This window comes from Novosphingobium sp. SG720, from assembly GCF_012275365.1.
In the GTDB taxonomy this organism is placed as follows: Bacteria; Pseudomonadota; Alphaproteobacteria; order Sphingomonadales; family Sphingomonadaceae; genus Novosphingobium; species Novosphingobium rhizosphaerae.
On sequence record NZ_JAAZQN010000007.1, the window covers coordinates 172624 to 269660 of the forward strand.

The 97037-nt window shown below is 65.4% G+C and carries 88 protein-coding genes, 2 tRNA genes and 1 pseudogene (1 of these 91 running past the window's edge); 51 read left to right on the forward strand and 40 right to left on the reverse strand.

What is annotated here, in order from left to right; genetic code table 11:
- The 4 genes in view from hppD to maiA are tightly spaced (each overlapping or abutting the next) and all read left to right on the forward strand, a layout consistent with a single transcriptional unit that may run on beyond the window.
- Positions 1-17 carry the end of a 4-hydroxyphenylpyruvate dioxygenase gene (hppD, locus tag FHW94_RS20550; RefSeq protein WP_168557704.1) on the forward strand. 1090 nt of this gene lie to the left of the window's left edge, so 17 of the gene's 1107 nt are visible here — the last part of the coding sequence; its start codon lies beyond the left edge, outside the window; it ends in the stop codon at positions 15-17.
- Complete coding sequence (locus FHW94_RS20555; protein ID WP_349237577.1) at positions 14-586, forward strand: VOC family protein; 573 nt, start codon at positions 14-16, stop codon at positions 584-586. The genes hppD and FHW94_RS20555 overlap by 4 nt, the downstream gene beginning before the upstream one ends.
- The gene (gene fahA / locus FHW94_RS20560) at positions 583-1875 is read left to right on the forward strand and encodes a fumarylacetoacetase (RefSeq protein WP_349237578.1); all 1293 of its coding nucleotides are present in this window, start codon (positions 583-585) and stop codon (positions 1873-1875) included. Before FHW94_RS20555 ends, fahA begins: the two co-directional genes overlap by 4 nt.
- Positions 1868-2524, forward strand: a complete 657-nt coding sequence (gene maiA, locus FHW94_RS20565) for a maleylacetoacetate isomerase (protein ID WP_168557706.1) — start codon at positions 1868-1870, stop codon at positions 2522-2524. The genes fahA and maiA overlap by 8 nt, the downstream gene beginning before the upstream one ends.
- Positions 2525-2537: 13 nt before the next feature.
- Here maiA and FHW94_RS20570 read toward each other — a convergent pair whose 3' ends face one another.
- On the reverse strand, positions 2538-2852 hold the full coding sequence (locus tag FHW94_RS20570) for a hypothetical protein (protein ID WP_168557707.1): 315 nt from the start codon (positions 2850-2852) through the stop codon (positions 2538-2540).
- A gap of 325 nt (positions 2853-3177) precedes the next feature.
- On the opposite strand from FHW94_RS20570, the gene FHW94_RS20575 reads away from it, so the two are divergent.
- Positions 3178-4800 (forward strand): tannase/feruloyl esterase family alpha/beta hydrolase, encoded by a 1623-nt coding sequence (locus tag FHW94_RS20575; protein ID WP_168557708.1) that lies wholly within the window; start codon positions 3178-3180, stop codon positions 4798-4800.
- On the opposite strand, the gene FHW94_RS20580 is transcribed toward FHW94_RS20575, so the two are convergent.
- From FHW94_RS20580 to FHW94_RS20600, 5 genes are all read right to left on the reverse strand, one after another.
- A complete protein-coding gene (locus FHW94_RS20580; RefSeq protein ID WP_168557709.1) occupies positions 4752-6230 on the reverse strand; it encodes an efflux transporter outer membrane subunit in 1479 nt (492 codons plus the stop codon). The two genes, FHW94_RS20575 and FHW94_RS20580, sit on opposite strands and share 49 nt — an antisense overlap.
- Entirely contained in the window at positions 6230-9418 is a 3189-nt protein-coding gene (locus tag FHW94_RS20585; RefSeq protein WP_168557710.1) for an efflux RND transporter permease subunit, read from the reverse strand. The genes FHW94_RS20580 and FHW94_RS20585 overlap by 1 nt, the downstream gene beginning before the upstream one ends.
- A complete protein-coding gene (locus FHW94_RS20590; RefSeq protein WP_168557711.1) occupies positions 9415-12552 on the reverse strand; it encodes an efflux RND transporter permease subunit in 3138 nt (1045 codons plus the stop codon). The genes FHW94_RS20585 and FHW94_RS20590 overlap by 4 nt, the downstream gene beginning before the upstream one ends.
- Complete coding sequence (locus FHW94_RS20595; RefSeq protein WP_168557712.1) at positions 12549-13832, reverse strand: efflux RND transporter periplasmic adaptor subunit; 1284 nt, start codon at positions 13830-13832, stop codon at positions 12549-12551. The genes FHW94_RS20590 and FHW94_RS20595 overlap by 4 nt, the downstream gene beginning before the upstream one ends.
- A gap of 105 nt (positions 13833-13937) precedes the next feature.
- Positions 13938-14741, reverse strand: coding sequence for a Crp/Fnr family transcriptional regulator (locus FHW94_RS20600; protein ID WP_168557713.1), 804 nt, complete (start codon positions 14739-14741; stop codon positions 13938-13940).
- A 134-nt stretch (positions 14742-14875) separates the two neighbouring features.
- Here FHW94_RS20600 and FHW94_RS20605 point away from each other — a divergent pair, with 134 nt between their 5' ends.
- Together FHW94_RS20605 and FHW94_RS20610 are read left to right on the forward strand one after the other, a co-directional pair.
- On the forward strand, positions 14876-15238 hold the full coding sequence (locus tag FHW94_RS20605) for a hypothetical protein (protein ID WP_168557714.1): 363 nt from the start codon (positions 14876-14878) through the stop codon (positions 15236-15238).
- A 190-nt stretch (positions 15239-15428) separates the two neighbouring features.
- Positions 15429-16094: a Crp/Fnr family transcriptional regulator gene (locus FHW94_RS20610; protein ID WP_168557715.1), complete on the forward strand. Its 666-nt coding sequence runs from the start codon at positions 15429-15431 to the stop codon at positions 16092-16094.
- Positions 16095-16116: 22 nt separating this feature from the next.
- Here FHW94_RS20610 and FHW94_RS20615 read toward each other — a convergent pair whose 3' ends face one another.
- Complete coding sequence (locus FHW94_RS20615) at positions 16117-17037, reverse strand: SDR family oxidoreductase (RefSeq protein WP_168557716.1); 921 nt, start codon at positions 17035-17037, stop codon at positions 16117-16119.
- Positions 17038-17315: 278 nt separating this feature from the next.
- Here FHW94_RS20615 and FHW94_RS20620 point away from each other — a divergent pair, with 278 nt between their 5' ends.
- Both FHW94_RS20620 and FHW94_RS20625 read left to right on the forward strand, forming a co-directional pair.
- Positions 17316-18059, forward strand: a complete 744-nt coding sequence (locus FHW94_RS20620; protein ID WP_168557717.1) for a Crp/Fnr family transcriptional regulator — start codon at positions 17316-17318, stop codon at positions 18057-18059.
- A gap of 98 nt (positions 18060-18157) precedes the next feature.
- Positions 18158-18346, forward strand: coding sequence for a hypothetical protein (locus tag FHW94_RS20625; RefSeq protein WP_168557718.1), 189 nt, complete (start codon positions 18158-18160; stop codon positions 18344-18346).
- An 88-nt stretch (positions 18347-18434) separates the two neighbouring features.
- Here the strand turns inward: FHW94_RS20625 and FHW94_RS20630 are convergent, their stop codons facing one another.
- The 8 genes from FHW94_RS20630 to FHW94_RS20665 all read right to left on the reverse strand — a co-directional run bounded on the left by FHW94_RS20630 (position 18435) and on the right by FHW94_RS20665 (position 25702).
- Positions 18435-18803: a PRC-barrel domain-containing protein gene (locus FHW94_RS20630; protein WP_168557719.1), complete on the reverse strand. Its 369-nt coding sequence runs from the start codon at positions 18801-18803 to the stop codon at positions 18435-18437.
- Positions 18804-19013: 210 nt separating this feature from the next.
- The gene (locus FHW94_RS20635; RefSeq protein WP_246866308.1) at positions 19014-19376 is read right to left on the reverse strand and encodes a WYL domain-containing protein; all 363 of its coding nucleotides are present in this window, start codon (positions 19374-19376) and stop codon (positions 19014-19016) included.
- Positions 19377-19638: 262 nt separating this feature from the next.
- Positions 19639-20616 (reverse strand): fumarylacetoacetate hydrolase family protein, encoded by a 978-nt coding sequence (locus FHW94_RS20640; protein WP_168557720.1) that lies wholly within the window; start codon positions 20614-20616, stop codon positions 19639-19641.
- 5 nt (positions 20617-20621) lie between these two features.
- On the reverse strand, positions 20622-21401 hold the full coding sequence (locus FHW94_RS20645; RefSeq protein WP_168557721.1) for a cyclase family protein: 780 nt from the start codon (positions 21399-21401) through the stop codon (positions 20622-20624).
- 68 nt (positions 21402-21469) lie between these two features.
- Positions 21470-22627 (reverse strand): alpha/beta fold hydrolase, encoded by a 1158-nt coding sequence (locus FHW94_RS20650; RefSeq protein WP_168557722.1) that lies wholly within the window; start codon positions 22625-22627, stop codon positions 21470-21472.
- Between the two features lie 5 nt (positions 22628-22632).
- Positions 22633-23535: a VOC family protein gene (locus FHW94_RS20655; RefSeq protein WP_168557723.1), complete on the reverse strand. Its 903-nt coding sequence runs from the start codon at positions 23533-23535 to the stop codon at positions 22633-22635.
- Between the two features lie 43 nt (positions 23536-23578).
- Positions 23579-24694 (reverse strand): FAD-dependent oxidoreductase, encoded by a 1116-nt coding sequence (locus FHW94_RS20660; protein WP_168557724.1) that lies wholly within the window; start codon positions 24692-24694, stop codon positions 23579-23581.
- A gap of 99 nt (positions 24695-24793) precedes the next feature.
- Positions 24794-25702 (reverse strand): LysR family transcriptional regulator, encoded by a 909-nt coding sequence (locus FHW94_RS20665; RefSeq protein ID WP_168557725.1) that lies wholly within the window; start codon positions 25700-25702, stop codon positions 24794-24796.
- A 195-nt stretch (positions 25703-25897) separates the two neighbouring features.
- Here FHW94_RS20665 and FHW94_RS20670 point away from each other — a divergent pair, with 195 nt between their 5' ends.
- From FHW94_RS20670 to FHW94_RS20685, 4 genes are read left to right on the forward strand one after another with little or no spacing between them, the layout of a single operon-like run.
- A complete protein-coding gene (locus FHW94_RS20670; RefSeq protein WP_246866309.1) occupies positions 25898-26242 on the forward strand; it encodes a cytochrome c in 345 nt (114 codons plus the stop codon).
- Positions 26239-27864 (forward strand): FAD-binding oxidoreductase, encoded by a 1626-nt coding sequence (locus FHW94_RS20675; protein WP_168557726.1) that lies wholly within the window; start codon positions 26239-26241, stop codon positions 27862-27864. The genes FHW94_RS20670 and FHW94_RS20675 overlap by 4 nt, the downstream gene beginning before the upstream one ends.
- Positions 27864-28613 carry a glucose 1-dehydrogenase gene (locus FHW94_RS20680; protein WP_168557727.1) on the forward strand — a complete coding sequence of 250 codons (750 nt, stop codon included), beginning with the start codon at positions 27864-27866 and terminating at the stop codon, positions 28611-28613. The genes FHW94_RS20675 and FHW94_RS20680 overlap by 1 nt, the downstream gene beginning before the upstream one ends.
- Positions 28614-28645: 32 nt before the next feature.
- Positions 28646-29536: an MBL fold metallo-hydrolase gene (locus FHW94_RS20685; protein WP_168557728.1), complete on the forward strand. Its 891-nt coding sequence runs from the start codon at positions 28646-28648 to the stop codon at positions 29534-29536.
- A gap of 62 nt (positions 29537-29598) precedes the next feature.
- Here FHW94_RS20685 and FHW94_RS20690 read toward each other — a convergent pair whose 3' ends face one another.
- The 4 genes from FHW94_RS20690 to FHW94_RS20705 form a co-directional block, all read right to left on the reverse strand.
- On the reverse strand, positions 29599-31440 hold the full coding sequence (locus tag FHW94_RS20690) for a DUF885 family protein (RefSeq protein WP_168557729.1): 1842 nt from the start codon (positions 31438-31440) through the stop codon (positions 29599-29601).
- 194 nt (positions 31441-31634) lie between these two features.
- On the reverse strand, positions 31635-33002 hold the full coding sequence (locus FHW94_RS20695) for an amino acid permease (protein ID WP_168557730.1): 1368 nt from the start codon (positions 33000-33002) through the stop codon (positions 31635-31637).
- Between the two features lie 2 nt (positions 33003-33004).
- Complete coding sequence (locus tag FHW94_RS20700) at positions 33005-35227, reverse strand: PQQ-dependent dehydrogenase, methanol/ethanol family (protein ID WP_246866310.1); 2223 nt, start codon at positions 35225-35227, stop codon at positions 33005-33007.
- Between the two features lie 174 nt (positions 35228-35401).
- On the reverse strand, positions 35402-37915 hold the full coding sequence (locus tag FHW94_RS20705) for a TonB-dependent receptor (RefSeq protein WP_168557731.1): 2514 nt from the start codon (positions 37913-37915) through the stop codon (positions 35402-35404).
- A gap of 453 nt (positions 37916-38368) precedes the next feature.
- On the opposite strand from FHW94_RS20705, the gene FHW94_RS20710 reads away from it, so the two are divergent.
- The 6 genes from FHW94_RS20710 to FHW94_RS20735 are packed head-to-tail and all read left to right on the forward strand — an operon-like array spanning position 38369 to position 47067.
- Positions 38369-40876 (forward strand): FAD-dependent oxidoreductase, encoded by a 2508-nt coding sequence (locus FHW94_RS20710; RefSeq protein WP_168557732.1) that lies wholly within the window; start codon positions 38369-38371, stop codon positions 40874-40876.
- Positions 40877-40880: 4 nt separating this feature from the next.
- Complete coding sequence (locus FHW94_RS20715) at positions 40881-42116, forward strand: aromatic ring-hydroxylating dioxygenase subunit alpha (protein ID WP_168557733.1); 1236 nt, start codon at positions 40881-40883, stop codon at positions 42114-42116.
- 1 nt (position 42117) lies between these two features.
- Entirely contained in the window at positions 42118-43371 is a 1254-nt protein-coding gene (locus FHW94_RS20720; protein WP_168557734.1) for a sarcosine oxidase subunit beta family protein, read from the forward strand.
- A 21-nt stretch (positions 43372-43392) separates the two neighbouring features.
- On the forward strand, positions 43393-43665 hold the full coding sequence (locus FHW94_RS20725) for a sarcosine oxidase subunit delta (RefSeq protein WP_168557735.1): 273 nt from the start codon (positions 43393-43395) through the stop codon (positions 43663-43665).
- On the forward strand, positions 43662-46544 hold the full coding sequence (locus FHW94_RS20730) for a 2Fe-2S iron-sulfur cluster-binding protein (RefSeq protein WP_168557736.1): 2883 nt from the start codon (positions 43662-43664) through the stop codon (positions 46542-46544). Before FHW94_RS20725 ends, FHW94_RS20730 begins: the two co-directional genes overlap by 4 nt.
- On the forward strand, positions 46537-47067 hold the full coding sequence (locus FHW94_RS20735; protein WP_168557737.1) for a sarcosine oxidase subunit gamma family protein: 531 nt from the start codon (positions 46537-46539) through the stop codon (positions 47065-47067). Before FHW94_RS20730 ends, FHW94_RS20735 begins: the two co-directional genes overlap by 8 nt.
- A gap of 3 nt (positions 47068-47070) precedes the next feature.
- On the opposite strand, the gene FHW94_RS20740 is transcribed toward FHW94_RS20735, so the two are convergent.
- Both FHW94_RS20740 and FHW94_RS20745 read right to left on the reverse strand, forming a co-directional pair.
- A complete protein-coding gene (locus FHW94_RS20740) occupies positions 47071-48063 on the reverse strand; it encodes a PAS domain-containing protein (RefSeq protein ID WP_168557738.1) in 993 nt (330 codons plus the stop codon).
- Between the two features lie 155 nt (positions 48064-48218).
- On the reverse strand, positions 48219-49310 hold the full coding sequence (locus FHW94_RS20745) for a tetratricopeptide repeat protein (RefSeq protein ID WP_168557739.1): 1092 nt from the start codon (positions 49308-49310) through the stop codon (positions 48219-48221).
- A gap of 166 nt (positions 49311-49476) precedes the next feature.
- Here FHW94_RS20745 and FHW94_RS20750 point away from each other — a divergent pair, with 166 nt between their 5' ends.
- Both FHW94_RS20750 and FHW94_RS20755 read left to right on the forward strand, forming a co-directional pair.
- Positions 49477-49953, forward strand: a complete 477-nt coding sequence (locus FHW94_RS20750) for a glycine zipper 2TM domain-containing protein (RefSeq protein ID WP_168557740.1) — start codon at positions 49477-49479, stop codon at positions 49951-49953.
- A gap of 11 nt (positions 49954-49964) precedes the next feature.
- Positions 49965-50696 (forward strand): hypothetical protein, encoded by a 732-nt coding sequence (locus FHW94_RS20755; RefSeq protein ID WP_168557741.1) that lies wholly within the window; start codon positions 49965-49967, stop codon positions 50694-50696.
- Between the two features lie 55 nt (positions 50697-50751).
- Here FHW94_RS20755 and FHW94_RS20760 read toward each other — a convergent pair whose 3' ends face one another.
- The gene (locus FHW94_RS20760; RefSeq protein ID WP_168557742.1) at positions 50752-51486 is read right to left on the reverse strand and encodes a hypothetical protein; all 735 of its coding nucleotides are present in this window, start codon (positions 51484-51486) and stop codon (positions 50752-50754) included.
- A 12-nt stretch (positions 51487-51498) separates the two neighbouring features.
- Positions 51499-52449, reverse strand: a complete 951-nt coding sequence (locus FHW94_RS20765) for a LysR family transcriptional regulator (RefSeq protein ID WP_168557743.1) — start codon at positions 52447-52449, stop codon at positions 51499-51501.
- A gap of 165 nt (positions 52450-52614) precedes the next feature.
- On the opposite strand from FHW94_RS20765, the gene purU reads away from it, so the two are divergent.
- The 11 genes from purU to FHW94_RS20820 all read left to right on the forward strand — a co-directional run bounded on the left by purU (position 52615) and on the right by FHW94_RS20820 (position 64036).
- A complete protein-coding gene (purU, locus tag FHW94_RS20770; RefSeq protein WP_168557744.1) occupies positions 52615-53475 on the forward strand; it encodes a formyltetrahydrofolate deformylase in 861 nt (286 codons plus the stop codon).
- 11 nt (positions 53476-53486) lie between these two features.
- Entirely contained in the window at positions 53487-53981 is a 495-nt protein-coding gene (locus tag FHW94_RS20775) for a prolyl-tRNA synthetase associated domain-containing protein (protein WP_168557745.1), read from the forward strand.
- Positions 53978-55369 carry an L-serine ammonia-lyase gene (locus tag FHW94_RS20780; protein ID WP_168557746.1) on the forward strand — a complete coding sequence of 464 codons (1392 nt, stop codon included), beginning with the start codon at positions 53978-53980 and terminating at the stop codon, positions 55367-55369. The genes FHW94_RS20775 and FHW94_RS20780 overlap by 4 nt, the downstream gene beginning before the upstream one ends.
- A 23-nt stretch (positions 55370-55392) precedes the next feature.
- Positions 55393-56139 (forward strand): electron transfer flavoprotein subunit beta/FixA family protein, encoded by a 747-nt coding sequence (locus FHW94_RS20785; RefSeq protein WP_168556115.1) that lies wholly within the window; start codon positions 55393-55395, stop codon positions 56137-56139.
- Positions 56139-57071: an FAD-binding protein gene (locus tag FHW94_RS20790; RefSeq protein WP_168557747.1), complete on the forward strand. Its 933-nt coding sequence runs from the start codon at positions 56139-56141 to the stop codon at positions 57069-57071. Before FHW94_RS20785 ends, FHW94_RS20790 begins: the two co-directional genes overlap by 1 nt.
- A gap of 152 nt (positions 57072-57223) precedes the next feature.
- Positions 57224-57754 carry a DUF4402 domain-containing protein gene (locus FHW94_RS20795; protein ID WP_168557748.1) on the forward strand — a complete coding sequence of 177 codons (531 nt, stop codon included), beginning with the start codon at positions 57224-57226 and terminating at the stop codon, positions 57752-57754.
- Positions 57755-57870: 116 nt separating this feature from the next.
- Positions 57871-58389 (forward strand): DUF4402 domain-containing protein, encoded by a 519-nt coding sequence (locus FHW94_RS20800; protein ID WP_168557749.1) that lies wholly within the window; start codon positions 57871-57873, stop codon positions 58387-58389.
- A 243-nt stretch (positions 58390-58632) separates the two neighbouring features.
- Positions 58633-59127, forward strand: a complete 495-nt coding sequence (locus tag FHW94_RS20805; RefSeq protein WP_168557750.1) for a DUF4402 domain-containing protein — start codon at positions 58633-58635, stop codon at positions 59125-59127.
- A 63-nt stretch (positions 59128-59190) separates the two neighbouring features.
- Positions 59191-59763 (forward strand): DUF4402 domain-containing protein, encoded by a 573-nt coding sequence (locus FHW94_RS20810; protein ID WP_168557751.1) that lies wholly within the window; start codon positions 59191-59193, stop codon positions 59761-59763.
- A gap of 182 nt (positions 59764-59945) precedes the next feature.
- Positions 59946-60860, forward strand: a complete 915-nt coding sequence (locus FHW94_RS20815) for a hypothetical protein (RefSeq protein ID WP_168557752.1) — start codon at positions 59946-59948, stop codon at positions 60858-60860.
- Positions 60861-61279: 419 nt separating this feature from the next.
- Positions 61280-64036, forward strand: a complete 2757-nt coding sequence (locus FHW94_RS20820; protein WP_168557753.1) for a hypothetical protein — start codon at positions 61280-61282, stop codon at positions 64034-64036.
- Positions 64037-64046: 10 nt separating this feature from the next.
- Here FHW94_RS20820 and epsC read toward each other — a convergent pair whose 3' ends face one another.
- From epsC to FHW94_RS20835, 3 genes are all read right to left on the reverse strand, one after another.
- The gene (epsC, locus tag FHW94_RS20825) at positions 64047-64997 is read right to left on the reverse strand and encodes a serine O-acetyltransferase EpsC (protein WP_246866311.1); all 951 of its coding nucleotides are present in this window, start codon (positions 64995-64997) and stop codon (positions 64047-64049) included.
- A gap of 103 nt (positions 64998-65100) precedes the next feature.
- A complete protein-coding gene (locus tag FHW94_RS20830; RefSeq protein WP_168557754.1) occupies positions 65101-65967 on the reverse strand; it encodes a shikimate 5-dehydrogenase in 867 nt (288 codons plus the stop codon).
- A 342-nt stretch (positions 65968-66309) separates the two neighbouring features.
- Positions 66310-66386 (reverse strand) — tRNA-Arg (locus FHW94_RS20835).
- Positions 66387-66448: 62 nt separating this feature from the next.
- Here FHW94_RS20835 and FHW94_RS20840 point away from each other — a divergent pair.
- The gene (locus FHW94_RS20840) at positions 66449-67267 is read left to right on the forward strand and encodes a queuosine precursor transporter (protein ID WP_168557755.1); all 819 of its coding nucleotides are present in this window, start codon (positions 66449-66451) and stop codon (positions 67265-67267) included.
- A 27-nt stretch (positions 67268-67294) separates the two neighbouring features.
- On the opposite strand, the gene FHW94_RS20845 is transcribed toward FHW94_RS20840, so the two are convergent.
- Together FHW94_RS20845 and FHW94_RS20850 are read right to left on the reverse strand one after the other, a co-directional pair.
- Positions 67295-67525 (reverse strand): PspC domain-containing protein, encoded by a 231-nt coding sequence (locus FHW94_RS20845; protein ID WP_246866312.1) that lies wholly within the window; start codon positions 67523-67525, stop codon positions 67295-67297.
- Positions 67522-67662 carry a hypothetical protein gene (locus FHW94_RS20850; RefSeq protein ID WP_168557756.1) on the reverse strand — a complete coding sequence of 47 codons (141 nt, stop codon included), beginning with the start codon at positions 67660-67662 and terminating at the stop codon, positions 67522-67524. Before FHW94_RS20850 ends, FHW94_RS20845 begins: the two co-directional genes overlap by 4 nt.
- A 533-nt stretch (positions 67663-68195) precedes the next feature.
- Between FHW94_RS20850 and rimP the strand changes: the two genes are divergently transcribed.
- The 5 genes from rimP to FHW94_RS20875 all read left to right on the forward strand — a co-directional run bounded on the left by rimP (position 68196) and on the right by FHW94_RS20875 (position 74348).
- Entirely contained in the window at positions 68196-68798 is a 603-nt protein-coding gene (gene rimP / locus FHW94_RS20855) for a ribosome maturation protein RimP (protein ID WP_168557757.1), read from the forward strand.
- A gap of 3 nt (positions 68799-68801) precedes the next feature.
- Positions 68802-70448, forward strand: a complete 1647-nt coding sequence (gene nusA, locus FHW94_RS20860; RefSeq protein WP_168557758.1) for a transcription termination factor NusA — start codon at positions 68802-68804, stop codon at positions 70446-70448.
- Positions 70429-71220 carry a DUF448 domain-containing protein gene (locus FHW94_RS20865; protein ID WP_168557759.1) on the forward strand — a complete coding sequence of 264 codons (792 nt, stop codon included), beginning with the start codon at positions 70429-70431 and terminating at the stop codon, positions 71218-71220. The genes nusA and FHW94_RS20865 overlap by 20 nt, the downstream gene beginning before the upstream one ends.
- Before the next feature lie 5 nt (positions 71221-71225).
- On the forward strand, positions 71226-73895 hold the full coding sequence (infB, locus tag FHW94_RS20870) for a translation initiation factor IF-2 (protein ID WP_210425789.1): 2670 nt from the start codon (positions 71226-71228) through the stop codon (positions 73893-73895).
- A gap of 78 nt (positions 73896-73973) precedes the next feature.
- The gene (locus FHW94_RS20875; protein WP_246866313.1) at positions 73974-74348 is read left to right on the forward strand and encodes a hypothetical protein; all 375 of its coding nucleotides are present in this window, start codon (positions 73974-73976) and stop codon (positions 74346-74348) included.
- 9 nt (positions 74349-74357) lie between these two features.
- Here the strand turns inward: FHW94_RS20875 and FHW94_RS20880 are convergent, their stop codons facing one another.
- A complete protein-coding gene (locus tag FHW94_RS20880) occupies positions 74358-75002 on the reverse strand; it encodes a glutathione S-transferase family protein (protein ID WP_168557761.1) in 645 nt (214 codons plus the stop codon).
- Between the two features lie 177 nt (positions 75003-75179).
- Positions 75180-75524 carry an RcnB family protein gene (locus tag FHW94_RS20885; protein ID WP_168557762.1) on the reverse strand — a complete coding sequence of 115 codons (345 nt, stop codon included), beginning with the start codon at positions 75522-75524 and terminating at the stop codon, positions 75180-75182.
- 210 nt (positions 75525-75734) lie between these two features.
- Between FHW94_RS20885 and rbfA the strand changes: the two genes are divergently transcribed.
- The 8 genes from rbfA to pnp all read left to right on the forward strand — a co-directional run bounded on the left by rbfA (position 75735) and on the right by pnp (position 82372).
- Positions 75735-76139, forward strand: coding sequence for a 30S ribosome-binding factor RbfA (rbfA, locus tag FHW94_RS20890; RefSeq protein ID WP_168557763.1), 405 nt, complete (start codon positions 75735-75737; stop codon positions 76137-76139).
- Positions 76140-76157: 18 nt separating this feature from the next.
- Complete coding sequence (locus FHW94_RS20895) at positions 76158-76760, forward strand: thymidine kinase (RefSeq protein ID WP_168557764.1); 603 nt, start codon at positions 76158-76160, stop codon at positions 76758-76760.
- A gap of 10 nt (positions 76761-76770) precedes the next feature.
- Positions 76771-77319: a GNAT family protein gene (locus FHW94_RS20900; protein WP_168557765.1), complete on the forward strand. Its 549-nt coding sequence runs from the start codon at positions 76771-76773 to the stop codon at positions 77317-77319.
- Complete coding sequence (locus FHW94_RS20905) at positions 77316-78008, forward strand: site-2 protease family protein (protein WP_168557766.1); 693 nt, start codon at positions 77316-77318, stop codon at positions 78006-78008. The genes FHW94_RS20900 and FHW94_RS20905 overlap by 4 nt, the downstream gene beginning before the upstream one ends.
- 115 nt (positions 78009-78123) lie before the next feature.
- Entirely contained in the window at positions 78124-78522 is a 399-nt protein-coding gene (locus tag FHW94_RS20910; RefSeq protein ID WP_168557767.1) for a DUF6491 family protein, read from the forward strand.
- Between the two features lie 44 nt (positions 78523-78566).
- Positions 78567-79466: a tRNA pseudouridine(55) synthase TruB gene (gene truB, locus FHW94_RS20915; protein ID WP_168557768.1), complete on the forward strand. Its 900-nt coding sequence runs from the start codon at positions 78567-78569 to the stop codon at positions 79464-79466.
- 21 nt (positions 79467-79487) lie between these two features.
- Positions 79488-79757: a 30S ribosomal protein S15 gene (rpsO, locus tag FHW94_RS20920; protein ID WP_022677134.1), complete on the forward strand. Its 270-nt coding sequence runs from the start codon at positions 79488-79490 to the stop codon at positions 79755-79757.
- 296 nt (positions 79758-80053) lie between these two features.
- A complete protein-coding gene (gene pnp, locus FHW94_RS20925) occupies positions 80054-82372 on the forward strand; it encodes a polyribonucleotide nucleotidyltransferase (RefSeq protein WP_168557769.1) in 2319 nt (772 codons plus the stop codon).
- Between the two features lie 76 nt (positions 82373-82448).
- Here the strand turns inward: pnp and FHW94_RS20930 are convergent, their stop codons facing one another.
- From FHW94_RS20930 to FHW94_RS20945, 4 genes are all read right to left on the reverse strand, one after another.
- The gene (locus FHW94_RS20930) at positions 82449-82856 is read right to left on the reverse strand and encodes a hypothetical protein (protein WP_168557770.1); all 408 of its coding nucleotides are present in this window, start codon (positions 82854-82856) and stop codon (positions 82449-82451) included.
- Between the two features lie 102 nt (positions 82857-82958).
- Complete coding sequence (locus FHW94_RS20935) at positions 82959-83531, reverse strand: hypothetical protein (RefSeq protein ID WP_168557771.1); 573 nt, start codon at positions 83529-83531, stop codon at positions 82959-82961.
- A 158-nt stretch (positions 83532-83689) separates the two neighbouring features.
- On the reverse strand, positions 83690-84817 hold the full coding sequence (locus FHW94_RS20940; RefSeq protein ID WP_168557772.1) for a GGDEF domain-containing protein: 1128 nt from the start codon (positions 84815-84817) through the stop codon (positions 83690-83692).
- A gap of 102 nt (positions 84818-84919) precedes the next feature.
- Positions 84920-85654: a GcrA family cell cycle regulator gene (locus FHW94_RS20945; RefSeq protein WP_168557773.1), complete on the reverse strand. Its 735-nt coding sequence runs from the start codon at positions 85652-85654 to the stop codon at positions 84920-84922.
- Between the two features lie 91 nt (positions 85655-85745).
- On the opposite strand from FHW94_RS20945, the gene FHW94_RS20950 reads away from it, so the two are divergent.
- Positions 85746-86666: an ABC transporter permease gene (locus tag FHW94_RS20950; protein WP_168557774.1), complete on the forward strand. Its 921-nt coding sequence runs from the start codon at positions 85746-85748 to the stop codon at positions 86664-86666.
- 69 nt (positions 86667-86735) lie between these two features.
- Here FHW94_RS20950 and hspQ read toward each other — a convergent pair whose 3' ends face one another.
- Positions 86736-87128 (reverse strand): heat shock protein HspQ, encoded by a 393-nt coding sequence (gene hspQ / locus FHW94_RS20955; protein ID WP_168557775.1) that lies wholly within the window; start codon positions 87126-87128, stop codon positions 86736-86738.
- A gap of 162 nt (positions 87129-87290) precedes the next feature.
- On the opposite strand from hspQ, the gene FHW94_RS20960 reads away from it, so the two are divergent.
- Positions 87291-87380 (forward strand) — tRNA-Ser (locus tag FHW94_RS20960).
- A gap of 206 nt (positions 87381-87586) precedes the next feature.
- Positions 87587-89764, forward strand: coding sequence for a transglycosylase SLT domain-containing protein (locus tag FHW94_RS23470; protein WP_246866318.1), 2178 nt, complete (start codon positions 87587-87589; stop codon positions 89762-89764).
- Positions 89765-90054: 290 nt separating this feature from the next.
- On the opposite strand, the gene FHW94_RS20975 is transcribed toward FHW94_RS23470, so the two are convergent.
- The 3 genes from FHW94_RS20975 to FHW94_RS20985 are packed head-to-tail and all read right to left on the reverse strand — an operon-like array spanning position 90055 to position 92907.
- The gene (locus tag FHW94_RS20975) at positions 90055-90888 is read right to left on the reverse strand and encodes an oxidoreductase (protein ID WP_210425790.1); all 834 of its coding nucleotides are present in this window, start codon (positions 90886-90888) and stop codon (positions 90055-90057) included.
- Between the two features lie 60 nt (positions 90889-90948).
- Positions 90949-91722 (reverse strand): SDR family oxidoreductase, encoded by a 774-nt coding sequence (locus FHW94_RS20980; protein WP_168557776.1) that lies wholly within the window; start codon positions 91720-91722, stop codon positions 90949-90951.
- A 39-nt stretch (positions 91723-91761) separates the two neighbouring features.
- Positions 91762-92907, reverse strand: a complete 1146-nt coding sequence (locus tag FHW94_RS20985; RefSeq protein ID WP_168557777.1) for an alkene reductase — start codon at positions 92905-92907, stop codon at positions 91762-91764.
- Positions 92908-93005: 98 nt separating this feature from the next.
- On the opposite strand from FHW94_RS20985, the gene FHW94_RS20990 reads away from it, so the two are divergent.
- A complete protein-coding gene (locus FHW94_RS20990; protein WP_168557778.1) occupies positions 93006-93908 on the forward strand; it encodes a LysR substrate-binding domain-containing protein in 903 nt (300 codons plus the stop codon).
- Positions 93909-94211: 303 nt separating this feature from the next.
- Here FHW94_RS20990 and FHW94_RS20995 read toward each other — a convergent pair whose 3' ends face one another.
- A complete protein-coding gene (locus FHW94_RS20995) occupies positions 94212-94847 on the reverse strand; it encodes a hypothetical protein (RefSeq protein WP_168557779.1) in 636 nt (211 codons plus the stop codon).
- 864 nt (positions 94848-95711) lie between these two features.
- Between FHW94_RS20995 and FHW94_RS21000 the strand changes: the two genes are divergently transcribed.
- Positions 95712-96398, forward strand: a complete 687-nt coding sequence (locus FHW94_RS21000) for a hypothetical protein (RefSeq protein ID WP_168557780.1) — start codon at positions 95712-95714, stop codon at positions 96396-96398.
- A 237-nt stretch (positions 96399-96635) separates the two neighbouring features.
- On the opposite strand, the pseudogene FHW94_RS21005 reads toward FHW94_RS21000, so the two are convergent.
- Positions 96636-97037: pseudogene (locus FHW94_RS21005) on the reverse strand (hypothetical protein); the annotation flags it as partial.

Consider the following 97037-nt stretch of genomic DNA (forward strand, 5'->3'; position numbering starts at 1 on the left):
TGGGGGAGGACGCGTGACGGACACCGCCCAAACACAGGCCCCGCTGCTGGGCGGGGTGCACCACGCGGCCTATCGCTGCCGCGATGCCAAGGAAACCGTGGAATGGTATGCCCGCGTGCTGGGCATGGCCTATACCACTGCCTTTGCCGAAGATCACGTGCCCTCCACCGGCGCATTCGATCCCTATATGCACGTGTTCCTCGATGCTGGCGGCGGCAATGTGCTGGCTTTCTTCGAGCTGCCCAACCAGCCCGAGATGGGCCGCGATCCGGCCACGCCCGCGTGGGTGCAGCATCTGGCGTTCAAGGTGGCGGACGAGGCCGCGCTGCTGAGCGCCAAGGCGCATATCGAGGCGCAGGGCATCGATGTGCTGGGCCCCACCTGGCACGGGCTGTTCAAGTCTATCTATTTCTTCGATCCCAATGGGCACCGGCTGGAACTGGCGTGTGACATCGGCACGGATGAACAAGTGGCCAAGGCGCGCGAGGTGGCCCCGGCCATGCTGGAAGAATGGGCGCAGACCCGCCGTGCGCCGCGCCACGCTGCGTGGTTGCACGAGCAGCCTGGCGAGGAGCCGCAGGCGTGATCGACCATACCCACGATCCCCGCGCGCAAAGCTGGGTGGAGGGCGCTGCCGGCCATCCCGATTTCCCGGTGCAGAACCTGCCGCTTGGCGTGTTTTCCCTGGGCGAGGGCGAGCCCCGGCGCATCGGCACGGCAATCGGTGACCATGTGCTCGACCTGGCGGGCCTTGCCGCCGATGGCGCTTTGCCACAGGGCTTGGCCACGGCGCTGGCCCAGCCCACGCTCAACGCGCTGTTTGCGTTGGACGAGGCGGAGCGGGTGGCGCTGCGCCATGCGCTGTTTGCGCTGCTGTCCAGCGAGCGGTGCCGGCTGAAAGTGACGCCGCACCTCCATCGCAGCGAGGACGTGGCGCTGCACCTGCCCTTTGCCATCGGCGATTACACCGATTTCTACGTGGGCATTCACCACGCCACGGCCATCGGCAAGCTGTTCCGGCCGGACAATCCGCTGCTGCCCAACTACAAGCACGTGCCGATCGGCTATCACGGGCGCGCCTCTTCCGTGCGGGTTTCGGGCACGCCGGTGACGCGGCCGTGGGGTCAGCTCAAGGCGCCCGATGCGCCAGCGCCGGTGCATGCGCCGTGTCGCCGGCTGGACCACGAGCTGGAACTGGGCCTGTGGATCGCCGGGGACAATGCGCTGGGCGAGCCGGTGCCGATCGACACGGCCTGGGACCGGATCGGCGGGCTGTGCCTGCTCAACGATTGGTCTGCGCGCGATATCCAGGCCTGGGAATACCAGCCGCTGGGGCCGTTCCTGGCCAAGAACTTTGCCACCACGGTATCGCCCTGGGTGATCACCGCGCAGGCGCTGGCGCCGTTTCGCATGGCCGCTGCGCCCCGGCCCGACGGCGATCCGCAGCCCTTGCCCTATCTGCGCGAAGGTGGGGAGGGCGCGCTGTCGATCACGCTGGAAACCACGCTGCACACCGCCGCGATGCGCGCGGCGGGGCTGGCGCCGCATCGGCTGAGCCAGGGCAACGCGTTTGACGCGATGTATTGGACACCCGCGCAGATCGTGGCGCACCATGCCTCTAACGGCTGCGATCTGCACGCGGGCGATCTGCTGGGCACCGGCACGCTTTCGGGGCCCACGCAAGACAGCGCAGGCAGCCTGATGGAACTGAGCCAGGGGGGCAAGGCGCCGCTGGCCCTGCCCGGCGGGGAAACCCGCACGTTTCTGGAGGACGGGGACGAACTGGCGCTGCACGCGCGGGCCGAGCGGGACGGTTATGCCACGATCGGCTTTGGCCCGTGCGTGGGCCGGATCGCGGCGGCGCGCCATGCCTGACCTGACGCTGCACGGTTATTGGCGATCCAGCGCGGCATGGCGCGTGCGCATCGCGCTGGCGCTCAAGGGCTTGCCCTATGCCACCGTGGCGCACGATCTGCGCACCGGTGCGCAAGCCGCAGCGGCCTATCGCGCGTGCAATCCGCAGGGGCTGGTACCGGCGCTGGACACGGGGGAGGGCCAGGAAGCGCCGCTTACCCAATCGCTGGCGATCATCGAATGGCTGGAGGAAACCCAGGCCCAGCCCGCGCTGTTGCCGGCCGATCCCTTGGGGCGGGCGCGGGTGCGGGCCATGGCCCAGGTGATTGCCTGCGACGTCCATCCGCTGGGCAACTTGCGCGTGCTCAAGGCCTTGCGCGGCGATCTGGGTGCCGATGAGGCGCAGGTTGCGGCGTGGCTGGCACGCTGGATGGGGGATGGGTTCGTCGCCTTGGAAACCATGGTGGCACAATGGGGTGGGGCCTTCGCCTTTGGCGATGCGCCCGGCCTTGCCGATTGCTGCCTGGTGCCGCAGATTTACGCCGCGCGCCGGTTTGGCGTGGGCCTGGGCGCCTATCCCCGTCTGGTGGCGATCGACGCCCGCTGCGCCGGCCTTGCCGCCTTTGCCATGGCGCATCCGGCCGCGCAGGCCGATGCCGATCCGTCCTGACGCTTAGAGCGCGCTAATCGCCGGGCGAAAGCGGCGCGATCGGGATCGGCATGGCCGGCACGGGAAAGGGAAACCGTCCATCCTGGACTGTCTCTTCCAGGCTGCTGGCATTGAGCACCAGGCCCTTTTCGGTGACGACGCGAAAACTTCTGCGGGTATCCAGGTCCCAGCGCAGCATCAGCCGGACGATTTTGGCCAGGGGTTCGGGGCGCACGCTTTCCACCCTCGTGAAAGTCGAGCTTGGGAACGGTGACAGGCCATCCTCACCTGGATCGGCGTCGGGTGCGGACCATTCCAGCCAGGCGCGCTCCGTCCAATCGATGTGCATGGCGGCCCCCGTGTTGTTGGCGCCGTGTTATTGCGGTGCCAAATGAAACTTTCTGCCAGTCGAAAGAAGTGGTCCCGGACCAAACCATAGACGTTTGGGGCCAAAAAGCAATTGCTTGCCAAAATGGCGGCATGTTCTTGCGATCCGATATATTGCATTGCACCAATTGCTCGGTCGGCTGAGTACCTGACGCCGTGCGCAGACACGAGCCGGGCGGGCATGCCGGGTGCAAAGTGGCGAAGGGATTGAAGGCCACGGCCTTTTATGAAATGAAGCCAGGGAAATCCTAACAAACGTGAAGGTTGGGATGACCGGGAGATAGGGAATGGCCAAGCGAATGGGCCTGATGGCCGCACGGCCTGCCATGCTGATGGCCATGCTGGCGGTGCCAGGCGTGGCTTTGGCCCATGGCGCGCCAACGACAGCCCTGGCCAAGCGCTGCCCCGCGCTGGCCGGCGCACGGTTTGCGCCAGCCGACGGCGGCCGCCCCGTGCAGATCCTGGCGGCGCGATTGGTGCCGGCCAGTGCCGCCGCGCCCGCGGCGCAAGGCGAGACGATGCCCGCATTGCCCGCCCATTGCCAGGTGACCGGCGTGATCGATCCGCGCACGGGCGCCCATGGGAAGCCCTATGGCATCCGTTTCGAAGTCAACCTGCCGCTTGCCTGGAACGGCCGCTTTCTGTTGCAGGGCGGGGGCGGGCTCAACGGTACGGTGCGGCCGGCAGTGGGCAGCGACGCGGCCGGCACGGTGCCGGCACTGGCGCGTGGCTTTGCCGTGGCCAGCCATGACAGCGGGCACCAGGGCGCCGTGTTCGATGCCGCATTCCGTGCCGACCAGCGCGCCACGCTTGATTTCGCGCAAGCCGCCGTGCCGGCCGTGGCGCAACTGGGCAAGGCGATTGCCGCGCGGTTCTTTGGGCGGGCGCCCTCACGCAGCTATATGGCGGGCTGCTCCACCGGCGGGCGCGAGACGATGCTGGCCATGGAACGCTATCCCACGCTGTTTGATGGCCTGGTGATTGGTGCGCCGGCCATGCGCACCGGGTTTTCCAACCTGGGCACGTCTTATGCCAAGGTTATGTTCAACCAGGCCGCGCCGCGCGATCCGCAGGGGCTGCCCATGCCCGACAAGGCCTTTTCCCCGGCCGATCGCAAGACGATCCGTGACGGTTTGCTGGCGCAATGCGATGCGCTGGACGGGCGGGCCGATGGCATGATCATGGCCGTGGCGCAGTGTCACTTTCGCCCGGCCGCGCTGCAATGCCGGGAAGGCCAGCAGAGCGGATGCCTGAGCGCGGGCCAGGTGAATGCGCTCACCCGCGCCTTCGCCGGGCCGCGCGACGCGGCCGGCCATCCGCTCTATGCCCCGGTGCCGTTCGATACCGGCGTGGTCGATACGGCCGGGCCGATTTCCGGTTATATCGCCGACGGGCGGACCGATATCCTGGGGCCACCCAATCGTGACCTGGCGATCGATCTCGATGCCCGCGCTGCCGTGATCCGGGCCGATTGGATGCAGGCGCTGACCGATACCGATGGCTGGACCGACCTCGGCACGTTCCTGGGCCATCAGGGCAAGGTGCTGTTTTACCATGGTGTCAGCGACCCGTGGTTTTCTGCGTTCGACACGCTCGATTACTGGCAGCGGGCGGGGAAGAGTAATGGCGCGGCCTGGGCGCAGGGCAGCCGGTTCTACATGGTGCCGGGCATGGCCCATTGCCGCGGCGGCGATGCGTTCGACCGGTTCGATCTGCTGGGCGCCGTGGTCGATTGGGTGGAACAGGGCAAGGCGCCCGCTGGCGTGGTGGCCACGCGCAGCGCGGGCACGGCGGCGCGGCCGCTCTGCCCCTGGCCGTCTTACGCCCGGTATCGCGGGGGTGATCCGGCGCTGGCGGAAAGCTATTCCTGCGCTGACGCGGGCGCGGGGGGCACTGAGGCGGGCGGCTGATCGGTCCACCGGCCGCCCACGGCCTGGGCCAGGGAAATGGCGGCGGTCTGGCGATCGATCACCGCCTGGATTTCCGTCTGCCGGGCCGAAAGCGCCGCCGTCTGCGCGGTGATGACCGAGGCATAATCGACCAGGCCATTGCGATACTGGTTGTTGGCGATGGTTTCGGCCTTGCTTGCCGAAGCGGTCGCTTCCGTCCGGCGCTGCGCCACCTGGGCCAGCACGCGCGTGCCGGCCAGGTTGTCTTCGACCTGCTGAAACGCGGTGAGCACGGTCTGGCGATAGGTGGCCACGGTCTGGTCATACTGTGCGCGCGCCTGCACCACCGCGCCGTGGCGGGCGCCGAAATCGAGCAGGGTCATCGCGCCGCTCACGCCCAGCGACCACAGGCTGGTGGCCGCGCGAAACAGCTGGTCGATCACGCTGCTGTTGGTGCCCACGCTGCCCGACAGCGTGACCTGGGGGAAATAGGCGGCCTTCTGGATGCCGACATTGGCATTGGCGGCAGCGACGCGGCGTTCGGCCGCGGCGATATCGGGCCGGCGTTGCAGCAGGGCGGCGGGCACTTGCGCCGGGATTTCGGGCACGACCGGCTGCCATTCGACCGGCGCCAGCGCGAACGTGGAGGGATTTTCCCCCACCAGCACGGCAATGGCGTGTTCCAGCACGGCGCGCTGGCGATCGAGATCGGCGCGCGTGGCCTGGGCATTGCTCAGCGTGGTCTGCGCCTCGAACACGTCGGAATGCGCAACGGTGCCCGCATTGTACTTGTTGGTGGCGATGGTCAGCGCGCGGGTATAATCGGCCACGGTGCGATCGAGCAGCACCCGCTGTGCATCGATGCCGCGAAGCTGCACATAGTTCGTGGCGAGTTCGCCCTGGGCGGAAAGCGTGGCGTTGGCGAGGTCGCCCTCGCTGGCCTGGGCACTGGCTTTGGCCTGGCTCAGCGCGTTGCCGAGGCGACCCCACAGGTCGGGCTCCCAACTGGCGCCGATGGACAGCGAATAGCGCGAAACCGCAGCGCCGGTGTTGGTGGTGGTTGCGCCGGTGCCGCCGGTCACGGTTTCACCCTCGAAGGTCTGCGAGCGGGTGCCGCTGACCGAACCGGTAAGCGAGGGAAACAGGGCAGAGCGCTGCACCTGGACGAGGCCGCGCGCGGCCTGGTACGCGGCGCGATAGCTCGCCACGTTCTGGTTGGTTACCGCAACGCGCCGCTCCAGATCATCGAGCACGGGATCGCGGAACAAGTCCCACCAGGCGCCACGGGCCACCGCATCCGATGGCGTGGCCACGGCCCAGCCTGGCTCTTCCTTGAACTGCGCCGGGATCGCCACGCTGGTGGGCACGCGATAGGCGGGCGCCATCGAGCAGCCGGTAAGCAGCAGGCCGGGAATGACGAGCGCGGAAAGGCGGGAAGAAGGCGCGCGCATCAGGCGGGTACTCCTTGGATGGGGGCCGGCGGCGCCGCACGGCGGGGGCGGCGGCGGAAGCGGTCGAGGGCGAGATAGACCACCGGGGTGGTCATCAGGGTCAGCACCTGGCTGGCGACAAGACCGCCAAAGATGGCGATGCCCAGCGGCCGGCGCAGTTCGGCCCCGTCGCCAAAGCCGATGGCGAGCGGCAAGGCGCCGAGCGCGGCAGCCAGCGTGGTCATCAGGATCGGGCGAAAGCGCTTGAGGCAGGCCTCGCGCACGGCGTCCACCGGCGCAAGGCCCTCGCTGCGCTCGGCCTCCAGCGCGAAATCGATGATCATGATCGCGTTCTTCTTCACGATGCCGATCAGCAGGATGATCCCGATCAGGGCGATGATGTCGAACTGCCCGCCGCTGGCGATCAGCGCGATCATCGCCCCCACCCCGGCTGACGGAATCGTGGAGAGCGCGGTGAGCGGGTGGATCGCGCTTTCATAGAGCATGCCCAGCACGATGTAGATCGCCACCAGCGCGGCCACGATCAACAGCGGCATGCTGGCCGTGGACTGGGCAAAGACCTTGGCCGTGCCGCCGAATTCGCCGTGCACGGTGGCGGGCAGGGCAAGGCTTGCCTGCACTTGCGCGATAAGCTGCGAGGCCTGGCCCAGCGAAACGCCCGGCGGCAGGTTGAACGAGACCGTGGCCGAAGGTTCGCCATCGGAATGGCTGACCGAGGCATCGGTGGAGCCGGTGTTCCAGCGGGCGATGGCTGAAAGCGGCGTCATCGTGCGGGCGCTGGTGCTGACGGCGCTGCCGCTCGCGACCAGGGCGCCGCCGGCCGCTGCACCGCCCGAGCCGGTGAGATTGGCGGCCGAGCTGGCCGAACTGATCGCATTGCCCACGGGCAGGTAGATGTTGTTCAACGCCTCTGGCGAACCATTGAACTGGCGATCGGCCTCCATCACCACGTGGTACTGGTTGAGGCCGGAATAGATATTGGCCACCTGCCGCTGGCCGAACGCGTCATAAAGCGTGGCGTCCACCGTCTGCATCGGGATGCCCAGCCGCGCGGCGGCATCACGGTCCACCTCGACAAAGGCGTCGGCACCGGCATCCTGCTGGTCGATATCGACGTCGGTGATCAGGTCGCCATGGGTCTTGAGCGCGTCGACCAGCTTTTGCCCGGCGGCCTGGAGCACATCGGCGTGATCGGCCTTGAGCACGTATTGATAGGAGCTGTTGGTCTGCCGCCCGCCGGCCTGGAGATCCTGGACCGGATTGAGGAACAGGCTGACCCCGCGCACCCGCGCGAGCTTGGGCCGCAGCCGGGCGATCACTTCGGTGGCGGGCGGACGCTGCGAACGATCCTTGAGCGTGGCGAACAGGAACCCGCCGCCGGCGCGCGATCCGCCGGCGAACGAGACCACGGTATCGACCGCCGGATCGGATTTGACGATGCGGGTGATGCGGGTGAGCTTGTCCTGCAGATCGGCAAAGGAAATCGACTGGTCGGCGCGCACGCCGCCCATCAGGCCGCCGGTATCCTGCTGCGGGAAAAAGCCCTTGGGCGCGATGGCGATGAGCCAGACATTGAGCGCCACGGTCAGCACCAGCACCAGCATGACCAGGCCGCGATGGGCGAGCGCCCAATCGAGATTGCGGGCATAGCGCGCCTCGGACCATTCGACCCAGGCGCGCGCCTTGCGCATCACCCAGCTCTTGCTTTCCTGGCCATCGAGCAGGCGCGCGGCGAGCATCGGCGTGGTGGTAAGCGAAACGACCAGGCTGATCGCCACGGCGACCGACATGGTCAGGGCAAATTCGCGGAACAGCCGCCCGACGAGGCCGCCCATGAAGATCAGCGGCACGAACACCGCCACCAGGCTGACCGAGATGGACATGACGGTAAAGCCCACCTCGCGCGCGCCGCGCAGCGCGGCGGGGATGGGTGCCATGCCTTCTTCCACATGGCGGCTGATGTTTTCGACCACGACTATGGCATCGTCCACCACGAACCCGGTGGCGACGGTGAGCGCCATGAGCGAGAGATTGTCGAGCGAGAAGCCCGCCAGGTACATCACCCCCAGCGTGCCGAGCAGCGAGGCGACCACGGCGGCCGCCGGGATCAGCGTGGCGCGCCAGGATTGCAGGAACAGTCCCACCACCAGCACGACCAGCAGCGTGGCGATCAGCAGCGTCACTTCCACTTCGTGCAGCGAGGCGCGGATCGTGGCGGTGCGATCGGAGCCGATCGACAGATGAATGTCGGGCGGCAGCGCCGCCCTGAGCGCGGGCAACTGCGCCTTGAGCGCATCCACCGTTTCCACGATGTTGGCGCCGGGCTGGCGGCTGATCAGGATGGGCACCGCGCGCTTGCCGTTGAACAGCCCCATGGTGCGCACATCTTCGGGGCCATCGGTGACGTTGGCAATGTCGGACAGGCGGACCGCCGCGCCATTGCGCCAGGCGATGACCGTATCGCGATAATCGGCCGCATGGCGCCCGGCCTGGTTGGAATAGACCTGGAAACTGCCATTGCCGGTATCGAGTATGCCCCGCGGGCGATTGGCGCTTTCCGATTGCAGTGCGGTGCGCACGTCTTCCAATGCAATGCCGGCGCGCGAAAGGGCCAGCGGATTGACCTCGATCCGCACCGACGGCAGCGCCGCGCCGCCCAGTTCCACATTGCCCACGCCCTGCACCTGGAGCAGTTTCTGCTGCACCACGTTGGACACGGCATCATAGATTTCCGAAGGGCTGCGCGTGTCCGAGGTGAGCGCCAGGATCAGCACCGGCGCTTCGGCGGGGTTGGCCTTGCGATAGCTGGGGTTGCTTTTGAGCGTGGCGGGCAGATCGGCGCGTGCGGCGTTGATCGCGGCCTGCACATCGCGCGCGGCGCCGTCGATGTTGCGCGATAGATCGAACTGCAGCGTGATCTGGCTTGACCCGACGCCCGAGCGGGAGGTCATTTCCGTTACCCCGGCAATCGTGCCCAGATGCCGTTCCAGCGGCGCCGCCACGGTCGACGCCATGGTTTCGGGGCTGGCGCCAGGCAGGTTGGCCTGAACCATGATCGTGGGGAAATCCACCGCTGGCAGCGGCGCTACCGGCAGGTTGAAGAAGGCTGCCACGCCCGCCAGCATCAAGCCGATGGTGAGGAGCAGCGTGCCGACCGGGCGCCGGATAAAAGGCGCGGAAATGGTCATGCCGGGCGCGGCGCAGGGTTGGCGCGGTGCTTCTCGCGCCGCTCGCGCCAGCGTTCGAGGCCCAGGAAGATCACCGGCGTGGTGAACAGGGTGAGCACCTGGCTGAAGATCAGGCCGCCGGCAATGGCGATGCCCAGCGGCTGGCGCAGTTCATGGCCCATGCCCCCGCCAAAGATCAGCGGCAGCGCGGCAAACAGCGCGGCAAAGGTGGTCATCATGATCGGGCGGAAGCGCAAGTGCGCAGCCTGGCGGATGGCATGGTCCGGATCGGCGCCTTCCTCGCGCATGGCTTCCAGCGCGAAGTCGATCATCATGATCGCGTTCTTCTTGACGATGCCGATCAGCAGCACGATGCCGATGATGCCGATCACCCCAAGGCCCGATCCGGTGAGCCACAAGCCGAGCAGCGCGCCGATGCCGGCCGAGGGCAGGGTGGACAGGATCGTGATGGGATGGACGAAGCTTTCATAGAGCACGCCCAGCACGATATAGACCACGACGATCGCGGCCAGGATCAGCCACAATTCGTTCGAGAGCGAGGACTTGAACGCCGACGCCGCGCCCGAGAAATTGGTGGTGATGGCGGCCGGCATGCCGATGGTCTGCTCGGCCCGTTCGATCACGGAAACCGCCTTGCCCAGCGAGACGCCCGGCGCCAGGTCGAAGCCGATCGTGGCGGCGGGGAACTGTGCCTCGCGGCTGACGACAAGGGCAGTTGGGCCGGTGTGGATCGCAGCGACGGTGGACAGCGGCACTGTGGTGCCGTTGCTTAGCGGAATGCGCAATTCGCCCAGCGCCTGCGGGCTGGTGACCGAGCCGGGCTGCGCTTCGAGGATCACGCGGTTCTGGCTGGACTGGGTATAGATCGTGGACACGATGCGCTGGCCGAAGGCGTCATACAGCGCATTGTCGATCGTCAGCACCGACAGCCCGAGCCGCCCGGCGATGTCGCGGTTGATGTCCACCGTCACCGCCTGGCCGCCGCCCATTACGTTGGACGTGACGTTTTGCAGATGGGCATCGTTCTTGAGCGCCCCGGCGAGCTTCTCGCCCCACTGGTTGACCAGGTCCTCGTCTGCCCCTTGCAGCGAAAAGCGATAGGCGTTGACCCCGGTTGACGTGTCGATCGTCAGGTCCTGGACCGGGCGGAAATAGGTTTTCACCCCCACGATGCCGCTGGTCGCCTGGGTGAGGCTGTCGATCACGCTGGAAAGGTTGCCCCGGTCGCTTTCGCTTTTCAGGTTCACCACCATGCGCCCTTGCGAGAGCGTGGGGTTCTGCCCGTCCACCCCCACCGAGGAACTCAGGCTGTCCACGGCCGGATCGGCCAGCAGCGCCTGCGCCACCTGCTGTTGCAGCGCGCTCATCCGGGTATAGCCGATGTCCTGGCCGGCAACAGTCGTGACCGCGATCTGCCCGGTATCCTGCTCGGGAAACAGATCCTTGGGGATCACCCAGAACAGCACCCCGGTGATTACCAGGGTGGCGGCAAACACCGCCATGGTCAGCCCGCTGCGCGCCATGACCCAATCGAGCGCCGACACATAGCGGGTGGCCAGGTTATCGAACCAGCCGCGGGTGGCGCGGGTGATGCGATACTGCCGCTCTTCATGTTCGGGCTTGAGCCAGCGGGCCGAGAGCATCGGCACCAGCGTGAGCGCGACCAGCGCGGAAATCAGGATGGTGACGGCCAGCGTCACGGCAAATTCGCGGAACAGGCGACCGACCACGTCGCCCATGAACAACAGCGGGATCAGCACCGCGATCAGCGAAACGGTGAGCGAGATGATGGTAAAGCCGATCTCGCTGGCGCCTTTCAGCGCGGCCTCGAACGGCTTCATGCCCAGCTCGATATGGCGGGCGATGTTTTCCAGGACGACGATGGCATCGTCGACCACGAAGCCCGACGCGATGGTCAGTGCCATCAGCGTGAGATTGTTGATCGAGAAATTCAGGAAATACATCGCCGCAAAGGCGCCCACGAGCGAGAGCGGCACGGCGATGGAGGCCACCACCGTGGCGCGCAGCGAACCCAGGAACAGGAAGATCACCAGCGTGACGAGCACCACCGCCAGAACCAGTTCCATCCGCACGTCAGCCACGGATGAGCGAATGCCGGCGGTGCGATCGGTCAGCAGCGTGACGTGCACGTCGGCCGGCAGTTGCGCTTCCAGTTCGGGCAGCGAGGCCTTGATCGCATCGACCGTGCCGATCACGTTGGCGCCGGGCTGGCGCTGCACGTCGAGCACCACGGCCGGCTGCCCATTCATCCACGAAGCAAGACGCGTGTTCTCGGTGGCCTGGACGACGTTGGCCACGTCGGAAAGCCGCACCGGCGCGCCATTGGCGAAGGCCACCACCAGGCTGCGATAGCTGGCCACGTCGGATAGCTGGTCGTTGGCATCGATCGTCCAGCTTTTGGTCGGCCCGTCGAAACTGCCCTTGGCCGCATTGGCGTTGGCATTGGCAATCGCGCTGCGGATCGATTCCAGCGACAGGCCGCGCGCGGCGAGCGCGGGCACATTGGCCTGGATGCGCACGGCTGGGCGCTGCCCGCCCGACATGGAGACAAGGCCGACGCCCGAAACCTGGGAAATCTTGTTGCTGAACTGGCGTTCGACAATGCCTTGCACTTCGCCCAGTGGCCGGCTTTTCGAAGTAATGCCAAGGCTCAGGATCGGGGCGTCGGCCGGGTTGACCTTGGCATAGATCGGCGGGGCCGGCAGGTCGGTGGGCAGCAGGGTATTGGCCGCATTGATCGCCGCCTGGACTTCCTGCTCGGCAATGTCGAGCGAGAGGTCGAGCCGGAACTGCATGGTGATCACCGATGCCCCGGCCGAGGAGGCCGATGTCATGCGCGTCAAACCCGGCATCTGGCCGAACTGCCGCTCAAGCGGGGAAGTAACGGTCAGCGCCATCACATCGGGGCTGGCGCCGGGGTAGAGCGTGGTCACCTGGATCGTGGGATAATCCACTTCCGGCAAGGCCGAGAGCGGCAGCATGCGATAGGCCACCAGGCCCGCCAGCAGGATCGCCACCATCAGCAGGGTGGTTGCCACCGGGCGCAGGATGAACAGGCGGGATGGCCCGCCGGGCTGGGCAGGGGCGGGCGCGTCAGGCGCGGGCGTGTTCATCCCGCATTGCCGGAATTGGCGCCGGAATTGGCGCGGCGATGATGCTGGCCGTTGCCGCCGCCGCGATTGCCGCCGTTACCGCCCGCGCCGCCGCGCTTGCCGCCCTTGTTGATGCTGGCGCCGTCTTCCAGGCCATCGGCGCCTTCGATCACCACCGGCGTGCCGGCATCAAGGCCCGACAGGATGGCAAGGCGATCACCCGCCGTGGGCCCGACTTTCACGACGGTGAGCTTCACCGTGTTGTCAGGCTTTACCACGAAGACAAAATCGCCCTGGCTGCCGTGGCGCACCGCGCTGACCGGCACGGTGACCACGTCATGCAGCGTCTGCACCAGCATGGAGACATTCACGAAAGCACCGGGGAACAACACGTTGCTGGCATTGGCAAAGCGCGCCTTGGCCTTGACCGTGCCGGTCGTGGCATCCACCTGGTTGTCGAACGTGAGGAAGCGGCCTGTGGCAAGGCGGGTGGCGCTGTTCTGGTCGCGCGCTTCCACCGGAAAGCCGCTGCCGGCGCCAGCGCCCTGGCCGATGGCGGAAAGCTGCGCCTGGGGCAGGGCAAAGCTGATGTCGATGGGATCGACCTGGGTGATCACCACCACGCCGTTGGTATCGGACGGGGTCAGGTAATTGCCGATATCCACCTGGCGAATGCCCACGCGGCCGGAAATCGGCGCCTTGATCGCGGTGTAGTCCAGGTTGAGCGCGGCCGTGCCGATGGCGGCGCGATCGGCCGCCACGGTGCCGACCAGCTGGCCCACCGTGGCGCGCTGGGTATCGACCTGCTGGCTGGCGATCGAATCCTGCTTGAGCAGCGTCTGGTAGCGGTTGAGATCGAGGCGGGCCGAAACCAGCTGTGCCTCGTCCCGCGCGAGGTTGGCGCGCGCCTGGTCGAGCGCCAGGCGATAGGGCCGGGGATCGATCTGCGCCAGGACCTGCCCCTGGCGGACCATCTGCCCTTCCTGGAACATGATCTTGAACAGGACGCCCGAAAGCTGGGTGCGCACGGTCGCCGTGACGATGGGCTGCACCGTGCCGAGCGCGGCCACGGTCACCGGCACATCGGCCTTGGTGGCGGGCGCGATATTGACGGCGGCCGGCGGCCGGCCGCCGCGCTTGTCACCGCCGCCCTTGGCCAGCCAGCGCGCGCCCAGGGCCAGGCCCAGGAACACGGCGATAATCACCAGTGCGATCAGGACCGTGCGTTTGCGGTTGGCAGAGCGATGAACGGGCGGTTCTTGATCCGGGGAAACGGGGGTACTCGCGTCGGCAGCGCTCATTTAGCAAACCCTTGCAACACCTGCGACTCGACGGTCCCGGATCGAGCACCCGCGTTTTCGGCGATGGTCCGGCGCGGTGCAAGCCGTCTTGTCTCTCAAGTTGTATCAGAATGCCCCGGTCGATTTTCCGGCGTTGCCGGGCGGCGGCGTGGGCGTTCCGGCATGCAATTGCCGATCGGGTGCAAAGGTTCCCGGCGTGAAGCGGGGCATGTGCAGATAGCGGGGGTTAAAGCCGGAAAGCTGGGCCAGGTGGTCAGGATCGGGCAGGGTGATGCTGCGCCCTTGCCAGTGCAGCAAGCCCCGCCCGCGCAAGTCCTGCACCACGCGGTTGACGTGAACCGAAGTGAGGCCGGTGGCTTCGGCCAGGGTGATCTGGGTCACCGGCGCGACAAACCGCCCGCCTTCGGCCAGGCCCAGGGCGGCCAGGCGATAGTGCAATTCGCACAACAGCGCACCGATCCGGGCCAGCGCCGGCCGTGCCGCCAGGTTGAGCGTCCATTCCCGCTGCGTGCCCAGCATGGCGCAGGCATCGAACGCCAGGGCCTGGCGCAGCTTTCGCGAGCGCAGGCAGGCGCGATCGAACACGTCGGGCGCAATCAACGCGCAATGCATCTCGCCCACGGCGCCGATCGAGTGATCCATCTGCTCGGCCGCCAGGGCATCGGGATTGCACAAGTCTCCCGGCAGCAGGAACGCCACGATCTGGCGCCGCCCGTCTTCCAGCAGCTTGTAACGGCACCCCCAACCCTCGGTCACCAGCTTCACGAAATGGATCGGTTCGCCCTCGCGGATAAGATCGGTGCCGGCGGGAACCAGGCGCGCTTCGGTTCGCAGCAGCGCGTCAAGCGTCACCTGGTCCTGGAAATCCAGTTCGACATAGCGGGCAAATTTGGCCTGGAGGGGATTCATGCGGTTCCGTGGTGGGGGCAAGTGTCCGGCGCGGCGCGCCGGCATGTCAAACGCAACACCCGATGTCGGTGCTTGTTCCCCTTGCTCTCGCAGATTGTTTTTCGGGGCCGATGGGCAGGCGCAGGGATTGAAGCATGTTGCGGGAAATCATTGTCACCAAAGGATGCCTGAACATGACAGATCGTTCTCCAGCCCAACCCGCCATTGCCCCGCGGCAAGTGCGCGGCGCACCCGTGGGCCAGCAATCGAACCATGACGAAGAACGCGATAATCCCGGCCAGATGACCGGCGGCACCGGCGGCATGGGGACGCCACCGCCCAGAGAACAGCCGATCGACGAACCCGTGCCCGACCCTGTTGCACTGCCCCCCGGTAGCCATGCCAAGGACGGTTCCGAACGTCTCGACGGCGACAGGCTGCCAAAGCCCCCTACGGATGCCGACGCAGAGGATGGCGAAGCCGAGGTGGACGAGAACGCGGCATCGCGATGGGAATGAACGGTGGGGCGCGCGTGGTCGCGCGACAGGCCAGCCCGGTCGCGGCGCCAGATACGCCCTGTCTCTGACACGCCACGGTTGGTCGCCCCACCTTGGTAAAGCAAACTTATGTGAATTGTGCCGAATGCTTCGCGCCTACGTTTTCTCCTGATTCGACAAAGGCATCGCGCCAGAAACCAGGGGAAAGGACATGACGCAGGAAATGCAGCAAGCGACCAGCCACGTGCGCACGTTCCGTCGCCACGAATTTCTGGCGCGCGCCGACGAACGCCAGAACTGCGTGCTGCGGATCGAGGAAGGCTGGGCGGCGCAATATCGCCTGGTGCCAGATGGCCGGCGCCAGATCATCACCCTGTTCCTGCCGGGAGACTATTGCGAGCCGCAATGGCTGTTGCAGGGGCGGGCGACGTTGCCGATCGTGGCCTTGACGCGGGTGCGTGCCCGTGCGCTGCCCCATGCCCGCATCCAGGCGCGCGCGCCGCATGAAGAAGACAGCATGACGCGCGTGCTCGATGCCATGCTGGTGCTGCTGCGCAACCGCGAGAAATGGATTTTCAACCTGGGCCGGATGACCGCAACCGAGCGGTTGTGCAACCTCTTGTGCGAATTGTACGCGCGGCTCCAGGCACGCAACCGGGTTGTGCAAGACCGCTGCGCCATGCCGCTGACGCAATATGACCTGGCCGATATCGTCGGCATTTCACCTGTTCACGTGAACCGCGTATTGCAAACTCTTCGCGGCGATGGGTTGCTCGATCTCAAGGGCCGGTGGATGCAGGTGCGCGACCTCGCGGCGCTGCAACGACTGGGCGATGTTGCCACAGAGCCCGGCCCCGGCATGCCCCGCGCGGCCTGACCGACCGGGCGGGGCCGCGCGATCATCCGTTGACCACGGTACCGCCGTTGGGGTGCAGCACCTGCCCGCTCATATAGCTGCTGTCGGCGCAGGCCAGGAACAGGAAGGCCGGCGCCACTTCGTTCGGTTCGCCCGGGCGGCCCATCGGCGTGTCTTCGCCGAAACTGCGCACCTTTTCCGGATCGGCGCCGCCTTGGGGATTGAGCGGGGTCCAGATCGGGCCGGGCGCCACCGCATTGACGCGGATGCCCTTGCCCACCAGGTTTTCGCTGAGCGAGCGGGTGAAGGCGGTAATTGCGCCCTTGGTGGCGCTGTAGTCCAACAGTTGCGGCGCGCCCTCGTACATCGTCACGCTGGTGCAGTTGATGATCGCACTGCCTGCGCCCAGGTGACCGACCGCCGCCTGGACCATGTGGAACATGCCGAAGATATTGGTGCGAAACGTGCGCTCCAACTGCTCCTTGCTGATATCGCGGATGTCCTTGGCGGGGTGCTGTTCGCCCGCGTTGTTGACCACGATGTCGATCCGGCCAAAGCGATCGATCACCCGGTTGACGGCGTCCTGGCAGAAGGCCGGATCGCCCACGTCACCCTGCAGGGTGAGGGCGTCAGCCCCTTCCTGGCCCACGATCGCGGCGGTGTTCTCGGCGTCCTGCTCATCTTGGCGGTAGACGATGGCAACATTGGCACCTTCGCGGGCATAGAGCGCCGCCACGGCACGACCGATGCCGCTGTCACCCCCGGTCACGATCGCCACCTTGCCGGCGAGGCGGCCGGAACCGGGATAGATCGGTTGCCACTTGGGATCGCGGGCCAGCGATTGTTCCTGGCCCTGCCGATCGGGTGCGGCGGCGGTGCCGGCCTGGGCATCGGCGGCCTTGCCGGCCTGCTCGTGCTGGGTCTCGCCCACTTTGCCCAGGCTGGCGGCTTGTGAATCGGTCATGAAAACGGTCCTTGCAGGGGCAGGCGGCACGCGCCGCGCATCGGGGATGCTTTTGAAAACCCCCAAAACAAGAAAAGGTGGCAAGGCTTTACATATGTGAAGAAGGCTGTGTGACAGTCATTTCATAAGGCCGCCGACGGCGCGGGGGCGCGCTCATGGTTTGAGGATGCGATGTTGCCGCGCCACTTCGATGCTCGTTTCGGGGCGCTTGTCCGCGCCGCCGCCATGATCGCCGCCACGATTCCCGTTTGCGTCGTTGCCCCGATCATCGACCTGCCTTGAGCCTGCCTGCGATGCCGTACAACGCCCTGGCCCGGCGCCTGGCCTGCTGCTTCCCGCTTGACGAGGACGACCTGCGCGCGATCGACCGGCTTTGCGCCGTGCCGCGCCGACGCGTCGCCGCACGGCGGGAATTCCTGCGCGAGGGCGATCGCCCCGGGCAAGTGCACATCCTGCTGGAAGGGTGGGCCAGCCGCCTGGTGATGCTGCCCGATGGCCGCCGCCAGATCACCGCGTTTCACTTGCCCGGCGACATCCTCTGGCGGCCGATGGGCGACGTGCGCATGGACTTCTCGATCCTGGCGCTGACGCCGGCCATGGTCGTGCCGATTGCGTCGGGTGCGTTCGAACCCTTTGTCACCGCGCATCCGGGCATCGCCATGGCCCTGGCCACGCAGGATCGGGTGGCCGAAGCGGTTCAGCGGCGCTGGCTGGTCAACCTGGGCCAGCGCACCGCGTTCGAGCGGATCGGCCACCTGTTTTGCGAATTGCACCATCGCCTCGATGCCATCGGGCTGGCGCACGAGAACAGCTTTGCCTTTCCCGTCACGCAAGTGGAACTCGCCGAGGCAACGGGCCTGACCCCGGTGCACGTCAACCGCGTGCTGCGCGACATGCGCCTGCAGGGGCTGATCGACCTGGAACACCGTGCCCTGCGCATCCTGCAGTTTTCCGCGCTGGCGCAGCGCACGCTGTTCGATCCTGATTATCTGGAGCCGCATGGGCCGCTCCGCCTGGCATGACGGGGTTTCGCCTCGTGTCGCTAACCCTGGTTGCACCGGGGTGGGTGCGACCACCATCTGCGCGTTGATGTTCTGTGCCCCCGCACAGGAGAACGACGATGAGCAACGAACGCAGCCCGGTGGAAGAGCAACGCGGCCCGGCCGGCGATGCCATTCCCACCAACGATGGGCGCGATGCCCGCACCGCCGGCGGCCAGCGAGCCGAACCGGTGGAAAAGCGCCCCAGCGTGAGCCAAGTCCAGCCCGAGGACTACCCCCTGGCAGACCGCAAGGCCGGCGCTGTCTGAGACAGCCCCCGTGCCACGATACGCAAGAGGCCGACCTTGCCAAATGCAGGGCCGGCCTCTCCTCGCGTGACGTGGCGAGGGCGCTGGATCAGTATGGGTAAGAGAGGCCGTAGTGCGAATGGACCTGGCGGCCATATTCCGGGTCGTGCAGCGGTTCCGCCGTGGCCCCGTAATGCGGCCCGTTTTCAAGCGTGTCGCGGTCCAGGTTGACGACATAGCCGCCTTGGCCGGTGTCGTAGTTCAACGTGTTCCAGGGCAGCGGATAATAGTCGCTGCCAAAGCCGAGCACGCCGCCGAACTGCAAAACGGCGTATTCGACCTGGCCGGTGCGCTTGTTGACCATGAAGTTGTAGACCGATCCGAGCCGTTCGCCATCGGCGCCGTAGACCGCGGTGCCTTCCACCTTGTTGGAGGCGATCAGGCTGCCGGTTTCCTGGGTGGCAATGCTTTCAGCCATCGGTACTCTCCTGTGCTGTGCTTTTCCCGACAACCCGGAACGGGCGCGAAGAGATTGCCAGGGACGCGCCAACGGGATGGCCTGTGCGGCCAGCGCGCCGGGCAGAAGCCGATGCTGATCCAGGAAAGTATTGTGTTTGGACGGCGCAAAAAAAGGGCGGCCATCGCCGTGGATGCCCGCCCGGAAACATGGGTAGATAAAACGAGGCTCTCAGACCGCGATGGCGGCCAGCAGCTTCTCGCTATAGCGTTCATCGGCCGGGTCGAACCCGGCGAACACGCTGGCCGGTTCAGACGTGAGCACGACATCGCGCAGGCCAGACAGGCGGAACGTGCCCAGCTTTTCTTCGACAGGCGCCACGCCATCGCGTTCGCGCACCACGGCATCGACATGGGGGGCACCGTGCCGCTCGAACAGGGCGTGCGGCGCCAGCGTCACATCGCCACGGTTGTAGACCGCGCGCACGCACAGCTTGTTGGCAATGGCAAAGCCCAACATGTGCACCGACTGTTCGATATCGGGTGCGCTGTCCGCCGTTTCGGCGTTGCTGGAGGAAGTCTGATTCTGCTGCATCGCAACATATTAGGCGAATCGCGGCGCAAGGGCAATCGGGACGAAAACGGTGGCCCGGCAGGTGAAAATGCACGCCCACGGATTTATCACTTGCAATTGCGATCCATTATCAATAAACCGATCGGGCAACGGGGCGAACCCTCCTCCCGTCTGCGGATGGCTGGCTGCCATCCTGATCTCCCTGAACTTTTGGCGGGGCGCCGCACTTCGCCCCGCCAATTTTTTCAGCCGAGATCACATCTAGCCGCGCAGGCGCAACCGGTCAGGCAGCGCGTGCGGCCTCGACCACCGTCTGCTCGATCACACCAAACGGCGTGCTGCCGTCCGCGCCTTGCGCAGCCATGCGCACGGTGTCGCCAAAGGCCATGAACGCGGTGGCCGGCTTGCCATCGGCAATGATCTCGATCGCGCGGCGTTCGGAAATGCAGCTCGATCCCACCGTGGCGTATTCCGGGTTGGACACCGTGCCCGATCCGATCACCGTGCCGGCCACCAGATCGCGCGTGCGCGCCGCGTGGGCGACCAGTTCGGGAAAGCTGAAATCCATCGCCCCGCCGTTGGCATGGCCGAAATGCTGTCCGTTCCAGTCCACCGCCAGGTCCAGCGCCACGCGGCCATCGCGCCAGCCATCACCCAGCGCCGCGGGCGGCACGGCAAAGGGAGCCATGCTGCACGGTGGCTTGGCCTGGATCCAGCCGAACCCGGTCTTCATTTCGATCGGTGCCAGCGTGCGCAGCGACCAGTCGTTGATCTGCACCACCAGCTTGATGTGCGCGGCGGCGTCCTGGGCGCTGGTGCCCATCGGCACGGCATCCACGATCACGCCGAATTCCCCCTCGAAATCGATGCCGTGGGCAACGTCGGGAAAGGGCACGGGATCGCGCGGGCCATAGAACCGGTCCGACACGCCCTGGTACATCAGCGGGAGGTCGGTCTCGATCGGCGGCATGTTGAACGCCACCTGCATCAGATCGCCATGCGTGCCGAAGGCCGAACCATCGAGCCACTGCCACGTGCGCGGCAGCGGCGCTGCGAGAAGCGCCGGATCGAGCGGCAGGCCCGCGCCGCCGGCCAGTTCGTCGGCCAGGGCCGCGAGCGCCGGTTCGGCTTCGCTCCAGTTCTCGATCGCGGCGAGCAGGTTGGGCAGGGCAGGGCCGCCGGGCAGATGGCGCGTGCCATCGGCCGAAACCACCACCAGTTGCCCGTCGGGCGCACCATTGCGCAAAGTTGCCAGGCGCATGCTGCTCACTCCTCGATGATCGCGACGGCGCGGGTCCACCCGGCCGAGGCACCCTGGATCTTGGCCGGGAAGCAGCTGACGGTGAAGCCGTGCGGGGGCAGGCTTTCCAGGTTGTGCAGCTTTTCCAGGTGGCAATAGCCGATGTCGCGGCCGGCCTTGTGGCCTTCCCAGATCAGCGAGGTATCGCCGGTTTCCTTGACCTTTTCGGCGGTATAGCTGAACGGCGCATCCCAGCTCCAGGCGTCGGTGCCGGTCACGCGCACGCCGCGCGTGGTCAGGTACATGGTGGCTTCATAGCCCATGCCGCAGCCCACGTTGACGAAATCGGGCCGGCCCAGGGCCTGGCCGGCTGCGGTGTTGACCAGCACGATGTCCAGCGGCTGGAGATCGTGGCCGATGCGCTTCAACTCGTCTTCCACGTCTTGCCCCGTGACGACATAGCCATCGGGAAAGTGGCGGAAGTCCAGCTTCACGCCGCGCTGGAAACACCATTCCAGCGGCACTTCGTCGATGGTGATGGCGCGCTTGCCACCGTCCATCGTGGGGTGGAAATGCCACGGCGCATCCAGGTGCGTGCCGTTGTGCGTGGTCAGCTTGACCCATTCGGCCGCGGCAAAGCCGGCGCCGTCGATCATGTCGTCCTGGGTGACGCCGGGAAAGAAGTGGCCAAGTTCGCCGACGGTATCGGCATGGGTCTGATAGGTGATCTCGGGCCGCATGAACGGCGGGTCGCTCACCACGTCGTTGCACAGGGTGATCGACAGATCGATGAAACGGCGGGCCATTTTGGGATCCTCTCGTGACGATGCCGGCCGGCCCGCGCATCCGCGCGAGCCGGCCGGCATTCTTATGCTCAGGCGGTCTTGCCGCCCAGTGTCTCGGCAAACCAGTCAGCCAGCAAGTCGCGTCCGTACGACATGTTGTCAGCGCCGACATGCTCCACCCCACCTTCGCGCGGGGTGAAGATCACCTTTTCGCGGCGTGGGGAATTGACCAGCTGATCATAGAGATCGTCGGCATAGGCGACGCTGATCTGGCGATCGTTGGCCCCATGGGTGACCAGGAACGGCACCTTGATGTGGTCCATGTGGCCGTTGAGGTTCATGGCTTCGGACTTGGCCAGGAAATCGTCCTGGTCCTTGGCGCCAAAGGCCCAGTGCACATGCGCCCAATAGTGCGGCACGGGGTTTTCGCCCTCGCGCTGCATCCGCTTGTCCTGCACTTCGCGCCAGTTGTGGTTGGCACCCCACACCGCGCCGCTGGCAAAGCGCGGCTCATAAGCCACCGCGCGCGGGGCAAAGTGCCCGCCCAACGAAATGCCGGTCATGCCGATGGCCTTGGGATCGACCTCGGGTTGCTGTTCCAGCCAGTCCACCGCCTTGGATGCCCAGCTTTCCGAATGCGGATCGACCGGCAGGCCCTGGAGGCGCAGCGTCTCGCCCGAGCCGGGCTGGTCGACGCAGAGCGTGGAAATGCCGCGACGCGCCAGTTCCACCGGCAGGTTGGTCCAGTAGAGCAGTTCCTTGCAGCTATCGAGCCCGTTGCAGAACACCACAACGGGCTTTCTTCCTTCACCCGGGGCGCGGGTGAACAGGGCGGGCATGGTGCCGGTTTCGAGCGGGATTTCCACCCGCTCGCGGTTGATCTTGCCCAGCTGCGTGGACTTGTCGAACGCGGCCCGCGCCTTGGCATAGGTTTCCTTGCGACCGGGCGCGCCGTGGCCCTGCATGCGCTCTGCCGTAAACAGGTAGAGCGAGGCGCGCTCCAGCTTGGTGGAGGCAGAGAACAGGCGGCCCTTGGCTTCGTCTTCGCCGGCCAGTTCCAGCAGCTTGTCGCCCATGGCGACCCAGGCCTTCATGAACTGCGGCGTGCCGGCATCCGAACCGTTGGCGGCCGCGTCCTTGATCGGCTGGCACATGTCGACGATCTCGCCGATCTTGCCGCCCGATTCCATGGCGATGGCAACCGACAGGTTCCAGATATAGTTCGGGAAGTATTCAAACAACGCCATGACGATCAAACTCCCGCCGGCTGGAACAGGCGCGCGTCGGGCGCGGGATGCGGCATGGTCTGCGGTCCGCCGACGCCGATGCCCCACTGGTCCATCACGTTCGGCGCGGGAACGTGCACCTTGGCTTCATGCGTTTCGAAATCGACCACTTCGAGGTCTGCGGTGTATTCCACGGCAAAGCCGGCGGGCGTGGTGAAATAGCTGAACGTGTTGTTGCCGGCGGTGTGGCGGCCAGGGCCCCAGCGCAGATCGGTGCCGCGCTTCTTGAGGCGGCTGGCGCCGCGCATCATGTCGTCCACCGACAGCATGTCATAAGCCACGTGGTTGAGGCACGGCGGCCCGGGCAGGATGGCGACACGGTGATGCGCCTCGTTGCAGCGCAGGAAGCACATGAAATCGCCCAGCCAGTCCGACACCTTGAAGCCGAGCACGTCGGTGAAGAACGCCACCATGGCCTGGTGATCGGGCGAATGCATCACGATGTGGCTGATCTTGACCGGCACGCCTTCCCAGCGTTCGAGCGGGCGCTTGTCGCCCCGCGCCACGCCCGCCGAAATTTCGAACGGCAGCCCGTCGGGCGAAAAGAAGCGGAAGCCATAGCCACCGCCCGGCGCATCGAGCGTGGCAGGGGCGTGGATCACCTTGCAGCCGGCCGCCACGATCTTGTCGTGCAGGGCATCGACATCGGCGGGCGTCTCGGCGGCAAAGGCGATCACTTCCACATGGTTCACATCGGCCTTGTGCAGGCGCACCACGTGGTGTTCATCGTGGCCCTGAGCCTTGAACCAGGCCAGGCCATCGCTGGCGGCCACTTCGGTAAGGCCCCAGTCGTCTGCGTAAAAGGCGCGTTCGGCGTCGAAGTTTTCGACGCCATATCCGACATAGCGGATTTCGGTCACTCGGCTCATGGGTTTGGGATCCTGGCTGAATAGAAAGGAGGGAAGAGGGAAATCAGATCGGTTGGGCGACGACGGCGAACATTTCGGCGGTGGCCTTGTGGTTATCCACCGGCGGTGCCTTGCCCAGCTGGCCCATGCAGATCGCCAGCGAGCTTTCGACGATATAGCGGCAGCGTTCGTAGCGGCGCGTGCGGTAGGCGGTGAAGGCCGCTTCCACGCTGTCGGCAGCGGTCAGTTCCTGTGCCAGCACGATCGCATCTTCGATCGCCATGCCCGCGCCCTGGCCCAGGTGCGGCGTGGTGGCGTGCACCGCATCGCCCAGAAGCACGACGCGGCCCTGGTGCCACGGCCCGTGCAGCATCATGCCTTCGAGCGGGCGATAGACCACGCCGTCATCGTCGGTGATCTGGCTGGCCAGCGCCTGGATCTGCGGGGCGGTGCCGACCAGCTTGCTGCGCATGGCCTCTGCGATGCCCTGGGTGGGATAGCGCGGGTTGTCCGGTTCGGGCGTGGTCACGTACATGTACATGGTCTGCGCCGAGATCGGCACCAGGCCCACGCCGGTGCGGCCGTTGTAGACGTGCAGCGCGTCAAGGTCGGCCGGGCGGGGGAAGTTGTAGCGCCACACCGCTTGCCCGGTGAACTGCGGCTTTTCGGCCTGAGGCAGCACGGTCTGGCGGGTCTGCGAATAGACCCCGTCGGCGCCCACCACCACGGCATAGCGTTCGCGGCTGCCATCGGACAGCGTCACGTCGACGCCATCGGCATCCTGGTCCAGCGCGGTCACGGTCAGTCCCAGGCGGATTTCCGCGCCAAGGTCGCGGGCGCTGTCACCCAGCACCTTTTGCAGGGCACGGCGGCCGATGCCCACGTTCGAAGGCTTGCCTTCCACCAGCGACGGCGTGGGCACGCGGGCCACGCGCGTGCCATCGGGCACATAGATTTCCACCGCGTCAAAGCCGCAGGCGGCATCGAGGAAGGAATCGAGCACGCCCAACTGGTCCATCGCGCGGATGACGTTGGATTGCTGGATGATGCCCACGCCATAGACCGACCAGTTGGGGTCTTTTTCGATCACGGTGACGCGATGGCCGGCGCGGCGCAGCGCGATTGCGGCCGAAAGGCCGCCGATCCCGGCACCTACCACCAGAATGGGCAAATCTTGCACGTCAGGTCTCTCCCAAGGACTGCTTGTGACCCGCACCCTAAAGGAGAATAGGAATTGAGATACTAGATTGTTTTGATCGTCATCGATCCATGAAATGGATCAACTGCGAAACGCCGCCTCGCGCAGGCGCGCCATCAGCCAGCGCAGCCCTTCGTCGCTGGTGCGGGTGCGATGGTATTGGATCATCTCACGCATCGGCTGGAACGGGAAGGGCAGCGGCGCCATCGCCAGCGGAAACGCTGCCACCATGCGCCGCGCCAGCCGTTCCTGCACCACGGCCATGCGCTGCGTGTCCATCAGCATCCACGGGATCGTGCTGAACGAGGGCGCCTCGATCTCGATCCGCCGCGCCATGCCGATCTGGTTGAGCTGGCGGTCGGCAAAGGCGTGATCGCGCGAGGCGCCGATGCGTACCGAAACGTGGCCTGCCGCCAGGAAGGCATCGCGATCGGGTCCTTGCCCGGCAAAGGCCGGGTTCTGCGCCCAACCCATCACCACATGGCGTTCCTCGCACAGCAGCTCGCTCGGGTGGTCGGACACGATGAACTGCTCGGGCGCGATCAGCAGGTCGGCGCGGCCTTCGCGCAGGTCGGCATGGGCAGCATCGCTGGGCAGGACCAATTCGATGCGCATCCCCGGCGCCAGGCGCGGCAGGGCCTGAAGCACCGGGGCAAGTACGGCGGTTACCACATAGTCCGACGCCACCAGGCGGAAGGTGCGCTGCGTGGTGGTGGGATCGAACCGGCTGGCGGTGACCAGCATGGCTTCGACCGTGCGCAAGGTTTCGCGCACTTGCGGCACCAGCGCTTCGGCAAAGGCCGTGGGGTACATGCGCTTGCCCTGGGCCACCAGCAGGTCGTCGGCGAAGAATTCGCGCAGGCGGGTCAGCGCCGCGCTCATCGCCGGTTGGCTCAAGTTCATCTGCCGGGCGGCGGCGGAAACGCTGCGGTTTTCCAGCAGCACGTCGAACGCGGCAAGCAGGTTGAGATCGAGACCCTTGAAGCGCATGAATTGCCTGTCGATGGTTGGTGGCAGGATCGATCGATAGCATGGATTGATGGGTCTGTCCGCGTGCCAGCGCGCTTTTCACCTCATGAAACGGCAGGCACGCCGCGCCGTGGCGCGGGGCGCGGGGCAGGGATACACCCTTTCGGGCAAGGTCATGCGGGCACACACGCCACGCAGGCCGGCAGACGAGAGGGGATGATGACAAGGTCCATGCTGATCATGCTGGCGGCTGCCCTGCAGCTGCCGGCCCCGCCCGCCGGTGCCCAACCCGCGCAAGCGCCACAGCGCCTGGGGCAAGTCCAGCCACAGCGCGCCCCGGCGCAAGTCTATGCCAAGGTCTGCGGCTATTGCCACGGGCGCAACGTGGGGCCGATCATCCTGGGACGCCAGCTGCCGGCCGAGGCGGTGAAATACATCGTCCGCCATGGCCAGAACGCCATGCCCGCTTTCCGCCCCACCGAAATTTCCCCGGCCGAACTCGATGCCCTGTCGCAATGGGTTTCCACCAGCCCGGCCCGCAGCGAGGAGCACGGACAATGAGCCTGGACCTGGATCGACGCGGCCTGCTGGGCGCGGGGCTGGCCGGGGTGGCCAGCGTGGGATGGAGCACGGGCGCCACGGCGGCCAAGCCGGCGCCGCTTGCCCCCGGCCGCAGCGTGGCCGACTTTGCCGGGGCGATGAAAGCGTTTCGCGGCGTGGTGGGTGCGGAATGGGTGTTCGGCGACGAGGAAGCCGTCGCCCCCTATGACAAGGCCTATATTCCCGACCCCGCGCACCGCTACAAACCGGTGGGCGCGGTGTGCCCGCAATCCTTGGAAGAAGTGCAGGCGATCGTGCGCATCGCCAACGAATATCGCCAGCCGCTGTGGACCGTCTCCACCGGCAAGAACATGGGCTATGGCATGACCTCGCCGGCCACGCCGGGCCAGGTCGTGCTCGATCTCAAGCGCATGAACCGCATCCTGGAAGTGGATGCGGAACTGGGCACCTGCCTGCTGGAGCCGGGCGTTACCTACCAGCAGCTCAAGGACTATCTCGACGAGAACAAGATCCCCTTGTGGATCGACGTGCCCACCGTGGGGCCGATTGCCTCGCCCGTGGGCAACACGCTCGATCGCGGGGTGGGGTACACGCCCTATGGCGAGCACTTCATGTTCCAGTGCGGCATGGAAGTGGTGCTGCCCAGCGGCGAAGTAATGCGCACGGGCATGGGCAGCATCAAGGGCAGCACCGCCTGGCAGGCGTTCAAATGGGGCTATGGCCCCTATCTGGACGGGCTGTTCACCCAATCGAACTTTGGCATCGTCACCAAGATGGGCATGTGGCTGATGCCCAGGCCTCCGGTCTACAAGCCGTTCATGGTGCGCCACGCCGAAATGGCCGACGTGCCCCGCATCATCGAGGCGATGCGCCCGCTGCGTGTGTCGAACCTGGTGGCCAACTGCAACCTGATGATGAGCGCCAGCTACCAGTTGGCTATGTTCAAGCGGCGTAACGAAATCGTGCCCGATGGCGCGCCGCTGGACGAGGCGAGCCTGAAAAAGGCGGCCAAGGCCAATGGCCTGGGCATGTGGAACACCTATTTCGCGCTCTACGGCACCGACCAGACGATTGCCGGGGTAGAGCCGATCATCCGCGCCAGCCTGACGGCCAGTGGTGGCGAAGTGCTCACGGCGGCGGAAATGGGCGACAACCCGTGGTTCCACCATCACCAGACGCTGATGCAGGGCGGCCTCAACCTCGATGAGATCGGCCTGTTGCGCTGGCGCGGATCGGGCGGGGGCTTGGCCTGGTTCGCTCCGGTGGCCGCCGCGCGCGGGGTGGAGGCGGAGCGGCAGACCGCGCTGGCCAAGGCCATCGTGGAGCGCCACGGCTTCGATTACACCGCCGCCTATGCCATCGGCTGGCGTGACCTGCACCACATCATCGCCCTGCTGTTCGACAAGGCCGATCCGGCCGAACACCAGCGCGCGGACGAATGCTATCGCGATCTGGTGGTGCAGTTCGGGGCCAAGGGCTGGGCCAGCTATCGCACCGGGGTCAATTCGATGGACCTGGTGGCGCAGCAATATGGCGAGGTGAACCGCCGCTTCAACGCAACGCTCAAGCACGCGATCGATCCCAACGGGATCCTCTCGCCTGGCAAATCGGGGATCATCTGATGCGTTTTACCGGAAAGACCGTGGTGATGACCGGCGGCGCCACCGGCATCGGGGCGGCCACGGCCGTGGCCTTTGCCCGCGAAGGGGCGGCCGTGGTGATCGGGGACTGGAACGAGGAGGCGGCCCGTGTGGCCGACGCCATCGTTGCGGCTGGCGGCAAGGCCACGTTCCGCAAGGCCGATGTGCGCGATCCTGCCGTGCATGGCGATCTCGTCGCCTTGGCGCTCGACACGTATGGCTCTCTAGACATGGCGTTCAACAACGCCGGTGTCCTGCCGCCGCCATTGCCGCTGCACGAAGTGCCGCCCGAAAACCTCGACCTGATCTTCGACGTGGACATCAAGGGCGTGTTCTATGCCATGCAGGCGCAGATCCGCCATTTCCTGAGCGTGGGCGGCGGCGCCATCGTCAACACCGCCTCGGTCGCCGGCCTGGTCGCCGATCCCAACATGTCACACTATGTGGCGGCCAAGCACGCCGTGGTCGGGCTGACCAAGGCGGCGGCGGTGGAATATTCCGCGCGCAATATCCGCATCAATGCCATCGCGCCCGGCTTCATCGCCACGCCGATGACCCAGGCCTGGCTCGACAGCGAGGATTTTCGGAACGCGTTCTTTGCCCACAACGTATCGGGCCGCGCCGGCGCGCCCGAGGAAGTGGCCGGCACCGTGCTGCATCTGTGCAGCGACGCGGCCAGCTTCTGCAACGGCGCGCTGTTCGTGATCGACGGCGGCCAGACTTCTCATTGAGGAAGGTCGGCACATTGAGGGAGATACCTGTCATGAAGATGCGGATTTTCATCCTGGCCGCCGCGCTGCTCGGCGCGGCGCCGGCCCTGGCGCAATCGGCGGCCAAGCCGCTGCAATACGAAGTCATTCCCACCGGCCCGATCAGCATGTTCGCCAATGTCACCCTGATCAAGGGAGACAAGGACGCGGTGCTGGTGGACGTGCCGTTTGCCCGTTCCGATGCCTATCGCGTGGCGGCTGCCGTGCTCGACAGCGGCAAGCACTTGAAGACCATCGTGATCACCCATGATCATCCCGATCACTTCTTTGGGCTGGACGTGCTGGCCGATGCCTTTCCCGATGCGCAGATCGTGGCCAATCCCGTCGCCGCGCAAGATATGGCGCGGTCCATCCCGATCAAGTTCAAGCGTTGGAGCGGGCAACTGGGCACCAACGCCCCGCGCCGCCCGGTGCAGCCCGTGGCCATGACCGGCGACAGTGTCGATCTGGAAGGGCACCGCTTGCAGGTCTTGGGGCCGATGCAGGGCGACCATGTGGATTCCACCGTGGTGTGGGATGCGCAAAGCCGCACGCTGGTGGCCGGAGACGTGCTCTATAACGGCGTCCACGTCTGGCTGGGCGAACACACGCCGCAACGCTATGCCGCCTGGCTCGCCACGCTCGACCGGCTCGATGCGCTGCATCCCGTCACGGTCGTCGCCGGGCACCGCCATCCCGGCGCGCCGAACGACAATGGCGCGATCGGCTGGACGCGGGATTATATCAAGACCTTCGTGGCCGCGCGCGCGGCCAGCCATTCCGCGGCCGAAATCGCCGCGGCCATGAACAAGGCCTACCCCGACGCCACCGAAGTCTATGGTGGGTTCCTGCTCGGCACATCGAGCAAAGTGGGCGCCGGGGAAATTCCGCCCTGGGATGAGTGAATGGAAGAGGGCGTGACGCGGTGGCCCTTGGCCCCGCGCCACGCCACGCCACGCCACTCAGATCAGGCCTTGGCCGCCGCGATATAGGCGTCGATGCACTGGTCCAGCACGGGCAGCGGCATGGCGCCCGGCAGCAGGCCGGCATCGTGGAACTTGCGGATGTCGAACCGGTCGCCCAGCGCGGTGCGTGCCCTGTCGCGCAGGCGCAGCCAATCGAGCTTGCCCAGCATGTAGCTGCACGCCTGGCCCGGCCACACGCAATAGCGTTCCACTTCGGTGATCGCCATGGTTTCGGGATCGCCGATGGTGTCGGTGTAGAATTTCACCGCTTGTTCGCGGCTCCACCCCTTGGCGTGCATGCCGCTGTCCACCACCAGGCGCACGGCGCGGAAAATGCTGTCGTGCAACTGGCCGACATGGCCCAGCGGGTCGTTTTCATAAACGCCCATTTCCACCGCCAGCTGCTCGGCATAGAGCGCCCAGCCTTCGCCATAGCCGGAGAAGAACTGGATCTTGCGCAGCGTGGGCAGGCCCGCTTCCTGCGCCAGCGAGAGTTGCAGGTGATGGCCCGGCACGCCTTCGTGATAGGTGAGGGTGGGCAGGGTCCAGCTCGGCACTTCGGCGGTGTCGCGCAAGTTGATGTAATAGGCGCCCGGCCGCGTACCGTCGAGCGAGCCGTTCTGGTAATACCCGCCCGGCGCGCCGGCTTCGATCGCCTTGGGCACGCGGCGAATGTTGAGCGCGGTCTTGGGCAGGGTGCCGAAGTATTGCGGCAGGCGCGCTTCCATGGCCTCGACCTGGCGGTTGAGGTCAGCCAGCAGCTTGTCCTTGCCCGCATCGGTGTTGGGATAGCGGAACTTGGGATCGTCATAGAGCCCGCGCAGGCGCTGGCCCACGGTGCCCTGGGTATAGCCCTGGCTTTTCAGGATCGCGTCCACTTGCGCGCTTTGCTGCGCGATCAGTTCCAGGCCCGTGCGGTGGATTTCCTCGGGCGCCATGTCGCTGGTGGTATAGCTTTGCAGCGAGAGGCGGTAGAGTTCCTCGCCCTTGGGCAGGCGGGCCACGCCGGCGGTGTGCACCGCCTTGGGCAGCAGGCTTTCCAGCAGGGCGATCTGGCGGTCGAGCGCGGGCTGCACGCGCTTGGCCACGATGGCCTGTGCGCGCGCATCCCATGGGCCGGCGATGTGCTGCTCGGCGGTGCGGCGGGTGATCGAGGAAACCAGGTTGGATTGCGCGGCGGGCACGTCGCGCAGGGCCTTCAACTGGGTGAGCGCCTTGGCCAGGATGAAATCGGGCGGCACCACGCCGGCGGCGCTGTCATGGCGCACCGATTGGCTGTCCTGGTCGATCGCCGTGGCAAAGGCATCCAGGCGCGAAAGATAGGCATCGGCATCGGCGGCATTGGCGATGGTGTGCTGGCTATCGAGGAAATCGGGAATCTGCTGATAGCAGCCGGTCAACTGCGTCACGACATAGGGCGAACCCACGGTCGCGAACGTGCGGTTCATCGTATCGTTGAGCTGGGTGGAATAGAGGATGCTGGCATGGTTCCAGCGGTTGTTGCCGGTCAGCTTGGCTGCATCGATCTTGCGCAGCGCGGCCAGGTCGCGCGCGGTGCGGGCCTTGGCCTCTTCCCAGGCGTGGAGCGAGCGATCGTCCAGCCGCGCCTTGGCACCGGCGCGCGCACCGTTGTCCACGCCCAGGCCCGTGGCCATTTCCGGGGAATGGGCGAGTTGCTCGGCCAGCATCGCATCGAACAGGGTGTTGAGGCGGCGGTCTTCCGCGCTGCCTTCGGCGCTCGCCGGGCTGGTGCCGGGGGTTGCGGCACGAACCTGGCCAAGCGTGGAGAAGGCGGCCAGCCCGGCGCTGGCGACACCGGCCTTGAGGATGTGGCGGCGGTTCATCGGCAAATCCATTCTTGGGCGTTCAGGGGGCTGCCGCGCCCGCATTTGGGGGGGCGCCGGGCGCGGCAGCGGGGGGGATCGGGTCGTCGAGGGCACGACGACCACACCGCTGCGCTAGCCGATGGTTTCCGATGAAAGCAAAGCCGCCTGTCGATGCCAGCATGTCGTTGGCAGAATGGCGCAGGCGCGCCCGATCATGCCACCTGCGCGTTGTGGGCACGCTGCCGGCGCAGGAAATGCGCGCCGATGCAGGCGGCAAACACGGCCAGGCTCAAGGCCACCTGCAGGCGTTGATCGGGCATCAGCGCCATCATCACCAGCACCGCGATGATCCCGCCCACCGCGACCCACGAGATCACCGGGAAGGCCCAGACTTTCACCGCCAGTCTTTCGCCCGCCGCTTCCAGCCGGCGCCGCAGGGCGATCTGGCTTATCGAGATGAGCAGGTAGACGCACAGGATCGTCGCGCCCGACGATTGCAGCAGGAAGGTGAACAGCCCATCGGGCGAGAACACCGAGGTGAGCACTACGGCAAAGCCCGCCACGCCCGAAACCACGATGCCCAGCGCCGGCACCCGCCGCGGCGATACCCGCCCGAACGCGGCCGGGGCATCGCCGCGCTGGGCCATTTCAAACAGCATGCGCGAGGTGACGTAGATCGCCGAATTGAGGCACGAGACGATCGCGGTGAAGATCACCGCGCCGATCACGCCCTTGGCGCCGGGCACCTTGATGATCGACAGGGCGGCCACGAACGGGGATTGCCCGGAAACGACCGTATCCCACGGCAGGATTGCCAGGATCACCGCGATCGATCCGATGTAGAAGAACATGATGCGCAACGTGACGGTGCGCGCCGCCCGCACGATGTTGCGCGCCGGGTCTTCGGTTTCCACCGCGGCGATGGTCGCCACTTCCGAACCCATCATCGAAAAGATCACCACCGGAATCGCCGTGAACGCAGCGCCTAGCCCGGTGGGAAAGGCGCCGCCATGGTTGGCAAAGTTGCTGGTCAGACGTGCCAGCCCCGGCCCGAACCCAAAGATGTAGGCCAGGCCCAGCGCCATGAAACCTACGATCGTCACGACCTTGAGCGAGGCGAACCAGAACTCGAACTCGCCATAGGTCTTGACCGAGAACAGGTTGACCATGGTCATCGCCGCGATCAGCAGCGCAGCCAGCGCCCACATCGGCAGGGGGATGAACGGCATCAGCATGTTCGCCCCGGCAATCGCCTCAACCGCGATGGTGATCACCCAGAAATAGTAATAGAGCCAGGCCGTGGTGAAGCCCGCCCAGGGCCCCAGGCCCAGCGCGGCATAGCCGGTGAACGAGCCCACGCCGGGCCGCGCCATGGCCATTTCGCCCAGCATGCGCATGATCACGAAAACCAGCAGGCCGCACAGCGCATAAGTCAGCAGCACTGCCGGCCCGGCGATATGGATCGCCGCGCTCGAACCCACGAAGATGCCGGCGCCGATGATCCCCCCGATCGAGATCATGGTGACGTGGCGCGCTTTGAGCGAATGGGCCAGCGCTTCGCCGGGGGGAGATGCAGACATGATCAGTGACTCGCTTTCTTGGCAGACTGCTGGGCGCGATAGCCACGCGCCTGCTGGTCGATCAGATAGGCATGGATGGCTTCCACATCGGCTTTTGTCACCACGTCATCGAAGCGGGCCATGCCCAGCGGCGCCAGCGCCCCTTTGAGCACGATGTCGTTGAACAGGCCATGCACCTCGCGCGGCAGGCGCGACAGGTCGGGCGTGACGCCCGGCGTGCCCAGCACGTGGCAGCGGGAGCAGTTTTCGGTGAACTTGTCCTCGCCACGCGCGATCAGCGCCGGGCTGGCCTTGAGCGGCGGCGGCGCGGGATAGGGCAGCGGCTCGCGCTTGTCGGGCATGGGCACGGCGCTGCCGCCCAGCTTGAACACCAGGATGCGGTTGGCATTCCGATAGCCATAGGCCGCGCTGGAGGGGGGAATCGGGAACGTGATGCCCGATCCGCCATAGCCGGCCTGCACCGCCACGTATTGCACGCCCGCGATTTTGTAGGTCATCGGCGCGGCCATGATGTGGCTGCCGGTCTGGATCGTCTTGATCGGCGCGCCGGTGCGGGCGTTGTAGATCCACAAGCTGCCGTCGCCACGCCCCTGGAACACCAGGTTGCCCGCCGTGCTCAGCACCCCGCCATCATACCCACGCACCCCTTGCGAGGTGACGCGTTCCCACACCACTTTACGGGCCACCGGGTCCCACGCGCGCAGCACTTCGCGCACCAGCTTCACGCCGGGGCGCTCCTTCTGCAATTCGTCCTTGGCCGGCAGCGGCCCCAGCGTGCGCTTGAGCGCGGCGGGATCGTAGAGATCGTCGGGGAAAATGCCGTCGGACGAGAAAAACCCTTCGAGATGGGTGAGCGAGCCGCCGTTGGCCTTCATGTTGAGCAGCACGTTGCCCGCGTCGATCGCCGGGATATAGACCAGGCCGGTCTGCGGGCTGAACGACATCGGGTTCCAGGTGTGCCCGCCGGCCCACGAGGGGTATACGTTCTTCGGGCTCTTGGAATAGTCCGCCTGCTGCGTGACCATGGGACGGCCGGTCGCCAGGTCCACGCCCTTGGCCCAATTCACATAGGTGAACGGATCGGCCGACAGAAGTTTGCCGGTTTTCAGGTCCAGCGTGTAGAAAAAGCCGTTCTTGCAGGCCTGCATCACCACGCGGCGGGGCTGGCCGCCCAGGTCCAGGTTGGCGAACACGAACTTCTGGACCGCGTCATAGTCCCACTCGTCGCCCGGCGTGGTCTGGTAGTACCAGTTCATCCGCCCGCTCTGGGCGTTGACCGCGATGATCGAGGCGTTGAAGAGATCGTCGTGGCGCTTGCCATCGGCCGACCGCAGATAGGGGGAGGCATTGCCGGTGCCGAAGACGATCTGGTCGGTTTCGGGATCGTAGGACAGCCCGTCCCACACCGTGCCGCCATTCTGCGTGCGGCCATCGCGGTTCGGCCCCCACGACTTGGCCGCCAGTTCCAGTTCGGGATGCTCGAACGGCTGTCCCGGCGCGGGCGGCACCGTGAAGAAGCGCCATTTGAACGTGCCGGTCTTGATGTCCCAGGCGGAGATATAGCCGCGCAGGTCGCCATCGCCGATATCGGCACCGGCGTTGCCGATCACCACGCTGTCTTTGGTGAGGACCACCGCGCCGGTGGAGGCATAGGGCTGTTTGTGGTTGACGATGGTATCGGCGATCCAGCGCGCCTGGCCGGTCTTGGCGTCGATCGCGTGCAGCCGCCCGTCTTCCGAAGCGACGAAGACCGTGCCGTCCCGATAGGCGACGCCCCGGTTGACCACGTCGCAGCAGGCGTTGCGCCCCCACTGACCATCCACCTGCGGATCGTATTGCCACAGCAATTTGCCGGTGGCGGCATCGAGGGCGTAGACATTGCCCCAGATGCCCGAGGTGTACATGACCCCGTCGATCACCAGCGGCGTTGCTTCCTGCCCCCGTTCGGTGCCCATGTCATAGGACCAGGCATAGCCCAGATCGCCCGCGTTGGTTTCGTTGATATCGGATAGCGCGGAAAACCACGTGCCGGCGGTGTCTCCCCCGGTCAGCGGCCATTCCGCCCCGGCGAGCGGCGCGGCAGCACGATGGCCCGGCGTATCGGACGCGACATCGGCGCGGGCGCTGGTGCAAGCGTTGAGCAGCAGCGCGCCCGAGCCCAGCACGGCGGAGGCAAGCAGGAGCAGGGCGGGCCGGCGCAGGTTTCTGGCGCGCAGGGTTTTCATGGGCTGGCACTTTCCGGCGGGGGAGGGCGTTTGGCAAGATAGATCACAGTTTATCCACAGCCGCAATCGCCGACCGCCGCCCGCCCATTCGGCGCGAGGCATCGCGTGCGCCATGGCCATCATGACCAAGGCCCGAACCCTTTGCCGGGGTTCGGGCCTTGTCTGTTGGGGTGATCAGTTGCCGAAGTTGACCCGGGCGGTAAGGCCCCAGGTGCGCGGCTTGCCATAGACGCTGAGCGCATCGCCCCAATAGAGCGACCCGTCGAACGCGTAAGAGCGATAGACCCGGTTGAACAGGTTGTTGACGAAGAACGCCAGTTCCAGCCTGTTGCCCGCCGGGATCACGCCGATGCGCGCGTTTTCCACGTGGTAGGCGCCTTCACGCTCGTCGGGCGCGCAGAGCACCGAGAAGCAGAACTTGCCGGTGTAGAGTGCATCGCCCTGGAGCGAAACGCGCGCGCCGCCCAGGCCGAATTCATAGCGGACCAGGGCATTGCCGGAAAAGCCCGGCGCCTGCGGCAGATCGTGGTTCACCACCGTGACGCCGTCGGGCAGCAGCACGTTCTTGACCTTGCTGTCCTGCACGGCGGCCGAGGCCTGGAGCGTGAAGCCCTCGATCGGGTGGGCGGTCAATTCGGCTTCCACGCCCTTGATCGTGGCGGGCAGGTTGCGCACCAGCTGCGTATAGCCGACCTGAACATAAGCCTGGTAGTTCTTGTAATCATAATAGAACGCAGCAAGGTTGAACTGCACGTCCGGGCCGATCTTGGTCTTCAGCCCCACTTCGTAGTCATTGAGCGTTTCCGGCCGGTAAGGGATGTTGTTGAGCGTATCGATCAACGCCTGGCCGGGGAATGGCGTGCCGGTGGAAAACGTGAACCCGCCTGACTTGGAGCCGCGGTTGTAGCTGGCATAGAGCAGCGTGTCGGGGCCGGGCTTGTAATCCAGCTCTGCCCGCGCGGTGACGCCGTCATAGGTGGGCTTGGCCGCCGAAGGTGTAACCGTGATGCCGGCCGCATCGGCAGCGCCGGTGGGATCGAAGAAATTGATCCCGCTGGGCCCCCAGTTCACCGTCAGGCCCGAGATCGACTCCTTCGCCGTGTACCAGGCCAGCTTGCTGTCGCGCCAATAGCGCGCGCCCAGGATCAGCTTGAAGTGATCGTCGAACTTGTATTCGTCCTGCGCGAACACGGCGAAAGACTTGGTGCGCTGATAGAACCGCACGGTGGGATCGTACTGGTCGAACGGGGTGGCGTACTTGGCGCCATAGTTGCCGGTCAGCAGCATGCCGAAGGCGCCGAACGCCAGGTAGTTGTTGCCGAAACGGGTGGCGGCGCGCAGTTCCTGGGTGATCTGCTGGGTGCGGGCGCGCTGGTAGAAAATCGTGCCCGAGGCATAGCAGGTGATGCTCGGCGCTGTGGCGCAGGGCCCGGTGGTATAGGGCGGCAGCGCCACCCCTTCCTGATAGGGCAGGCCCGGCACGCCATCATCGCTTTCGATATAGAACTTGGCGAGGTTCTGGTAATCGGTGATCGAGGTAACGTCGAACGCGCCCAGCTTGGCTTCCAGGCGCAGCGTGGCGGCAAACTGCTTGCGGTTCACATAGTTTTCGCCCGCGCTATAGGTCTGCCACGGGTTGCCGCCCTGGGTGGCGGTGATCGCCGGATTGGCATAGCCATTGGCGACCGAGCCGGGCACGCCGTTGTTGTAGGACGTGCCGCCGTAGTTGTTCCAATAATCGCAGACCTGGTTGGCAGCGAGGAATTCGCCCTGGAATTGCGCATTGGGGCAGGCCGGGGTGAGGGTATAGACGCCGGCCTGGCGCTCGTGATCGGCCTGGGCATAGCGCACCGTCAGGCGGGCGCGGAAATCGCTGGACGGGTCCCACTGCAGGATACCGCGCGTGGCCCAGTGGTTGTTGGCGCCCAGATCCGCGCCGCCGGGCAGCAGGTTCTTGATATAGCCGGAATCGCGATCGTAGATGCCCGAAATGCGCGCGGCCAGGGTATCGGTGAGCCCGCCGTTGAGCGCGCCTTCGAACACCGACTGGTTGAAGCTGCCGGTGGTGGCGGAAACATAACCGCCGAAATCGTGCGTGGGCTGGTTGGAAATGAACTGCACCGCGCCGCCCGTGGCGTTGCGGCCGAACAGGGTGCCCTGCGGCCCGCGCAGCGCTTCGGTGCGGGCGAGGTCGAAGATCGGGAAGCTGGCCGTGGTGATCGAGGCGGCGTAGCTGTCGTCCTGATAGACCGCGACGGGCGGTTCCTGCTGGTCGCCATAGTCGTTTTGCGACACGCCGCGAATGTTGAACACCACCTGGCTGGAGCCATAGGCATTGTACTTCAGGTTGGGGATGGCGCGGACGATATCGGTGGCGTTATTGATGTTGAGCGCACGCAGGTCCTTGGCCGAAATGACCGAGACCGCGATGCCGACATCGTTGAGCTTCTGTTCGCGGCGCTGCGCGGTCACCACGATATCGCCGCTGCCGGTTTCGGCCTGCGGCGCGGCAGCCGGGGCATCCGCCGGGGCGGCGGTTTGCGCTTGGGCCAGGCCGGGCACCAAGACGATCGCCGGCATCATGGCGGTGGCCGCCAGGGCCATGCCGCGCAAGCGGCGGCGCGTTACGGATGAAGATTTTTGTCTGTTTTGATCGAGGCCAAGGCCCGAAAGCACCAGGTTACGCATGACAGCTTCCCTCCAAGCCGGCCCCTCGTTGTGGGGGCACAATACCTGCACCCGGATCGTGCATCAGGAACGCAGGCGCAGCAACCCTCTGGCAACAGAGTGAAAGCCCTGGCAAGCTAAGCGGAAGTGTTGCGGACTTTGGGTGTATAGTGCTGATTAAATTAGATTAACTCGGAATTTCCGGTTGCTTTTGGTAATAACACCTACTTACTACTCTCATTAACTTGCCTAATGGCGGGATAGGCTGGGCGGGGGCGGCGTTCGGCAACGGCCAGGGCATCGTGTCAGAGGCCCGGCGAGGAGTCGTCCAAGGGGCCGGATCACCCTTTCGGGAAGCACTATTTCTAATCCCTCGCATTAGTTTGTGAAATGGTGCAGTGCCGTGATTGCGAAGGCGCACGCGCTGGCATAGCGCTATTGTCAACAGGCAGCCAAGCAAAGCCGAGGCATGACATGAAGACTACTGCGCGCGTTGTGGTGATTGGTGGCGGCGTCGTCGGCGTCAGCACGTTGTATCACCTGGCCAAGATGGGCTGGTCCGATGTCGTGCTGATCGAGCGCAAGGAGCTGACCTCTGGGTCCACCTGGCACGCCGCCGGCCTGCTGCCGCTGTTCAACCTGTCCTATTCGGTGGGCAAGCTGCACCAGTATTCGGTGGATCTCTATCCCAGCCTGGAGGCCGAAACCGAACTCAACGTCGGCTTTTCGCGGGTGTCCAATATCCGCCTGGCCAACAGCCCGGACCGGATGGACGAATACCGCTATTACGCGGGCGTGGCCAAGACCATCGGGGTCGACGTCAATTTTCTGACGCCCGAACAAGTGCATGAAATCTGGCCGCTGGCGCAGATGGATGGCGTGCTGGGCGCGATCCAGCACCCGGCTGATGGCTATATCCAGCCCGCCGACCTGACCCAGGCCCTGGCCAAGGGCGCGCGCCAGCGCGGCGCCACGATCATGCGCAACACCACGGTCACGGGCATCACGCAAAAGCCGAACGGCGAATGGGTGGTGGCCACCGACCAGGGCGAGATCACCTGCGAGCATGTGGTTTCGGCCACCGGCAGCTTTGCCCGCCAGACCGGCGCGATGGTCGGCCTGGACGTGCCGGTGATCCCGGTGGAGCACCAGTACATCGTGACCGAGCAGCACCCGGCGATCATGGAGCGCCGCGCCAAGGGCCTGCCCGAAATGGGCGTGCTGCGCGAAAGCGATTCGAGCTGGTACATGCGCGAGGAAGCCGGCGGCCTGCTGCTCGGCCCCTACGAAGTGGGCGCGCCGGCCTGCTATGTGAAGGGTCCGGCGGCCAACAGCGAATACGAGCTGTTCCCCGATGCGCTCGAACGCCTGGAGCCGTACATCCTCTCGGCCATCGAGCGCGTGCCCGCCTTTGGCGAGCTGGGGATCAAGAAGGTTTACAACGGTGCCATCGCCTACACGCCCGACGGGTCGCCCATCGTCGGACCGGCGCCGGGGCTGAAGAATTTCTGGCTCAACGAAGGCCACAGCTTCGGCATCACGGCGGCAGGCGGCGCGGGTTGGCAGCTGGCCCACTGGATCGTGGGCGGAGAACCCACCATCGACATGATGGGTGTGGACCCGCGCCGCTTCGGCACCTATGCCGATGAAGGCTATCTCATCGAAAAGAATGAGGAAGCCTATGCCAAGGTGTTCACCGTCCACTACCCGGACGAAGAGCGCGAGGCCGCGCGGCCCCTGCGCCAGACGCCCTGCTATGACCGCATGAAGGCGCTTGGCGCGGTGTTCGGCAGCGTGTTCGGCTGGGAGCGCCCCAACTGGTTCGCGCCCGCAGGCTATGAACTGAGCGAGGCCGATCTCGACAAGCCCGAAACGCTGCTCAACCACAACCACCCCGATGTGCCGGGCGCGCCGATCCGCGAAAAGTGGTCGTTCCGCCGCTCCAACTACTTCGAGCATGTTGGCAACGAATGCCGCCATGTGACGGAAAAGGTTGGCATCCAGGACATGAGCGCCTTTGCCAAGTGCCTGATTTCCGGCCCCGGTGCGGAAGAATGGCTGGGCAAGCTGTTGTCCAACGCTATCCCGAAGAAGATCGGCCGCGTCACGCTGTCCTACCTGCTCACCCCGGCCGGCGGCGTGCGCAGCGAATTCACCGTCTACAAGCGTGGCCCGCAGAGCTACTATCTGGTTTCGGCTGGCGCCCTGGAATCGCATGACCACGATTACCTGATCAAGGCGCTGCCCGCCGATGGTTCGGTGAAGTTCGAGCGGCTGACCACGGCGATGGGCGTGCTGGTCCTCGCCGGGCCGCGGGCGCGCGACGTGCTGGCCAAGGTGACGCACACCGACTTGTCGAACGAGGCCTTCCCCTGGCTGACCGGCAAGCGCATCTCCATCGGCGCCGCGCCGTGCGACGCGCTGCGGGTGAATTTCATCGGCGAACTGGGCTGGGAATTCCACCACCCGATCGAGATGCAGAACTACATCTTCGACAAGCTGATGGCCGCCGGCGCCGAATTCGACATCAAGCCCTTTGGCATCCGGGCGATGACGTCGATGGCGCTGGAGAAGAGCTACAAGCTGATCCCCCGCGAACTGTCGGTGGAATACAACGCGCTGGAAAGCGGGCTTGAGCGCTTCATTTCGTTCAAGAAGCCGGACTTCGTTGGCCGTGACGGGCTGCTGGCGAAGAAGGAAGCCGGCCTTTCCTGGAACCTTGTTACCCTGGAGGTGCTGGGCGTTACCGATGCCGATGCCCGCGGCTCCGAAGCAATCTATCGCGATGGACAACTTGTTGGCCGCGCCACGTCGGGCGGCTATGGTTGGCGCACGGCCAAGTCGCTGGCGCTGGCGATGATTGCACCCGAACACGCAAACCTTGGCACCGAGCTGGAAATTTCCATTCTCGGCACGGTGCACAAGGCCGTGGTGATCCCAGACTCGCCCTTCGACCCCGAAAACCTTGCCTTGCGGAGCTAGTCCCATGCGCGATTTGGAATCGATTGCCGAACTGCTGAACCAGGATCGTCCCGGATATACCTTGCCCCAGGCGCTCTATACGAGCGAGCAGGCGTTCAAGTTCGATACCGAGGTCATGCTCAAGTCGGTGTGGCTCTATGCCTGCACCGTGGCCCACGTGAAGAACCCCGGCGATTTCTATGTGTTCGAAATGGCCAACAATTCGGTGTTCATCGTGCGCGGCCGGGATGGCGCGATCCGCGCGTTCTACAACACCTGCACCCATCGCGGCTCGCGCATCTGCCAGGTGCAGGCCGGCACGATGCCGCGCATCATGTGCCCCTATCATTTCTGGACATTCGGGCTGGATGGCAAGCTGATCGCTGCGCGCGGCATGCCCGAAGGCTTTGACAAGAGCGCGCATGCCCTGCGCGAAGTGGCGCTGGAAAATTGCGGCGGCCTGCTGTTCATCTGCCTGGCGGAAAATCCACCGCCGATCGATCGCGCCAAGGCCGACATCGCCGCCGCGATCGGCATCTACAACCTGGACAAGCTGAAAGTGGCGGCGGTGGAAGACCTGCACGACACGGCCAACTGGAAGCTGGTCATGGAAAACAACCGCGAGTGCTATCACTGCGAGGCGAACCATCCCGAACTGCTCAATTCGCTGAGCGGATCGGGTTTTGGCCGGGGCAACCCGGAAGATGGCGATGCCAGCGACGAAGCCGACGTGGCCGACCAGGTGGAGCACTGGAAGGCGCTGGGCGTGTGGCAGGACCTGGTCGAATTCCCCGATGGCGGCTGGCACCGGGTGGGGCGGCTGGGCTTGGCCCATGGTGCGCTGTCGCAAACGATCGACGGACAGCCGGCGTCGCGGAAGCTGATCTGGTCGGTCGATCATGCCGAGCCGACCAGCGTTTCGGTGTGGACCCAGCCCAATTCGTGGCACCATTTCTGCTGTGACCATGTCGTCACGTTCAGCGTGATGCCGCAGGGGCCGGATCGTTCGATCCTGCGCACCTCGTGGCTCGTCCACGAAGACGCCGTGGAAGGCGAGGACTACACCGTCGAGAACCTGACGCACGTGTGGAAAGCCACCAATCGCCAGGATCGGCGCCTTGCCGAAATGAACCACGCCGGCATTGCCACCGATGGCTATCGTCCCGGGCCTTATGCCCTGGAGGAAAACCTCGTCGATGCCTTCAAGACCTTCTACGTCGAGCGCGGCAAGGCTGCGCTGGAAGCGGCAGGACAATCCTGAGATGATGCGCTTTTCCGGGCTCAATCTTATTGCGCAGGCCTTTTCGGGGCACCAGTCGTGGCCCGAACAGTGGCCCGACAAGGCGCCCAAGGCGGCCTACGACGTGATCATCGTGGGCGCCGGCGGGCACGGCCTGGGCGCGGCCTATTACCTGGCGGCCAAATACGGGATCACCAATGTTGCGGTGATCGAAAAGGGCTGGCTGGGCGGTGGCAACACCGGGCGCAATACCACGATCATCCGTTCGAACTACCTCTACGATGAAAGCGCCCACCTCTATGACCACGCGGTCAAGCTGTGGGACGGGTTGAGCCAGGAGCTCAACTACAACGTGATGTATTCGAAGCGGGGCGTGCTGATGCTCGCGCACAACGTGCACGACATCCAGAGCTTCAAGCGCCACATCCACGCCAACCGGTTGAACGGCGTGGACAATGAATGGCTTAGCCCCGAAGAGTGCCAGGCCTATTGCCCGCCGCTCGATATTTCGCCCAATGCGCGCCATCCGGTGCTGGGCGGCGCGTTGCAGCGGCGCGGTGGCACCGCCCGGCACGATAGCGTGGCCTGGGGCTATGCCCGCAAGGCCACGGCGCTGGGTGTGGACATCATCCAGAACTGCGCCGTCACCGGCATTCGCCGGGGCGCGGATGGCGCGGTGCTGGGGGTGGAGACCGAGCGCGGCTTCATCGGCGCCAAGAAGATCGGCGTTTCGGCGGCGGGCAATACCTCGGTCGTGATGAACATGGCGGGTCTGGAATTCCCGCTGGAAAGCTATCCGCTCCAGGCGCTGGTGTCCGAACCGGTCAAGCCGATCTTCCCTTGCGTGGTCATGTCCAACACCGTCCACGCCTATATCAGCCAGTCCGACAAGGGCGAGCTGGTGATCGGCGCGGGGACCGACCAGTATACCTCGTATTCGCAGCGCGGCGCCTTGCACATCATCGAGCATACGCTGGCGGCGATCTGCGAGATTTTCCCGATCTTTACCCGCATGCGCATGTTGCGCACCTGGGGCGGGATCGTGGACGTGACGCCCGACCGCTCGCCCATCCTGGGCAAGACCCCGGTGCCGGGGCTCTATGTCAATTGCGGGTGGGGCACCGGCGGGTTCAAGGCGACGCCGGGCGCGGCGGACCTTCTGGCCCACACCATTGCCCATGATGCACCCCATGCGATCAACGCGCCGTTCAACCTGGATCGCTTCCGCAACGGGCGGCTGATCGACGAGGCGGCCGCGGCCGCCGTGGCCCACTGAGCAAGGGGCAGGAGCCAAGCCATGCTGTTGATTCGTTGCCCCTATTGCGAAGAAGATCGCCCCGAGGTGGAATTCGTCTATGGCGGGGAGGCGCATGTCGCCCGGCCGCTCGACCCGGCCGCGCTGAGCGATCAGGATTGGGAGCATTACCTCTACATCCGCCGCAACCCGCGCGGGCGGCACCATGAACGCTGGCGCCACACCCACGGCTGTGGACGCTTTTTCAACGCGGTTCGCGACACCGTAAGCGACCATTTCGAACAAACCTACAAGGCCGGAGAAGCGCGCCGATGAGCGGCTATCGTCTTCCTGCCGGCGGCCGGATCAACCGCGCCGCGCCGCTGGATTTCACCTTTGACGGCCGCGCGCATCGCGGCTTTGCCGGAGACAGTCTGGCTTCGGCGCTGGTCGCGTCGGGCCAGATGCTGTTCGGCCGCTCGTTCAAGTATCACCGCCCGCGCGGGATCCTGGGCATGGGGACGGAAGAGCCCAACGCGCTGGTGACGGTGGATCGCGGCGAAACCGGGCCGGGCTGGGGCCGCGCCACGCCCAACCTGCGCGCGCCGTCCGTCGCGCTGTATCAAGGGCTGGACGCGCAGAGCCAGAACCGCTTCCCTTCGCTCAAGTTCGACCTGGGCGCGGTGAACGACCGGCTGGGTGCGTTCTTTCCCGCCGGGTTCTACAACAAGACCTTCATGTGGCCGCGCTCGGCCTGGGAAAAGCTCTATGAGCCGGCGATCCGGCGCATGGCCGGGCTGGGTGCCAGCCCGACGACGCGCGATCCCGATCATTACGATGCGACCTATGCCCATTGCGAAGTCTTGGTAGTGGGCGGTGGCTTGGCCGGCATCGACGCCGCGCTGGCGGCGGCGCAAGGTGGCAGCCGGGTGATCCTGATCGACGAACAGGAAGAACTGGGCGGTGGCGCGCTGTCTGACCAGGCGCTGTGGGGCGAAGTGGCGGACAAGGCGATGGCGCTGCGCCGGCTGGACAATGTGACCGTGCTGACCCGCACCACGGCTTTCGGCTATTACCACCAGAACTTCGTGGGCGCGGTGGAGCAACTCACCGATCATCTGGCGCCGGGTGAGGCCAAGGGTGCGCGCGAGCGGCTGTGGCGCATCCGCGCGGGCGAAGTGGTGCTGGCCCAGGGTGCGATCGAGCGCCCGCTGGTGTTCGATGGCAACGATGTACCCGGCGTGATGCTGTCGAGCGCAGGCCGCACCCTGGCCGTGCGCTATGGCGTGGCGGTGGGCCGCGCCGTGGCGGTGATGGCGGTGCACGACAGCGGCTGGCGCGATGCGCTGGCGCTCAAGGCCGCGGGCGTCAACGTGGTGGCGGTGATCGACTTGCGCGCGCAAGTGGCCGCCGACCTGGTCAGCGCCGTGCGCGCGGCGGGCATTGCCGTGCATCTGGGTCACGCGGTGACGGGCGTTTCGGGCCGGCATGGTGTTTCCGGCATCACCTTTGCCGCCAATGGCACCGGCCATTCGCAGCAACTGGCCGTGGATGCGCTGCTGATGGCCGGCGGGTGGACGCCCACGGTGCATTTGTGGAGCCACGCCAAGGGCAGCCTGCGCTGGGACGCCGGATGGGGCGCCTATCTGCCCGACGTGCCACAGGAAAACTGCCGTGCCGTGGGCGCTGGCGCCGGGGCTTGGGATCTGGGCAGCGGCCTGGCGCTGGGTACGCTGCCCGGCCCCAAGCCGATCTGGCAGACCAAGGCTTTCGTCGATTTCCAGAACGACGTGAAAGCGCGCGACATCGATCTGGCTGTGCGCGAGGGCATGCGCTCGATCGAGCACATCAAGCGCTATACCACCAACGGCATGGCGACCGACCAGGGCAAGACCAGCAACCTCAATGGGTTGCAGATCGCCTCGGGTAGCCTGGCCAAGCCGGTGACCGATATCGGCCTCACCACGTTCCGCCCGCCCTATACGCCGCAAACCTTCGGCGCATTGATGGGGCACCACAAGGACGCGCTATTCCAGCCGATCCGCAAGACGGTGATCGATGGCTGGGCCGATGCGCGCGGTGCGGTGTTCGAGAACGTGGCGCAGTGGCGCCGTGCGCGCTATTTCCCGCAAGGGGGCGAGGACATGCACGCTGCCGTGGCGCGCGAATGCCTGGCCGTGCGCCGCCAGGTGGGGATCTTCGATGCCTCCACCTTGGGCAAGATTGAGGTGGTCGGCCCCGACGCCGCCGAATTCCTCAACCGCATGTACACCAACCCGTGGAAGGCCTTGGCGCCGGGCCGCTGCCGCTATGGCCTGCTGCTGCGCGAGGACGGGTTCATCACCGATGATGGCGTTTCGGCGCGGCTGGCGCCCGACCGCTTTCACCTGACCACCACCACCGGCGGCGCGGCGCGCGTGCTGGCGATGATGGAAGATTATCTCCAGACCGAATGGAGTGATCTGGACGTCTGGCTGACCAGCACGACCGAGCAATGGGCGGTCATCGCCGTACAAGGTCCGCTGGCGCGCGATGTGATTGCGCCGCTGGTGGAAGGCATCGACCTGTCGCGCGAAGCCTTTCCGCACATGGCAATCCGCGAGGGCACGATCTGCGGCGTGCTGACACGGCTGTTCCGCGTAAGCTTTACCGGCGAACTCGGCTATGAAGTCAACGTGCCGGCCGAGCATGGCCGCATGGTGTGGGAAGCCATCCACGCCGCCGGCCAGCCGCACGGCATCACCCCTTATGGCACCGAGACAATGCACGTCCTGCGTGCCGAAAAGGGCTATGTGATCGTCGGCCAGGATACCGATGGCACGCTGACGCCCGATGACGCCGGCATGGCCTGGGCCGTGGGCGCCAAGAAGCCCGACTTCGTGGGCAAGCGTTCGCTGGCGCGGCCCGACATGACCGCGCCAGGGCGCAAGCAACTGGTCGGGCTGTTGACCGAAGATCCGAACGAGGTGCTGGAGGAAGGCGCCCAGATCGTGGCCGATCCGGCCCAGCCGGTGCCGATGACGATGCTGGGCCACGTCACCTCGTCGTATCACAGTGCCACGTTGGGGCGGTCGATCGCCATGGCCGTGATCGCCGATGGCCGCGCGCGCGATGGCCAGGTGATCCATGTGCCGATGCCCGGGCGCACGATCCGCGCGCGGGTCACGGCCAGCACGGTGTTCTATGATGCGCAAGGGAGCCGCCTCGATGTCTGACGCCATTGCGATTCCCCCGCTGGCCGTGGCCGGCACCGACCTGGCGCTGGAAAGCAACGCGGTCCTGCCCGGCGGCGTGACGCTGACGCTGGAGCCGCCGGCAAGCCGCTGGTCCTTGCGCGCGCGCACGGCCGAGGCGCTTGGTGCCGTGATCGGCCGCGCAGTGCCGACCCGCATCGGCGAGACCCTGGATGGCATCGCTTGCCTTGGTCCTGATGAATGGCTGGCCGATCTGCCCGCCGGAACCGTCGTGCCCGACGGTGCTGGGCAGCCCGTCAGCGTGGTGGACGTGTCCGCGCGCGGCGTGGTGATCCGCGTGGAAGGCGCCAGTGCCGCGCGGGTGCTGTGTTCGGGCTGCCCGCTCGATCTCGAACGCTTTGCCGTGGGCCGGGCCACGCGCACGGTGTTCGAGACGGTGGAAGTGATCGTCTGGCGCGAACAGGCGGATATGTTTCGCGTGTTCGTGTGGCGCAGTTTTGCCCCTTGGCTGTGGCACGCGCTCAAGGCGGTGCAACTGGGCTGACGCTCAGTCGGGCGCGGGGTGCGCCGCGCCCTTGAAGCGTAAGGTGGCAACCAGGCCGTCGGCCTGCCAATCGAGCGTGATGGCGCCATCGCGCAGGCGCACGATGCGGTCGATCAGGTTAAGCCCCTGTCCGCCCTCGCGCGAGGTGGCCGCCACGGGACGGCTGGATTTTTCCTGCCACACGATCACCAGGTCGCCATCCTCGTCGCGGCTGGCGAGCCGGATCTCGCCACCATGGGCAATGGCGCCATGCTTGGATGAATTGACGGCGAATTCGCCCACGACGAGCGCGATGGTGTCGGCCAAGGCGCGGGCGATCGGGATGTCTTGCACGGCGTCCATCGCCACCGGGCAGAACCCGCTGCTGAAGGGCATGGTCAGGGCCTCGATCAGGTCGACCAGGCTGCATGGCACATCGCGGCTGGTGAATAGCGCCTGGGCACGGCCCATGGCCAGCAGCCGCTCGGCCATTTCGGTGGCGAATTCGGCGTTCTGCGCGTCCCCACGGGCAAAGCCGCGGATCAGGCTGGAAATCATCGTGTAGGTGTTCTTGAGGCGATGGTGCAGTTCGCGGGTGGCCGTTTCCAGCACCTGGCGGGCCAGTTCGGCGTCCGTCACGTCGCGCGAAACGGCCAGGTAGCTGATCAGGTTGCCCGTGTCATCGCACAGCGCCGAAACGCTCACGTCCCACCAGCGGCTTTTGCCCTTGGCCGTTGGGCAGTGCGCCCGAAACCGAGACATGCCGCCGTCCAGCGCTGCGGCATAGCCGCTCTCGATATGGGGCCTGGCTTCGGCAGGCCAAAGATCGGCCCACTGCTTGCCGATCACGTCGACGGGGGCATCGATTTCCATGGCGCAGATGCCGTTGGGGTTCATGTAGGCGACCGTGCCATCGAGCCCGATGACTTTCACGCAGTCTACGCTCTGGTCCAAAGCGGTGGCCAGGGAGACGTGGGAAATTCCGGCAACTTGTTGGGAAAGTTTGATGTTCGTCATGTCTGCTGCCGGAGTTCCCCATCACATCCGGTCAGGCGGGCTGCGCGCGCACCTTCACGATTGCTATCAAATCGGTGGAAACGATCTTGGTTCCCGCGATCGGCGACAGATGGGCAATTTTTGGGCTTGGCGCCGAACACCGCAGCCAATGCTGCCTAGTTGCGCTCCACGACATTGGCGATCTCGTCGCACTTGCTGTCGCCCATCCGGGCGCAGGCGCGCAGCCAGAACAGCGCGGTCTTCTTGCTTTGCGGCACGCCTTCGCCCAGCGCATAGGCCAGGCCCAGGTTGCGCGCGCAGTCGGGCTGGTATTTCGAGGCGATGCGGGCGCATTTGGCATAGAGATCGCTGGCGATCGTGGAGTTTTTGCCCACGCCTTCGCCCTTGGCATAGCTGAGCGCCAGGTTGAACATCGCGCGCGGATCGTTGTGCCCGGCGGCCATGCCATACCAATAGACGGCTTTCTGCAGGTCTGCCGACACCACGCTGTCATCGGAATAGATATCGCCAAGCGTGCCCATCGCATCCACGTCTCCGCCGCGGGCGCGCAATGTCAGCTTGCCGATATAGAGCGAGATTCGTTCGGCCTGCGCCCGCTGGCTTTCCTGCTGGCGTTGCCGCTCGGCCGCGGCCGCCAGAGCTGCATCGCCATCGTTCTGTCGGCTTTGCAGCATGGCATCGATGCCCGTCTCCAGCCGCCAGCCGCTGGCGTTTTCCACCACCAGCTTGCCGGTCATGCGCTCTTCCGTGCAGGTACCGGCAAAGTGGGCGTCGCCCGACGCGCTGTCGAGCGCACAGGCGCCCGCCCGCACCGCGCCGCCCAGCGCGATGCGTTGGTTAAGGCCCGGTCCGGCCAGCGCTATGGTTGCCTGCATCGTGCCGTTGCGGATGGCCAGATCGATGCGGGCCGTGCCGGTCACGTCGCGGCGGCTGCGATAGGCCGTCGTCGAAAAGCCCAGGTCGATCCTTGTGCGGCCTAGGTTCAGCGAGGCTGGCGTGCGCTGGATGCGCCCGGCATTGCCGGAAAATTGGCCCGCGTAGACAAGACGGCCGCGAAAGGCAGCCTCTGTCGTGGGCGCGAGCGGCGTTTCCACGCGGTGCCAGACGCCACCGGGGTCGCGGCACACGCGCACCGGCACGGCGACATCGCCGCTGGTTGCCTGCATCGTCTTGCATTCGCGGCCGCCGCTTTCCTGTGCCACCGAACTGGCGGGAAGGGCAAGTATGGCAAGCGCAATGACAGTCAAGACCGCATTGGACCTGAAATATAGCGACATAACCCAAATGGGGTACATACGGAAATGCCCTGTCTCGATTCGTTACTTCCGAACCATGCGGCTTGATGCTAGCATCTTCTAGAGTGAACCAGCATGGGGACGGGGGCTTATGCAAAAGAACCTTATTGCAATTGTCATGGTATTGTCTTCCTTGGGTCTTGTCTTGATGCCGGTGGAGGCGCAAGCCAAGTGCGGCGGCAATGGCGGGCAAGTGGCCGGGGCCGTGGTCGGCGGCGTATTGGGCGGCCTGTTGGGGCGCAGCGTGGCTGGCGGACGGGACAAGACCCTGGGCACCGTGCTGGGCGGCGCGCTGGGCGTGGTCGTCGGCAGCCGGATCGGCAAGTCGCTTGATCGCTGCGAGCAGGAGAAGATGGCCACGGCCACCGAAGCGGCGCTCAATGCCAAGGGCAGCGATCAGGCGTCGACGCAGAAATGGACCAGCGAGACGCGGCCCGGCGTGGGTGGAACGGTGGTGGCCTCCACGCCCCAGGCCCAGCCCGACGGGCGCGTGTGCCGCAATGTCAGCCAGGTGAACTATGTGGATGGGCAGGAAATGAAGGACAATCCGCGGTTCTGTCGCACGCCGCCCAGCAGCGCCTGGGCCCCGGCCTGAGGCGCTGCGCCATGGCCAAGTTGAGGTGGGCGATCACCCTTCCGGCCTGTCTGGCGCTGGCCGTGCCACCGGCCGGCGCCCAAGGCACCTATTGCGGGGCGGAGCCGCCCGACGCGGTTTTCGCCGTGCCCCATTTCGACGATGAGCAGATGACCTATTCGGTCATCGAGCAGGGTGGGGTGCGCGTGCTCTATGCCAGCGGCGGCGTGGGGGACGAGGAAGGCAGCCGCCTCGCCGCCGCGCTTTCGCAGGCGGGGAACGTGGACGAAGTGTGGCTATCCTCGCCCGGCGGCAATCTGGAGCAGGGCATGGCCATGGGCCGGGCGCTGCGCGCGCGCCGTGTGCTGGTGCGGGTGCCGCAAGGGCGCGCCTGCATCAGCGCCTGCACCGTGGCGTTCCTTGGCGGGGCGCTGCGCACCGTGGACAAGGGCGGCTATTACGGCATCCACATGTTCTCGCTGTTCTTCGACAAGAAGGAAGCGGCGGCACGACAGGTGGAACTCATGAAGCTGCTGGTGGCGGCCGAGCGCGTGAAGAAGGGCACGTCTTCGGAAGTCTATCGCGAGATCATGATGGATTACGAACGCGGCACCGCGCTCGCGGCCGGACGGCTGGCCCGCTATCTGGTGGAAATGTCGGCCTCGCTGGAATTCCTGGGCGGCATGTTCGGCCAGCGCCAGCTTGGCGTGTGCTTTGTCAACGATACCGGCCTGCGGCGGTATAATATCGTCAACATCGAATAGGCGGCTTGGGAAAGGTGGGTAGCGGGCAGGGTGCCGGTATTGGTGGGAAGGAGGCCTACGCTTGTCCTTGCGTCAAAATCGCTCGGAACTCCTGAAAACGGTTTGGCACGTCATCCCAAAATCCCGACAACGCGCTTGGGAACCGCTCTTTCAAGTCTTTCAAAACTGGTGCTGCGTCGGGTTCGATCAAGCGGCGCAGCCAGCGTTCTAGAGGCAACCCCGCTCGCGCTGCGCCGCACAGCACACTTTCCGCCTCCCAGCCTATCGGGCCATCATTCGCTTCGGCTAGATCGTTTAAAAGCGCATGTTCAAACCATGTGTCGATGAATGCTTTGATGACAACTTGTTCGTTCTGCTTCCATTCTTGCCACCCGGCGAGTGAAAGCTTTCCTAGCACAATCTCTGGATCATTCGCGTTTGATCCATCAGACACTGAAACGTCCAAAATGCGTGGGAGCAAATAACGGAAATCTTGCTTGTTCCCAACGGTCAGAAACGCTCCGGATACATACCGCCAGAGTGATTGCCCGGTGATTAGCCGTAGTGGCGTCGTCAGCAGTACATCAGTGCCGCATGACGCGATGCAGCAAGGGCAACCTTCGATTATCGTGGGCGGCGGCATTTCGAATGCGCGGTAGACAGCTTCCAGCGCTTCAAACATTCGCCTCGCGGTTTGATTTGAGCCCCTTGCGGTCATTGTCGCAGACTGGCCATCACGCAGGAATAATGCAATCACATAGATACGGAATTGCCTGCTTGCGGGCGCTTGCAGCCCAGCCACATGGTTCACGCCGCCATGGCTTCAGCCCAGCAGCGGCCCGGCCCAAGGGTGGGCGTTGATCAGCGGTGGCAAGACCTGGTCCAGCAGGGTTTCGCGCGCCAGCGAGGCGGTCTGGCCGGGCAGGTCGCCCAGTTCGCCCATGCGCGCCACCACCTGGATGCGCCGGGCGAAGCGGCCGCGTGGCAGCGGCTCGACCCGCAGTTGCGGCATCAGCTGGGGCAGGGCGGCCAGGCACAGCAGCGAGGTGATGCTCCAGCCGATACCCATGCCCACGGTGGTCAATTGCTGGTGGATGATTTCCACCTCGATCACGTTGGGCAGGCGCAGCTTCATGCGGGTGAGCTGGCTTTCGATACGCTGGCCCATCCCGGTGTCGAGCGAATAGCGCACGAAGGGCAGGCGCTCGGCCACGTCGGCCGGTTCCACGCTGCCGGTGTGATCGGCCGGGAAGATCATCACGAAAGGATCGTCGATCACGTCGTGGTGTTCGATCCCCGGATGCTTTTCCAAGGTGTTGCTGCCCGTGACGAGCATGTCGCAGCGGCGGGCGAGGAATTCCTGCTGCTGCTTGAGCGAGATGCCCGAGCGCACGCGCCACGATCCCACGCGCATGCCGTGGCGGCGCAGGAGCGGCGCGGTCAGCAGGTTGGCCAGGCTTTCCGACATGCCCACCGTCAACTGGTCGATCGGCTGCTGCGCGCCTTCGCGCACTTCATCATAAGCGGTGCGGGCGTTGGCGAGCAGCTTGCGCGCGCGTTCGTGCAGGGCACGGCCCGACGGGGTGAGCCCCAGTGGCCGCAACGAGCGATCGAACAGCGGCGCACCGATGCCCTGCTCCAGCCGGGTGATGGTTTGCGAAACCGCCGACTGGGTGATGCGCAATTGCTGGGCGCAGGCCGTCATCCCGCCCAGTTCCACAGTCAGGACAAACACTTCCAAGCCGTGCAGATCGAATTCGGCGGGCAGGCGCATGGGCATTGATCCTCTGGGGCCGCCCTTTGCCGGCCCCCCGGTGTTTTCCTTGTGCCATCATGAAGCCTGAACTACCAGATTATATCTGCTTATTGTGTGTGCTGGCCCGTTCCTGTCGCGGGCAAGCCGTCCTATCAGGGTGGCAACCAGCGGAAGGGAGCTGACGTGGCGCTTTTGAAACCGGATTTCGTCCTGCTTGTCTCGTGTGTGGATCGCAAGGGCCTGGTGGCGGCGATCGCCACGTCGATTTCGGCGCAGGATTGCAACATCGTAGAAAGCGCGCAGTTCGATGATGCCGTGACCGGCCGCTTTTTCATGCGCGTTGCGTTCACCGCGCCTGCGGGCATGACGGTGGAAAAGTTCAACGAGGCATTCCTGTCGGTGGGCAGCGCCTATGGCATCGACTGGAAGGTGTTCGACCTGTCGGTCAAGGTGCGCGCGATCGTCATGGTCTCAAAGGGCGGGCATTGCCTGAACGACCTGCTCTATCGCACGGCCACGCGCTATCTGCCGATGGAAGTGACCAGCGTGGTGTCGAACCACACAACCTGGCAGCGCCGCGTGGAGCACGAGGGCATCGCGTTCCATCATCTGCCGATCACGCCGGAAAACAAGGCCGAACAGGAAGCGCGCCTGCTGGAGATGATCGCGCAGCAGAATGTCGATCTCGTCATCCTGGCGCGCTACATGCAGGTGCTGTCGGACGCGACGTGTCGCGCGCTCGAGGGCCGCGTGATCAATATCCACCATTCGTCGCTGCCGGCCTTCAAGGGCGCCATGCCCTATCACCGCGCGTATGAGCGCGGCGTGAAGATGGTGGGTGCCACCGCGCACTACGTGACACCCGATCTGGATGAAGGGCCGATCATCGCGCAGGATGTGTCGATGGTGGACCATGCCGATACCGTCGACGACCTGATCGCCCAGGGCCAGGAAACCGAAAGCCGCGTGCTGACCCGCGCGGTCAAGGCCCATTGCGAGCATCGCGTGATGCTCAACGGCCATCGCACCGTCGTGTTCAAATAGGGGGTGTTCGAATGAGCGAGGCGCAGCTTTACGCCGATCTTGCCGCCCTGGGCATCGCCTGGAATGCCTTGGAACACGAAGCGGTGTTCACCGTGGAGGAAAGCGAAGCGATTCACGCCGCGCTGCCTGGCGCGCACACCAAGAACCTGTTTCTCAAGAACGCCGACGGCACGTTCTGGCTGGTGACCGTGGACCATGCCAAGCGCGTGGATCTGAAAGCGCTGGCCGGTGCGGTGGGCGCCAAGAAGTTCAGTTTCGGCAAGGCCGAGGACATGGAGCGTCTGCTTGGGGTGACGCCGGGCGCGGTGACGCCGCTTGCCGCGATCAACGATGCGGGCGGCGCGGTGCGGGTGGTGATCGATGCGGACTTGGTTGACGCCGCGAAGGTTCACGTTCATCCCTTGCGCAACACGGCAACGATCGGTCTTTCCGGTGGTGATTTGTTGCGCGCCTTGGCAGGCTGGAATCACGCCCCGATCGTGTCAGGTATTCCGGAGCGGCCATGACTGTCAGCACCTTCGACCTGTTCAAGATCGGCATCGGGCCGTCCAGCTCGCACACGGTGGGGCCGATGGTGGCGGCCCGCCGCTTTACCGAAGCACTTGATGCCGCTGGCCTGCTGGGCGCGACGGCGCGGGTTTCGGTTGATCTCTATGGGTCGTTGGCGCTGACCGGCAAGGGCCACGCCACCGATGTGGCAGTGATCCTGGGCCTGGCCGGGGAAGTTCCCGCAACCGTGGCGCCCGATGCCGTGGCCGGCATCGTGGCGGGCGTCAATGAACGTGGCCGTGTTGCCCTGCTGGGCCGGCACGATGTGGCCTTTGCCCCGGCGCAGGACATGCGCTTTCTCCAGCGCGAGCGGCAGCCCTATCACAGCAATGCCATGGCGCTGGCCGCCTGGGACGCGGCGGGCGACATGCTCACGCGGCGGCTCTATTATTCGGTCGGCGGCGGCTTCGTGCTCGATGAAGACGAAGTGATCCGCAATGCCCCGGCGCAAGACCTGCCGGACCTGCCCTATCCCTTTGCCAGCGCGGCCGAACTGATCGAGATCGGCGAGGCGACGGGGTTGACCTTTGCCCAGATCATGCTGGCCAACGAACTGGCCTGGCGCAGCCCTTCTGAGGTGGACGCCGGGCTCGACCTGTTGGCCGATACCATGGCCGCCTGCATCGATCGCGGCTGCGGACAGACCGGCACGCTGCCTGGTGGGCTCAACGTGCGGCGCCGCGCCGCGCCGCTGGCGCAGGAATTGCAGCACCGCCAGCAGATGTCCTTGTCGGAACCGCTGGCGGTGCTCGACTGGATCAACTTGTGGGCCATGGCGGTGAACGAGGAAAACGCCGCCGGCGGCCGCGTGGTGACCGCGCCCACCAACGGTGCGGCCGGCATCATTCCGGCGGTGCTGCGCTATTACGAACGCTGCTATCGCGGCGATCGGGCAGGGCGGCGCACGTTCCTGCTAACGGCGGCGGCAATCGGCGCGCTGTACAAGCGCAATGCCTCCATCTCCGGCGCGGAAGTGGGCTGCCAGGGCGAAGTGGGCGTGGCCTGCTCGATGGCGGCAGCCGGCCTCACCGCAGCGCTGGGTGGCAACAACGCCCAGATCGAAAACGCTGCTGAAATCGGCATGGAGCACAACCTGGGCCTGACCTGCGACCCGGTGGGCGGCCTGGTGCAGATCCCCTGCATCGAGCGCAATGCGATGGGCGCGGTCAAGGCCATCGACGCCTCGCGCCTGGCCATGCTGGGCGATGGGCAGCACATGGTGAGCCTTGACAAGGTGATCGAAACCATGCGCCAAACCGGCGCAGACATGCGTGACAAATACAAGGAAACCTCGCTAGGCGGCTTGGCGGTCAACGTCGTGGCCGTCAACGTGGTGGAATGCTGAGCGAGTTCGAGGAGACACAATCGATGAAAGCCCTGGTCTGCGTGAAGCGGGTGATCGACTACAACGTGAAGCCGCGGGTGAAGGCGGATGGCACGGGTGTCGAGCTGGCGAACGTGAAGATGAGCATGAACCCGTTTGACGAGATCGCGGTGGAAGAAGCGATTCGCCTGAAGGAAAAGGGCGTGGTTTCCGAAGTGGTTGCAGTGTCGGTGGGCCCGGCCAAGGCGGCCGACACGCTGCGCACGGCGCTGGCGATGGGCGCGGACCGGGCGATCCTGGTGCAGTCCGACGAAGACGTGGAGCCGCTGGGCGTGGCCAAGATCGTGGCGGCGATTGCCGGCGAGGAACAGCCCGGCCTGATCATCACCGGCAAGCAGGCGATCGACGACGATTCGAACCAGGTGGGCCAGATGGTCGCCGCGCTGCTCGGCCGGCCGCAGGGCACCTTTGCCAATGAAGTCAGCGTGGAAGGCGATCAGTTGATCGTCAAGCGCGAGATCGACGGCGGGCTGGAAACGGTCAAGCTGGCGCTGCCTGCGGTGGTGACCACCGACTTGCGTTTGAACGAGCCGCGCTATGCCTCGCTGCCCAACATCATGAAGGCCAAGTCCAAGCCGCTCGCCACCAAGACCGCCGCTGACCTGGGCGTGGACGTGGCGCCGCGCCTCAAGACGCTGAAAGTGGCCGAGCCGCCGGTGCGCGCGGCGGGGGTGAAAGTGGCCGATGTCGATGCGCTGGTGGCCAAGCTCAAGGAACTGGGAGTCGCGTGATGGGTAAGGTTCTTCTCTGGGTCGAGCACGATGGCGCCGCGGTTCGGGACGCGACGCTGAGCGCGGTGACCGCCGCAGCCCAGCTTGGCGATGTGGTCGCGCTGGTGGCGGGCGAAGGCGTCGATGGCGTGGCCGCTGCGGCGGCGCAGATCGCCGGTGTTTCCGCCGTGCTCAAGGCCGACGACGCGGCTTATGCCCATGCCCTGGCCGAGAACGTCGCGCCGCTCGTGGCCGGCCTGATGGCCGATTACGACGCCTTCGTGGCCCCGGCCACCACCACCGGCAAGAACGTGGCGCCGCGCGTCGCCGCGCTGCTCGACGTGGCGCAGGTCTCCGACATTCTTTCGGTGGAAGGCCCCAAGACCTTCACCCGGCCGATCTATGCCGGCAATGCCATCGCCACGGTCGAATCGGGCGATGCCAAGCTGGTGGTGACGGTGCGCGCCACCGCCTTTGCCAAGGCGGACGCGACCGGCGGCAGCGCGAGCGTGGACGCGGTGAGCGGCGCGGGCGACGCGGGCCTCTCCAGCTTCGTCGGTTCGGAAATCGCCAAGAGCGAGCGCCCGGAACTGACCAGCGCCAAAGTCATCGTCTCGGGCGGCCGCGCGCTCAAGGACGCGGAGACCTTTGCCGCGACGATCACCCCGCTCGCCGACAAGCTGGGCGCCGCGATCGGCGCGAGCCGCGCGGCGGTGGACGCGGGATACGTGCCCAACGATTACCAGGTGGGCCAGACCGGCAAGATCGTGGCGCCGCAAGTCTATGTCGCGGTGGGCATTTCCGGCGCGATCCAGCACCTTGCCGGCATGAAGGACTCCAAGACCATCATCGCCATCAACAAGGACGAAGACGCCCCGATCTTCCAGGTGGCCGACGTGGGCCTGGTCGCCGACCTGTTCACCGCCGTGCCGGAGCTGGTGGGCAAGCTGTGATTTGACGGGAACATGCCCTCCCCCAGCCCCTCCCGCAAGCGGGAGGGGAGCTTAAGGCAAAATCCCCCTCCCGCGTGCGGGAGGGGTTAGGGGAGGGGTGTTGCCCCAATGCCCTTGATGACCATCCGCCAGACTTGCGCTATAGGCAGGCCATGGGGCGGGGCATCTTGGGCATGGCGGCGCTGGTCGTGGCGCTGTCGCTAGCGCCGGCAGCGCAGGCGGACAGTTTTTCGATCCAGCGCACGGCAGACTTGCGGTTCGGCCGCTTTGCCGTGTTTGCCAGTGGCTGGCGTTCCGTGGGTGCCAGTGGTGCGGTGAGTGGCAGCGGGATCATGGCGGTGGCCGGCAGCAGCACCGGCCCGGCGCAATTCACCCTCCGCTACGATCGCGGCAGTACCAGCACCCGCCCGATCACGGTGGCCGCGCAAGTGATGTTGATCGCGCCGGGGCAACTGATCAAGGATGGCGTCGTGGCGCGCCTTTCCGCATTCGAATCCGATCTGCCGGGCGGCAGCCTGCTGGTTTCGGGAATGCCCGTCAACGTGACGATCGCCAATTGCACCACGCGGGTGTGCACCGCCAATTTCGCCATTGGTGCGCGCATCGATGTGGATCGGCAGGCGGGCGGGGCTGACCTGACGATCCCCTTGCCGGTCACCGCCATCTTGCTGGCCGTGCTTTAGCCTCTTGTTCTGCGATACGCTTCGTGGTTTCCTCCCAATGGGAAACGCAAGGCAATCAGGTGGTTGATAATCGTTCACCAAAGTTTCGGGCCAAATTGGCACGTAGGTGTGCCGTTATGGCCGTGCTTGCCTTGCCGGGCAGCGCCCAGGCAGCCCAGGCCAACACCGCCACCGGCGAGGCGCAGGCACGGGTCGTCGCCACGCTATCCATCGATGCGCTCGACGCGCTGGATTTTGGCGTCGTGGTGGGCCGCGCCACGACAGGCGGCACCGTGGCGGTCGATCCCGCCGGCGGAGCGCCGCGCTATGGCGGAGGAGCCATCGCGGCGTGCGGGGCCGGCGTGCCCTGCGCTGCGGCGCATCCTGCCCGCTTTGCCGTGCATGGCGAGGCGGGGCGCGTCTATCTCGTGTCCGTGCCGGAAAGCCTGGTGGTCAGTGGCGATGGCCAAGGCCCCGTGCTGACGGTCGATGCCTTGGCCGTGCTCGCGCACACCCCGGGGCCCACCGGCAATGCCGGGCTGCTTGATGCGCAGGGCACCGATACGTTCAGCGTGGGTGGAACGCTGACTGTCCCTGCCGATGCCCCGGCAGCGCGCTATCGCCTGACGATTCCCCTGATCGTCACTTACGGCTGATTCTCGCGCGCGTTTTTTTCGTGCCGGACTGGCGAAATTTTTTGCGATGTGGCGGGAAATTTACAGGGGAAATTCCCTATGTGCTTGTTTTGCCAAAGCCAGGGGTAAACGCCAATTGGGTGAATTGTTAACTTAACCCAGATTAAAGAAGGCCTGCACCGCAGGACGGGGAAAGTACGTAGAACGTGCTGGTGCGGTGTCTCTCGCAGAGAGCACCCAGGGGGTCTTTAAGGGGTAAAGACGATGAAGAAGATTGCTGTTATCGCGGCCGTGATCGCCGCTGCTGCTGCCGTTCCGGCTTTTGCCGCCGGCAACACTGCCACCACCAACGGTACGGCCACCGCCACGGTGATCGCGCCGATCACGCTGGCCCACACTTCGGGCGCGGCGCTCAAGTTCGGCACCTTCACCACCGGTGCGGGCTCGATCACCGTGGGCGCCGGCGGCGCTGGCTCGGTTTCGGGCGGCGTGGTGTTCGTGACGGGCAATGCCAACGCGGCCGATGCGTTCACCGTGACCGGTGATCCCAGCCGTTCGTTTGCGATCACCACCACGGGTGGCACGATCGCCAACGGCACCAACACCATTCCCTTCACCACCGCAGCGTCTGCCGCCACCGGCGCGCTCGACAGCAAGGGCAATGCATCGTTTACGGTTGGCGGTACGCTGACCCTGGCCGGCACGGAACCGGCTGGTGCCTATTCGGGCACGTATAGCGCGACGGTCACCTACAACTGATCGCGACGAGGGGCCGGCTCATCGGGGGGTGAGCCGGTCTCTTTCGGTACAGGATAATTAACCATGATTGGAAACCGCAAACCTGGCCGCAGGACCTGGTCGGGATGGGCGGCAGCGGGCCTTGTGTGGTCGAGCGGGATCGTCCTGGGTCTGGCGCCCGGATCGGCCCAAGCGGCGCCGAACAAGGTTACCGTCAGCGGGACTGCCGCGGGAACGGTGGTCGATCCCATTTCGGTTCGCCAGATCAATGGCATGAGCTTTGGCCAGTTCGTTCAGCCCGCATCGGCGGGCGCGCTTGTGCTGAGCACCGATGGCACGCTGACCGCCTCGGGCGGCATGGGCGCGCAGACCACGATCGCGCAAAACAGCGCAAATCCGCCGCGCGCCGGGCAATTTGCCGTGGATGGGGATGCCGGCCGGCTGTTCTATGTGACGCTGCCTTCGTCGATCACGTTGACGGGTAACGGCGCGAGCATGACGGTGAGCAATTTCACCCAATCCACCTTTTTCGGCTTTGCCTGGACGGACAGCGATGGCGAATTCACGCTTAACGTGGGCGCGCAACTCAACGTGAATGCAAGGCAAGCTGTTGGAACCTATCGAGGAACCTATGCGGTGACAGTCACCTACCTGTGATGACGCCGTATTGTTTCGCGATATCCATCTTGTGAACCCCTAGGAAAAATCCCTATAGCTTCCGCCAAGCTGTACGGGGGTAAGCGATGAAGGGGATGCGTTGCGCGGGGGCGGGGGCCCCAGTGCGGGCTAAAGGCGCGCGGGCTAAAGGTGTGCGGGCTATTGGCGTGCGGGATGCCGGGTTGCGGATCTTGGGCATCATCGCCACGGCCATGGTTGGGGGAATGGTTTCGGGCGCGGTGCGCGCCGCCGATGATCCGCCGCCAGCTGCGCCGGTCGCCAATGCAGTGCCACCCGAAGGGGCGGTAGGCGGGCTTGGCGATGTAAACCTGTTTCCCAAGCGCGTGGTGCTCGATGATCGCCAGCGTGTGGCCACGATCGGGCTTTACAATCGCAGTGCCGGATCGGGCGATTATGAAATCGCCATCACCGACCGCGCGATGACGCCGGGCGGCGATATCGTGGACCTGGCCGCCGTCACCGATCCTGCGCTCAAGGCCCGGGTCAAGACCGCGGCCGACATGCTGCGCTGGTCGCCGCGCCGCGTGGTGTTGCAAGGCAATGAAGCGCAGACCGTGCGCGTCATGGCGCGCCTGCCCGAAGGGCTGCCGCCGGGCGAATATCGTGCGCATTTTTCCGCCGTGGCAGTGCCGCCCGATGTGGACCAGGGCCTGTCGATTGCCGATGCGGCCGGCAACCCGCCCAAGAACGCCATCGGCGTGAAGATCGTGCCGCGCTTTGGCATTTCCATTCCCGTAATCGTGCGTGTGGGCGAAACCACGCTGACCGTGGGCCTGGCCAGCGTGCGGCGCACGGCCTTGCCCGATGGGCGCCAGGCGCTGGCGCTTGCGATCACCCGCGGCGGCACGCGGTCCGCGTTCGGAGACATCACGGTAACGGCGCCGGGCGCCAAGGCGCCACTGGCGGTGGCGCGCGGGGTGGGCATCTATCCCGAAGTGGATGGCCGCACGGTGACCTTGCCGCTCAACCCTGCCGCGGGGCCGCTGGCGCCGGGCGCGCGCGTCACGGTGACGTACACCGACGATGACTTTGCGCCCGGCCAGACGCTGGCCAAGCAGGACTTCACCGTGCCGTGATCACGCCGCCATGCTCGCCTGCCATGGGCCCTGCCTTGCCGCAGGCCCTGGCAGCGCGGGCCACCTGGTGGAGCACGGGCCTGGGTTTGGGGCTGGGCTGCCTGGCCCATGGCACGCCTGCATGGGCACAGCCATGTCACGCCGGTCCCGTGCACGCGGGGATCGCCCGGCCCTCATGCGGGCATGGCCATGGCCAGCGATTTGCCATGCCGGGCTTGCGCTTCCTCCAGGGCCATCATGCGCGGCGGTGGGACCATCATCGCAGGCGCCACCTGTGGCGCGCCTGGCGCATGCATCGCCGTGCGGTGATACGGCGCAACCTGCTGGTTTCTGTCGCGCCGCGGGCATTGGCACACGCCGGCATGGCCCCGCGCAGGAGCCGGGCGTCGGCGAGCGCTGGCCCGCGCCTGCCACGGCCGATGTTTGGCGCCAAAGCCGCGAGCGGGCCGGTTGCCGAGGCGCCGGCACCAACGCCGGCGCAGATTCAAGCGCCCCCGCCGCGCGCCGCACCTCCAGACAAGGCACAGGCCAAGGCACCACGCGCACCGGCCGATCACGCGCCTTCGGCCAAAGGCGCGCCGCTGTTCGATTATGACGACGAACTCGTGCTGCAGATGCGCACCGAAAAGGGCGGCTTCGAAGACACGGTGATTGCCTATGGCACGCGTGCCGGGGTCTATCTGCCGCTGGGCGCGCTGGCCCGCTTCCTCGATCTGCCGATCCGGGTGAGCGACGAGGGGCATTTTGCCAGCGGTTGGTTCCTGGCCGAAAACCGCACGTTGAGCGTGGACCTGCGCCAGGGCAAGATTGCCGTGGCCGGCAAGGAACGCGCGACCGAAACAGGTGAAGCCACGGCCTTTGACGGGGAGCTGTATGTGCGGGCCGACCGCGTGGCGACCCTGCTGCCACTGGAGGCGCGGGCCGACTTGCGCGACCAGTCGCTGGTGATCCGCACGCACGAGCCGTTTCCCTTTGAACAGCGCCTGGCGCGCGAGGCCGCGCGCGAGCGTCTGGCGGGGCGGCACCACAACCAGGGGCCGCAGCGCTGGCCGCGCGAGGAAACGCCGTGGCTCGCGGCCAGCGTGCCTTCGGCCGAAGCGGAATTGCGCGCCGTGTCCGACGATCAGCGCGGCACGCGCGGCCAGGCCGACCTGCGTCTGGCCGGTGACCTGGCCTGGATGACCGCGCAGGCCTATGCCAGCCTCGATAGCGCCGAAGGCCTGGTGGCAGCCCGCGTGGAAATGGGCCGGCGCGATCCCGACGGGCAATTGCTGGGGCCGCTGCGCGCCACCGGCTTTGCCCTGGGCGATGTGGCCAGCATGCCCATGGCGATCGGCCTGCGCGGGGTTTCGGGCCGGGGCGTGGCAGTCACCAACGCGCCGATCGAACAGACCAGCGTTTTCGATACGCTCGACCTGCGCGGGCCGTTGCTCGCTGGCTATGAAGTGGAACTCTATCGCAACGGCATCCTGGTGGGATCGACGGCCAAGCCGGTCAATGGCCAGTACGAATTCCTGGCGGTGCCGGTGGATTTCGGCCTCAATGTCTTGCGGCTGGTGTTCTATGGCCCGCAAGGCCAGCGGCGCGCGGAAGTGCGGCGGATCAGCGTGGGCGATGGGCGGCTGTCGCCCGGCCAGTTCGTCTATAGCCTGGCAGCCCTGCAGAACGGATCGAGTGTGCTGGGCGCGCATGGCGCCGCGTTTCAGCCGGGGCAGGACTATGGCCGCTGGCGCGCCGGTGCGCAGCTGGGCTGGGGGATCAATCCGGCGCTGACCGTGCTGGGGGGCCTGGCCTGGTTCGATGGCGATGCCGGCCGCAACTATCTGGCCAGCCTGGGCCTGCGCACCGGGATCGGGCCGGTGGCCTTGCGCGCGGATGCCGGCATCGAAAAGGGCGGGGCCTATGGCATCACGCTGGGCGGCGGGGCACGCGTGCTGGGGCTGTCGTTCACCGCGGCGCACAGCGAATATCGCCGGGGTTTTGTCGACGAGGTACAGGCGCTTTCCGCCCAGCCGCTGCGCGCGGTGAGCGAGGCGGAGCTTTCGGGACAACTGGTGCTGTCGCATCGTGGCAACGGCCTCACGCTGCCGCTTGCCGCGCGCTGGCGCATGGTGGACCACCTTGATGGACAGCGCGATGTGACCGCCAGCCTGCGCTCTTCCCTGGCGCGGGGTGGCGTGCTGGTGTCGAGTGCGTGGGAACTGACCAGCACAAGCGCGCCGGGCATGGCGACGAGCCGGCAATTGCTGGCGAGCTTTGACCTTGCCACGCTGTCGGGTTCTCGCTGGCAGGTGCGCGCCGGGTTGGGCACGCGGGTGCTGCCGCGCCCGGCCTTTGCCAGTGCGGCGGTGGAAGTGAACCGGCGTATCGGCGAACAGACGCTGGTGGCGGCCACGGCTTCCCACGCCTTTGACAACCACCAGACGCAATTGGGGGTGAGCGCCATTCGCCGCCTGCCGCGCCTTACCATAGGATTCGATGCGGCGGTCGGGTTTCCCGATCGCAGCTATGCCGCGATGGTGCGCCTGGGATTCAGCATCGGGCGCAATCCGCTTGATGGACGCCTCTTCCTGGCAAGGCCGGGGCTGGCCTCGTCCGGCGCGGTGATGGTCGATGCGTTTCGCGATAACAACGGCAACGGGCGGCACGATGATGGCGAGCCGGCCTTGCCGGGCGCGGCGTTTACGTCGGGCGCGGACGTGGTGCAAAGCGACCGGCACGGCCAGGCCTTCCTGGGCCAATTGGGCAGTGGCACGCGCACCAGCGTGCAGGTGGACATAGACAGCCTGCCCGACATTGCCCTGGCGCCGGTGACCCGCGGGGTGGAAGTGGTGCCCCGGCCGGGGCGCATCCATGTCAGCCATTTTGCCATCCAAGCCCTGAGCGAGATCGAAGGCACCGCGCGCTTTGCCAGCGCCGGGAGTAGGCGGCGGCGCGAAGTTTCGGGCCTGGCGGTGCAACTGGTTGACGCCAAGGGCACCGTGGTGGCGCAAGTGCGGTCAGAAGCGGACGGGTTCTACTTGTTCGAGCAGGTGCGGCCCGGCACATATCACCTGCGTGTCGATCCCGATCAGGTTCGCCGCTATGGCTTGGTGGCGCAAGACAGCACGGCCATCACGGTGACCGGGGATGGGCGCGGCGCGCGGCGTGACCTGGAGGTTTCCGCCGCGCATTGACGGCGCGGCATCAGTCGCAGGGGTCGCCGGCTTCCACCGTGACGCTGGCCTGGGTCTGGCGCACGCGGCTGCCCGGCGGGACCGAGCGGGTAAGCCAGACATTGCCCCCGATGACGGAGCAGCGCCCGATGGTGACGCGGCCCAGGATCGTGGCCCCGGCATAGATCGTCACGTCATCCTCGATGATCGGATGGCGCGGTTCGTCCTTGACCAGTTTCCCGTCCTCGTCGGTGCTGAAGCTGCGCGCGCCCAGGGTTACGGCCTGGTAGATGCGCACGCGCTTGCCGATGATTGCGGTCTGCCCGATCACCACGCCGGTGCCATGGTCGATGAAGAAGCTTTCGCCGATCGTGGCGCCGGGATGGATATCGATCCCCGTGCGCGAATGGGCGATTTCAGCCAGGATGCGGGCCACCAGCGGCGCGCCGAGCTTATAGAGTTCGTGCGCCACGCGGTGATGCAGCACGGCGGTGACGAACGGATAGCACAGCAGCACTTCATCGACGCAGCGCGCGGCGGGGTCGCCATCGAAGGCGGCTTCCACATCGCTGTCGAGCAGGCGGCGGATTTCGGGCAGGCGCGCCGCGAGGGTGCCGACGATGCGGTTCACTTCGGCGTCGACGATGGCGTCGCCATCTTCTGGATGGCTGTAGTGCAGTTCCATCCGCACTTGCGCGGCGAGCAGCGGCAGGGCCGATTGCAGGCTGGCCGAAACGAAGATGTCTTCGTTGACCGCAGTCACTTCTGCCGGCCCCAGGCGCAGCGGGAACAGGGCGGCGGCGAGCACGTCGATGATGCGGCCCAGCGCATGGCGCGACGGGAATCCCACGGCGCCGTAATCGCCGCGCTTGCTGCGTGCGTCGCGCCAGTTTTCGCGCACGTCGCGCAGTCGCTCGACCACTTCGTTGACGGCAAATGGTGGCTCGGGAAATTCCACGTCGGCCTTGCCCATATCCCTCATGTCCTTCCTGCGCCTGCGTGGACCGTCGATCGTGGGCGGTCTGGCTTCTCGCGCATCATATAGGATGCCCGCCCACCACGGAAAGGGGGGCGCCCAAGGTTTGTTATGCCTGGGCAAGGCCGGCCGCGGCGAGGCGCGCGGCCGTGGCATCGCCATGGGCAAACCGCGCCGCTTCTACCACCAGATCGGCCGAGGGGCGCACCCCGGTGTAGAGCACGAATTGCTCCACCGCCTGGAGCACGATGACTTCCGCGCCAGAGATCACCGGCTTGCCGGCGGCGATCGCGGCCTGGATGAACGGGGTCTGCGCCGGCTGGGCGACCACGTCGAACGCCACTTGCGCAGCGGCGATCATGGCTGCCGGAAAGGCGAGCGTCGATGCGTCGGGGCCTTCCATGCCCAGCGGCGTGACATTGACCAGCAGCGGCGCACCTTCGGCTGGCAGTTCGCTTGCCCAGGCAAAGCCATAGCGTTGCGCCAGTGCCGGGCCGGCCACGCCATTGCGCGCCACGATCGTGCCCTGGGCAAACCCGGCATCGCGCAGCGCGGCAACCACCGCCTTGGCCATGCCGCCGCTGCCGCGCAGGATGAAGGGCGCGGCGCGATCGGCCGGGCTGGCTTCCAGCAACTGGCGACAGGCGGTGTAATCGGTGTTGTAGCCGGTGAGGCGGCCGTCGTCGTTGACGATGGTGTTGACGCTGTCGATGGCGAGCGCGGAGGGCTCCAGCGCATCGAGCAACGGGATCACCGCTTCCTTGAACGGCATCGAAATCGCGCTGCCGCGAATGTCGAGCGCGCGAATCCCGGCGACGGCAGCAGGAAGATCGCGCGTGGAGAAAGACTTGTAGAGGAAATCGAGGCCCAGCGCTTCATAGAGGAAGTTGTGCAGGCGCGATCCGGCATTCCCGGGGCGACCCGAAAGCGACATGCACAAGCGAGTGTCACGGCCGATGGGGGGCTTTTGGGGCATCGGGGGAGGCTCCTTTGTTGGCGCCGGCGCCTGGCGCGGCAGAGTTTGGGGCAATTTGCAGGAACGCATCGAGACGGGGAAATCAATACCCAATTTGAAGTATTGCCATATTTGCAGCAACTTACACTGGCGATTCGAGTTGGCTTGGTCTAAATGCCATCGTGGGACCGGGCAGTATTGGCGCTGAACGGAATGATCGGGGGGCTGTTCAGGGATGCGCGCGATTGTCGATTTTCTGCGTCGGTTTTTCAGTTGGCGCTGCCCCTATGGCGCCCCGAACTGCAAGTTGATCGACATGTGCCCCGATTGTCGCCGTGACGAGGCATGGTGAGGGCACGGTGATGGCGCGCCCTGCAGGATTCGAACCTGCGACCACCGGCTTAGAAGGCCGATGCTCTATCCAGCTGAGCTAAGGGCGCGCACAGCCGTGCCCATAAGACGGCTTTGCCTTTGGTGCAAATGGCGATAGCAGTTCATCCCCATGAACGATCCCGCTCCTGCATCGCCGACGCTCGAAAAGCCTGCGCTCGAAAAGATTGGAGGCTCGCTCGGCGCACGCCGCCATTTCCGCTTCTTCGACTATATGATGGCCGCGTTCGTGGCGATCTTGCTGCTGTCGAACCTGATCGGCGCGTCCAAGCTGTCGAGCGTGGGCGGGTTCACCTTTGGCGCGGGCATCCTGTTCTTCCCGATCTCCTACATCCTGGGCGACGTGCTCACCGAAGTGTACGGCTATGCCAATGCGCGTCGCTGCGTGTGGGTGGGCTTTTTCGCGCTGCTGTTCATGGCGGTGATGAGTTTCGTGGTGGTGGCGATGCCTCCGGCGGCCGATTGGGGGTGCGCATCGAGCGGCGACCCGCAGTTTGCCGGTCTTGTCGCCAAGTCTTCCGCCGGGGCCGTCTGCCAGACCACCTATGTTTCGGTGTTCGGCAGCACCTGGCGCATCGTGCTCGCCTCGGTCGCGGCGTTCTGGGCGGGCGAGTTCGTCAATTCATTCGTCATGGCGCGGATGAAAGTGTGGACGGGCGGCAAATATCTGTTCACGCGCACCTGGGGCTCCACCATCGTGGGCCAGGCGGTTGACAGCCTGATCTTCTATCCCGTGGCGTTCCTTGGCACCTGGACCAACGCCGATGTCGTGCACGTGATGATCACGAATTGGGCGATGAAAGTGCTGTGGGAAGTGGTGCTGACGCCGCTGACTTATGCGGTGGTCAATTTCCTCAAGCGGCGCGAAGGCGTGGACGTGTTCGACACCGACACCGATTTTTCGCCGTTTGCCCGCACCGCTTCGGTGTGAAGAGGTGCGGGTCGGATCCGGCCCGCATCAATCGGCAAGCAGGGCGATGGCCAGGTAGATCAGCAGCAGCGAGCCGAAGCCCAGCAGCGTGCCGGCGATCCAGGCAACGCGCACCAGCGTGACATCGAGGTCGAGCGCTTCGGCCATGCCGGCGCAGACGCCGAAGATCTTGCCGTTCTGGCGGTCGCGGCGGAAAATGCTGCCACGGCGGCGGGCGGGGCGGACGGGGCCGTCTTCAAAGCGCAGGTCGGTCATCATGCGATCTCCACGACGGGGGCTGCACCCTGGGCGGTGACGGCCGGCGTTTCCACGGTCTGGCCGATCAGGGCCAGCGAAAGGGCGAGGGCGGCAACCGCGGCAGAGGCGCGGCCGGCAATGGCAAGCAAGGTGTTCATCGTGAGGTACTCCCTGAAAGTGGCGCCGGAGCGTTTGCTTCCGGCCGATGCTCCCTGCTTTGCATGGGCCGTGCCAAATTCAGAAAGTGGCGGTTTTCCGGGATTTTTTTATCCCTGCGCTGGAATGAACATCAAATGAATGCCAAGGATTGGGATTATTCACCGATAATTTGGATGATGTATTCCCATGGCTGACGCGATTCGCATGCCGCGCAGCTTTTGAGGGCGGGAGCCGGCCTTCTTTTCCCCTTGGAAGGCAGGCGAGCCGCGTGGACCGGGCGAGTCCACCGCGGCGCGCCGCCGGAGCAATCCGGCGGCTCCCGTCCCGTTTTGCCGCGACCAGCCTTGCTTTTCGCGTGCAAGGAACGGCGTCGCCGCTTTGTTCTTGCAATTTTGGGCTGCTTGCCTTATCTGCACATTCATCCCGACATTGTGAAGGCAAGAGCGGGCTGGCGCCGAAAGGGGCCGGCGCGAAACTCCGTTGCCTGCATGGGTTTGCATGCCAGGGGCATGTTCGGGTCATTGGAGACGGCATGACGGATATCGCGCGGATCATCGAGATTGTGGAGCCCGAGGTGAAGGCCCTGGGATTCGATCTCGTGCGCGTGCGCCTTTATGGCAAAAGCGAAGTGGGCGACGAGGAGCATACGCTCCAGATCATGGCCGAGCGGCCCGAGACCGGGCAGCTGGTAATCGCCGATTGCGCCGCCTTGTCGCACCGCATTTCCGACAAGATCGACGCGCTCGAAGAAGCCGGCGAAATGCTGATCGAGGAAGCCTATCGCCTCGAAGTCAGCTCGCCCGGGATCGACCGTCCGCTGACCCGTCCCAAGGATTTTGCTGCCTGGATCGGGCACGAAGCCCGCATCGAGCTGGCCGAGCTGCTGGACAATCGCAAGCGTTTTCGCGGCGATCTCAAGGGCTTCGATGCCGATACCGGCACGATTTCGATCGAGGATGATGGCCAGGTCTATGCCGTGCCGTTTGCCCTGGTCGCCAATGCCAAGCTGATCCTGACCGATCGGCTGATTGCTGCCTCCCGCCCGGTGGATGCCTCCGGCGTGGACGAGGAAGATTTCGAAGAAGAAGACGCTTTGGCGCAAACCGACGCATTTCTTGAGGAACAGGAAGACTAAGCCATGGCCAGTGCGATTTCCGCCAACCGTGCCGAGCTGCTGGCGATTGCCAACGCGGTCGCTGCCGAAAAGATGATCGACAAGTCCATCGTGATCGAAGCGATGGAAGAGGCGATCCAGAAGTCGGCGCGCAACCGCTATGGCGCCGAGAACGACATTCGCGCCAAGCTCGATCCGCGCACCGGCGACCTGCGCCTGTGGCGCGTGGTCGAAGTGGTCGAGCATGTCGAAGACTACTTCAAGCAGGTCGATCTCAAGCAGGCCGAAAAGCTGCAGCCGGGCGCCAAGGTGGGTGACTTCATCGTCGACCCGCTGCCCCCGGTGGACCTGGGCCGCATCGACGCCCAGTCGGCCAAGCAGGTCATCTTCCAAAAGGTGCGCGATGCCGAGCGCGATCGCCAGTATGACGAGTTCAAGGACCGTGCCGGCGAAATCATCACCGGCGTGATCAAGTCGGTCGAATTCGGCCACGTGATCGTCAACCTCGGTCGTGCCGAAGGCGTGATCCGCCGCGACCAGCAGATCCCCCGCGAAGTGCCCCGCGTGGGCGAGCGGGTGCGCGCGCTGATCCTCAAGGTGGAGCGCCAGAATCGCGGGCCGCAGATCTTCCTGAGCCGGGCACACCCCGACTTCATGAAGAAGCTGTTCGCCCAGGAAGTGCCCGAAATCTATGACGGCATCATCGAGATCAAGGCCGCTGCGCGCGATCCGGGCAGCCGTGCCAAGATCGGTGTGATCAGCCGCGACAGCTCGATCGACCCGGTCGGCGCCTGCGTCGGCATGAAGGGCAGCCGCGTTCAGGCGGTGGTCCAGGAAATGCAGGGCGAAAAGATCGACATCATCCCCTGGAGCGAAGACACAGCGACCTTCGTGGTCAACGCGCTGCAGCCGGCAACCGTGAGCCGCGTGGTGATCGACGAGGAAGAAAGCCGCATCGAAGTGGTCGTGCCCGATGACCAGCTCAGCCTGGCGATCGGCCGTCGCGGCCAGAACGTGCGCCTGGCCTCCTCGCTCACCGGTTCGGCCATCGACATCATGACCGAGGCCGAGGCGAGCGAAAAGCGCCAGAAGGAATTCTCCGAACGCTCCAAGACGTTCGAGGAAGAACTCGACGTGGACGAAACCCTTTCGCAGCTGCTGGTGGCCGAAGGCTTCAGCGAGCTGGAGGAAGTGGCCTACATCGACATCAGCGAACTGGCCAATATCGAAGGTTTCGACGACGAGCTGGCGTCCGAGTTGCAGAACCGTGCGCTTGAAGCGCTGGAGCGCCGCGAGGAAGGCCAGCGCGAGGAACGCCGCGCCCTGGGTGTGGACGATGCCCTGGCCGAATTGCCGCACCTGACCGAAGCGATGCTCGTGACCCTGGGCAAGGCCGGGATCAAGACGCTCGACGATCTGGCCGATCTGGCCACCGACGAGCTGATCGCCAAGAAGCGCAACAACGACCAGCGCCGCCGCAACGACCGCCGCGAGCGCGATCGTTCGGAGCGCAGCGAAGACAAGGGTGGCGTGCTGGGCGAATATGGCCTGAGCGACGAGCAGGGCAACGAAATCATCATGGCGGCACGCGCCCACTGGTTCGACGACGAACCGGTGGCTGACGAAGCCCCCGCAACCGAGGAGGCCGCCGATGCGGAATCCTCACAATGAGACGCTGAGCGCGCAAGGGCCGCAAGACCGCCCGGTAAGGCCTGAAAAGGCTTTGCCGGAGCGGAAATGCATCCTCACCGCCCGCCACGATGGCCGGGGCGCGTTGCTGCGCCTGGCGATCTCGCCCGATGGCCTGGTCCTGCCCGACCCATTGGCGCGTGCCCCCGGGCGCGGCGCCTGGATCGGCGTGTCGCGGGCAGACCTTGAAATTGCGCTTGCCAATGGCAAACTTAGGGGAGCGCTGGCGCGTGCGTTCAAGGGCGCGCCACTCACCATTCCTGCCGACCTGCCCGATCTGATCGAACAGGGCCTCAAGCGCGCCACGCTGGACCGACTCGGGATCGAGTTGCGGGCCGGCAGTCTGGTGCTGGGCACCGAAAAAATTGCCCAATCCGCCCGTTCGGGGGCGATAGCGTGGCTTGCCCACGCCAGCGATGCGCGCGCCGATGGCGTGGGCAAGCTGGCACAGGCCTGGCGCGTGGGCGAAATGGCCGAAGGATCGGGGATGGCTGGGGTCATCTTGCCGCTGGACCGGGCGGCGTTGTCTGTGGCATTGGGCCGCGACAACGTCGTTCACCTGGGCGTTACCGATCCGGCTGCGGCCGAACGGATTGCCGGTCCACTGGACCGTCTGATGCACTTTATCGGGGCTGCGGCACCGGAAGGACCACCTGGGACCCCGATTGGGATCGAGTCTCCAGGCGGGCCTGCCCCTGCCACTGCACCGGCTGCGCAAGCAGCGAACGACGATTTGGATACGAAGGGCGAATGAGTTCGATGAGCGATAGCGACAAGAAGCCGACACTGGGCCGCAGGCCACTGGGCCTGAAGACCGCAGTTGAGGCCGGAGAGGTCAAGCAGACCTTCAGCCATGGTCGCACCAACAAGGTGGTGGTCGAGGTCAAGCGCCGCAAGCTGGTGCCCGGCGGGCAGCCCGCAGCCGCTGCGCCGGCAGCCGTCGCCCCTGCCGCGGCGCCGCGTCCGGCTGCGCCTGCAGCCCGCGCCCCGGTCGTGCCGCCGCCCCCGCCGCCGGTCTCGCCCACCGCATCGCGCGAAACGCGCCAGGAACTGCAGGCCCGCCTGCTGCGCCAGGCCGAGGAAGCCCGCCTTGCTTCGCTGGAAGCGGCCAACCGCCGCGAGCAGGAAGAACGCCTGCGCGCGATCGAGGACGAGCGCCGCCGCGCCGAGGAAAAGGAAGCGGCTGCCAAGGCTGCTGCCGCGCAGGAAGCCGGCGAGGTTGAGCCTGCCCCGGCTGCGCCGGTTGCCGAACCCGCCCCGGCCGCTGCGCCGTCGGCGCCCGAGCCTGCCGCTGCTGCCGCTGCGCCCGCTGCCGAGCCGGAGGCATCTGCCCCGGCCGAAGAATCGGCCCGCCCGGCCGCTGCGCCCGTGGCGGCTGCCGCTCCGGCTGCGGCCAAGCCGGCTGCTGCTGCTCCGGCGCAGGCCGCCGTGCCCGCACCGCGTCGCTTCACCCCGGTTGTGGCGCCCAAGCGCCCCGAACCGGCCAAGAAGCCGGCCCATGCCCCGCGCGACAAGAACGCCAACGACCGCCGCCAGGCGGGCAAGCTGACCGTGACGCGCGCGCTCAACGAAGACGAAGGCGCCCGCGCCCGCTCGCTCGCCGCGCTCAAGCGTGCCCGCGAAAAGGAACGTCGTGCGCACTTTGCCGGGCAGACCCAGCAGCGTGAAAAGCAGGTGCGCGACGTGGTCGTGCCCGAGGCGATCACCGTGCAGGACCTGGCCAACCGCATGGCGGAAAAGGCTGCGGACCTGATCAAGGCGCTGTTCAAGATGGGCATGATGGTCACCATCAACCAGACCATCGACCAGGACACCGCCGAACTGCTCGTCACCGAATTTGGCCACAACATCCAGCGCGTGAACGAAAGCGACGTCGACATCGACACCGCTTCGGACATCGATGCCGAGGCGTCGCTCAAGCCGCGTCCCCCGGTGGTGGCGATCATGGGCCACGTCGATCATGGCAAGACCAGCCTGCTCGACGCGCTGCGCGGCACCGACGTGGTGCGCGGCGAAGCCGGCGGCATCACGCAGCACATCGGCGCCTATCAGATCAAGACCAAGGGCGGTGACTACATCACCTTCCTCGACACGCCGGGCCACGAAGCCTTTACCGAGATGCGCATGCGCGGTGCCAACGTCACCGACATCGTCATCCTGGTGGTGGCGGCCGATGACGGCATCATGCCGCAGACGATCGAGGCCATCAACCACACCAAGGCGGCCGGCGTGCCGATGATCGTGGCGATCACCAAGGCCGACAAGCCCGAGGCGAACCCGCAGAAGATCCGCGAGCGCCTGCTCGAGCACGAAGTGATCGTGGAAGACATGTCGGGCGACGTGCAGGACGTGGAAGTTTCCTCCAAGACCGGCGCCGGGCTCGACACGCTGATCGAGAAGATCCTGCTCCAGGCCGAACTGATGGAACTGCGTTCCAACCCCGATCGCGCCGCCGAGGCGACCGTGATCGAGGCCAAGCTTGACAAGGGCAAGGGTCCGCTCGCCACCGTACTGATCAACCGCGGCACGCTGCATGTGGGTGACATCCTGGTGGTTGGCACCCAGTCTGGCCGCGTGCGCGCCATGCTGGATGACAAGGGCCGCCAGGTGAAGTCTGCGCCGCCTTCGCTGCCGGTCGAAGTGCTGGGCATCGGCGGCGTGCCGATGGCCGGTGACACGCTCACCGTGGTGGAAAACGAAGCCCGCGCCCGCGAAGTGGCCGCCTATCGCCAGGAAAAGGCGACGGCCAAGCGCACCGCCGTGGCTCCGGCAAGCATCGAGAACATGTTCTCGGCGCTGGCTGCCAAGCAGACCGTCATCGAATACCCGGTGGTGATCAAGGCCGACGTGCAGGGCTCGACCGAAGCGATCGTCAATGCGCTCAACCGCTTGTCGACCGACGAGATCAAGGTCCGCATCCTGCAATCGGGCGTGGGTGCGATTACCGAGAGCGACGTGGGCCTGGCCCAGGCATCGGGCGCCCCGATCGTGGGCTTCAACGTCCGTCCCAACGCCAAGGCGCGCGAGCTGATCGAGCGCAACAAGGTGCGGATGAAGTACTTCGACGTGATCTACCAGCTGACCGACGACATCGCCAAGGAAATGGCGGGCGAGCTGGGTCCGGAACGCATCGAAACCGTGGTCGGCCGTGCCGAGGTCAAGGAAGTGTTCCCCGCCGGCAAGAAGGACAAGGCCGCAGGCCTGCTGGTGCTGGAAGGCTATATCCGCAAGGGCATCCACGCCCGTCTTACCCGCAACGATGTCATCGTTTCCAAGACGACCATCGCGTCGCTCCGTCGCTTCAAGGACGACGTGGCCGAAGTGCGCGCCGGGCTGGAATGCGGTGTGGTGTTGCACGACACCAACGACATCAAGGCTGGCGACATGCTGGAAGTGTTCGAAGTGGAAGAGCGCGAACGCACGCTCTGATCTTCGGATCGGTTATCAAGAGGGCGGCTTTTCCTGTTGGAAAGGCCGCCCTTTCGTTTGGCAGACGGGAGCAGGCGGTTGGCTAAAGCAAGGGATATTGCAGGCGGGGCGGAATGGAACCCGGCGCAAGTGCGCACTTGGCTGGAAAGCCGCATGGCGGCGGCCGCGCAGGAGCAGATCTATGCCGATCGCAAGGGCCGCGACTACCGCGACGACTACGACAAGGCCGCCGCCGAGGGCTATGTCTGCGGCATGGCCCGCCGCAGCCCCAGCGTGGAAGACCAGGCCAGCTTCGTTGCATTCCTGACCACGCAATTGGCCAAGGACGATTATCTTCTGGCCGGGGTGAACGATGACAGGCGTTTCGAGCGCGAGGTGCGCGCCTGCCTGCGCAAGCTGATCAAGCAGGCCAAGGCGAACGACGGGTTCGCCAATCTCGCGCATTTCCAGTAACCGCCACCTTCACGCGTTGCGTTGCGCCACGGCTTGCTGGGCGGCAAAGGCGCGGACGAAGGCCGGGCGTTGCTCGCCCCGCGCGACATAGGCGGCGAGGGGGGCTTGGGCATCGAGCAGGCCGGAGCCCGAAAGGCGGCGCAGCACGGCAACCATCACCAGATCGGCAGCGGAGAACGCGCCGTCGAGCCAGGTCTTCTCGCCCAGATGGTGGGCGAGCTGCGCCAGGCGCGCCGCCACCCGCGCGTCGAGCATGGCCAGGCGCTCGGCATGCCAGGGCTTGTCCGCCTCCAGCAGCAGGGCCATGCTGCGCTCCACGATCGGCGGCTCCACCGTGGCAACGGCCGCGAACAGCCAGGTGATCGCGCGGGCCCGGGCCTGCGGCTCGGCCGGCAGCAGCCCGCCATGGCGTTCGGCAATATGCAGCACGATGGCGGCGGATTCGAACAGGACCAGCCCGTTTTGCTCATAGGTCGGGATCTGGCCGAACGGATTGCGCGCCAGGTGCTCGGGCGCCTTGAGCTCGGCGAAAGTCAGCCGGTGCACGGCATGGGGCTGCCCCACTTCTTCCAGCGCCCAGCGCACCGCCATGTCGCGCGCCAGGCCCCGGCCGCGATCGGGCGAATTGGCAAAGGCCGTGACGATCGGTTCCATGCCAGGCAGCATCGCACCAATCGTCCGTCCGATCCAGCCGGTCCGCTGCCGCGATAGCCGAATGGTTGGGCCAGGCGTGCGTGGCGCTTGCCCGGCGGCGGGTTTTTGCGCCTTCGGGCAAGCAAAAAGGGCGGCCCCTTGCAAGGCCGCCCCTTCTTATTCCGATCGGGGGAGCGATCAGAAGTTGTTGGCGATCACCGAGGCGATCACGCCGGTGCCGATGGCGACCAGCAGCGCGTCATTGCCCGAGCGCACCCAGTGATAGCCGCGCGGCGGCGGGCCGAGACGGCGATACTGGCGATAGTCCACCACGCGGTAGTTCGGCGCGCGGCGCGCTTCAAAGCGCTGGCCCTTGCGGAACGGATTGCCGGCCTGCATGCGGTTGGGGCCGGGGCGGGCCGGACCATGGGCGGCGGGGCCACGGCGGTCGTCGTGGCGATCGTCGCGGTGCTGGGCCAGGGCCGGCGTTGCGGCGGGCAGGGTGATCGCAAGCGCGATCAGGGCAGAGGAAAGCTTGTTCATGACGGTCCTTTCATGTCATGCCGGAAGCACTCTGCCTTAACCCCGCAACGTGGTTGCGGCTCCCGAAACAAATGTCTGATTTTGTATCCGCTTTGTAACGCTGGGAGACATGGCGCGGGGGCTGGCCGTGCCGCCTTGGCATAAAATCTTCACCGGCAATCGTGCACAGGTTCTGGCGCAATCGTGGCCAATGCCCCATATAGGCCGGCGATGAACCGACAGAATGCCTCTCCCGAACAACGCTCCGTCCGCCTGCTCAAGGTGGGGGAGCAGGTGCGCCACGTGCTTTCCGAACTGCTCACGCGCCAACTCGTGCACGACGATGTGCTGTCTGCCCACACCGTTTCGGTAACGGAAGTGCGCATGTCACCCGATCTGCGCCACGCCACCGTTTTCATCAAGCCGCTGCTGGGCGAGGACGAGGATATCGTGCTCAAGGCGCTGCGCACGCACACTGCCTATTTCCAGAAGGAAGTGGCCGGCCGGCTCAAGCTGAAATATGCCGCACGGATCAAGTTCCTGGGCGACGAAAGCTTTGACGAGGCGAGCCGGATCGACGCGTTGCTGTCCGATCCGAGGGTGCAGCGCGATCTCTCGGGCGAGGCGGAGGGCTGAGCGCCCGCGGGCGGCGCCATGGCCAAGCTCTATTTCTATTATGCCAGCATGAATGCCGGCAAATCCACCAACCTGCTCCAGGCCGCGTTCAACTATCATGAGCGTGGCATGGCCACCATGCTGTGGACCGCTGCGCTTGACGACCGGGCAGAGCATCTCGGACCGGGGCGGGCCATCGCCAGCCGCGTGGGTCTTCATGCCGACGCGCATCGTTTTTTGCCCGACACCGACCTGTGGCAGGCGGTGAGCACGCAATTGGCACAGGTGCCGCTGGCGTGCGTGCTGGTGGACGAAGCCCAGTTCCTGACACGCGCGCAGGTTTGGCAACTGGCTGATCTGGCCGACCGTGCCGGGGTGCCGGTGTTGTGCTATGGCCTGCGCACCGATTTCCGCGGGGACCTGTTCGAAGGTTCGGCCGCGCTGCTGGGCCTGGCCGACAGCCTGGTGGAATTGAAGGCCGTGTGCCACTGCGGGCGCAAGGCGACGATGAACTTGCGCGTCGATGCCGCCGGCCACCCGGTGCGCGAGGGTGCGCAGACCGAAATCGGCGGCAACGAACGCTATCTTTCCCTGTGTCGCGCCCATTTCAGCGCGGCCATGCGCCCGGATGAACGCCTATGAGCTTTGGCCAATGAGCGACGAACTTTATGTGCCCCTGGCCGAGGGCAACCTGGCGTTGGAGCCGCTGGCGGAGCGCCATCGCGAGGGGCTGCGCGCGGCCTGCGCGCAGGATACGGAGATCTGGGCGGTCTATCCGCACAACTATCTGGGTGGCGATTTCGATGTGCAGTTCGATCGCCTGCTGACCAGCGCGCCGCAGCGGCGGGTCTATGCCGTGCTGGCCGATGGCGGGGTGGCGGGCATGACGGGCTGGCTCGAACATGGCGCGCCGGGCTGGTCGATCGAGATCGGCAACAGCTTCATCGTGCCGGCGCTGCGCGGCACGGGCTTCAATCGCCGGCTCAAGCGCCTAATGCTCGACCACGCCTTTGCCTGCGGGCTGGAGCGCGTGGTGTTCAAGGTCGATCAGGTGAACGCCCGCAGCCAGGCGGCGGTGCGCAAGTTGGGCGCACAGACCGAAGGGGTGATGCGCCACGAGCGCCGCACCTGGACCGGGCGGGTGCGCGATACCGTGCTGTTTTCGCTGCTGCGACAGGAATGGGAAGAGGCACGGGGATGAACGAGACGCTTTATACCGTCGCCACCCTGGCGGTGCCGATGATCGTGGCCATCGTGTTTCACGAAGTGGCCCACGGCCGCATGGCGCTGCTGCTGGGCGATCGCACCGCCAAGGATATGGGGCGGCTGAGTTTCAATCCGCTGCGCCATGTCGATCCGGTGGGCACGGTGATCCTGCCGGGCATGCTGGCGCTGGCCCATGCGCCGGTGTTTGGCTGGGCGCGGCCGGTGCCGGTGGACGTGCGCGGGCTGCCCCGGCCACGCCGGGCGATGATGCTGGTGGGCGCAGCCGGGCCGGCGATGAATTTCGCCCTGGCGGTGGTGGCCGCGCTGGCCATCGGCGTGCTCGCCCGGTTTGTCACCGGGCCGGGCGCCGTGGCGCAGTTCGTCGCCGCCAACCTGGTCAATTTCCTGGCGATCAACCTGTTTCTCGCCTGCTTCAACCTGATCCCGCTGCCGCCGTTCGATGGCTCGCACATTGTCGAAGGGTTGCTGCCCGAACGGCTGGCGCGCGGCTATGCCCGGCTGCGGCCGCTTGGCTTTCCGGTGATCCTGTTGCTGCTGATCGGGCTGCCCTGGTTGTTTCCCGCTATCGATCCGTTGCGCACCGTGATCGATCCGCCGGTGAATTGGTTAGCGGATCGCTATCTCGCCCTGGCCGGCCTGGTGGCCGGGCGGCCGCTCGCTTGAATACCGTTTCGGGCTGAATGGAATTTCAGCTTGGTCGCGATTTGTCGCGCCGCGCTTGATGCGGGCGGCGGGCTTCCCATGTCACAAGCATGATTTTACGCATGGAGCAGATCTGATGATCCGCAACGCACTGTTCGCCGCGCTGGCCCTGGCAGCCGCGCCGGCACTCGCCCAGGCGCCCACCGCGCCGGCCCCGGCAACGGCCGAAGCCTCGATCCCCTTCGTCAACCATGGCGGCATCCAGGATTGGCGCGCGCAAGGTGACAGCACCCTGTACGTGCAGGACCAGCACCGCCAGTGGTACCGCGCCACGCTGATGGCGCCGGCATTCGACCTGCCTTTCGTGGAAACGATCGGGTTTGATGGGCGCGGCACCGATACCTTCGATCGCTTTGCCAGCGTGCTGGTGCGCGGGCACAGCTATCCGGTGCAAAGCCTGGTCAAGGTGGATGGTCCGCCCTCGCGCGTGGCGCCCAAGGCCGCGCACACTGCAAGCAGCAGGCCCGCCGCCTGAGCCTTGCTTGCGCCGGTCGGCTTTGCCCCCTAGGGGGCAGGCCCATGGCAGATGGCTGGATCATTCTCGACAAGCCGCTGACCCTGGGCTCCACCCAGGGCGTGGCGGCGGTAAAGCGCAATGCCCGCACGCGCGGCTTGGGCAAGGCCAAGGTGGGCCATGGCGGCACGCTCGATCCGCTGGCCACCGGCGTGCTGCCGATCGCGCTGGGCGAGGCGACCAAGCTGTGCGGGCGGATGCTCGACGCTAGCAAGACCTATGCCTTTACCGTGGTGTTCGGCGCGGAAACCGACACGCTCGACCTGGAAGGCGCGGTGATCGGCGAAAGCCCGGTGCGCCCTGCGCGCGCTGCGCTCGATGCCGCGCTCGCCGCGTTTACCGGCCCGATCGTGCAAGTGCCGCCGGCCTATTCCGCGCTCAAGGTGGATGGCCAGCGCGCCTATGACCTGGCCCGCGCGGGCGAAACGGTGGAACTGGCGGCGCGCAACGTCACGATCCACGCCTTGCGCGTGCTGGAAACCACCGGCCGCGCAGATGCGCTCGACAGCGCGACGCTGGAGGCCGATGTTTCCAAAGGCACCTATATCCGCAGCCTGGCGCGCGACTTGGCCCTGGCGCTGGGCACGCGCGGCCATGTGACCATGCTGCGCCGGTTGAAAGCCGGGCCGTTCACGCTCGATCAGGCGATTTCGCTGGACAAATTGAACGAATGGGGCCAAGGCGCGCCCCTTGAGAACGTGATCTTGCCTGTGGAGGCAGGGCTGGTCGACATCCCGGCTCTTGACCTCAACCCCGAACAGGCCGGGGCGGTCCGCCAGGGCCGCGTTCTATCGGGGTTGCCCTTTCCTGACGGGCTGTGGTGGGCGCGATGCGGCGGCAAGCCGGTCGCGCTGGTCATGCTGGCAGGCGGCGCCTTGCGCGTTGAACGGGGTTTCAATCTATAGCATGTCGCGGAGTGAATACTTATGTCGGTGACCCCGGAAAAGAAGCAGGAAATCATCCAGGACAACGCGCGCGCCGCCGGTGATACCGGTTCGCCCGAAGTTCAGGTGGCCATCCTCACCGAGCGGATCGTCAACCTCACCGAACACTTCAAGGGCCACCACAAGGACAACCATTCGCGTCGTGGCCTTCTGCAGATGGTGAACAAGCGTCGTTCGCTGCTCGACTACCTGAAGAAGAAGGATGTCGATCGCTACAACGCGCTGATCCAGAAGCTTGGTCTGCGTAAGTAAGTTCACAGACGGCCCGCCCCCGGCGGGCCGTTTTGTTTCAAGGTCCGCCAGCAAGGCTGGCGGCGGCCGCCCCAGGCGGGCGGTTTTGTATTTGATCCTCCGTCACGGTGGATCGACCAGGATGGGCTGCGAGCCGATGCAAAAGGCATTCGGCATCCCTGCAATCCATGGTAAGGCAAAGGGGCCTTGCGCAATTCGGCGCGGGCTCTGTGGGGCCAAGCCCCAGACCGGACCGGGACGGTATCCCCGGCAGCAAATCCCGCCGGCAATAGGGCCTGCGGGCCGAAGGAAAATTCATGTTCGACGTCAAGACCGTATCGCTGGAGTGGGGCGGAAAGACCCTCACCCTGGAAACCGGCCGTATCGCACGCCAGGCTGATGGCGCGGTGCTGGCCACTTATGGCGAAACCGTGGTGCTTTGCGCCGTGACCGCCGCCAAGTCGGTGAAGGAAGGCCAGGACTTCTTCCCGCTCACCGTGCACTATCAGGAAAAGTTTTCGGCCGCCGGCCGCATCCCCGGTGGCTTCTTCAAGCGTGAACGCGGCGCCACCGAAAAGGAAACGCTGGTTTCGCGCCTGATCGACCGTCCGGTGCGCCCGCTGTTCCCCGAAGGCTTCTACAACGAAGTCAACGTCATCGCCCAGGTGCTGAGCTATGACGGCGAGACCGAACCCGATATCGTCGCGATCATCGCCGCTTCGGCCGCGCTGACCATCTCGGGCGTTCCCTTCATGGGCCCGATCGGCGCCGCGCGCGTCGGCTTCAAGGATGGCGAATACCAGCTCAACCCGTCGCTGTCTGAAGCTGCCAGCGGCCGCCTCGACCTGGTCGTTGCCGCTACCGACACCGCCGTGATGATGGTGGAATCGGAAGCCAAGGAACTGACCGAGGAAGAAATGCTCGGCGCGGTGGTCTTTGCCCACCAGGAAAGCCGCAAGGTCGTCGGTGCGATCATCGAGCTGGCCGAAAAGGCTGCCAAGGATCCTTGGGAAATCGACCTGTCGGACAACACGGCCGACATCAAGGCGAAGCTCAAGAAGGGCGTCGGCGCCGATATCGCCGCTGCCTATCGCCTGACCGACAAGTCGGCCCGCTCCAACGCCCTGAACGAAGTGCGCGCCAAGGCCAAGACGCTGTTTGCGGATGAAACCCCGCAGACGCAGATGGTTGCGATCAAGACGCTCAAGAAGCTGGAAGCGGAAATCGTGCGCGGCGCCATCCTCAAGGACGGCCAGCGTATCGACGGCCGCACGGTCACGCAGGTCCGCCCGATCGAATCGATCGTCGGCTTCCTGCCGCGCACCCATGGCTCGTCGCTGTTCACCCGTGGCGAAACCCAGGCCATCTGCACCACCACCCTTGGCACCAAGGATGCGGAGCAGATGATCGACGGTCTCGACGGGCTGACCTACCAGCGCTTCATGCTGCACTACAACTTCCCCCCCTATTCGGTGGGTGAAGTGGGCCGCTTCGGCGCTCCGGGTCGTCGTGAAGTGGGCCATGGCAAGCTCGCCTGGCGCGCGCTCAACCCCGTGCTGCCCACCAAGGACGAGTTCCCCTACACGATCCGCGTGCTCTCCGACATTACCGAATCCAACGGCTCCTCGTCGATGGCCACGGTGTGCGGCGGCTGCTTGTCGATGATGGACGCCGGCGTTCCCATCGCGCGCCCGGTTTCGGGCATCGCCATGGGCCTGATCCTGGAAGGCAAGGACTTTGCCGTCCTGTCGGACATCCTGGGTGACGAAGACCACCTGGGCGACATGGACTTCAAGGTGGCCGGCACCAGCGAAGGCATCACCTCGCTGCAGATGGACATCAAGATCGCCGGGATCACCGAGGAAATCATGCGCAAGGCCCTGGCCCAGGCCAAGGAAGGCCGCGCGCACATCCTGGGTGAAATGACCAAGGCGCTGGGCACTGCCCGCACCGAACTGTCGGCCCATGCCCCGCGCATCGAAACGATCCAGATCGACAAGTCGAAGATCCGTGAAGTGATCGGCACCGGCGGCAAGGTCATCCGCGAAATCGTCGCGGAAACCGGCGCCAAGGTGGACATCGACGACGAAGGCCTGATCAAGATCTCGTCTTCGGATATCGCGCAGATCGAAGCGGCCAAGGCTTGGATCCTCGGCATCGTCGAAGAACCCGAAGTGGGCAAGGTTTACAACGGCAAGGTTGTGAACATCGTCGATTTCGGCGCTTTCGTGAACTTCATGGGTGGCAAGGACGGCCTCGTCCACGTGTCGGAAATGAAGAACGAGCGCGTGGAAAAGCCGGGCGACGTCGTCAAGGAAGGCCAGGAAGTCAAGGTCAAGGTCCTCGAGATCGACAACCGTGGCAAGGTGCGCCTGTCGATGCGCGTGGTGGACCAGGAAACCGGCGAAGCGCTGGAAGACACCCGCCCGGCGCGCGAACCGCGTGAACCGCGCGGTGACCGTGGCGGCGATCGCGGTGACCGGGGCGGCGATCGTCGTGGCCCCCGCAGCGATCGCGGTCCGCGCCGCGATGGCGACCGTGGCCCCCGCCGCGAAGGTGGCGACCGCCCGCGTCGCGACCGTGACGAAGGCCCGGCCCCCGATCACATGCCGGCGTTCCTCAAGTCTGACGACTGAGGACAAGCCAGCCTGATGGCAACAAGGAAGGCTCGCACCCACCCGGTGCGGGCCTTTCTTGTATGAGGACGCTGCGTCAGGGTTTGATAGCCGGCACCGCAAGCGGGCTGGCGGGCGTGCACTTGGCGTGGGCATCGCGCTCTATCCGTCCCATGACGCCCAGCGTCATCACCTGGTGATCCGCAAGCATGCCGGTTCGCGGATCGAACGTGATCCGTCGTTGCTGGCTCGGCCAGGAGACATCGGCGAGCCTGATCGGCACGGCATGGCGCTGCGCGATGGGATAGGTTTCATTCGCGGTGCAGCGGTCATAGCAATAGGTGCCGGCCAAGAGGTCAGCATGAAAGGTCAGCGCATAGGGCAGGGTGCGCGGCGCCTGGGTGCCGACCTGCAAGGTTTCCGAACCGCTGCAGGCCTCGTCCAGCCGTGGCGCGGCGTGGGCGGCGATCGGGGCAAAAGCAAGCACGGACAACAGGATCTTCATGGCAATCTCCGTGCCTTTCGATCCCGATGCGAGCCTAGCAGATTTTCCCGTTTGCAAAAGAGTGGCGGTCACGATGAAGGCGCACGCCTCGCTTTGGCCAAGCTATTGGAATTCCTTCCCGAAGAAGGAATCGATATTGAACCACAAGGTCAATTCCTCGCCGCTATCCTGCGCGCTCTTGACCGTCATGACGTCGAAATTGTGGCCCTCGACATTGGACAGCGCCTGCCGCGTGGTCTTCATCCCACCCAGGGCCAGGAACGCATATTCCTCGTCGATGGTCACCGCGTTGAACGCATCCTGCGCGCTCTTGCCGGAATGGCCGCCCATGATCGAGCGGATCAGGCCATCGATGATGGTCTTTTCCTGCGCCGCCTCCGCCGTGCGGCCCAGCTTGATCAACGCCATGCGCGCCACGGCATGGGCAAACATGTCGACCCACACGTCCTTGAGCCGTGCCTGCGCCAGCGCGAGGCTCCGCGCGGGTGCGCTGTCGAGCGCGGCATCTGCCTTGGGCAGATCGTCCCAGCGCGGAAAGGCATAGTGGTGGCTGATCGCGGCCTGTTGGCGCAGGAACAGATAGTCCACGTCGGCAGCACCGCTCTGGGCGCGGGCAATGGCCGCCTCATAGCCCTGCCGATCGAACGCCTCCTTGGCCAAACCTGTCTGAGGCACGGCCCAAGCCAGAAGGGCAACCGAGACTGAGGCGCAGAACTTGAACCATGGGTTTGGATAAGGCACGGACGCGCTCCCTTCGATCGGCAGGGTGCCATCACAGGCCTTGGGCAACAAATACATATCGCGCCAGATCGGCGTGATCGCGACGCGATTGGCTATCTGGTCACTGGCCACGCGCGGTCGGTCAGCATCACGCGATTGCGGCCGCCGCCCTTGGCAGCGTAGAGCGCCCCGTCCGCGGCGGTCAGCGCGCTTTCCAGGTCGCCACAGGCAATGGCATCGGCGATACCACCTGAAAACGTCACTGGCCCGAACGGCACGTCGGTGGTGCGATTGATGAGGCGGCGTTCCGCCATCCTGGCGCGCGCGGAATTGAGCAGCGCCAAGGCCTGGCCAGGGCTGCGGCCAGGAAACAGCACGCCGAATTCCTCCCCACCGATCCGGCCCACGATGCAGCCGGCCTCGCGCAGCACGCCCAGGGTTTCTGCCACCACCTTGAGCACGCGGTCGCCGGCAGTGTGGCCGTGCCGATCGTTGATCCGCTTGAAATGGTCGATGTCGACCACGCCCAGGCACAGCGGCGCGGCTGTGGCGCGGGCTGTCTCCAGCGCCTGGGCGAACTGGCGTTCGAACGCGCGCCGGTTGGCCAAGCCGGTCAGGTGATCCTCATCGGCCACCCGCTGCACTTGTTCCAGGGTGCTCTGCAGTTCGGCCGTACGCTTACGGCTGGCGGCCAGCTCGGCATGCAACTGGCCTGCCTGCGCCAGCATGGCGCGCGTCGCTTCGGCCAGGCTGCGCACCAGCGCCTTGTCGGCGCCCGCCTTGGCCATTTCTCCCAGGTGCGCTTGCAGGCTATCGGCAAAATCGCCGCTCGCCTGCATGGCGCCATGGGTGCTGCGATCGAAGGCGGTCAGGCTTTCGCGCACATGGCACAGTAGCGTGACGAGCTGTTCGGCCGCCAGGTCTTGCGCGGGATGGCGCAGGGCTTGCTCCAGCCAGGCAAGGTCCACCGGCAGGCCGGCACCGATCCGCTGAATCAGCAGTTCGGCCAAGCGCGGATTGGCCCCGGTCACGCAATCGTGCGCCATGACCAGGGTGAACGGTGTGATCGGCAGGTCGTGATCGATCAATAGCGCGGCGAGGCGCGCCAGCAGCGCCCGGCGCGCCGCAAGCGTTTCGGCCACGCCGGCCACGTCGGCAGACGCGTGCGGTTCAGGGCCAAGGCCCAGCCTGTGCCACAGGCGCTGGAAAGGGCTCTCTGCCCACCGGTCTTGCTTGGCCATGCGCGCCAGAACGACAAGGCCGCGTCCCGGTTAAGGGCGCGGCCTTGCGTTATTTTCGGCAATGGTACGACGGGGCCCGGCGGCTATGCCAGGCCCCGTGGATCAGCGCACGCGCGGGCCGCCAAACGGCATCGGCGGGGGCGGGCGGCGATGGCCACGCGGCAACTGCGCCTGATAGGCGCGGCCGCAGTGTTCCACGCAGTAAGGGAAGCCAGGGTTCACCTTTTCGCCGCAGAAATGGAAGTCCGGCTCGCCCGGGTGCCCCATCGGCCAGCGGCAGATGCGATCGTTGAGATCGAGCAAGCTGGTCTTGTCGGCGATTTCCGGGCTCGGGCGTGCGGGCACTAGGCGGCGCGGCGGCGCGGGCGGGATCGGCGCTTGCTGGTCGCCAGGGCCTTGGCGCAGGAAGCCGCCAGGGCCGACCGAAACCACGCGCGGTGCAGGCGGGGTGGGTGCGTCCGTCGCCGGCGCAGCGCTGGCAGGCGCCGGGGCGGCGGGGGCTGCCGGGGCAGGGCGGGCCACCGGGGCGGCCGGGGCCGGGCGCGCTTCCACCGGCGCGGGCGCCGGGGCAGGCTTGGGCGCTGCCGGACGCGCTTCCACCGGCGCTGGCGCCGCTGCGGGTGCAGTCGGCTTGGCCGGCTTGGGCGCCGCGGCGGTCGCCTCGGTCTTGTCGTTGGCCTTGACCGGGGAAGGCCGCGCCTTCAGCCCCAGCCTGTGGGCCTTGCCGATCACGGCGTTGCGGCTGACCCCGCCAAGTTCCTCGGCGATCTGGCTGGCGGTGGCTCCGCCTTCCCACATCTTGGTCAGTTTCTCGATCCGCTCGTCGGTCCAGCTCATCCGTTCGAAAACCTTTGCATGGGCCAAGGGGATTGCCCCTTGCCCTTTCATTGTCTTGCCATCGGCCCGTGCGCGCGATACCGCGCAGCCCATGGCCAATCAATTCCCGTCTCCCACCGGAGAAACGAAACCGCTTGACGCCGGCAACACCTTTGCAGGCGCCGCCGCCGGTCATGCCTATGGGCATCTAGCCGGTTTCCCGCCGCCCGGACAGCCGATTTTCCGCAGCTTCAATAGTGTCGGGCTCTGGACCCTCTATATGAAGGAGGTGCGGCGGTTCTTCAAGGTGCAGACCCAGACGATCTGGGCCCCGGCCGTAACCACGCTGCTCTACCTGATGATTTTCACGCTCGCGCTGGGTGGTGGCGGCCGCGTGGTGCTGGGCGTGCCCTTCGCCAGCTTCGTGGCCCCGGGCCTGATCGCCATGGGCATGATCAACAATGCCTTTGCCAATGCCAGCTTTGGCCTGCTGGGCGGCAAGATCCAGGGCACCATCATCGATTACCTGATGCCGCCGATTTCCGAAGGCGAACTGCTGGCGGCCATGGTCGGCGCGGCGGTGACGCGGGCGATCCTGGTGGGCCTGGCCGTGGCGGCTGCGATGATGTTCTGGCCGGGCGTCTCGCTCGTGGTGCGGCACCCCTGGGCGGTGGTATGGTTCGGCCTGATGGGCGCGATCCTGCTCTCGCTCATCGGGGTTGCCACCTCGCTTTGGGCGGAAAAGTTCGATCACAACGCGGCGGTGACCAATTTCATCATCACCCCGATGTCGATGCTGTCGGGCACGTTCTACGTGATCGACCGGCTCGCGCCGGCGTTCCAGACCGTGAGCCGGATGAACCCGATCTTCTACGTGATCTCGGGCTTCCGCTATGGCTTCCTGGGGCAGAGCGACATCGGCAGCAGCAACATGGCCGTGCTGCACGGCGCGATCGGCCTGGGCGTGCTCAACCTGGTGCTGGGCCTTATTGTCTATGGCCTGCTGCGCTCGGGCTGGAAGCTCAAGGCCTGAAATTTTCACGGATACGAAAAAGGGCGCCGTTCCCATGGGAAAGGCGCCCTTTTTCGTGTACCGCGCAGATCAGTGCGACAGGCTGCGCCTTAGCCGATAGCGCCCGTCGGTAAAGCCTTCGAACATCTCGCGCAGCGAGGGATGGTCGACCGGCCCGGCTTCCGCATCGGCCGCCAGGTTCTGCTGGCTGACATAGGCGACGTAGCTGCTCTCGTCGTTCTCGGCGAGCAGGTGGTAGAAGGGCTGCTCGCGCATCGGTCGCATGTCTTCGGGAATGGATTCGTACCATTCCTCGCTGTTGGCAAAGACCGGGTCGATATCGAAGACCACGCCGCGAAATCCGAACAGGCGGTGGCGCACCACATCCCCGATCGCAAAGCGTGCCTCGCTTACCGCCGGAACGGAAATCTGGCGGCCGGCCTGGGGCGAAAAGTAACTGGTATTTTCGGCAAAGATCGACATGGGGTGAATATAGGTTTGCGGCAGGTGCGAAACAAGCAAGGCTTTTGGGGAATATGCGCCTGGGGATAACTCCTGTTTCCTCTTGGCAAGCCCGGAATCGTGCGCTAGTGGCGCGGTCCTCGACCGGGGCGGCGCCAGCGCCGCCTTCACACGGCACTTCATGGAGAGGTGGCAGAGTGGTCGAATGCGCCGCACTCGAAATGCGGTGTACGGGCAACCGTACCGTGGGTTCGAATCCCACCCTCTCCGCCATGTGCCCCCTCCGGCAGCCCGCCGGGCTACCCTAAAATACGACTCAAGGCACGGAAAAATAAGCGTTTTTTGAAACCGCCTATTTTCGCTGGGCGAGCCGTTGAAGTGCGAAGTGTGGGCTAGAGTGTGGGCTAGCGCAGGGACGGTCGGTTTGAAATCGGACCTTCCAGTGATAGATTCCGGGCATGGGAAAGCTCACCAACTCCATGGTCAACGCGTTAAGCGAACCTGGTCGCTATGCTGATGGCGAGGGGTTGTATCTGCGCATTTCGCCTGCCGGTGGCAGGAAGTGGATGTTGCGGATCCAGATCCACCGTACACGCAACGACATTACCATCGGCGATGCTCGGCACATCTCGCTGAAGGCCGCCCGGCTCGAAGCGGCCGCCCTGCGCGCGCAGGTTGCGAAAGGTGGCGATCCGGCCGAGGAGCGGCGCAAGGCCAAGAAAGTGATCCCTCGGTTCGAGGAGGCAGCCCGACGGGCCCATGCCGAGATGTGCAAGGGCTGGAAAAACGGCAAGCACCAGCAGCAGTGGATCAAAACGCTGGAACTTTATGCCTTTCCCAAGCTGGGCAAGCGCACGGTCGACAAGATCGATGGGCCGATGATCCGCGATGTCTTGGCCGAAATCTGGCTGGATATTCCCGAAACCGCGCGCCGGGTGCGGCAACGGATCGGTGCGGTGCTGGACTGGTGCTATGCCAAGGGGTTGCGTGACAGCGAAGCGCCGATGCGCTCACTCGCGCGCGGCTTGCCGCGCCAGCCCAAGCGCAAGGGGCATTTTGCCGCGCTGCCCCATTTCGAGGTTCCGGCCTTTCTGGAGACCCTGCGTGCCAAGCCGAGCAGCGCCGGCGCGCTGGCCCTTGAATTGCTTATCCTGACCACGGTCCGTTCGGGCGAGGTCCGGCATGCGCTCTGGTCGGAAGTGGACGATGATCTGACGATCTGGACCATTCCGGCCGAGCGCATGAAGATGGGTGTGGAGCATATCGTGCCGCTTTCGCGCCAGGCCGCCGACGTGCTGCGTCGTGCCAGGCAACTGGCGATCGACGACAGCATGTATATCTTTCCAGGACCGATTTCGGGTGCGGCCTTGACGGATATGGCGTTGCTCGAACTGGTGCGCGGCATGGACATCCCTGTGACGGTCCATGGCTTTCGCTCGAGCTTTCGCGACTGGGTTGCCGATGAAACCGACACTGCCGATGAGGTGGCCAAAGCTTGCCTCGCGCATTCCATCGGCAACAAGACCAAGGCAGCCTACTTGCGCACGGACTTTTTCCGCAAGCGGCGTGGGCTGATGCAACTCTGGGCGGACCATTGCCTGCCTCCGGCCCGTATCGCGGCCGTGCCCGCGCAGCATGTGGCAACTGTCCAGCAGGCGCTGGCTTCGCCCGTGCCAGTTCGCGCCGTCGTCTCTGTCTCTCATGCCAAGGACGCAGCTATGATCCCTCCTGGTCTTTTCTCGCAAAGGTCGGCAGGCCGTGCCTGGTGGTCGCCGAGCGCGCTGGCATCGGTTTGCGCGCAGGGTGAGCGTGGTCCATGGCCCACCGGCGCCGACGATCGGGCCCATCCTGCCCGGTTCGCGCCGATGCCTTGTCGGCAGTGCCGCGCCGGCAATGGGCGGCGTGGCCTGGTTTGGTATTGGGCAGGGCGGTCCAGCGGCATGCGCTGCGTCGTGCGCAGCATCACGGTGATGCCGGCGCGGCTGCTGGTTTGCGGCCTGGCCTCGCCGACCGCAGTGGCCCAGGCAAAACCGCTGACTGGCTTGTCCCCAGCGGCACCGCCGGACCGGTCGCCCTGGGCGCCGCTTGTCGCCGAAGCCGCCGCGCGGTTCGCCGTGCCCGAAACCTGGCTGGCCGCGATCCTCGCTGCTGAAAGCGGTGGCGATCCTGCGGCCGTGTCGCCGGCCGGTGCGATGGGCTTGATGCAACTCATGCCGGACACCTGGCGCGCGCTGTCCCGCACTTATGGATTGGGCGAGGATCCCTTCGCACCGCGAGCCAATATCCTGGCCGGCGCGGCTTATGTCCGGGTGCTGCGCGATCGCTATGGCCGTCCCGGCTTTCTGGCGGCCTACAACGCCGGGCCGACCCGCTACGACGCCTATCGTCGCGGCCTTCGCCCCTTGCCTGCCGAGACCCTGCGCTATGTGGCCCGGCTGTCCGCTCGGCTCGCCTTGTCGGGGGATCTCGGCACCACTGTGCCGGCGGCGCAGGACGAGCACGCGGCAATGCCAGACTGGCGTGCCGTCCCACTGTTCTCTTCGCCCCGGCCGCTTGGCGGAACGGACCGGTCGACGTATCCCGCCAGCGTTGACGCGCTTCGGGTGCCGCCGCGCGACAGTCTGTTTCCACGCGAACTGCGGAAAGGCCGGCCATGATGGTGCGGATGGCACAGGTTCGTGCCGGGGGCGCCGATCGCCGGCGTGATGCCGGTCGCATTTTCGGTCAGCTGATTGGCGCGATGAGACGCCGCAAAATTCACCCGAAGCGGTTCGATGAATGAAGGGGCACTTCAGACGGTAATGGACAGGACAGTGAACGACCGGAATCGCGGCGGACCCAGCGGCGAGTCGCGTGGCGCTGAAACTGGCAAGTGTCGACCAGATTACCACCTGCCCATCTTCCGTCTGAAACGTCTGCGTTTACCGAAAGCCTTCCCTAGCGGCTGTCAGCCCTGTACATCAAGCGAGGTGGCTACCTCCTTCCAGCGCTCGGCGTTGTCGCGTAGCGCGTTGGCCTTCGCCATGAAAACGCGATAGCCTTCCGAACCGCCCGCTAGCCAGACCGGCGGCGCCTTATTTGAGGCCAGGTCGATGATCGCCAATGCGAACTTTTGCGGATCACCGGCCTGAAGGTGATTGTTAGCGTCGAGCGCTTCAATGCGTGCGGTCGAAAAGGCGGCGTAGTCCGCAATCTTAATGTCACCGTATCGGACAGAGCTGCGATCAAGGAAATCCGTGCGGAAGCGGCCCGGATAGACGCAAGTGACCTTGATCCCGAACAGCGCCAGTTCCTCCGCCAGAGCCTCGGACCAGCCGCTGACCGCATGCTTGCTCGCGCAGTAGATGGATGATCCCGCGCCCCCGCTCATGCCGGCGATCGAGGAAATGGTGATGATGTGGCCTGCTCGCTGGCGTCGCATGATCGGCAAAACCGCACGGGTCACATCAAACACCCCGAACACGTTCGTGTCGAACTGGCGGACGAGCTGATCGCGGGACACTTCCTCGAATGCCCCGAGCTGACCGTAGCCGGCATTGTTCACCAGCACATCGATCCTGCCGAAACGCTCGACCGCATCGCGCACCGCAGCCTCGATCGACGCGGGCTGCGTGACATCAAGCGTCAGCGCAAAAAGCCGCTCATGATCGCCTTGCAGGGCATCGACAATGTGCCGGCGAATCCTGGCCGTCGCGATTACCTTGTGACCGGCGGCCAGCGCAGCGCGGGCCATTTCCAGGCCAAAGCCACGGCTTGCACCGGTGATAAACCATGTCTGCATAATGAAATTCCGTTGAAGGCTCCCCGGCTACCCCACAAAGGGGCAGCCGGAAAGGTGGTGTCATTTGATCGAGTAGCCGCCATCCACCATGAGGATGTGACCCACGACAAAGCTCGATGCGTCAGAGGCGAGCCATAGCACGGCTTCCGCGACTTCCTCCGGCTTGCCGGTGCGACCGATCGGATGCGCGGCCCGGATCGGCTCCATGATGCTGTCCGATCCTGCCAGCTCCACAAAGCGGTCGATCATCGGGGTGTCGATCGTCCCCGGGCCGACTGCGTTGATGCGGATGCCCTGTTTCGCATAGTCCAGCGCAGCGCCCCGCGTGAGGCCGAGGACGGCATGTTTGGAGCCTGCATAGGTCGTAAGGCCGGGGATGCCGACGACGGCCGACATCGATCCCATGTTGACGATCGTGCCACCGCCTTGCCTGAGCATCTGGCCGATCTGAGCACGCATCGACAGCCATACGCCGCGCGCGGTTACGTCGAAAATCTCGTCGTAGGTGCCGGAAGGCTGCTCCGCGAGTGGCGCCGAATTTTGCGTCAGGCCCGCATTGTTGAAGGCGATGTCAAGCCGCGCGAATTCTGTCACGGTCTGGCTGACAAGGGCCTGCACCTCGCCCTCCTTGCTCACATCGGTCTTGACAAAGATCGCTACGCCGCCTGCATCGCGAATGAGCTTGACGGTTTCCTCGCCCGCGTCGGGGTTGACATCCGAGACGACGACCTGCGCGCCTTGTCGTGCGAACGCCAGGGCGGTCGTCCTGCCGATGCCCGAACCAGCGCCGGTTACGAGGGCAACTTTGCCCTTAAGTTCGGAATATTGGGGCATGCGTTGATCCTTCTTCGCTTGGGAGGTGCGTTAATGGCGTCAGGCCGCAACGCGCTCGTCGGCGGGGCGGTATGGGGGGTAATCGACATATCCATGGGCGCCGCCCTCATAATATGTCGCGCGATCAGGCTGGTTGAGCGGCCAGTCGTGACGCAAACGGGCGACCAGATCGGGATTGGCGATGAACGGCTGGCCGAAGCCGGCAAGGTCGATGACGCCGTTGGTGATAAGCTCGTTCGCCCGGGACTTCGTCATTCCACCGTCGAGCAGGATTGCCGTATGCGGCGCGACCACGCGCCATTTGATGAGCAATTCCTTGATGAGCTCGCTTGTCGGCTTCTGGCCGGCGGGGGTGTTGAAGAACCCCGTCTGATCCATCACGTGAAAGTAGGCGATCCCACGTTCACCCAGGGCTTTGCCCAGAGCGACGTAGGTTTCTTCCGCGTCATCGAACATCGGCACCGAACCGATGACCCCATAAGGCGTAAGTCGGATGCCGACACGGTGCGCGCCGATCGCCGCGCTGACGGCATCGACGACTTCAAGGGTGAAGCGCATCCGCCCTTCGATCGTCGCGGCCGAGTAGCGATCCGTCCGGTCGTTGATATTCGGGTTAAGAAACTGATCGAACAGGTAGCCGTTTGCCGCGTGAAGTTCGATCCCATCGAAGCCCGCAGCCATCGCATTGCGTGCTGCAACTGCAAAGTCCTCGACAACGCGCGCCACTTCGTCAGTTTTTAGTGCGCGGGGGCAGGATGCCGGGACAAAGCCGATCGTCCCGTCATCGCCGCGGCCGAACGCCATCGCGCCTTCAGCCACCCGATCGGTCGAACTGACTGGGGCGCGACCATAGGGCTGGTTCGAGGTGTGGGCTATGCGCCCGACATGCCAGAGCTGGATGAACATGCGACCGTCGACTGCGTGAACCGAGTCCGTGACCCGCCGCCATCCGGCTATCTGTTCGGGCGTGAAGATGCCGGGATTGTGGAAATATCCTTGGCCCTCCTGTGAAATCGGCGATCCTTCCGACACGATCAGGCCAGCAGTCGCACGTTGGGTGTAGTAGAGCGCGACAAGATCCGTGGCGGCATCGTCGGGACCGCGCGAGCGGGTCAGTGGTGCCATGAAGACGCGGTTCGGCAGCTTCAGGCCGGACAGGTCGAAAGGTTTGAAAAGGGCTTCCATAATGCGCGCCTCGCGATTGGTGATGCTCGCAATTTATGGCCTCCAGCATGATATGAAAAACGGCTATAATTCTGTTCAAAAGAGAATATAATTCTACCATGCGTGTCCAGGTCGAAAGCATCGCCGCCATTCAGGCTTTTGTGCTGGCGGCGGAGAAGCGGAGCTTCAAACTCGCCGGTCAGACGATGGGGCTGACACCTTCCGCGATCGGCAAGGCCATCCAGAAGCTCGAAGAGCAGCTATCGGTTCAGCTATTCCATCGGTCGACGCGATCGATCGCGATCACCGACGAAGGGACGCTGGTCCTGGATCGCTGCCGTCGTATCCTCAGCGAGATCGAAGCCGCCCAGGCGGAAGTTTCCAATGCCCGCGCTGCGCCGCAAGGACGGTTGAAAATCGGCCTCCCGGTCGAGCCAACGCTGTTGCTGCCGGTGATCACCGCGTTCCACGAGGCCTATCCGAACATCCAACTCGATCTCGACATCAACGATCGGTTCGTCGACGTGATCGACGAGGGTTTCGACGCGGTTATTCGTTCTGGCGCGCCAGCCGATAGCCGTTTGCGGCATCGAAAACTTGGAGAGTTCGGATGGAGCTTCGTGGCGTCCCCAGGATACGTCGAGCGATCAGGCGTGCCGGAATCCCTTGCGGATCTGGCGGGCCACGCCTGTTTACGCCAGCGCCTCGCGGAAACCGGGCGGCTGCTACCTTGGCCAGCTCTCGCGAATGGCGAAGCGTCACTACCTGATGCGACCATCACCGCGACCATGATGGAGCCACTTCTTGAACTTGCGATCCGAGGGAGAGGCATCGCGCATCTGCCCGATTTTGCAGTGCGACCGAGCATGGAAAAGGGGCTGCTCGTCGAGCTTTTGCCGGGAATGGTCCAGGAAACCGGGGCGCTGCACATTCTATGGCCCGCGAGCCAGTACCCCTTGCCAAAGGTGCGCGTCTTCGTTGACTTCATGTCTACGCACGTTGCTCGTTGGCTACAGCGTTAAATGTCAGCAAGGGGTGGCCGGGCGAGGAAATGGCCACCCTGTTGCGGTTGGCACCGGCAGGTCGTGACAGCCCAGTCACAAGACGAAAAGCTAAACTTAGGATGAACCGACGGCTTCCGGATTAAGCGGCCATTCGCCGAAGCCTTTGTTCATGCCCGCTATGTCCCAGACCCCGGCATTCCCCTGCACTGCGATCGCGGTGAACGTACTACTGGTTCCGACGCCGCAGCCAGGGCCTCTGAACGTCAGCAATGAGGGCGGAGTTCCGCGCTCCCGCATGCCATATGCAAATCGTAGAACCTGTCACCACCCCCCAAAGATAGCTGGCTTCCAGAATGTGGAAGCGTGAAATCGTTCCGGTGACATGGGTTCCGTTCCATGCGCAAAGCAACCCTTGATCACACCTTCCACATCGGAAGCTTCGCTGACCGTCAGCTCTGAGCGATGGGCAACTGCACATGTGCGCTCTGGGATGGCCACTTGATACGCCGCTCCTAATTCGTGCTGAAACAGTCCAGGGATCAGCAGCCTCGAAGGCCCAAAGGCGTCAGCCTGCAGCATGACTTTCATGAAAGGGCGCCCTTCGCAGTCGAGTTTCTCGCCGTTTGCGCCGAGCTCGCTGGCGTTGCGAAGATTTTGGAATGCCATCCGCTGCCAATCGAGGCCTTTGCCATTCCACCAATCAGCCATCGCGAAGCTCACATAGGTCCAGGCATTACCGTCGCGCACTTCTGCCCAGGCAAGCGCAAAGGGCGTTTCGTTGATGGGAATGCAGGGCCCAACCCAATCCAGATCCAGAATCTCGCCCGGCAGGATTATGGGGTAGACATGGTCCAGATCCCGCAGTTCAACCGGCACCTCCAGAGCGGCTTCTAGCAGCGCCAGACGTTGCCGTTCGTTCCGACGCTCTTTCCGATCCTGCCACCAGCGCTTCAACATGATATTCTTATTAGAAGGGATTCGCAGGGCCGCAATGTTTCATACCTAACCCCGTACGGTATGTACGAATGACCGCCAAACGCATCGGCATGACACCTTGGGGCTCAGGCTTGCTGGATAGCCATGGCAAAACGCTCCGCCAGACCGTAGCCATGCAGAGTCCTAAGGTAAGTGTAAGTGCCGAAGCTCGTTGGGAAGCGGGCCAGCTACGCGTGCCGCTGGTGATCAGAAGACAGTGTATCAATGACGCGCTTGAGCCTTGGCGCGGTTACTGGTCCAACCTCGTTCGCGAACTCCGGAAAAAGGGGATACAGAGTGACTATGGACGAACTTTAGCCCGTTGCTGCTTTACGGTAGTGCTTGGGCACGCCAGCATCGCCCCGCCATTGCTGCGGATCGGCGATGCATACGGCCGCGCTGTCACCCGCAGTTCACCGTATCTTCCCAGAAGATGAACGAAGGAGCGGTTTCGTGGTCGGCCTTCAGGCACTGCAACGTCTTCTTTCGCGGCGGCAATCACTTGAGCGTTGCGTTGGTGCGATGGAGGGGCAATAGGCACCCTATCGCCCAAATCGGTCGATTTGGACAAGACACCATTGCAGATATTACACTGGTGTGGAATGTCGTGCTGGGAAACAACTGGATATGGCAGAGGTATCCGGATTGGCGGACAATTCTTGGATTTTCTGGACCTCGCCTTTATGGATCGCTGCGGTAATCACGGCATCGGTATGGCATCGCCGTTCTAAAGGGAGGCCGACTTTCCCCCGAGTACTCGACGATGCTCAGTTTGCTGAGAAGGGCTGTTCGGGGAAGTCACTCCGGGGCCTGATGTCAAGGATAGGTGGCGCTAGCAACTGCCTCTTGGTGGTGGTGCGCGGTAAGCATCTTGTCGTGACGCCTCAATTCCCCTTCAACCTCATGTTCTTGCCTGAGATTCACGGCCTGGATCTTGAGGTCCCGACGGACGCAGTCTCTGCAATTACCCCAGTAACGACCTTCTTTCGCAAGGCGCTGAGGATAGAGTTCGAATATGGCGGCGTAGCGCCTATCGAGATTGTCGTGCATGATGAGAATGCTTTCGTAAATGCCGTCGGCCGACAGACCATCAAACATGGTGGTCGAGACCTCAAGGCGCCCGCTGGTACTAGAAAATCCCGAAGTCTCATTGGGATGCGGGTGTTTTTCGCAATATGGGGGGCGGGGGCGGTGTTCGCCGCTGTTACGGGGCTGCAGCAGGATTGGCATTACCGGCAGGTTGGCCTCGTAGCCGTGGCGACCTATGTCAATCCAGATGATCGGATTGATGGACAGGGTAAAATGGGCGTTCTGACTTACCAAGTGGGCGGCATCAGTCATCGGCTGACGTCGATCAGCGGTGTTGGCCTGTTCAAGGTCGGAGAACAGGAGCAAATATATTACTTACCTTCAGATCCGCGAGATGCCCGGGAAAGCGGGTACTTTCATTTCGATCTGTTGTGGCTTGGCCTTGGTTTAGCCGCCCTGACAATTTCGCTCTTCGGCGGTGCCTTTGCTCGGCGCATTTGGTGAGGCTGTAGCGACTCATGGCGTACGATCACCCAGTCCGCTCCTGCTAAAATTGCCTCCTACCAAGCCGACGATTAGTCGCCTTGGCATCGATCGAACGACGCGGGGATCATGAACGAAGGCTCGCTAACGCTTCTCGGTCCTGCGCCCGCGAATGTCGGAATTTGGGGCGGATTGAGGCTTGCGCATCCTGCAGCGATTACAACCAGTAACGACTACAGCGTTCCACATCGGATTTGCTCAAGAGAGTTCTGGCTTTTGCGCGATGGTTAGGGGTTGCTGCGGTTTCGCTTTATGCCGCGTCACCTTTGACAGAACGGCTTCGAGAACCGGCGTCATCGTGCCCAGCCGCTTGGCGTTGATCGCCAGATCCCACAGCGGCTCGAACTTCTTCCAGCCTGCTGCGTAGGCGAAATGCTTCACCCTGTGCTTCGTGCTGTCGTGTGTCAGCGCGCTTTCTAGGATGTTGCGCCATGAATAAAACTGGCGGTAGGCGCGGTCATACCCCAGCTTGAGCTGCTCCGGGGTCAACTTGGCTGGCCGATAAACCGTAAGCGATGTGCTCAGGCCACGGCGGTCCAGGGCATGAGCTCTCCGACGGCGTTGGCTGGATGTCCGTTGGCGAGTTTGGCGAGGGTCTCT

Excerpts from the sequence above, each read along its gene's own strand:
- rpsO (WP_022677134.1), top strand. The coding sequence starts at position 79,488 with ATGTCGGTGACCCCGGAAAAGAAGCAGGAAATCATCCAGGACAACGCG.
- FHW94_RS20720 (WP_168557734.1), top strand. The coding sequence starts at position 42,118 with ATGATGCGCTTTTCCGGGCTCAATCTTATTGCGCAGGCCTTTTCGGGG.
- FHW94_RS20600 (WP_168557713.1), bottom strand. The coding sequence starts at position 14,741 with ATGAATCCCCTCCAGGCCAAATTTGCCCGCTATGTCGAACTGGATTTC.
- rimP (WP_168557757.1), top strand. The coding sequence starts at position 68,196 with ATGACGGATATCGCGCGGATCATCGAGATTGTGGAGCCCGAGGTGAAG.
- FHW94_RS20700 (WP_246866310.1), bottom strand. The coding sequence starts at position 35,227 with ATGAAAACCCTGCGCGCCAGAAACCTGCGCCGGCCCGCCCTGCTCCTG.
- FHW94_RS20980 (WP_168557776.1), bottom strand. The coding sequence starts at position 91,722 with ATGCCCCAATATTCCGAACTTAAGGGCAAAGTTGCCCTCGTAACCGGC.
- FHW94_RS20715 (WP_168557733.1), top strand. The coding sequence starts at position 40,881 with ATGCGCGATTTGGAATCGATTGCCGAACTGCTGAACCAGGATCGTCCC.
- FHW94_RS20755 (WP_168557741.1), top strand. The coding sequence starts at position 49,965 with ATGGCCAAGTTGAGGTGGGCGATCACCCTTCCGGCCTGTCTGGCGCTG.
- FHW94_RS20655 (WP_168557723.1), bottom strand. The coding sequence starts at position 23,535 with ATGAGCCGAGTGACCGAAATCCGCTATGTCGGATATGGCGTCGAAAAC.
- FHW94_RS20705 (WP_168557731.1), bottom strand. The coding sequence starts at position 37,915 with ATGCGTAACCTGGTGCTTTCGGGCCTTGGCCTCGATCAAAACAGACAA.
- FHW94_RS20630 (WP_168557719.1), bottom strand. The coding sequence starts at position 18,803 with ATGGCTGAAAGCATTGCCACCCAGGAAACCGGCAGCCTGATCGCCTCC.
- pnp (WP_168557769.1), top strand. The coding sequence starts at position 80,054 with ATGTTCGACGTCAAGACCGTATCGCTGGAGTGGGGCGGAAAGACCCTC.
- FHW94_RS20570 (WP_168557707.1), bottom strand. The coding sequence starts at position 2,852 with ATGCACATCGATTGGACGGAGCGCGCCTGGCTGGAATGGTCCGCACCC.
- rbfA (WP_168557763.1), top strand. The coding sequence starts at position 75,735 with ATGAACCGACAGAATGCCTCTCCCGAACAACGCTCCGTCCGCCTGCTC.
- FHW94_RS20740 (WP_168557738.1), bottom strand. The coding sequence starts at position 48,063 with ATGACGAACATCAAACTTTCCCAACAAGTTGCCGGAATTTCCCACGTC.
- FHW94_RS20895 (WP_168557764.1), top strand. The coding sequence starts at position 76,158 with ATGGCCAAGCTCTATTTCTATTATGCCAGCATGAATGCCGGCAAATCC.
- FHW94_RS20845 (WP_246866312.1), bottom strand. The coding sequence starts at position 67,525 with ATGATGACCGACCTGCGCTTTGAAGACGGCCCCGTCCGCCCCGCCCGC.
- FHW94_RS20725 (WP_168557735.1), top strand. The coding sequence starts at position 43,393 with ATGCTGTTGATTCGTTGCCCCTATTGCGAAGAAGATCGCCCCGAGGTG.
- FHW94_RS20735 (WP_168557737.1), top strand. The coding sequence starts at position 46,537 with ATGTCTGACGCCATTGCGATTCCCCCGCTGGCCGTGGCCGGCACCGAC.
- FHW94_RS20690 (WP_168557729.1), bottom strand. The coding sequence starts at position 31,440 with ATGAACCGCCGCCACATCCTCAAGGCCGGTGTCGCCAGCGCCGGGCTG.
- FHW94_RS20645 (WP_168557721.1), bottom strand. The coding sequence starts at position 21,401 with ATGGCCCGCCGTTTCATCGATCTGTCGATCACCCTGTGCAACGACGTG.
- hspQ (WP_168557775.1), bottom strand. The coding sequence starts at position 87,128 with ATGTCGATCTTTGCCGAAAATACCAGTTACTTTTCGCCCCAGGCCGGC.
- FHW94_RS20795 (WP_168557748.1), top strand. The coding sequence starts at position 57,224 with ATGGGGCGGGGCATCTTGGGCATGGCGGCGCTGGTCGTGGCGCTGTCG.
- FHW94_RS20805 (WP_168557750.1), top strand. The coding sequence starts at position 58,633 with ATGAAGAAGATTGCTGTTATCGCGGCCGTGATCGCCGCTGCTGCTGCC.
- FHW94_RS20605 (WP_168557714.1), top strand. The coding sequence starts at position 14,876 with ATGTTGCGGGAAATCATTGTCACCAAAGGATGCCTGAACATGACAGAT.
- FHW94_RS20950 (WP_168557774.1), top strand. The coding sequence starts at position 85,746 with ATGGCCAATCAATTCCCGTCTCCCACCGGAGAAACGAAACCGCTTGAC.
- FHW94_RS20750 (WP_168557740.1), top strand. The coding sequence starts at position 49,477 with ATGGTATTGTCTTCCTTGGGTCTTGTCTTGATGCCGGTGGAGGCGCAA.
- FHW94_RS20640 (WP_168557720.1), bottom strand. The coding sequence starts at position 20,616 with ATGCGCCTGGCAACTTTGCGCAATGGTGCGCCCGACGGGCAACTGGTG.
- maiA (WP_168557706.1), top strand. The coding sequence starts at position 1,868 with ATGCCTGACCTGACGCTGCACGGTTATTGGCGATCCAGCGCGGCATGG.
- FHW94_RS20610 (WP_168557715.1), top strand. The coding sequence starts at position 15,429 with ATGACGCAGGAAATGCAGCAAGCGACCAGCCACGTGCGCACGTTCCGT.
- infB (WP_210425789.1), top strand. The coding sequence starts at position 71,226 with ATGAGCGATAGCGACAAGAAGCCGACACTGGGCCGCAGGCCACTGGGC.
- FHW94_RS20850 (WP_168557756.1), bottom strand. The coding sequence starts at position 67,662 with ATGAACACCTTGCTTGCCATTGCCGGCCGCGCCTCTGCCGCGGTTGCC.
- FHW94_RS20990 (WP_168557778.1), top strand. The coding sequence starts at position 93,006 with ATGCGTGTCCAGGTCGAAAGCATCGCCGCCATTCAGGCTTTTGTGCTG.
- FHW94_RS20635 (WP_246866308.1), bottom strand. The coding sequence starts at position 19,376 with ATGCAGCAGAATCAGACTTCCTCCAGCAACGCCGAAACGGCGGACAGC.
- FHW94_RS20800 (WP_168557749.1), top strand. The coding sequence starts at position 57,871 with ATGGCCGTGCTTGCCTTGCCGGGCAGCGCCCAGGCAGCCCAGGCCAAC.
- FHW94_RS20585 (WP_168557710.1), bottom strand. The coding sequence starts at position 9,418 with ATGACCATTTCCGCGCCTTTTATCCGGCGCCCGGTCGGCACGCTGCTC.
- FHW94_RS20945 (WP_168557773.1), bottom strand. The coding sequence starts at position 85,654 with ATGAGCTGGACCGACGAGCGGATCGAGAAACTGACCAAGATGTGGGAA.
- FHW94_RS20810 (WP_168557751.1), top strand. The coding sequence starts at position 59,191 with ATGATTGGAAACCGCAAACCTGGCCGCAGGACCTGGTCGGGATGGGCG.
- FHW94_RS20780 (WP_168557746.1), top strand. The coding sequence starts at position 53,978 with ATGACTGTCAGCACCTTCGACCTGTTCAAGATCGGCATCGGGCCGTCC.
- FHW94_RS20940 (WP_168557772.1), bottom strand. The coding sequence starts at position 84,817 with ATGGCCAAGCAAGACCGGTGGGCAGAGAGCCCTTTCCAGCGCCTGTGG.
- FHW94_RS20910 (WP_168557767.1), top strand. The coding sequence starts at position 78,124 with ATGATCCGCAACGCACTGTTCGCCGCGCTGGCCCTGGCAGCCGCGCCG.
- epsC (WP_246866311.1), bottom strand. The coding sequence starts at position 64,997 with ATGAGGGATATGGGCAAGGCCGACGTGGAATTTCCCGAGCCACCATTT.
- FHW94_RS20685 (WP_168557728.1), top strand. The coding sequence starts at position 28,646 with ATGAAGATGCGGATTTTCATCCTGGCCGCCGCGCTGCTCGGCGCGGCG.
- FHW94_RS20695 (WP_168557730.1), bottom strand. The coding sequence starts at position 33,002 with ATGTCTGCATCTCCCCCCGGCGAAGCGCTGGCCCATTCGCTCAAAGCG.
- FHW94_RS20680 (WP_168557727.1), top strand. The coding sequence starts at position 27,864 with ATGCGTTTTACCGGAAAGACCGTGGTGATGACCGGCGGCGCCACCGGC.
- FHW94_RS20595 (WP_168557712.1), bottom strand. The coding sequence starts at position 13,832 with ATGAGCGCTGCCGACGCGAGTACCCCCGTTTCCCCGGATCAAGAACCG.
- nusA (WP_168557758.1), top strand. The coding sequence starts at position 68,802 with ATGGCCAGTGCGATTTCCGCCAACCGTGCCGAGCTGCTGGCGATTGCC.
- FHW94_RS20975 (WP_210425790.1), bottom strand. The coding sequence starts at position 90,888 with ATGCAGACATGGTTTATCACCGGTGCAAGCCGTGGCTTTGGCCTGGAA.
- FHW94_RS20785 (WP_168556115.1), top strand. The coding sequence starts at position 55,393 with ATGAAAGCCCTGGTCTGCGTGAAGCGGGTGATCGACTACAACGTGAAG.
- FHW94_RS20665 (WP_168557725.1), bottom strand. The coding sequence starts at position 25,702 with ATGCGCTTCAAGGGTCTCGATCTCAACCTGCTTGCCGCGTTCGACGTG.
- FHW94_RS20590 (WP_168557711.1), bottom strand. The coding sequence starts at position 12,552 with ATGAACACGCCCGCGCCTGACGCGCCCGCCCCTGCCCAGCCCGGCGGG.
- FHW94_RS20790 (WP_168557747.1), top strand. The coding sequence starts at position 56,139 with ATGGGTAAGGTTCTTCTCTGGGTCGAGCACGATGGCGCCGCGGTTCGG.
- FHW94_RS20880 (WP_168557761.1), bottom strand. The coding sequence starts at position 75,002 with ATGGAACCGATCGTCACGGCCTTTGCCAATTCGCCCGATCGCGGCCGG.
- FHW94_RS20675 (WP_168557726.1), top strand. The coding sequence starts at position 26,239 with ATGAGCCTGGACCTGGATCGACGCGGCCTGCTGGGCGCGGGGCTGGCC.
- FHW94_RS20670 (WP_246866309.1), top strand. The coding sequence starts at position 25,898 with ATGATGACAAGGTCCATGCTGATCATGCTGGCGGCTGCCCTGCAGCTG.
- FHW94_RS20710 (WP_168557732.1), top strand. The coding sequence starts at position 38,369 with ATGAAGACTACTGCGCGCGTTGTGGTGATTGGTGGCGGCGTCGTCGGC.
- FHW94_RS20650 (WP_168557722.1), bottom strand. The coding sequence starts at position 22,627 with ATGGCGTTGTTTGAATACTTCCCGAACTATATCTGGAACCTGTCGGTT.
- FHW94_RS20830 (WP_168557754.1), bottom strand. The coding sequence starts at position 65,967 with ATGCCCCAAAAGCCCCCCATCGGCCGTGACACTCGCTTGTGCATGTCG.
- FHW94_RS20905 (WP_168557766.1), top strand. The coding sequence starts at position 77,316 with ATGAACGAGACGCTTTATACCGTCGCCACCCTGGCGGTGCCGATGATC.
- FHW94_RS20575 (WP_168557708.1), top strand. The coding sequence starts at position 3,178 with ATGGCCAAGCGAATGGGCCTGATGGCCGCACGGCCTGCCATGCTGATG.
- FHW94_RS20580 (WP_168557709.1), bottom strand. The coding sequence starts at position 6,230 with ATGCGCGCGCCTTCTTCCCGCCTTTCCGCGCTCGTCATTCCCGGCCTG.
- FHW94_RS20840 (WP_168557755.1), top strand. The coding sequence starts at position 66,449 with ATGAACGATCCCGCTCCTGCATCGCCGACGCTCGAAAAGCCTGCGCTC.
- FHW94_RS20615 (WP_168557716.1), bottom strand. The coding sequence starts at position 17,037 with ATGACCGATTCACAAGCCGCCAGCCTGGGCAAAGTGGGCGAGACCCAG.
- FHW94_RS20820 (WP_168557753.1), top strand. The coding sequence starts at position 61,280 with ATGTTTGGCGCCAAAGCCGCGAGCGGGCCGGTTGCCGAGGCGCCGGCA.
- FHW94_RS20995 (WP_168557779.1), bottom strand. The coding sequence starts at position 94,847 with ATGTTGAAGCGCTGGTGGCAGGATCGGAAAGAGCGTCGGAACGAACGG.
- FHW94_RS20625 (WP_168557718.1), top strand. The coding sequence starts at position 18,158 with ATGAGCAACGAACGCAGCCCGGTGGAAGAGCAACGCGGCCCGGCCGGC.
- FHW94_RS20730 (WP_168557736.1), top strand. The coding sequence starts at position 43,662 with ATGAGCGGCTATCGTCTTCCTGCCGGCGGCCGGATCAACCGCGCCGCG.
- FHW94_RS20765 (WP_168557743.1), bottom strand. The coding sequence starts at position 52,449 with ATGCGCCTGCCCGCCGAATTCGATCTGCACGGCTTGGAAGTGTTTGTC.
- FHW94_RS20985 (WP_168557777.1), bottom strand. The coding sequence starts at position 92,907 with ATGGAAGCCCTTTTCAAACCTTTCGACCTGTCCGGCCTGAAGCTGCCG.
- FHW94_RS23470 (WP_246866318.1), top strand. The coding sequence starts at position 87,587 with ATGGTCAACGCGTTAAGCGAACCTGGTCGCTATGCTGATGGCGAGGGG.
- FHW94_RS20775 (WP_168557745.1), top strand. The coding sequence starts at position 53,487 with ATGAGCGAGGCGCAGCTTTACGCCGATCTTGCCGCCCTGGGCATCGCC.
- FHW94_RS20865 (WP_168557759.1), top strand. The coding sequence starts at position 70,429 with ATGCGGAATCCTCACAATGAGACGCTGAGCGCGCAAGGGCCGCAAGAC.
- FHW94_RS20885 (WP_168557762.1), bottom strand. The coding sequence starts at position 75,524 with ATGAACAAGCTTTCCTCTGCCCTGATCGCGCTTGCGATCACCCTGCCC.
- truB (WP_168557768.1), top strand. The coding sequence starts at position 78,567 with ATGGCAGATGGCTGGATCATTCTCGACAAGCCGCTGACCCTGGGCTCC.
- FHW94_RS20930 (WP_168557770.1), bottom strand. The coding sequence starts at position 82,856 with ATGAAGATCCTGTTGTCCGTGCTTGCTTTTGCCCCGATCGCCGCCCAC.
- FHW94_RS20900 (WP_168557765.1), top strand. The coding sequence starts at position 76,771 with ATGAGCGACGAACTTTATGTGCCCCTGGCCGAGGGCAACCTGGCGTTG.